Consider the following 97,729-nt stretch of genomic DNA (forward strand, 5'->3'; position numbering starts at 1 on the left):
CCAGCTATTTGTCAGCTTCGGCGGCGTCCCGCTCAAGAATACGCGGGTATCCTCCAGCGGCGCGGGGCGGCATCGCGCGCGCGCGGGCCTTCGACGGCTGCGGCAAGCGGGCGCGCGGATCGTCAATATCGGGCCGGTGGGCGACAATCTGGGCGATGGCGATGCCGACGAATGGATCGCGATCCGGCCCAATACCGACACGGCGATGATGCTGGCGCTGGCCTGGGTGGTGTTGCACGATCCCCTGTTCGACCGTCGCTTTCTCGACAGCCATACGGTCGGATTCGACCGTTTCCGCGGCTATCTGACCGGAGAGGCGGACGGCATCGCGAAAACGCCTGACTGGGCGCAGGCGATCACCGGCGTGCCCGCCGCGCGCATCGCGGCTCTCGGCCGCGACCTGCTGCGGCATCGCACGATGCTGAACTGCGCCTGGGCGCTACAGCGCGCCGCTCATGGCGAACAACCCTTCTGGGCATTGGTGACGCTCGCCGCCATGGTCGGGCAGATCGGCTTGCCCGGCGGCGGCTATGGCCTGGGCTATGGTGCGATGAATGTCATGGGCAGCGCCCATCCCCGCGTGCCCGGACCGGTCTTTCCGCAGGGGAACAACCGCGTCTCCGCCTTCATTCCCTGCGCCCGGATCGCCGACATGCTGCTGCATCCGGGCGAGCGCTTCACCTATAATGGCGGTGTCCATGCCTATCCCGACATTCGCCTGGTCCACTGGGCGGGTGGCAATCCCTTCCACCATCATCAGGATCTCAACCGCCTGCAACGGGGCTGGGCGCGACCGGATACGATCATCGTGCAGGAACCCTATTGGACGCCGGTTGCGCGACAGGCCGACATCGTCCTGCCCGCTACCATCGCGCTGGAGCGCGACGATATCGGCTTCGCCACGCGCGAGGGACTGTTCGTCGCCATGCGCCAGGCGGTTCCCCCCAGCGGCGAAGCCCGCGACGACCACGCCATTTTCGTGGCTTTGGGCCAGCGGCTGGGCATCGAACAGCACTTTACCGAAGGACTGGACACGGTCGACTGGCTGCGGCGCATCTATGCCGAAAGCGCGGAAAAGATCGCGGCGACCGGACTCAACCTACCCGATTTCGACCATTTCTGGGAAGAGGGGATCATCGACCTGTCGGCGCATGACCGGCCCCATGTCATGCACGCCGATTTCCGCCGCGATCCCGTGGCTCATCCGCTTCCCACACCGTCGGGTAAGATCGAGATCTTTTCCGAACGGATCGCCGGTTTCGATCTGGCCGACTGCCCCGGCCACCCTGTCTGGCTCGAACCCTATGAATGGCTCGGCCATGAAAAAGCGGCCCGCTATCCGCTCCATCTCCTTTCGGACCAGCCCGAGCGGCGGCTACACAGCCAGCTCGATGCGAGTCCCTATAGCCGGGCCGGCAAGGTCGCAGGACGCGAGCCGGTCTATCTCCATCCTGCCGACGCCGCCATCCGCGGCATCAGCGACGGCGATGTAGTCGAATTGTTCAACGATCGCGGCCGTTGCCTCGCCGGGGCGATCCTGAGCGATGCGATCATGCCCGGCGTGGCGCGACTGGCGACTGGCGCCTGGTTCGATCCCGGCCCGGAACTGGAACGGCACGGCAATCCCAATGTTCTGACCCTCGACCGCGGTGCGTCGGACCTGTCGCAGGGCTGCGTCGCCCAGACCTGCCTTGTGGACGCGCGGCGGTTCGAAGGCGAACCGCCGCGCGTCACCATCTTCGATCCGCCTCAGATTTTGCCGCGCAGCGTCACGCCATAGAGGCGGGGTTCCCCGATCGACGCCAGCGCCACGCCATAGGTCGAATTGACGCTGATCGTGTTGTAATAATCCTTGTCGAACAGATTGCGGACCCATAGCGACAGATCCCACCGGCCCTCGCTCTGGCGCAACCCGGCATGCGCGCCGAACAGGGCATAGCCCGGCACGCGCGAGAAGGGATCCAGATTGACCGTGGCGTAATAGCCCGAGCGGTAGCTGCCGTCCGCGCCGACATAAAAGTCCCGGTCATTACCGGCTGGATGGGCATATTCCACCGTTCCGCCCAGCGACCATTTGGGCGCGCCAGACGCCTGTCGCCCCGACAGATCGACCGAGCTGCGGTAGGATTCCAGATAGGAAGGCATTGCATTGGTATATTTGCGATATCTGGCGTCATTATAGGTTGCGGCAAAGGTTGCGCTCAGCCCCTCGACCGGCGCGATACGCGCGTCCAGTTCGACGCCACGCGACCGCAACGTGCCGACATTGGCGATATAATAGGCGGCCGGGCTGACCGACGTGTTGGCGTAATTGGCCTGATAATCCTTGTCCTCGGTCCAGAAGAGCGCGCCGTTCAATTCCACCGCGCCGCCTGCAAAACGGGTCTTTAGGCCGAGTTCGAAGGCATCGACCTTCTCCGGCCGCACGAAGATATCGACACTCAGAGTCTGGCGGACCAGATTGATCCCCGGTGACTTATAGCCCCGCGAATAGCTATAATAGGCATGGGCATTGTCCGCGATATCATAGGCCGCGATCAGCGTGCCCGACAGATTGTCGGTGTTACGCTTGGCATAATAGCTGCCGACCGGCGCATAGGCGGCGCGCAGCGCGATGGCCGTCGCCTGATATTCGGCCGGCAATGCGCTGATCGGCACCACGTCGCCCCGCGCGTCCGCATCATAAAGGCCCGTCTTGTGCTCATAGGTGTAGCGCAATCCTCCCGTCAGGCGGAAACGCGGCGAGATGTTCCAGGTCGCCTGGCCATAGGCGGCATAGCTGTGCGTCGCCGGCACGACATGCGCGTAGGATTCGAGGCCATCGAGAATCGCGGCGGGCAGCGGCGAAACCGTCGCGGTCGGCGTGTTTGCGGTGCGCAACCAGCCGACGGCATCCTTGCCGTAGACGGTACGCTGCTTGTCATCGGCTTCCTGCCAGAAGAAATAGAGGCCGGCGCTGAAATCGATCGTCCGCTCGCCGGTGGATGCGATGCGGAATTCCTGGCTGAATTGCTGCTGGTCGGTTTCGACCACGCCCAGCGTAGAGATTTCCGCGCCGATCTGGTCGCCGTCATAATTGGGCACCCATTTCCAGTTGCGATAGGCGGTGATGGAGGTGAGGGTCACGCCGGGCAGGTCGAGATCGGCCTGCGCCTGGAACCCATAGCTCGGCATTTCGTCATATTGGCTGTTGTTGAGGTCGACCTTGCGGTCGAAGGCATCGACCGTCCCCGGAACATAGCCGACATCCGCTGCACGGCGGTAGAATCCGCGCACCTGCGTTCCGTTATTGAGCGTGGTCGGCAACACCGCCGCGATGCTCTGGAATCCGACGTCGCCCTTCTGGATCGAATAGTCGGCGATGAAGCGGAGCCGGAAATTGTCGGTCGGCTTGTAGAGCAGGTCGAACCGCGCGCTGTGATTGTCGAGATTGTCCCAATCCTCGTCATAGACGCTGTTGTGGATCAGGCCGCCGCGCGACGTGCGGAGATAGGAGACGCGAAACGCCAGCTCGTCGTTCAGGGCCGCGTTCAGGCTCACATAGCCGCGGAAATAATCATGATTGCCATAGCTGGCTTCCGCCTTCGCCTCATTGGTGAAGCTGGGCGCGAGGGTCCTGATGTCGATCGCGCCCGCGACGGTATTCTTGCCGAACAGCGTTCCTTGCGGCCCGCGCAGCAACTGGATGCTTTCGACATCGATCAGGTCGGTGATGACCGATCCGGTGCGCGGTCGATAGACGCCGTCGACATAAAGGCCCACCCCCTGCTCCAACCCGTCATTGGTCCCGCCCGAATTGGTGCCGATACCGCGAATGGTGATGGTCTGGTTGCGTCCGCTGAACCCCTGGATATTGAGGCTCGGCAATTGCTGGATCGACTGTTTCAGGGTGAAGGCGCCCTGGCTCGTGATTGCATCGCCACTGATGGCGCTGATTGCGATCGGCACCTTTTGCGCGTCTTCCTTGCGGTAGCGCGCGGTGACGACGATGCTTTCGACACCGGCATCGCCACCGTCCGCCGCCGCCGCTTCCGGCGTCTGGGCGAAGGCCGCGCCCGGCAGGCCAAGCAACGTGCCCCCGCCCAGCAGACCAGTGACCAGAAGACGCTTGATCGCCCGCGCCCGATAATGATTCATCGCATGCCCCTTGATATTGTCGGGCATGCCATAGGGAGGGGATGGGCCCCGGTTCCAACGCGGATCACATGGCCGCTTATGCGTATTACCAAATGATTGAGCTTCGCTCACCGATCGGCGCGATCGGCTCAACCCTGGCCGGATCAAACAGAGCTTCGTGGCCGCTTCACATGGCCTCGTTCCGGCGGTTGCCTTTGCTGCCGACGGATGACGAGATTATGCGGCGATGCAGGCTTCTCAAACCCCGGTCAGGCAAGGCGTTGACGGTCGACGGTTAGGCGCGTTTGGGCTGCAAGTGAAAGCGCTCCGGGTCCGAGCACAAGGTGGCTCGCCCGTTGGAGAGCGCATCACCCGCCTATTGCCGCTTGAGCAGACGCTCCGCCATCAGGCCGAAGGCGATGCCGATCGTCGCCCAGAGCAGCAATTGCGTCGCGATGGATGCCACGCGGAAATCCCACAACAGGGTCGCTGGAAAATCCAGCGGCACTTCATTGACCCTCGGCAGCAAAAACTGGCCCAGCAGCACCAGCACGCCATAGGCGCCCACCGCCAGCAGCGTCGCGTCCAGTCCGCGCCAGCGCGGCAGCAAGGCCCCACGCAGCTTGCCGGCGATGACCGCCGCGCCGATCGACAGGGCGATCATCGCGAAATAGGCGGCGGTACGGACACCCACCGTTTCATGCTTGCCAACCGCCGGCGGCGTCTGCGGATATTTGATCCCCGGCACGATCACGATCAGGACGAAGGCCAGGCTGGCAAGCAGCAGGGCAAAGCTGCGCGGTCCCAATTGCCCGAAGCGGCCATAGCCATAGGCGAAGATCAGCGAAAAGACGCCGCCCACCGCCGCGCCGTAAAGCCCAAGCGCGGTCAGCAGCCCCGCGCCCTTCTGCGTGTCGCGGCTGACCAGTTCCACCTCTTCGCCACCACTCATGCCGCTCATGTCGTGGGCGGCGTGCGATTCCTCATAGGCGATCGCCAGATCGACCTGCGGTTCGGCGATCATGCGCGCGCACAGCGTGGAGAGCAGGGCCGCGAGGATGCCGGCCAGCATCCCGCGCCACAAAAGATCCTTCGTCATGTCCGGGCGACGTCAGTGGCAGGGAAAGCCGAGGAGATGGCGGCCATCATGCACATATTCATGCACATACATGCCGTCGAAGAAGGCGTAGGCGCCCTGTTCGGTGCTGACGAAATAGAGGAAGATCATGGCGATCAGCGCGCCGAACAAAGCCCAGGGAAGAATATCTTCGAGCGGGATAGTGGCGCTTCCACGAACGGGAATGAAACCATCGTCGAACAGGGCGGCAGCCGATGCCATAATCATACTCCTTTGCGGGATTGCGCGTCCCGAGAGATTCGCGATGTTCAGGGAGAAGGTCTGACTCTCGACGGGACATGTCCCGATCGATTACAGTGGCGCGACCGTGCCGGGATTACACCGGCTTCTTCTTCCTGGACGCGCGCGCCTTTTGGACCGATCGACAGGCAGCGTCAACTCGTCTGGAGGTCTTTCTGACTACGACCCTCGTATTTCTCTGCGTCGCCGCCACCGCCATGAGCCGGATCGGGGGATTTGCCGGCGATCAGGAACCGCTGGAGGAAAGCGGCTACAGGTCGGCCGGCCGCTGCAAGCCGGTCCCGTCCCGTTACCGGATTTTCCGCAGCCCCCATCGTGCCGCCGAGGAGACTGCGCGCGCAATGGGTCTGATCGCACAGCGCGCGGCAGAGCTTCGGGATGTGGGTTGCGGCCCCTGGGCGGGCAGCAGCTTCGCGGACATCCATGCCCGCGAGCCGGAAGCGCTGGCGCAATGGCTGCGCGATCCCGCCGCCGGCGTTCCGGACGGCGAAAGCCTGAGCGCCGCCGCATCGCGGATCGGCTCGTGGATCGACGAGACGATCGAAGGTGACGGCCCGGTCCTAGCCATCACCCACCCCATGATCATCCGCGCGGCGCTTATCCATATGTTGGGCCTGCCGGCACAGGCCGCCCTGGCGATCGACATCGCGCCCTTGTCCCGCACGGCCTTGTCCTTCAATCGCATCTGGCGGCTTCAGTCGCTGGTCCCCCTGGATTGAGGCGCGTGCCGCCTGCCCATCCTATTTGACCTGGAAACCCGACCAGAAGGCGTCTGCCTGGTCGATCCAGATGGTGTTGAAGCCGGTGGCGATCGCCGATCCTTCGATCGAAGGGATGATCGCCGCTTCCCCGCCCAGTTGCACCGCCTGCTCGACCCGCCCGATGAAGCGACTGCCAATATAGCTTTCATGAACGAAGCGGTCGCCGACGCGTAGCCGGCCGGCGGCAACGAGATGCGCCAGCCGGGCAGAGGTGCCGGTGCCGCAGGGGCTGCGATCAATCGCCTTGTCGCCGTAAAAGACCGCGTTGCGGCCATCGGCGCCATCGCCGCGCGGCTTGTCGGCCCACAGGATATGGCTGACGCCCCGGATCGTCGGATCGATCGGATGCACGGGTTCATATTTGTCGCTGATGGCAGCGCGGATCCGGCCACTCAGGTCGATCAGCCGCGCCGCCCCCATGTCGTCGAGGCCCGTATAGCCACCCTGCGGTTCGATGATCGCATAATAGTTGCCGCCATAGGAGACATCGACCGTCAGCGGCCCGATGCCGTCCACATCGACACTGATGCCGCGCGCCGCGACATAAGCAGGGACATTGGTGATGCGCACCGCCGTCACCTTCTGCCCCTCGACCTCATAGGCGATGTCGATCACCCCGGCCGGCACCTCGACCCGCAACGTGCCCGGCGTCGTCGGCTGGATCAGCCCATTTTCCAGCCCGAAGGTGATGATGCCGATCGTTCCATGGCCGCACATGGGCAGGCAGCCGCTGGTTTCGATGAACAATATGCCGATATCGCTGTCCGGCCGGGTCGGGGGATAGAGGAAACCACCCGACATCATGTCATGGCCGCGCGGCTCGAAGCAGAGGCCGGTGCGGATCCAGTCGAAGCGCGCCAGGAAATCCTGGCGCCGTTCCGACATCGACGCGCCCTTGAGCAGCGGCGCCCCGCCCGCGACGAGGCGGACGGGGTTTCCGGCCGTATGGCCATCGATGCAGAAGAAGGTGTGACGCATCGCCGCTTCTTATCAGGCCGCAGCGGCGGCGGACAGGTCCGGCCGCGTCGCGGCGGCCTTTTCGACCATGGCGATCACTTCGGCGCGGCGTTCGCCCTGCAACACATAGCGCGGCGGCAGTACGCGCTCCGACCCGCGGCCCATCACCTGCTCGGCCAGCTTGATCGACTGGACCAGGTCATGCTCGGCGTCGAGATGCAGCAGCGGCATGAACCAGCGATAGATTTCCATCGCCTTGGCATGGTCGCCTCGCTCGAAGGCGCGGACCAGTTCGACCGATTCCTTGGGAAAGGCGTTGGTCAGGCCCGACACCCAGCCCTGCGCCCCCAGATACAGGCCCTCCAGCGCGACGTCGTCCAGACCGGCAAACAGGACATAACGATCGCCGAACGCATTGCGGAAGTCGGTGAAGCGGCGGGTATCGGGCGCCGATTCCTTCACCGCAACGATATTCCTGACGTCGATCAGGGCGGTCAGCACCTGCTGGTCGATGACGGTGCGATAGGCCGGCGGGTTGTTGTAGAGCATGATCGGCAGGCCGGTCTGGTCGGCGACGCCCTTGAAATGGGCGACCAGTTCATGCGGCTTGGTCACATAGACCATCGGCGGCAGCAGCATCAGGCCGTCGGCCCCGGCCTTCTCGGCGGCCTGCGCATAGCGGACCGCACGGCGCGTGTCATATTCCGACACGCCGGTGATGACCGGCACGCGACCATCGACGACTTCGACGATGGCGGAAAGAACGCTGACCTTCTCTTCATATTCCAGCGAGTTGTTCTCGCCCACCGTCCCCAGCGCGATCACGCCCGTCACACCGTCGCGGACCAGGTCATCGACGACGCGCTGCGTATCGGCCAGGTCGATCGACAGGTCAGCGCGAAGCTGCGTCGTCACTGCCGGGAATACGCCCTTCCAACCAATTGCCATATTCATTCTTCCTGCCTTCTGCTAATAATATAGATATCGTATACTATATTACATCAGTGCTTGCAAAGGGTTTTTTGCAGTGCGGCAATCATTTATCTCGCCAGTTTTCGGGGATTGGATCGTCCACGTCACCCCCAAAAGGCGCCAGATGATCGATCACGCAGATCGGACCGGGAATCCGGCTGGGCAAGATCAGGAAACGCACCTGGTCGCCCTCGCAATAACCAGCGCCACTCGTCTCCACGACCGCGGTGGCGAAGGGGTTGAGCTTATGGCACGCCTCGCCCTTGAACAGCGCGATATAGGATTGCCGCCGGTCGGGCTGACCCCGGAAATAGAGCCGCCCATCGTCCCGCACGACCGGGGCGGCGACATGTTCGCGCAGAACACAACTCTTGCCAGCCGTTTCCGCCTGAGCCGGCCCGCAGGCCAGAAAGCCCCCTGTCACGATCCCAATCCATCGAGAAAATTTCATCATCTCTCTCCTTTCGCGAACATAAAACGCTCGCATTGCCTCATTTCCCCATGACGAAAAAGGCTGCGACATTGCTGCCGCAGCCCCTGCTTAATCGATCGGATTAAGCTGCATCCTGGTCAGAAGCGAAAGCGCACGCTGGCCTGTGCCGTCCGCGCCAGTGTGCGGACACCCAGCGGCAGCAGGTTCCCGCTGCCATGATAGCGGAACACATCGCTACCCAGCAGGTTGGTCGCCTCCAGCGACAAGGTCATGAACTTGACCGGCGTATAGTTGACGGCCGCGTCGAGCCGTTCCGTCGCGTCATTATAGGGCGAATAGGTGGCGTCATGCGCATCGGGGCTATTGGGGTCGAGCCAGACGCCGATACGATACCGGGAGCGGTAATTATAGGCGACGCGGGCGCTGAACTTGGGCGTATCGTAGAACAGTTCCATATTGGCGGTCCATTTCGACGTGTTCGGGGAATCGAACTCGCCGGGGAAGCTTTCCACATCGTCATATTCGATGCGCGCCTTGAACATGTGCGACCCGTTCACCTTCACGCCGAAATTGCGCAATGCGCCCGGCAGGAAGTCGAAGAAGGTCTGGAATGTGCCCTCGACACCGGTGAAGGTGCCGTCGCCCACATTGCGCAACTGTTCGACATAACCGAAGGTTGCGTTGGTGATGCCATAAAGCGCCAGTTCGTTCGCGTCGGCCACTTCGCGGCTGTAGAACAGCGAACCCGTCGTCTTCTTGTGATAACCGGCGAGCGAAATCTGTCCGCCACGGCCGAAATAATATTCGGCGCTGATGTCGAACGCCTGATCGCGTTGCGCCTTCAGGCCCGGATTGCCGGCAAAGACGATCGGAGGATTGGCGCGCGTTTCGGCAAAATAGAAAGGCCGCGAGTCATAGAAGCTGGGGCGCTGGACGTTGGTGCTATAGGCCAGGCGCAACTGCATCTTGGGCGTGAAGTGGATGATCGCCGTGGCGCTGGGCAACAGGTCGGAATAATTGCCTCTGCCCGGCGAAACCTGAACAATGTCCTGGAAGCCGTTGGTGACGTCGCCCGGACGGTAGTTGAAGCTGACCGAATTGCCCCACGTATTGGTATAGCGCACCCCGGCCACGCCATCGATCGGGATATTCCCCAGTTTGAAGCCCCAGTTGAGCTGGGCATAGGCCGCGAAATTCTTTTCATTGGATTCGAAAGTCTGGCCACGGTCGCTGTTGGGATAGACGGTCGAAAAGGTCGTGGCGTTGCCGGGGTCATATTGCTGGATGAAAGCGCGAATGTCGTCGATGTTCGCCAACAGAGTCGCGCCGGGAATACGATACCATTGCGTGGTCGCGCCGCCAATGTCGGGACCGATCAGCGATGCATCGCTGAAACCGGGGAACAGGCTGAGCGGCGCCCGTTGACCGTTCAGGCGAGGGAAGCCATCGCGATAGCCATAGTAGCGACTGGTCTTGCGCTGGTTATACCGGCCGCCGACCTGCAAGCTGCGCAGGAAGGACTCTTCGCTCAGCTTCAGGGTCAGGTCGCCCTGCGCGGCAAATTCTTTGTTCTTCGATCCGCCCTGATTATCCTGGAAACGATCGACGCCATAGCTGGACAGGTTGGACAGATCGACGCCGTTGAAGGTGATCGACGGCACGCCCTTGCTATACAGGTCGGACGCGAAATCGATCGTCGCGGAATTGAGGTTATTCGGGCGCAGGATCGTTTCGACGAAATAATTGCCTTCATTCGACCAGTTATATTGTGCGCTCAGGTTCAACTGCGCGCGGTCATTGTGCCAATGCGCCTCGATATTGCTGGTGTAGAGGTTCGAATGGAAGCTGTTATACTGGGTGTCGATGCCGGCGGGTATGCCGTTGGGGTTGGTGACCGTCAGCGACTTGACCGTCTTGCCGTCAGGCATCAGCACGACATCGCTATAATTGCCGATGAACGGCAAATCCTGCGCATAGAGACGCTCGACCGAGCGCTTCTCACGCGAACCCAGATAGCCGCCTTCCAGCACGAAATCGAGATTGTCGTTCGCCTTCCACTGCAACACGGCGTTGATCGAAGGACGCTTCACGCTGCCCTGCTCGATGCCATATTGGGCGCGATAGGGGATGACGATGCTGGAATTACCGACCTGCGTGGTGAACGGCGATTCACTGTCGATGGAATTTTCGCGATAGTTGGTCTTGGTCAGCGACGCATTCACCAGGAAACCGAGTTCACCAATGCCGGTATCGAACTGGTTTGCGATCAGCAGGCTGCCATAGGGGCTGACCTTCTCTGAAATATCGTCATAGGAACCACGGACGCTCCCCGCGATGGTCCAGCCTTTCTTCAGGTCGAACGGTCGCCGCAATTCGACATTGACGGTGCCCGCGATGCCGCCTTCGACTTGGTCGGCCGAACGGGTCTTGTAGACATCCACCGCCTTGAGCAATTCGGCCGGAATGTCGGCCAGATTGAGCGAACGGCCGTCGCCCAGATTGGTGTTGTTGCCGTTGACCGTCGTCTGCACTTCGGACAGGCCGCGAATGATGACGCTCTGCCCCTGACCGCGCGCACGGTCGATCTGCACGCCGGTTACGCGCGCCAGTGCTTCGGGGACGTTATTGTCGGGCAATTTGCCAGCGTCCTCGGCCACGACCGAATCCACGATCTGCTTGCTGTTCTTCTTTTTCGTGGATGCCGCCGCGACGCTGCCGCGCACGCCGGTGACGATGATGTCGGCCTTGGCGCCACCCTCCGATGCCGCGTTAATAGGCGCATCCTGCGCCATGGCAGCCATCGAAATGGACGCCACCGCCAGGGCGGGCAAAGCCGCCGATATCTTAAAAACCGTACGTGACTTCATCCGACTTCCCCTATTTTGCGGCCATTTGCCCCTACTTTATATCGTATACCAACTACATTATTTTGTCGGAGTCAAGCCGATTGCAATCTTTTGGCAATAAAGTTGCAAATTTGAGAGGGGAAACATCCCAATATATTGAAAATACGCAAAAAAAGGGAGCGCAAGTCCGGTTGCGCTCCCCATCGTGTCGAGATTGTCCATTTCGCTGTCTGGTCTAGCTGCAGGCTGCTCCCAACCGCCGGTTCGCATCGCGCGCGGACGGCCGCATGGCCTTGAGGGCAAGCACTTCCCATTCCTGCACCGCCAATGCGGCATGGCTCCTGTCGTCGCCCGATGCCATCATGACCGCTCGCAGGCAACGCACATGGATCGGCGGAAAGGATACCGTCTGAAAGCCGCCCGATTGCGTACCATAACCGCTCGCGCCCGGCACCGGCTTCCAGCCACCCTTTGCCCGGCTATCCCAATATTCCAGATGCCAGGCCGCCGGCGGCGCGACACCGACATTGGCCCCCGCCGGCTGGTCGTTCCAGAACCAGATGCGCGATCCGTCTATCGTCACCGCCTTGTCCCAGCGATATTCGATCCATTGGCTTGCCGGATTGCTGGGCGACCAGCTGCCCCACATGTCGGGCGGCAGCGGTGCGACCTTGGTGATCCCGTCGTTCAGCGATTTGATCCAATATTGCACCGGCACCGGTTCGTTGGACACTTTCACCGACGCTGCCGGAGCGATATTGCGGCTCGGCGGCAAGGACGGCTGCGGACGCAAGGTTGGCACCACGGTCCGGATACGCGCCGGCGTCACGCTGTCGTCCCAGTCTAGCCGATCAAGCGCCACGCTCCGCCGGAAATGCCCGCCGCCCTGCGCATCGGCCGTATGATAGGCCAGATACCATTGTCCCTTATATTCGACCGCGCCCGAATGGGACGTGGTCGAGGATACCGGCTTCAGCGCCACGCCGCGATAGGTCCACGGCCCCATTGGCGAGGGCGCGGTGCCATAGGCGATGCAGGCGTGATAGACGGCGGGCGTGCAGTCCGACGTCGACCCCGCCTTGTTCCCGGCATAGAGCATATAATAGACGCCCTTGCGCTTCATGATCCAGGGCGCCTCGAAGAAGCCGGTCAGCCCCTCGATCGCCTGCTCCGCGCCTTTGGGGCTAACCATGTCGCGCTCCAGCTCCATGCCGAGCAGCTTCCCGAACGTCCCCCAATAGAGATAGATCCGGCCGTCATTATCGATCAGCACGGTCGGGTCGATATTCTGGATGTCGTTGACGACCGGCACGCGCTGCGAAATGATCGGCCCCGACGGATGCGCGTCGCGCCACGGACCGGTCGGACTATCCGCCACCGCCACACCGATGGCGAAGCGATCCTTGGCGTCGCTATTCTTCTCGAGCACCGGCGCGTAGAAATAATATCGCTTGTCCGGTCCCTGGACGATCTGCCCGGCATAGGCCCGCGCCTCCTCCGCCCAAGCGAAGACATTCTCCGGCTTGGCGATGTCGGGATAATGGGTCCACTTGCCCGACTTGGGATCGTCGGTCCTGAGCAGTTGCCATTCGCCCATGATGAAATCATTGACGTCGGGCGGCGCTTGATCGCGCCCCGCCAATATCCACAGCGCCCCGTCCGCGACGAAAGGCGCCGGGTCGGTCGAATAATAGTCGCCATCGGCCAGGATCGGATTGCCCGGCACGCTGATCTGGCGCGTCTCCTCCGCCCAGGCGGGCGCGACCAGCGCGATCAAGGCGAGGCCCGCAAACAGTTTATTCCTCATCGGGATAAGGCCCTTTCCCGCCATCTATAATCAGCTGATCGACCCGCTGGTCGATCACAGGCAACGGCACCGCGCCCAGCGCCAGCACCGCGTCATGGAAGGCGCGAATGTTGAACTTCGACCCCAGCGCCTTCTCGGCTTTCTTGCGTGCATCCACAAAGGCCAGCTCGCCCATATAATAGGACAGCGCCTGCCCCGGCCAGGCGATATAGCGGTCCACCTCCGTCTCGATCTCATGATCGGACAAAGCGGTATTGTCGTGTAGATAATCCTGCGCCTGTTTGCGGGTCCAGCCCATCGCATGAATACCGGTATCGACCACCAGCCGCGACGCGCGCCATGCCTGATAACTCAGCATCCCGAAACGGTCATAGGGCGTTTCATACATGCCCATATCCTCGCCCAGCGCCTCGCAATAGAGCGCCCATCCCTCGCCATAGGCCGACAGATAGGTGTCGCGGCGGAAAGCGGGGAGATCCTTATTCTCGGCCGCCAGCGGCATCTGCATCGCATGGCCCGGCGCGCTTTCATGCAGTGTCAGTGCGACCTGCGAATAGAAGGGACGCGAGGGGAGATTGTAGGTGTTGACCAGATAGATGCCCGGCCCGCCGCGCCCGCCGGTATAGAAGGGCGCGATGTCATCGGGCACCGGCTTGATCGCAAAGCGCATCCGCGGCATCCGCCCGAAATATTGCGACGCCTTGCCGTCGAAACTCTTGGCGATCCAGGCGGCGCGGTTGAGCAGTTCCTGCGGGGTCTTCGCATAAAATTGCGGATCGGTGCGCAGGAAGGTGAGGAAGGCCGGCAGGTCGCCCTTGAAATCGACCTGGCGCATCACCTCGCCCATCTGCCCCCGGATGCGCGCCATTTCGTCGAGACCGATCCGGTGGATCTGCGCCGGGCTTTTGTCCAGCGTCACGAACTCGCGGATCTTGGACTGATAATAGGCCTTGCCGTCGGGCAGCTTGTAGGCCGCCAGTTCCTTGCGCGCGCCGGGAATATAATCCTGTCGCAGGAAGGTCAGCAGCGTCTGGTGCGCCGGGATCACCGCCTGCGTGATGGCCGCCTGCGCCTCACTCCGCAACTGCGCCTGCACATCGGCCGGGATGGTCGCGGGCAGCGCCTTGAACAGCGTGTAGAAGGGATTCTCCTCGACGCTCTTCGCCTTGACCACCTGCTCGACGCCAATGTCGCGGCCCTGAAGCGTGATCTGCGACGGGGTGAAGCCGCGCTTCAACCCGGCCCGCATATTGGCGATCTGCTGGTCGTAGAAACGCGGAACGTCGCGTAGCATCGCGATATAGCGCCGCGCCGCCGCCTCGTCGCGCAGCGGATCGCGCGCCCAGCCGGCTAGGTCGCCCCAGAAGCTGGTGTCGGCATTCAGCGGCTTCTCATAGTCGCGATAGCGTTGCTCGGCCAGCAGCGCGTCGATCTGCCCCTTGTAGACGGCGAAATTGACCTTCTGCGCCGGCGACAACTGGTCCACCCTGATCGCCGCCAGTTGCTTCTCGACTTCCTCCCAGCGCGCCAACCGTGCGGCCTGCGCCTTGGGGCCGACATCGGGCAGGGCCAGCGCCTGATCCTTGGGACCATCCTCGCTGGGGCCGAACTGCTTCTGCCGCCAGTCATATTCGGACGTAGAGATCGCCTCGAACGCCTGATCGGCCGATTGCGCCGCGGGCTGTGCGCCACCGGGGGCCGACGCCAGGCTGATGAAGGCCGCGCCTGCAAGCAGCCATTTGCGGCCGCCAAAGATCGTCACGCCATTTCCCCTTCCAGCAATGCCAAAATGTCCCGATGCAGTTGCGCCGGGATGCGGACGCCTTCCGCGTCCGATTGCGCTCGCGCGACATAGCGCCGCGATCCGGGCAGGCGTGCGCCTTGTCCCGTAATCGCGTCGAACATCGCTTCGGCGCGACGCAGATGATCCTCGACGCTGGCGCCCAGGAAACCGGCCGGATCGAGAGCGATCACCAGTTCGCCGCCGATCGGCGATCCCATGCGGCCCTGATCGGCCGCCATCGATTCTGCGCTGGTCATGTCGCCGATCAGCGGCCCGGCGATCAGTTCGACCATCGCCGCCAGCGCCGACCCCTTATGCCCGCCGAATGTGCGCATCGCGCCGTCCAGTACTGCCTTGGGATCGATCGAAGGATGGCCTTCGGCGTCATAGCCCCATTCGGGCGGGATGGTCTTGCCCGCGCGCCGATGCAGTTCGATCTCGCCCCGTGCCACCGCGCTGGTGGCGAAGTCGAACACGAAAGGATGCCCGCCTAGACGGGGCCAGCCAAAGGCGATCGGATTGGTCCCGAATACCGGCTTCGTCCCACCCTCCGGCGCGACCCAGGCATGGCTGGGCGTGAAGGCAAGACCCACCAGTCCCGCATCGGTCAATGCCTCGACCTCCGGCCAGAGCGCCGCAAAATGCACGACATTGTTCAGCGCCAGCGCCGCGATGCCGAAGTTGCGCGCCTTCTCGATCAACAGCGGCAGGCCGCGCTCGAACGGCAGCTGCGCGAAACCGCCCTTGCCATCGACGCGAACCAGCGCGGCGGCCGGTTCGCTCACTACCGGCACCGCATCGGGCACGACCACGCCGCGCTCGATCGAATTGGCGGCCACCAGCAGGCGATACAGACCATGCGACGCACAGCCGTCTCGCTCGCCCGCCACCATCGTTCGGGCGACGGCGGCGGCATGATCGGGCGCCAGGCCGCGCCCCTCCAGCACCTTCCGGGCCAGCGCATCGGCTTCCGCAAGGGTCATCGCGACCATGTCAGTCATGCGGCGGTCGCCGGCTTGGCCGTGAACAAGCGCACGCCGAACACCGGCCCGGCCGAGCTGCGATCATGCGGCACGAAGCGCACCTTGACGCTGTTTTTGCCCTTGATCAGCGCTTCCGGGATCGGATAGTCGACGTCCAGGAACTTGCCGGGCTTGTCATTATCCAGGCTCTGGGTGGCCAGCTTCACATTGTCGACCAATATGTCGAAGCTGCGCTTGCGCTCGCCGCCCCAATAGGTCGCCTGTAACAGCAGCGGCCCTGGCTTCACCTTCATATTGAACTCGAAATAGCCCCCTGACCGCGCATCGCGGCCATTACGTCCACGATAAGAGGCGGGATAGCTCAGTTCCGACGTCAGCGCATGGTCGCGCTCCGGCTGCATCTCACCCAGGTGCATGATGTCGATCGAGCGGGCGGCCAAATCCTTCTGCCGCGCCTGTTCGGCGAGGAAAGCGGCCTCTTCCGTCTTCCAGGCGCTTTCGGAGAAACGCTTGAAATAGACCGCGCTGCGCCGTTCATACTGGCTATAAAAGGGTACGAAGGCCAGGTTCGCCGGCCGGATGATATTCTGCGTGCGATAGCGCGGCCGGTCCGACACGATCGGCGCAAAAGCCGTCAGCGGGTCTTCGCCCACCATTGCCGGTTCCACGCCATTCCAGTCCATTTCCGCCGGACCAAGGTCAGCCGCCATCACCATCGGCCCGCGCACCACTGCCACCACATCGGGCGCACCCGGCGCGGCTTCGAGGCGCAGATCGAGCGGCAGGCTCAGCGCCACCACATCATCCTTCTTCCAGCGCCGCGTGACGACCGCATAGCCATTGGCGGGCTTCACCGACAACGGCGCGCCATTCACCGTCAGGCCAAATCGCCCATTCGCCCAGCCGGGAATGCGCAGCGCCAGCGAAAACGCCCCCTGCTTCACCGCGTCGATCGTCAGCTTGATGTCGGGCTTGAAGGGATATTCGGTGTCCAGCGTCAGGCCCACGCCCTTCGCCTTCCACTGCGCTTCGGATGGGATATAGAGATTGACGAACAAGGTGTCGTCGCCTTCCCAATAGATGGAATCACCATGCTTGGCGTGGCTTTCCATGCCCGAACCGACGCAGCACCAGAAAGCGTCCTCGTCCGGCTGTGAATAGCCGCGCGGCGCGCCGCTCATCATCGGCGTCATATAGGTGAAGCCGGCATTGGCCGGGTTCTGCGCGGACATGACATGGTTCAGATGCGCGCGTTCATAATAGTCGAACAGCGCACCGTCGGGTTGCCAACCGTAGAGATGTCGCGTCAGCTTCAGCATATTATAGCTGTTGCAATGTTCGCAGGTGGACTCGGTCAAGTGTAACGCGACCGTGTCCGGCTCGAAGAAATATTCGCGGTCGGCATTGCCGCCGATGACATAGCTGTGATGCTGCGTCACCCGGTCGAAGAAGAAACGGGCGGCACGGCCCGGCTCCTCCTTGCCCGTCAGTTCATGAATGCGGGCGAGGCCAATCAGCTTGGGCACCTGCGTATTCGCATGGAAATTGGCGAGCTTATCTTCCTGCGCGACCAGCGGATCCAGAACCTTTCGGTCATAGATGCGCTCCGCCACCGCTAGCCAGCGCGCGTCGCCGGTTCGCGCATAAAGTTCGGCATAGCTGTCATTCAGGCCACCATATTCGCAGTTCAGCAATTCCTGCATCTGCGCGTCATTGAGCGCCGCGAACACTCGTTCGAAATAGCCGCCAAGCCCGATCACCACGTCCAGCGCCTTGGCATTGCCCCAGGCGCCATGCACGTCGAGCAGACCGGCGAAATATTTGTGCACCGTGTATAGCGGCGACCAGCTACCATTGAGGTCGAAGCCGCCCGACTTGATCTGCCCCTTCATCACTTCAGGGAAAATCTGCTCGCCATCGACGATCTGGCCGTCCTTGGTCTTGCGGCCCAACGCGCCGATATAGCCGTCTTTGCGCTGCGCCTGACACAGCGCCAACTCGTCGACGATATAATCGGCGCGGCGGCGGCATTCCGCATTGCCGGTCTGCTGCCAGCCCAGCACCAGCGCGGTGATATAATGGCCCAGCGTATGGCCGGCGATCGTGTCGGATTCCCAGCCGCCATAGATCGGCGCCTTGGGTTCCAACCCTGCATATTTGCGGAAATTATGCAGGAAGCGATCCGGGCTGAGCGAAAGGAGATAGGCGATGTTGACTTCAACCGCCGTCGCATAATCCGATGGGTGCAGGCGCACGTCCGTCAGCGGTAGCGGCTTTGCCCGCAACGGAATCCGTGGCGCGATCGTCGCCATGCCCGAGAAGGGAACGGTGCACACAGCAAGGGCAGCCACCCCCGCCAGCCACTCGCGGCGATTGGCTTTCATCTTCAAAACACTCCTATTGAATATCGTATACTATACGATAAACGGCTTGACCTTCCTGTCAATCCTTTATTGTTGAGCGTTGTCCCGAGCCTCAGAACCTGTTAAATTGCTTATGAAGGCAAACGGTTGATACCATGGCGATGTAAGTCGCACAGTCGATGAGTATCCCATAGGCTCTGCCACCGAGAACTTGCTTTGCGAGTAGGCCATAGATCGAATTTCTGGAGCGCCAATCATTCCGCTGCCCCGGGCTGAGTGTGAAACGCACATTAACCCAAGTCCATCAACCCTTGTGGTAATCCAATTCGGTCCGACTGCTCTTGAAGACAAGCGACGCACATCCTGTGCAACAGTTGGTGAAAGCGCGCAGTCTGGCGATGGATCGAGATGTCCTATCCCGCGTGCAGGTTGAAGGCGGGCTCCAATGCTGGCGGAACCAAAGGAGCTGGCAGCCCTGCTCCAGAGCATCGACTTTTGACCTAAAGCTGGGCTAGCGTTGCGCGCTATTGCGTCGGTCACACATTGGAACGGCAGTGCATGAGCGGGCACCTTCGGCATATGGTGTCCTTCAGGGGGATATAAGTTGGACTATTATGACGCTCTCAATACCGGAATCATAGAGGTATTGAAGGAGGATCCGAGAGCCAGCACCAAGAGCATAGCCGAGGCGCTGCAAACGTCCGAAGCCAAGGTAGCAGCGAGGATCAAGGCGCTGACCGGGAACAAGATGATCCAGGTCGTTCTCAAGCAGAGCATCCATGCGAGCGATCCCACCAGCGTCACGACCATCATCGAACTCTATGTCGACGACCCCAAGGCGCTGCCCGAGGTGGAGGCGGCGGTCTGCAAGTTCGACGAAGTCTTCAGTGCCTATGGCACCACCCGGCGACCGGAGATCATCGTCAACTGCCGTGCGCGTTCCCCGCGCGAACTGAACGATATCGTCATGCGGATGGCGAGAGAAATTCCGCATCTCAGCCAAATGCGGACCTTGCCGATTCTCGACCTTGGTCGATACAGCACGACGCTCGGCGCCCTTGGCATGCGCGAGCGGAAGCCCCCGGTGGAAGGCGACGTCGGCGACCAGTTGATCCGGCTGTTGCAAGAGGATGGCCGGCAGTCCGTCAGCGCCCTGTCGCGCCAATTGGGCCTGTCCGTGACGGCAACGCGCTATCGGATGGAACAATTGCTGAAGCGGCCGGGCGTGAGCATCGGGCTGGTCTGCGAATCCCGGGCAGCAGGCTTCACCACATGGTTCGATGTCCGGATCAGCGTCGCGCCCGCGCATCTGGAGGCGGCGCTGGATCGTTTTTCCGAACATGATGGCGTGCGCGTAGTCGCGCATCTGGCGGGAGAAGAGAATCTCAACCTTTTCCTTGTCATGCAAACGCTTGAAGAAGTCGATGACTTCGTCCGCGACGAAATCCGCCCGCTGCCGGGATTGATCAACTTCTCGATGCTGCGTGTGCTGCGCGTCTTCAAATACGACTATAATTTCGATCTCTGACCCCGGTTGGCGAGGGTGCGCTTCCTCGGTCGTCGCATGCGGCCAGCGGCTCCACCCGGCGGCGCCTCCGGCCCAATTTTCCGTTGGACAACAAGATGGAAATTCGTTTTCGCCTATATATAAAAGTTTTTATAGTCATTTAAATTGACACCGATCCAATCCATCTCGTATTTGACTATTAGTGCAACGCACTTCCTCAAGGTGGCAATGATCACCGGTCAAGCCCGCGGCGCACTCAGATAGAATAGGGAGGGGATGGAATGATTCGGGATGGACGGTTCAGCCTTGCCGTTGCGCTGGCATGCGCCGGCCTTGCGGCCGGCACAGCGGAAACATGTGCGCAGACGCAGGCCTCCACAAGCGACCAGGACATTGTGGTCACGGCGCGCAAACGGACCGAAACCGACATGGCCGTGCCCGTGGCGATTGTCGCCGTGGGCGCAGCAGATATTGAAAAGCGCGCCATCATCAGCCTGGATTCGTTGACGCAGTCCGTGCCCGCCCTGCAGATCGGTTCTTCCGGTGGCAGTATTCAAGGTGGCACCATCACGCTTCGCGGCCTTGGCGCATCGGAAAATAATCCCTTTGCGGACCAGTCGGTATCCTTCAACATCGACGGCGCGCAGATTGCGCGCGCGACGGTGCAGCGCATGGCGCAGATGGATATCGGGCAGATCGAAATCCTCAAGGGTCCGCAGGCGCTATTCTTCGGCAAGAATAGTCCCGGCGGCGTCATTTCCATCCGCAGCGCAGACCCCACCGATCATTTCGAGGCGAAAATCAGCGGCGGTTATGAATTCAATGCCCATGAATGGCGCGGCGAAGGTTATATTTCCGGGCCTATCACCGACACTCTGGGCTTTCGCATTGCAGCCTTCGGCACGACGATGCGCGGCTGGGTCAGGAACGAAGCGCCTGCTTCCATCCCTGAACCGCGACGCTGGTTGCCGAACGACAAGGAATGGGCGGGTCGCGTCACGCTCAAGTTTGAACCTTCCGATCGGTTCAACGCCCGGTTGAAGGTCACGCACAATTATTTGAAGGGCGCGGGCCCTGCGTCCAATGACCAGTTCGTCAACTGCATCACGCCCGGCGTCACTCAATATGGCGAAGCCGACGACTGCCAGGCCAACAGCACCGTGACGAGACCGAATATCGGAACGGGTTATGCCGCGATCGATCCCTATTTCGGTGACGGACGTCCCAGATATAGCCAGAAACAGACGCTGGCCTCGCTGGAAATGAACTATGATCTGACCGACCAGATCAAAGCGACATCGATCACCAGTCATTATGATATGAAGTTCGATTCCTTCGATAATTTCTCGAAGTCGGCGATCGAAATGTTCATACTCACCGCCCGGAACGGATTGAAGGTCAAGGAAACCTCACAGGAACTGCGGATCGCGACCGATTTCGACCTGCCGGTAAATTTCCTAACGGGAGGTTTCTACCAGCATTCCAAGGTAGAGGTCTTGTCGAACACGGCGACTGGCATCGTGACCGGATCACCCTTGTCGATCATCAACACCGACATCACGCAAAAGGGCGAGGCCTATTCCTTCTTTGGGCAGGCGACGATCAAGCCGACGCCGGAGATCGAAATCGCAGGCGGCGGACGCTATTCGCATGAAATGAAAGAAATCGAAGTAATCTCCTTCGGTACGTTCACGCCTACCCCTACCCCGCGCAAGAGCTGGAACAACTTTTCGCCCGAAGTCTCGCTCTCTTATCGACCGTCGCAAAATCTGACGCTGTTCGGTACCTATAAGCGTGGCTTCCTGTCTGGCGGCTTCAATGGCGGCCCTGTGGGTCCAAACGACAACCGCGCCTATGACCAGCAATTATTGCGCGGGTTCGAAGGAGGTATCAAGGCACGCCTGTTTAACGAGACAGTGCGCGCAAACCTGACGCTCTACAATTATCAGGCGACCGGCCTGCAGGTGACGACCACCAACACCACCCCAACTGGCGGCGTCACGCAGACGACCAAGAATGCCGGCCGCGCCCGCCTGAAAGGCGTCGAATTCGACATGAACTGGCGCACACCGCTCACGGGGCTCAATATTCATGCGGGCGGCGCCTATAGTCACGCGCGCTACAATGTCTTCACGAACAACTGCTATGTGGGGCAGAGCCTCACCGAAGGATGCGCCCTGGGCTTCAACCCGGCCACCAACGCCTACACGCTTCAGGATTTCGCCGGAAAGCAGATCGTGCGCGCGCCCGACTGGACCGGCAGCGCGGGCTTTGACTATGAAGGCGCCCTGTCTGACAGCCTGAAGATCGGCCTTTCGAGCAATCTTGCGTATAGCGACGGCTATTATGCCGATCCAATCTCCTCGCCCGGCAGCCGCCAGCCTTCTTACTGGACGCTGGACGCCAATATCCGCCTGTCGGCGGCGGACGACAATTGGCAGGTGGCGCTGATCGGCCTCAACCTGACCGGCGACTATCATTTCACCCGGTCCTATGAGGCGCTGTTCGCGCCAGGGCCAACGGGTACGGCGGTATCGGGACGCTATGCCGACACGATAGGGTCGGTCAGCCGTGGACGCCAGATCATGCTGCGCCTGACCAAGAAGTTCAACTGAACCGCCTGACCTAGTCCGCACGGCGGTGCACCTTGCACACAGCCGTGCGGACCAGGAGAGCGGAAGCAACGGAGCCTTCCTAACATGCTGACCTTATTTCATGCCGCCACGACGCGGTCCTTCCGCATCCGCTGGCTGCTTGACGAACTGGGCATCGATTATGTGCTCAAGGACATGAATTTCTACAATGAGGAGCGGCATCAGCCGGAATTCCGCCAGATCAGCCCGATGGGCTCGCTGCCCGTGATCACCGACGGCGACTTCGCCCTCATCGAATCCGGTGCGATCATCAATTATGTCCTGCATCACTATGGCGATCGACGCTTCGCCTATCCGTCAGGATCGCACGAAGCGGCGCTGATCGACCAGTGGATGTGGTGGTCGGAGTCGCTGTTCGCGATCCACCAGCGCATTTACTGGGACCATTGCGCGCCCTTCCCCGCCGGCCTGGAATTTCCCGTTCCTCACATTGGGCATGAGGCCAAAGCGGCTGCGCTCAAATATCTCGACATGTTGGAAGACGTGCTGCGTGAAGACGGCTTCGTTGTCGGCAACGACCTGACGGGTGCGGATTTCATGCTATGCTTCCCGCTTTATCTGGCGTCGCTCGAAAACTGGCTTGATGGGCATCCGAAAACGGCCGCCTATGTGCAGCGCATCGTCGCACGTCCGAAATTCCAGGCCGCGATCGCCGATACAGATGAGATCGTGCGGCAGTTCGAGGCGATGAAGGCGACGCAGGCCGACGCCTGACCTGTTTTCAGCTCTACCTACAAACGGATTCATCATGGCAATTACAATCGACCTCGACGGCAAGGTCGCCCTGATCACCGGCGGCGCGACGGGTATCGGGCGCGCAACGGCGCTGGCGCTGGTGCAAGCGGGCGCGCAGGTGGTGATCGGCGACATCGACAGCGAAAATGGTGAACGCACCGCTGGGGACATCGCACATCAAGGCGGCATCGGGCATTTCATTCCGGCCGACGTCAGCAAAGCCGACGATGTGCGCACCCTTGTGTCCGGCGCCGTAGCCCGCTGCGGCCGGCTGGATTTTGCGATCAACAATGCGGCGGCGGACGTGGAGAATATCAAGCTGGCGGATTGCGAAGACGCCATGTTCGACCAAGTGCTCGGTCTCAATCTGCGGGGCGTATTCCTCTGCATGAAGTATGAAATCCGGCAAATGCTCTGGCAGGGGCATGGCGGGGTGATCGTCAATCTCAGTTCCGTCAACGCCCAGCGGGCCCAGCCTCTTGGCGCGGCCTATTCGGCGTCCAAGTTCGGCCTCACCGGACTGACCCTGTCGGCGGCGGCGGCCTATGCGGCTGATGGCATCCGCGTGAATGCGGTATCGCCGGGTTGCGTCGAGACATCGATGATGCAGGCCAAGCTCGACCTGCTCGGCGTGCCGCGGTCCGATTTCGAGCCGGTAGCGAGCCAGCTCGGGCGATATGCCCAGCCGGACGAAATCGCCTCAGCGATCGTGTGGATGTGTTCGGATCAGGCGAGCTTCGCCATCGGCAGCACATTGGCGGTCGACGGGGGCTTCCTGCTGTAACGCAGGGACGTGTGAAGATGTGGCAACAGGAGTTGGAAGCGTGAAGAGACTGGAAGGCAAGACGGCGATCATCACCGGCGCGGCAGGTGGCATTGGCGGCGCATCGGCAGTACTGTTCGCGCGGCACGGCGCGACGGTCTATGCGTGCGATGTGCTCGACAAACCCAAATATGAGCTGCCCGAAGGGTGTCACTATCGCCACCTCGACATTTCCGATGAACAGGGCTGGCGCGCCGTGGTCGATGAAATCCTGCGCGATCATGGCAGCATCGATATTCTGCTCAACAATGCCGCCATCGCGATCCTGAAGCCCGTGGTCGAACTGACGAAGACGGAATTTGAACGGGTCATGGCCGTTAACCTCACCGGCACCTTCCTGGGCATGAAATATGTCGGCGATGAAATGATGCGCGCGGGCAAGGGTTCGATCATCAACATCTGCTCCTCGGCCGGGCTTCAGGGCAATAATGCCATGGGCGCCTATACCGCCAGCAAGTTCGGCATCCGTGGCCTGTCGAAGGTCGCGGCGCTGGAAATGGGCCTGTCGGGCGTGCGCGTGAACAGCGTCTATCCCGGCCCGATCAACACCGACTTGACCAATCCGGACAGACTGTCGCCCGACGCGCTGAAGGATCATGAGCTTTCCCGTCGCCAGCCGATCCAGCGTTTCGCCGAGCCGGAGGAAATCGCCAATGTCTGCCTGTTCCTAGCCAGCGATGAGGCATCCTATGTGACCGGCGCGGAAATCAGCGCCGACGGCGGAATGACCATCGGTTTCTACATGTCCGTCCTGCCCGGCGGGCCGCAGTCGGCATAAGCGGCAGGCCGCACACTCAAGGATCAGGACGAAGCCATGCGCGCCGCCATATTCCATGAAATCGGCAAGCCCCTGTCGATAGAAACGGTTGCCGATCCCGCTCCCGCCAGCGGGCAAGCCGTCATCAAGCTGGCCCGCTGCGGCATTTGCGGCAGCGACCTGCACATGACGTCGGACCCCAACCATGTCTTCCCCTGCAATTCCATTCCCGGTCATGAACTGTCGGGGGAAGTGGTGGCGCTCGGACCCGATATCCGCCATCTTCGCGTCGGGGACGCCGTGACAGCGATGGCGATCGCCGGCTGTGGGCAATGCGTGCCCTGCCTTACCGGCAGGATGATGCTGTGCGCGCAGCGACGGATGCCGATGGGCGGATTCGGCGAATATGCGGCAGTTCAGGAGGATTGCTCGATCCGGCTGCCTGAAGGCCTTGCGCTCGATGATGGCGCATTGATCGAACCGCTTGCCTGCGGTCTGCGCAATGTGGTGGCGTGCGATGTGCAGCCCGGAGAGCGCGTCGTCGTACTCGGCGCGGGTGCGATGGGGCTGGCAGCGGCCTTCTGGGCGCGGCGGCGCGGCGCTGGCCCAATTGCCATGGTGGCCCGATCGACCTGGCGCGCGCCCATTGCGGAGCAGATGGGTGTCACGCATTTCATCCGCTCGTCCGATCGGTTGTCAGAGGAAGTGAACGACGCGCTTGGCGGTCCGCCAGACATCGTCTTTGAATGCATCGGACTGGAAGGGATGCTTGACCTCGCCGTGCAACTCGTTCGGTCGCGTGGCACTGTCGGTGGCCTCGGCGGTCATTTCGCCCCCGACGTCTTCGTGCCCGGCAAGGCGATGCTGAAGGAAGTGCGGATCATCTTCACCGCCGCCTATGACCTGCATGAATTTCGCCACACCGCCGACGTTCTTGCGCGCGGAGCCGACGAAGCCCGTGCCATGGTGACAGATACCATCCCGCTTTCCGCGCTGCCCAACACATTGGAAATGCTCCGCGGCAAGCATCAGCATTGCAAGATATTGGTCAAACCCGGCCTGCCTTGACACCACCCACCCCGGACCCCCGCCACCAGCGGCAGGCCGGGGCCTCAAGCGCGCTGCACGAACCGCGCCTTGATCTTATCCATAAGCGCTGCAATCATATGCATAATGTCGACAATATGCACCGTTAGTCCCAAACGGCGATGGATGCTGAACAAAAGGCTGACGATGGGGTTGCTTGACGAGCTTCGGGAGATTGTGGGGCCACGCCATATATTGACGGATGCGGAAAAGACCCGCGCTTTCGCCACCGGCTATCGGTTCGGCGGGGGGCCAGTGGTCGCGGTGGTGCGTCCCGGTTCGCTGATCGAGCAGTGGCGCATCCTCCAGGCCTGCGTCAGGGCCGACGTCGTGATCATCCTTCAGGCGGCCAACACCGGCCTGACTGGCGGCTCGACTCCGAATGGCGAATATGACCGGGACGTGGTGATCGTCAGCACGACACGGATCACCGGCTGCCATCTGCTTGACGAAGGGCGACAGGTGCTGTGCCTGCCCGGCACAACCCTTTTCGAGCTGGAGCGACGGTTGGCTCCGCTGAGCCGCGAACCCCATTCGGTGATCGGATCGTCGTGCATAGGCGCTTCGGTGATAGGCGGCGTGTGCAACAATTCTGGCGGGTCACTGGTCCGCCGTGGGCCGGTTTATACCGAATATGCCCTCTACGCGCGCGTTGAGGCCGATGGCACGGTCCGGCTGTGCAATCGGCTTGGCATCGATCTGGGGGATGATCCCGAAACCATCCTGAGGACCGTGGAGCACGGCACGTTCCGGCCGGAGCAGGTCCGTCATGACGGCCTTGCCGCATCCGACACCCGCTACGCCCGCCATGTGCGGGATGTAGATGCGGACACCCCAGCTCGTTTCAACGCCGATCCGTCGCGCCTTTTTGAAGCGTCGGGCAGTGCGGGCCGGATCATGCTCTTTGCAGTGCGGTTGGACAGTTTCGCCAAGGATGAGCGCACCGCCACTTTCTATGCCGGGACGGGCGACACGGCGGACCTGACACTCTTGCGGCGCCGTTTACTCACCGAGCTTCGTTCGCTCCCCATATCGGGTGAATATATGCACCGCGATGCATTCGACATCGCCGAACGCTATGGCAAGGACGTGTTTCTCGCGATCCGCTATCTCGGTACGGATCGCCTTCCCAAGCTGTTCGCGGCGAAGGCCTGGCTCGATCGGCTGGCGCGCCGGACCCCATTGCTGCCCAACGCGCTGTCGGATCACGTCATGCAGATGGCGAGCCGTTTGTTTCCACGCCATCTTCCACGGCGCATGATCGATTTCCGCAACGCTTACGAACATCACCTCATCCTCAAGGTGGGGGGAGAGGAAATCGAGCAAACGCGCGCCATGCTGACGGCGCTATTCCGTGACGGCCAAGGCGGTTGGTTCCAGTGCACGGAAAAGGAGGCCGAGGCTGCGTTCCTGCATCGGTTTGCGGTTGCCGGCGCGGCGGTGCGTTACCGTGCTGTCCATCCCGAAACGGTCGAAGACATTGTCGCGCTCGATATCGCGATCCGGCGCAACGACAGCGACTGGTGCGAACGCCTGCCGGGATCTGTCGCTGCCCCGGTCATAAAGGCGCTCTATTATGGGCATTTTCTCTGCCATGTCTTCCACCAGGACTATATTGTAAAGAAAGGCTGCGACCCCGAAGCGTTCGAGCACCAAATGTGGAAGATTCTGGATGAGCGCGGCGCCGAATATCCCGCCGAGCATAATGTAGGGCATCTATATCCCGCCAAGGATGCGCTGACCGCCCATTATCGCGACCTGGATCCAGGCAACCGGCTCAATCCCGGTATCGGGCATACCAGCAGGGCGAAAGATTGGCGTTAATGCAGTCGCGCACCAAAGGCCGGGACCGGCTGGCGCGGCCATTCATTCAGACCGAAGCAGGCTAACGGCCAGATTGCCCGACTCGCGTAGCTTTTCCAGAGCCATATGGTCGATCACCCACCCCTGTTCCTGCCGGTGGAACCCATAGCTTATGCGGCCCCATAATTCGTAAAGCGGGGGATCGAAATCGGCGCAATGGTTCCAGCCATAACGATTGGCCTTGAACTCCGCGCGATCGCCCCGGATCGACGCAAGCGGATTGGTGAAATTATGGCAGGCGCGTTTCGCCGGCAGATTGAACGCCGCGACCTCCGCAACGAAGGCCGCCACGTCCATCTCGACGACCTCGCTCCCTGTAACCGAACCGATATCCACCCCGACTGTTTCGGCAAAAAATCGCCGGAACCGGACCCAGTCCTTGCGATCAACCGCATCATCCAGCTCGGTGGCCAGCCGAATGATCAGCGCTTCCTCCGCCGCGTTCATGACGCCCGCGCTGCTTCGGTTGCCGGGGCCTGCCAGCCATAGTGCATCGCCATCCTCCTGTAACATCCAATGGCCGCCGGCTATCGTCCGCGATCTTTCAATCTCAGATGGCCGATCCGTAAATCTGCGCGAAGGTCGCATCGAGTTCCGCATCGCTCAGGCTGCGCGTAAGGCCGATCAGCTGGACCGCATCTTCGCCCGCGATGTAGCGGGCGTCCGGATCGGGCGCGTCGAGCGCGCTGGCGATAATGGCAGCCACGTCGTCCGCAGTCGAGGCGGTGTTGCTGTGGCTTGCCTGAGCCAGCGCCTGGAACTGCCGGTAATTATTGCCGTACAACGCCTCTTCATCGGGACTCAGCGTCTCGATTTTTTCGGCAATGGTGCGCAACTGATCGTCCACCATCCCGGTGCGGATGCCGCCGGGTTCGACCAGCACGACCTTCACCCCCTGCACCGCCGCTTCGCGGCGCATAACATCAGCCACGCCTTCCAGCGCGAATTTGGACGCGACATAGGCCCCGATGAACGGCATGGCCGCACGGCCCGCCATGGAGCTAACGAAGACCAGCCGGCCGCCGGTGCGGCGAAGGATGGGAAGCGCAGCCTGATAGATCGCAATGCCGGAAATGGTGTTGATCTCCAGCGTACGGCGGAACAGGTCGAGCGTAGTGGTCTCCACCGGCCCATAAGGAGAAATGGCGGCGCACACGATCACGGCATCGATATCGCCCATCTCGGATAGGTGCGCGGCCAGCTTTTCACGCAGATCATCGGCCTCGCTCAGGTCCAGGCGCAAGATGGGCACTGCGACCCCATGCGCAGCGGCGACAGCGGCGGCTTCGGCATCATTGAGCACGGTGGCGAAGACCGTGTCGCCCTTTTCGATCCGTTGTCTTACCAATGCAGACCCGACCCCACCGGCGCCACCGACGACCAATAACCTTGCCATGTCCAGTCCTTCCCCACCTTATCACACATGCCCCTGAACCGAGACCAAAGCCGGGGATTCAATCTTATTGAAGCGTGTCCTTCGGCATTGCAATCCGCCTTTGACAAAAAGATGCACATGCGTATCACTCCCGCCCAAACGCGACGGGCGAAGCAAAGCGGGAGAGGGCCGGATGCAATATTCAACCTTGGGCAATTCGGGGCTTCTAGTGTCTCGCCTCGCTTTCGGCGCAATGACTTTCACCAGAGGCAACGATGATTTGGCGCAGGTCTACAAGGTCGGGGCAGAACTGGCCGACCAGCTAGTCGGACGGTCGCTTGATGCCGGTGTCAATTTCTTCGATACGGCCGATGTCTATGCGGGCGGTGAATCGGAAAGCTTGTTGGGACAGGCGTTGCGGTCGCGACGTCAGGACGTGGTCATCGCCACCAAGGTCGGTGGCCGGACCGGCGATCCGCTCACGCAATCCGGCCTGTCGCGTCGGCACATATTGGCGTCGGTGGAGGACAGCCTGCGACGGCTCGGCACGGACTGGATCGACGTCTATATCGTGCATCGCGAAGATCCTCTGACCCCGCTGGAAGAGACACTGGAGGCGCTGGACAGCATCGTGCGCGCGGGGAAGGTGCGTTATCTCGGCTTTTCCAACTGGTCTGCATGGCGCGTGGCGGCAGCCATGGAAATTCAGCGGGCCAACGGTCTGGCGCGCTTCTGTCATGGGCAGGTCTATTATTCGCTGCTCGGCCGCGATGTGGAACGCGACATGGTGCCGATGGCGCAGCGCTATGGCCTCGGCCTTACCTTGTGGAGCCCTCTCGCCTTCGGCTTCCTAAGCGGCAAATATACGCCGGAGATGCTGACCGATCCACAGACCCGCGTCGGCAGCTTCAACCTGTTGCCATTCGACCGGGAGCGAGGCTTTACGGTGCTGGAACGCCTGCGCGACATCGCCTCCACCCACAGCGCCAGCGTGGCGCAGGTGGCGCTTGCGTGGCTGCTCGCCCGTCCGGCGGTGACGAGCTTGCTGATAGGGGCGACAAAGGTCGAGCAGCTCGACGACAATCTGGGCGCGGCATCGCTGTCCCTGTCGGAAGAGGAGATTGCCGTGCTCGACGCCGCGACGCCGCTCCCGCCAGTCTATCCCCATTGGTATATCGAACGATTCGTCGACGAGCCGGCGCTGACGGCGCTCGGTCGGCTGTAGGCCGCGCATGGGGGATGCGCAACGCGCCCCTCCCCGCTGATGCGACTTGCGCTATGCCGGATCGGCCAGCAAGGCCGGATCGCGTACCGCTTCGACCACGACCGGAACACCATTAAGGACGGTCGTCGCGGAAGGCACGTCCAGGTCGCTCTCATCGATGATTGCGTTGGCGTTGACGCCGATCGTGCGGTTGGCGACACGCTGGCGGGTGTCCCGCATGCTGTGGCCCCAGCCATGCGGCAGGCTGACGACACCCGGCATGATCTCGTCGCTCACTCCCGCGCCAGAACATCGACCATGGCGAAAAGCAGATAGGCATCGGTACCGGGCCGCACCGCGATATATTCGTCGGCGATCTGAGCGGTTTCGGTTCGGCGCGGGTCGATGACCACAACCCGCCCCCCGCGCTTTCGGATATCCTCCAGCCGCCGCTTCATGCCGGGCGCGACCATCATGCTGCCCTGGCTGACGACGGGATTGTTGCCGATGACGATCAGATAGCTAGTGCGGTCAAGATCGGCGAGCGGCTGGATGGTGGGCCCGCCGAACATGTAGGAGGCGCTGACATATTTGGGAATCTGGTCGAGCGTGCCAGGGGTATAGAATTGGTTGGTCTGCAACGCACGGATCAGCAACGGGCCATAGAGCAGGAAGGGCGCCTTGTGACCCGACGGGTTTCCCAGATAATAGGCGATGCTGTTTGGCCCATGCGTTTTGAGGAGTGTGCCGAGCCGATCGGCTGCCTCATCCATCGCCTCGTCCCAGCCCATCTCCTCCCAATCCTTGCCCCGGCGACGGACGGGACGGCGCAGCCTGTCGGGATCGGAATGGAGCTGGGTAAGGCCATAGGATTTAGGGCAGATAAAGCTCCTGCTGAACGGATCCTCCGGATCGCCCCTGACGCCGAGGATCGTGCGGCTGCCATGGTCGGCCTGTACGCGGATTCCGCACGCTGCCTCGCAAAAGGGGCATGAACGATGATGCAGGCGGACGTCTTCAGTCATCCTCATCCTCTTGGCATGGCGCGGTTTCGCGTCTCGTCAGCTCTTTATGCCTCATGGCATGTCAGCACACCACCTGTTCCGGGATGAATATTTGCGCACGGCGACGTCTATATCAAATGCCAAAGCTGACGGAGAGACCGGCCGAGCCGGCCGGCCTCTGGCGTCATGCCTTCAAAAGCGGATAAACGCCTACCGATCGCCCAACGCCTTGCCCGACCCATAGGATGAAGCACCCTTGGCCAGTTCATCGAGGCGCGGCATGCGCGTAAGCTGGTTTCCGCCGTTCACCTGAAGGTTGAGGCCGGTCACATAGGAGGGGCCGGCAAGCCACAGGACCGCATTGGCGAAATCTTCCGGCAGGCCGACCCGCCCCAAAGGAACCTCGCGGGCATATGTGCGCTCGAATTCGGGGTCGGCAAACGCCTCCTTGGCCATGTCAGAATTGATGGGGCCGGGCAGAATGGAATTCACCCGGATATTGCGCGGCCCATATTCAATGGCGGCATAGCGCACGATGCAATCCGTCGCGGCCTTCGCCGCCGCATAGGCGATGTGGGGAAAGACCGGGTGCGTAGTGGACATGGATGAGATGAAGACGATGGACCCATTCTCGCCGATCGCTTCCGCCATATATTTGATGAAGAAGGTGGGGCCATGGAAGTTCACTCGGGTCGCATCGTCCAACAGGGCCTGCGTCATCTCGGAGATCGTGCCCATGACGGGTAGACCCGCGCTGTTGACGGCGATGTCGACGCGGCCGTATTTTTCCTTTGCGAACGCCGCCAGCGCCCGGATATCTTCCTCCACACCCGCATCGCAGCGGAACGCTGCACCATCAATCCGCTCGGCGAGACGCTCCAATGGCGGCAGGCTTCGCGCCGCGACGACCACTTTGGCGCCATTGCGCGCTAGGGATTCGGCAATCGCCCATCCCGTTCCGCCTTCGGCCGACGCGCCGAGAACCACGGCAACCCTGCCGTTCAGATTGACGCCAAAAGCCATTTCTTCCGTCTGCACTTTCTGCTCCTCTGACAAGTCCCTCAAAAGGACCAAATTCATCCTTGCCTATCCCCCGGATGGCATGGCGCACCGCAATGGCTGGACAGTCTTCGCGTCCCATCGTTCAGGCCTTCGCGTTCTACCCGCGCGTCGGTAGCGCCTCCAGCATGTAGATTTGCGTTTTCGCGCCGGTGCGACGTGCCTCGGCAAAAGGTTGATATTCCGGGCAGGCCAGGAAGGTGCGAACCGCATCCGCGGACGGGAAGTCGAACACAGCCAATGTGTCGGGCGCTGCCCTCTCCCCCTCCATCAGTTCCGGCGGTGAGGCAAGGGCAAGGTAACGGCCGCCATAGGCAGCCACCAGCGGTGGAACCCCACGGCCATATTCCTCACGCCAGGACTGGTCGCTATAGACAAGCTCGACCACCAGATAGACCGACATGCATCCTCTCCCTAGCACCCCAGCAATCCTTGCTTTCAAAGCACGGCTATTGGCCGTGCTTCACCCTTTCTTCTTCACCCCGCATGATCCATTGTTGCGGCAAGAGACAGGGCGACAGGTCATTCCTTGATCGCCTCCAGACGCACGACAGGAATCTGGCGATCGGCACGCGCCTGATATTTGGCATAGACATGATGCCGCTCGGTGATCCTCTTCCAGGCACGGTCCCTTTCACCGCCTTCCACAACCCGCGCCCGTGCTTTGACCGGGGGTGCGCCCACCCGTATTTCACATTCGGGATTCGCCAGCAGGTTGAGGAACCAGACCGGATGATCAACATTGCCGCCCTTCGACCCGATGATGAGATAGCCGTCGCCATCATCGACATACAGCAAGGGCACATGGCGCGGTTCACCGCTCTTGCGCCCGATGGTCGTCAATAGCAGCGTCGTCACCTCGCCCGGCAATCCGACCGGGCGTGCGTCCCACATATGAGCCGCTTCCGGATCGTTCAGATATTGCTGGATATGGGCCGCGATCAGCGCGTTGATATCCTTGGGAATGTCATTGAATTTCGGCGTGGACATGACTTCCTCCTGAAACAGGGATGCCGCGCGCAGGGAATGCGACGAGCGCAAAGGACAGGATGATCGGCAGGAAACCCAGCACATAACCAAAGGTCGGGATCGCCGCGAAGCCCACGGCCCGGACGCTCCATATCAGCCAGACCGAGACGAGAAACGCCGCCAGCCCGCAAAACGCCCGCCCCGCCGCCGGGACTGAAGACGCGCCAACCAGTCCTGCCCGGCGACCGAGGAAAAAGCGCTGCCAATCCCCGTCCGACTGACCCGCTGCCCGCAATATATAGACAGCGACGACGACATTGCCCCACCACATCACCATCCAGATCCAGGCGATGATATCCAGCAGACGCCCGCCCTTTTCCCGAAGGGCGATCCAGCAGACCATGAACAACAGGCCCGTAACAAGATCGTTGTTGATGAACAGTTGCCATGGATCCCCCGACCCGGCAAGGAACGTGTCGAAGCCGACGCCATGATGAAGGCCGCTGTTCAGCAACACATTCGCCATATTGGCGCCCATGATCACGATCACGATCCAGGCAATCACTCTCACACCAGTCATGGCGATCCCCTCCCTCCATTATCCTGCTTTATTTTTGTTGGGACATTTTCCAGACATAATCATTCCACTGGACCTCCTGGCTTTCGCCATAGCCCTTCCTGCCGTCCCAGTCCCATTCGACAAGGCCCAGATGACAGGTCGTATTGGACCAGCCGCCCCAGACCGTCTGCGCGATCAGCTTGCCCTTGATATGATAGATATCGCCCTTCTCATCCTCGAAGCTGTAGTCGTGGGTGATCGGGCTGTGGCGGTCGAGGGTGCGGACGGTGATTTTCGACGAATTGCGCACGCGGCGCTGCTCTCCGTTCACGACCACCCAACCATCGTTGAAGATGCGCGCGGGCACCGGCATTACGCCCTTCCAGTCAGGATCGCGGTCGGGATCGTCATGCGAACCGACATTGAAGGCAAAATCCTCGCCGAAAGTGCCCGTGACCCAGGTATAAGGCGGCGCGGGGTTGTGGTTTTCCGGGCGCGGCTCTCCCCAACTGCGGTCGCGCACGGCCAGGCAATCGACCTTATGCGCCTTGCCGCGCAGGACCAGATCGCCCGTCACATGCATTACCTGCTCAAAATGCTTATTGTTCGCGCGCATGATCGGCACACCCACGGCCCGCATGTCGACGTTAATGCTGGTTTCCCGCTGCGGATCGTCAAAGGTCATTCGCACATGCTCCAGCGGCACGATCGTCTGCATACGCATGCTGTTGGGCAACTGGATATCGCTGCCGTCACCGACGACATCCATCGACATATAGTCACGAATCTCGAACAGTTCGGATTCGAGATGGCTCGCCTTCAGCCCCTGATAGACCATCAGACCGGACGTCACGACTTTCAGGGTCGGATGCACCCAGCAATAGGCGAAGCAGTTGATGCCGGCTTCCGGCACATGGAAATTCCAGAACCAGGTTTCCGTCAGCGAGTCGACCGGCTCACCAACGCCATGGTAAAATTCATCTTCGGCGACATGCTTACCGAAGCCCTGGCCCAGATTGCTGTTCCAATCCGTGTCCGACATATACTCTCCATCTGATTTCGTCAGCCCGTTGCGGCGGACAATAGGACGCTGACACATGATAAGCTAGCATCATTTTATTCTTCGCGTGTAAGGAGGAGCTATGACCGACCGGAACGCATATGAAGCAGCCTGAAGGGTCGCGTCGCTCTGGTTACGGGGGCAGCGAGCGGTATCGGGCGGGCTACCGTCGATTTGCTTGCCGCAGCCGGGGCTTCGGTAGCAGTCACGGACATCGATGGCGATCGCGCAATATCGGTTGCGCGGGCGATCCAGGACAGAGGACTCAATGCCGCGGGCTGGGCGCTGGACGTCAGCGATAATGTATCCATCCCCCTGTCGTCGGCGATATCGCTGCGCATTTCGGGGGCATCGACCTGCTGGTCAACAATGCGGGGGCCGCTACCACCACACCTGACGCTCTTGATAGCACTCGGTGTTGCGGGGACAAGAAGAGAATGTTAGTGGTATTCCAGCATACCATTAAGTGACCCGGGTCGGCAGGCGCCCGCGCACCGCAGAAAGAGGAATGATATTGTGGCAACCACGCTGAACAAGGACCGTATCCGCGGTTATGGGAGCAAGGAGCGGCCGCTGCTGAGCGAATTGTGGGACAAGGATTCCGCTGGCCCCAACGACGCCATGCGCGCGCGCGGCGATTATGAGCCGGACAATCGGCAGATCGATTACCGCCGTTATCATGATCCCGAATTCTTCAAGCTGGAGTTGGAGAAGATCTGGTCCAGGCAGTGGCTCTTCGCGTGCCGGGAAGAGGATATTCCCGATGTCGGTGATCGCTTGCCGCTGCAAGTCGGAACGCATTCCTATTTCATCGTCCGTTCCGCTCCGGAGGAATTCCGCGCATTCTACAATAGCTGCCTGCACCGCGGGACGATGCTGTGCGCGAAGAAGGAAACGGCCGAAACGATCCGTTGCCCCTACCATGCCTGGGAATGGAATGTGGACGGGCGGCTGAAGCGTATTCCCAGTCATTGGGACTTTCCGGACATCACCCGGCTGAACGGCTCTCTGCCGGAAATCAGGCTGGAGCGCTGGGGCGGCTTCATCTTCGTCAACGCCGACAAGGATGCGCGACCGCTGCTGGAAGCGCTCGGCCCGATGCCCGAGCATTTCAAGGACTTCGCACCCGAAAAGCGTTATACTAAGGCGCGGTTCCGCAAGCTGGTCCATGCCAACTGGAAGATCACGCAAGAAGCTTTCCAAGAATCCTACCACCTCTATGCGACGCATCCGGAGGGGGTTCCCTTCACCGGCGACAGCCAGTCGCAATATGACATTTTCACCACCGCCATGGGCGCCGTCGGGCGCGAAGCGGTGCCGTCGGCGGTGCCCAGCATGCATGCGGATGCTTCGGCGACCAGCCTGATGGCGGGAATGGTCTTCGCCCAGGTGCAGCAGACATGGCATTATCCCGACGCCGCCATGCCGGAGTTGGACCCTGAGGGAGACATTCGCGCTCAGGTTGGGCAATGGTGCCGCGACGAGTATGAGCGGGCCTATGGTCGGCCCAATGCCCAGCCCGACGCCGTGATGATCGACAGCGCACTCTATTTCCTCTACCCGCATTTCACGCTGTGGCTTTCGGAAGCGGTGCCGTTCGTCTACCAGTTCCTGCCGCACGAGAGCGATCCGAACTATTGCTATTTCGACGTTCGCCTGCTGATGCCCTATGCAGAAGGACAGCCGCGTCCGCCGGCGGCCGAACCGATCGAGATCGGCGAGCATGAAAGCATCGCCGAAAAGGCTCCGGCCTACAGCTTCCTGGGCATGATCTTCGATCAGGACATGGGCAATCTGCCGCTGATCCAGAAGGGCCTGAAGGCAGCCGATCCGACCGCGCCCCATTCGCGACTGGGCGCTTATCAGGAGGGGATGATCCAGGCATGGCACGAACTGATCGATCGCGATCTCAACCGCTGATCTGATTAAAATCCAGCCAAAGGGCGCGCCGAGACCATCTGTCTGCGCGCCCTTTTGCCGTTAACGGATATTGCGTTGGGCGAACTCCTCGACGAACCGCTTCTTGTCCTCGAAGCTCGACCGGAGAACGCCCAGGGCATGGTCGATCGGCCCGACATGGTGCTGGGTCACACCCAGTTCTACCGCGCGTTTATAGTCGTCGGGTGAAGGCAGGGACCCGTCATCATGGCGGGCCAGACCAACCATATATTCAAAGGGAAGCTTCTCCCTTCCAGAGTCGCGCCGACCTTCCTCTATCAACGTGATCTGACCGGCGATGTCGGACAGTCTCGACGTCATCCCCATCCATCCATCAGCCACCTTCCCGGTGCGGCGCAATGCCACCGGCGCGACCGATCCCATATAGATGGGGATGGGCCGCGCCGGACGCGGCTCCGCGAAGGTTGGTGGGAAGTCGAAAAAGGTGCCGTGATGTTCTGCCGGCTTTTCGTTCCATAGCTTACGAAGAATTTCCATCATCTCAACCGTACGGGGAACACGGCTACTCCAGTCCACGCCAGCCATGTCATATTCATTGCGCATCCAACCTGTGCCGACACCCATGACGAACCGGTCATCGCTGAGGCGCGCAAGTGTCGCTGCCGCCTTGGCAACCAGAAAAGGATTGGTTCGATTGGCCAGAACCATGATGCAGGAACCGAATTTCAAACGCCTCGTGCGGGCAAGCACTGCGCCGCCAAAGGCGAATATGTCAGGGAAGATGTAATCCATGGGCAAGGGCGCACGTTCATTGGGATCCTGCACGCCCGTTCCGGCCGGCATGAACCAGTGATCGTCCCCGACCACACCCTCAAACCCGAGCTGTTCCGCCATGACGGCCAGTTCAAGCCCCTGCTCAGGGGGCGTATTGTGGATATGCAGCCAGAAACGCATGGCCAGTTCGTCCCTTCTCGATCATTCCAAGACAAAGGGGCGGCCGACATTGTCGACCGCCCCCCCAATGCAGTTTCATGTGTTTAGAACTTGAACACCAGCTCACCACCATAGGTCCGCGGTGCACCCGGAGCGCTGGAAAAAGCGGATCCGGACGCCTGAGCGTAATAGTTGATGTTAAATTTCTCGCCCGTGATGTTCTTCATCCAGAAGCGGATGGTCAGATGTTCAGCCGCTGCTGGTGTAAAGGAAACGGAGCCGTCCAGCAGGAGGTGGGACGGTTCCTTGATGACGTTGTCGGCATCCCAATTGAACTTACTGGCCCAGTTGGCGTTCACGTCGAACGAAATATTGCTGTCATCCGCGAGAGTATAGTCATAGCTCAAGCCACCACTGAATTTCCATTTCGAGGCATAGGGCATGTAATTGCCAGTAGCATCAACCTGAATAGTATTCAGATTGCCGGCAGCAATCGGCAGCCCGGGAGAAAGGGCCTGGCAGGTTGCCGCATCGACCTGGGGATTGGGACAGTAGGAAGGCGCATCCGCGAAATCACGGAATTTCGCGATCAGATATGTCCCGGCCATTCGAAGCGTCAAACCTGGAGCGGCGGCAACCGTCAAGTCAAACTCGGCGCCCTTGGTTCGCGCCGAACCGGCATTCTTCAGGAACACCAGGCCGTTGCGCTGCGCCTGCACCTGCGGATTGCTGAGGTCGTTCCAGAACAGTGCGCCGTTCAGGCGGATACGACGATCAGCCAGCTCCGTCTTGAAGCCAATTTCATAGGCATCGACCACTTCAGGCGATAGCGGCTCAGACTGGTCAAGCGGCAGCGTGTTGAACGTACCTGCCTTGTAGCCGCGACTGTAGTTGGCGTAGACCATCACGTCCTCGGTGAACTTGTGGTCGATCGAAGCTTTCCACGTCAACTTCTTGAACGTTTTGCGGGCGACACCGCCGCCAGGCACATTGTCCACCGGCATCTGGGCGCCAGCCACAATGGCATTAGCTGTCGCTGAGTCGAAGACAGTTCCGTTCGGCGCACCAAATGCAGCCGCGACCGCTGGGACATTCTGAAGTAGGAACGGTAGCTCCGGAACGAACAACGTCGTTGTGGAGCCGCGGCCTGCCACCTTATCAATCGTGTAGCGTAGGCCGCCCGTCACGTTGGTGTTGTCAGTGATCGGGTAGGTCAGCTGGCCGAAGGCAGCATAGGATTTGACGTTCTGCTCACCACGAATGCTGATCGAGTCCACCAGTAGAGCCTGCGTACCCGGACCGTAGATCGTGGTCGGGTCGAAGCCACCATCAGCGTTCAGATAATAGAGGCCGGCGATCCAGTTGACAGGCGAACCCGCCTTCGACTTTAGCTGGAACTCCTGGGAAAACTGGTTATCGACAATGTTCAGATCGTAACGCACCCAGTTATAGGGCGAGTTATTGCCTGCTGAGGCATAAAGCTCGTCATTGTTACGATAGGCCGTGATGCTGACGACATCGGCGAAACCCATTTCATAGTCAACGCGACCGGAGAAGCCATAGCCTTCCGAATCGTCATACATCTTCTGCGTGGCGCCCAGAGCGACGTCATAGAAACCGAGCGGCGGAAGTTCCTGCGCTGGGACAGGGAAATTACCCGAATTACCAAAGCCATTATGCGCCGGATCAGGCGACCCGCCCGGCGTGCCCGGGAAAGGACGCGAGTAGATGCCAATCTGGCTCCAGCTCTTCTGATAATAGCCGATCAGCTTGACCGAGAGACCATCGGCAGGCTCCCAAAGAATCTTGCCGCGTGCGCTGAAGCTATGGCTCTTCCAATAATCGTCATTGCTGGGAAGATAGCCGAGGGACGTATTGAAAGGATCGACCAAAGTGCGATTCTTGCCCCACCCCTTATCCTGATTATGATAGCTGGCGGAGACATTGGCCGCCAGAGTATCCGTGATTGGCATGTTCAGGTAGAATTTGGCGTCCATCGTCTGGTAATTGGCATAACCGAGACGCGCTTCGAGCTCGGCGTGCTGGCTCGGATCCTTGGTATAGATCGAGATCACGCCGCCTGACGCGTTCCGGCCAAACAACGTACCTTGGGGACCCTTGAGGACCTCGACACGCTCCACGCTGGCAAGATCGAAGAAAGGCACCGACGCACGGACGAAATATACATCGTCGATATAAACCGGCACGCTAGCTTCGTTGCCCGCCGTAGTGACGGGGTTGCCGATACCACGAATGAAGGTGGTCACGGTACCCGTCGCTTGACCGATTTGCAGCGCGGGATCGACGCGGTTCAGTTCCTGGACGGTAGCAATACCGACCGAGGCTAACTGTTCACCCGAAACCGCCGTCACTGAAAGCGGCGTATCCTGGACATTTTGAGAACGCTTCTGTGCGGTAACAACGATGTCCTGAAGCTGGTTTTCCTGTGCGTTGGCCATCGTGCCGAACAAAGTCGATCCACCAATAGCAGCACAAGACGCCAGCAGAGCCAGACGGGACCTACGCATTGGACGTGTCGAAAAAACGGATGTCTGAAACATTCGCACCCTCCCCATTTCTGTTGTTGATTCCTAATTCAACACAGCCCCGGATTTTTCCTTCGGGCTTATTCTTATTTTTATGAAATCTACGATTTACAAATAGGATTGTTCAAACCCCAATTCGGAAGCGACGACAGGCCTTTCCATCCAACACTATCGTATGCTTGCTAACCTATACCGGCTCCGTCGCCAGTCCGCAAGGCGCAATACCGCGTGACCGATCAGCTTTGCAGAAGACACGCGGCACTAATGTCACACCTCAGTAATCCTTATGCTCCCACCATGGAAAAAATGAAGGCATGTCCGTCGAAACCTGATCCGGGAAATCGGGCGACCGTTTTTCAAGAAAGCTTTGTACGCCTTCGCGAACGTCGAACGCACGCGAACGCATATAAATACCCTGACTCTCTATCCGATGTGCCTCCATCGGATGGGGCATACTAAAGGAACGCCACAGCATCTGTCGTGTCATTGCAACGGATACAGGAGCCGTGTTCGTTGCAATATCCTTCGCCAAATCTGTCGCAGCCGCCAGCAAATCCTGAGGCTCATGCAGCGATCGGACCAGTCCTGCGGCTTTCGCTTCCTCGGCGGAGAAGGTCGCACCTATCAATGTCCACTCGAGCGCTTGCGCAATGCCAACGATTCGAGGCAAAAACCAGCTGGATGCCGATTCCGGCACTATCCCCCGGCGCGTAAAGGGTAGAGAGAATTTCGCACCAGTCGAAGCAAGACGGAAATCCGCTGCCAACGCCATCGTCACACCCATGCCGGCGGCCGGACCATTGAAGGCGACGATCACGGGCTTCACACATTCATATAGCCGCAATGTGATCAGCCCGCCGTAATCACGCGTAGCCGGATCTTTCCAGTCGACTTCCGTCGACTCATCTTCATCCCTTCGTTCCAGCGACAGGGAGGACTGGCCGGGCGAAAGGTCAGCGCCCGCGCAAAAAGCCCGGCCGGCCCCAGTCAAAATCAAGGCACGAATGCCATCATCCGAGTCGACCCGATCGAACAACGTCACGAGATCCATAGCCATGACCCGCGTGAAGGCATTGAGCCTGTCGGCACGATCGAATGTAATCGTGGCAACATGATGCTGCACGTCAAACCGGAAATGCTGGGGAACATTCATGCTTCACCTCCCCGGTCATGGCCATTTTCCAGCGGCCAACTTATTATAATATGCAAACCATTATGATACGTATCATATCTATACTCGCGTCGGTGAGACGACGTTGGTGTTTAGATTATCGCCACGGCAGCGATATGTGCGCCCGCCATCGCGGGCCGGCGCACACATCGCTCAGGCGTCGACCAGCGCACCAATTTCCACATTGGCGAGGCCTTCCTCGCCGGTTTCCTCACATCTCACCCGACACATATTCTCGACATTGAGATAGACTTTGGAGCCTGGCTTCTGCGAATGTAGCGGCAGGCGGGCAAAGGCATTGCCCACATCGGCGACAAGCGTGAATTTCTCACCGCTAAGCGTTGTCGCGCGATAGATCACCTTGTCGGGCATCCCGTCAGGGCCTTCACCGACATGCTCAACGTCCAAGGCCTTCATCACTTCATTGCCTTCCGGCCGCGCGATATAGCCTTCGGACGTTTGGCTTTCAGGGCGAATAACGTTGCGCACGCGGAACAGGTGGAAGCCCATCTCCTTGAAATTGAAAAAGGTCCAGTTATGACTGAGCGTCATCTGGTCGTTGCGCATGCCCCAGCTGTGGTCGCGGTAGCCCGAACCATCGACATCGATGGAGGTACCGGCCCACTCACCCGATTTGAAGGTGACGTTGCCCGTGGCATTCATGCACTGGCCCTGGTGACGGAAGGAGTTGCGCTCGAACGCGGTATTTTCCGACACCGAAAACCAATCCGGATTGACGTCGGCACAAGCCTGGAAGTCAAACAGATGCATGCGCCGCGTGAAGTTGAGCACCGCAGAAACATTCTCATCCTCATATTCGACGCGGAATTCCGCTTGCGGCTTCAGGAAGTGCAGCGCGAGATTGCCGTAATGCAGTTCCTTCTGATGCTCGAAAGGCGACGGCATCGGCACTTCCTTGCCACTGATCAGCTTCTTGCCCTTATGCAGAACGGTGAAGGACGCAAAAGCGCGCTCATGTGTAGGTTCTGCCGTGCAATGCGCCAGGCAGCAAATATCCCGTTCGGGATCCATGAAAACCCAAAAATAATTTTCCTTCCAGCGCAGCCAGGCACGCGTTGGAACGGTATGAGGATAATCTTCGTGTAGCAGCATCTGCGCACTCCTGCAGGCAGCTAATCATACTTTGCTATAAGGTATGATAGCATATCATTTACTGGCAACTGATTTTTTGCAAACCATGGAATTTTGCTTGTTTTTGTTTTACGGCAAGCATCTGCAAAACGCCATGGAGTGCCAAAGGGTGACTAAATCGACAAAGAAAACGGGAGTTAGCACGACCAGCGGGACGCCGCAGCGGCCCGTTGTCAAACCGTTTCGTTTCGGATTTCTTGTACATGACGTTTCGCGCATGCGGAACACTTTGTTCGACGAGGCCATGCGTCCCCATGGCGTGACCCGTTCGCAATGGTCGGTACTGGCGAATTTGTCGCGCGCGGGGCGCGATGGGATGATGCAGGTCGATATTTCGCGGCTCATGGACGTCGGGAAGGTCACGATAGGCGGATTGATCGACAGGCTGGAGTCCGCGGGTTATGTCGAACGCCGAATGGACACGGAAGATCGTCGAGCGCGGCGCGTCTTCATCACGGACAAAGGATTTGAGGTCATCACGCAGATGCAAAAGGCAGGCGCCAAGCTGAACCGATCCATTCTGGCAGGTGTTTCTCCAGAGCATCAACGGATCACGGAAGACGCACTCGCACAGGTGAAAGCGAATATCCGCAATCTTTTGAATGATGAAGATTAAGAGGACTGTCATCTCCCGCTCAGCCTTCCGCCGATAGCCCCTCCGCACTTTCAAGATATCGTGCCAAGCGGGTGAGAAAGTCACCCGCGGGACCGCCGTCGATCACACGATGGTCCACGGTCAGCGACAGCCCCATTACCGGTCGGACGACCAGCGTCTCCCCGTCCTCGGCAACCCAAGGCTTTGGCGCGATCCGGCCAAGGCCGATGATCGTTTGCTGGGGATAGGTTAAAATCGGCGTAAAATGCTCGACGCGCGTTAGGCCAAGATTGGTCAGCGTCACGGTCGCGCCGGTCAGCTCCGCTATGGTCAGTTTGTTGATCTTTGCCCGAGCCAGCAGCTCCGCCCGGCGTTCGGCGATGTCGGGTACGGAAAGCCGTTCCACATTGAACACAGCAGGCGCCACTAGGGCGCCCGGCAAGGCAATGGCGCAGCCGATATGATATTCGTCATGCAACTCGATGCCGGCCGGGGTCTCAACCCCGTTGAACACCGGAAAATGGGGAAGAACCCTGGAGACCGCCTTGGCAATCAGATCCTCATAGCCGACCTTGGCGCCAGCCGATTTCCAGGAACCGCGGGCGGCAACCAATGCGCTAACGTCGACATCGCAGAAGAAGCTGAGCTGCGCCGTCTTCTCCAGGCTTTCCATCATTTTCTGAGCGATGATGCCGCGGATGCCTGTGAGTTTAAGGATGTCGGTAACCGCCACGAATCGCTCCCAAAGCCGTAATTTTAATTTGCATATATATAATATAGTAGCGTATCAATCCTTTGCTTGATCGAAGACATGGTGAACTTCGCGCAATTTGGGAATCAGCAGGTCAGTCATGATAGAACAGGGCCACTTTTACGCGCTTGCCGTTGAAGACGGCATCGCAACCGTCACCATTGATCGCACCAACCGAATGAATTCGCTGCATCCTGCGTCCCATCATGAGTTGAATAGCCTGTTCGACCGGTTGCCCACGATGACCGGAGTTCGGGTCGTGATCATAACGGGGGCCGGCGATCGCGCTTTCTGTTCCGGCTATGACCTGAAGGACAATCTGGAAACCGGCATCATGGAAGTCGGGCAGGCGGGCTTTGCCGGTTTCAACGGCCGCGCGACCTACCCGCTGCCAGTCATTGCCGCCGTCAACGGCATGGCGTTGGGCGGAGGCTTTGAACTCGCGCTGGCCTGCGATTTCATCATCGCCTCCACCAAAGCAACCTTTGGCCTGCCCGAACCCAAGGTCGGCTGGGCCGCAGCTGGTGGTGGCCTTCAGCGCCTGCCCCGCGCCGTGGGCATGAAACGAGCGATGGATATCATCCTCACCGCGCGGACCGTGAGCGCGCTGGAAGCCCTGAGCATCGGCCTGGCGAGCGAAGTCGTGCCGCCAGAGGAACTGATGCCGGCGGCGCGGCGCTGGGCGGAACAGATCGTCTCCTGCGCGCCGATCGCCATTCGCTGTTCAAAGGACATCGCCTATGGCTCGTTCGATCTGCCGGATCTCGCTTCCGCGCTCGACATTCGCCATTTCCCGACACTGCAAGAGGTGATGGACAGCAAGGACGCAGCGGAAGGCAAACGAGCCTTTGTCGAAAGGCGGCCGCCGCAATGGGCAGGGAAATAGGACGACAAAAGAAACGGGAGAAATCCAATGATGACGAATCGCGATCGGGTTCTGGCCTTCATCGAGCTTTGGAGTCGCCGCGATCTGGACGCCATCGTGGCGGCGATGACGGACGATTGCTTCTACCATAATATCCCCTGGCCACCGCTGGTCGGACACGATGCGATCCGCGAGGGACTGGCGATGTTCGTTGGCGATGCCGAAGCGATCGACTGGCGCGTCCTGCATGTCGCCGAAACATCCGATGGCGCCGTGCTGACGGAGCGGCTGGATCGCTTTCTCATCGGGGGCCAATGGATCGAAATGCCGGTCATGGGCACATTTGAACTGCGCGACGGCCTGATCGCCCGCTGGCGCGACTATTTCGATTCAGTCCAGTTCCAGCAAGCAATGGCCACGCTGGGATAAGCAAGGCATTGCAGTCTTCGGACAAAGCATATAGTACGCTTACGGACCAACCGGTAGCGGACTAAGTGAGGGACCATATGACGATCGGCGTCGGTATCATCGGCGTAGCACCGGGGCGTAGTTGGGCGGCTTTGTCCCATATCCCCGCGCTCAGGGTACTACCTGATTACGAGATTCGCGCGCTCAGCACGACTCGACAGGAAAGTGCATCGGCCGCAGCCGCCGAATTCGGCGTGGCGAAGGCCTATGACAATCATCAAGCGCTGGTGAACGACCCGGACGTAGATCTGGTCGTCGTGACGGTCAAGGTTCCCCATCATCTGGAACTCGTCACCGCCGCGATCGAGGCGGGGAAGCATGTCTATTGCGAATGGCCGTTGGGCAATGGCCTGGCCGAGGCCGAGCGCATGGCTGCGATCGCCCGCGAAAAGGGCGTGATCGGCGCCGTCGGCCTGCAGGCCTGCGCCGCCCCCAGCTTCAACTATGTGCGCGACCTGATCGCCGACGGCTATGTCGGTACGGTCCTGTCGACCACGCTGGTCGGATCGGGCATGAACTGGGGCGCGTTCATCGACCAGCCCAACGCCTATACGGCGGACAAGGCCAACGGCGCGACCCTGCTGACGATCCCCTTTGGTCACACCATCGATGCGGTGGCGATGTGCCTGGGCGAATTCACATCGCTGACGGCCACGCTCGCCAACCGGCGCGACAGCTTCACCCTGGTTCCGGAGGGCAAGCAGATGCCAATGACGGCCGAGGATCAGATCATGGTGACGGGCACGCTGGAAGGCGGCGCTGTCGCCACCGTCCATTATCGCGGGGGTGCTTCGCGGGGGACCAATTTCCGTTGGGAAATCAACGGAACGCAAGGCGATATCGTCGCTACCGCCGATGCAGGCCATGCACAGATGTTCCCGCTGACCCTGTTCGGCGGTCGCGACGGCGATCAAGCCGTGGCCCCGCTGACGGTGCCCACTCAATATAAATGGACGCCGGACGTATCGCCCTTCGCGGAGAATGTAGCGCAGGCTTATGCTCGCCTGGCCAATGATCTGCGCGACGGCACATCGACATGCCCCACTTTCGAGCATGCGGTGAAGCGGCATCGCCTGATCGACGCCATTGAAAAGTCCGCAGCCAGCGGCACCCGCGTCACGGTCTAGTTGACCGGTAGCGCCTTATTATCCAAGTCAAACATCAAGAGCGAGGAATGAAAAATGAGTTTTCTTGAAGGGAGGGTGGCCATCGTCACCGGCGGTGGTCGCGGCGTCGGCCGCACCTATGCGCTCAAGCTGGCCGAACATGGCGCCAAGGTCGTCGTCAACGACCTTGGCGGCGATGCATCCGGCGGCGGCGCCGATCTGACGCCCGCACAGGAAGTCGTCGAGGAAATCAAGTCGCGCGGCGGTGAGGCCATCGTGAATGGCGGCGACGTTTCAAACTGGGAAAACGCCAAGGCCATGGTGGAGCAGGCCGTCGACACGTTCGGCCGCCTGGACATCCTCGTCAACAACGCCGGCATCCTGCGCGACCGCATGCTGGTCAACATGACCGAGGAAGAATGGGACATCGTCGTCAAGGTGCATCTGAAGGGCACGTTCGCGCCGACCCATCATGCCGCCAACTACTGGCGCATGGAAAGCAAGGCCGGTCGCCAGCCTGACGCACGCGTCATCAACACGACGTCGCACTCGGCGCTCTATGCCAATATCGGCCAGGCCAATTATGCTGCGGCCAAGGGCGGCATCGCCAGCTTCAGTCAGGTCGCCGCACGCGAATTGCAGCGCATCGGCGTCACCGTGAACGCCATCGCGCCCCGCGCCGAGACCCGCATGACCGCTGGTCTGCGGGAATGGACCCCTGAGCAGCTGGAACGCCGCGATCCGGAATGGATCGCCGGTTTCGTCGCCTGGCTGGCCAGCGCGGAAGCCAGCAATGTCAGCGGCCGCGTATTCGAAGTGTGGGGCTACGGCATCACTGTCGCGGAAAGCTGGCAGCATGGCCCGAGCTGCGAAGCGTCGAAGGATCCCTCGGTTCTGGGTGAGCGCGTTGCCAAGATCCTGAAGTTCGCCCGCTCCAACGCCGGCATCAATCCGGGTGAATGGCTCGATCCCTGATCGAAGGCATCTGATCGGATCAGGGGGCAGCGCTCAAGCGCTCCTCCCTTGATCCTCATCCACAGCGCGATGGCACTCTGACCCGTGCTGCCGCCTTGTTTGTAGAAAGCCTCCTGTCATGTCCGTTGATGCCCTGTTCGAGCCCCTGACCATCGGTACGCTCGAAGTTCCGAACCGGATCGTCATGGCGCCGTTGACGCGTGCGCGTGCCGATGAAAATCATGTCCCCACCAGCCTGCAGGCGGAATATTACGCTCAGCGCGCCGACGCGGGACTGATTATTTCGGAAGCGACTGCCGTCGATCCGCTCGGCATGGGCTGGTATCGCGCTCCTGGCATCTGGTCGGATGCGATGGTGCGCGGCTGGAAGGGCGTGAGCGACGCCGTCCATGATAAGGGCGGCCGTATCTATGCCCAGCTCTGGCACATGGGCCGCCTGGTCCTGCCCGATTATATCGGTGGCAAGCTTCCGATCGGCCCCTCCCCCATCGCCGGTGAAGGCGAAACCTTCGCCCCGCGCCCGGTGGACGACACCAGCCATTTCCTGCCGATGAAGCCATATGTCGTGCCGCGTGAAATGACGCAGGCCGACATCGATCAGGTGATTGAGGCTTATCGCACTGGCGCACGCAATGCGAAGGCGGCCGGGTTCGACGGCGCGGAAATCCACGGTGCCAACGGCTATATCATCGACCAGTTCCTGCAATCCAAGACCAATCAGCGCACCGATGGCTATGGCGGCAGCGTCGAAAATCGCGTCCGCTTCCTGAAGGAAATCATTGAGGTGGTGGTCGCCGAGATCGATCCCAGCCGCGTCGGATTGCGCGTCAGCCCCACCAGCGAACGCAAGGGCATGGGCGATGACAATCCGGCGGCGCTGACCGAAGCCATCGGCAAGCTGGCCCATCAATATGGCCTGGCCTATATCCATCTGATCGAGCCGATCGCCTCGGGCTTCATGGAAAAGCCCGACTATCCGGTCATGGACCATCTGCGCGCCGTGTTCAAAGGCACGATCATCCAGAATGGCAGCTTCGATGCTAAAACGGCGGCCGACTATATCGCCAGCGGCAAGGCCGAGGCCATCTCCTTCGGCCGTCCCTACATCGCCAATCCCGACCTCGTCACCCGCTTCCGGGACGGCAAGCCGCTCGCCCAGGCGAATTTCGACTATGCCTATGTGGGCGAGGCTACGGGCTATACCGATTATCCCACCTACAAGGATGACCGGGGCTAAGCTTTCCCATCAGCCGAATGAAGAAGAGGCAGGCTTTTCAGCCTGCCTCTTTTTTGCCCTGCGAAAACGGATTGGGACGCGTCAGACCCCGAGCAGGGCGAACGCGTCATGATCCAGCGCAGCGGTTGCCGCGCGGACAGCATTGGCCGTGTTGATCGCCTCAGGCTGCCAGATCCCGCTGTTGTTGAGCCAGGTCACGACCGGATAGAAAGTCGCGCACCGATAGATGAACCAGGCTTCCTCGAAGGAGGGCACGTCCTGCGCGCCATGAGCCGCCAGCCGCGTCAGATAATGCGACAGCAGCGCGCGCTCCCATTTCCGCCGGTCCGCCACATCGATGGTGCACAACATGAAATAGGAAATGCCGATCGGCCAATGCTCCGGCCTGGCAACCCAGTCGATCAGGCCGGGCTTGCCCGACGCGGTGACATAGAGATTGCCAAGATGTTCATCGCCATGGACCACGACCATGGCCGTCTGCGGCAGCAACGCCCACAGGTTCGTCCAGGCCTGCCGCGCCTTGTCGAGGTCCTGGAAAGCATTGGGCAGCGCCCTGCCCCGCGGCAGGTCGACATAGGACTGCCAGTTTTCCTGCTGGAAGAAGGTCGGGAAATAGACGTCGTTGACCAGTCGCCGGTTTTCCCACGCCAGCGTGCCGGGCCCCATCACCCCGCCTTCCGCAAACATCGGGCTGTTCCAGCTGCTGGCGTGCATCTTCGCAAAGGCGTCCATGAACGCCATGGCCTGACCCAGGTCTAGCGTGTGGAAAGCGTGGAAGAATGTCGCGCCGCTGGGCGCCAGATCCTCCATTACTATGGCCGAGGCCTCCTCCTCCACCGAGATATGGTGCCAGTGAGGCCCCTCCGGCGCGGCGACCAGCGGGGCTATGTCGCGGATCGAGCGCAGCTCGTTCGCCATCGCCCATGCAGAACCCGTGGAGGGGTCATTTTCGCCGGGAAAGTTGCCCTTGACGATAAAGGTACGGGGGCGATCGTTCCCACCAGCCGCATAGTCGACCTCGATCCGGAACTTGTTGCGCTTGTAGCCGAAGATAGGCCCATGGCGGACCTGCGTCACCTCGACATCAGGCCAGGTTCCACGCAACGCCTCCGTCATCCAGCGGGCGTTCACATCCTGATAACGCAGCGGTACGTTCATCCCTTCCGACATGCGTCTCTCCCTTTTTTGGCCATTGTCGAATCGTTCGCATACCGTATGCTAGCATCCTAGAAAATCGCAAGGGATCGGAGCGGATGAAATCGGCAATCTTCGTTGGCGCAGGCAAGCCTTTGGTGATCGAGGACCGCGCCATACCGCATCCTGGCCCCCATCAGGCGCTGATCCGGGTGGAACGCTGCGGCATTTGCGGGTCGGACCTGCACATGACCAGCGGCAGTCCCTTTGACGTGCCGTGCGGAACCGCGCTGGGGCATGAATATGCCGGCGAAGTTGTCGAACTGGGCTGCGATGTCCTCAACATCAAGGTCGGGGATCGGGTTACGGCCCTGCCCATCGCCGGATGCGGCCAATGCCCCGCCTGCCTTGCAGACATGCCGCTGCATTGCACATCGATGGAATCGATGGCCGGTGGCTATAGCGAATATACATTGATCGACGCCCGCAAGGCGGTCCGCCTACCCGACCAGTTGACATTCGAGGACGGGGCCCTGGTCGAACCGCTCGCTTCCGGGCTTCGTGGGGTGAGACGATTGCCGGAGCTTGGACAGGCACGCGTGGCGATCATCGGCGCGGGCGCCATCGGCGGCGCGGCTGCTTTCTGGGCGCGGCAACTAGGCGCCGGGCCGATCACCATGATCGCGCGCAGCAGGCGCAACGAAGCGCTGGCCGCCGCGATGGGCGCGGACGCCTTCCTGACCGTGGGCGAAAATCTATCCGAAAATCTCGTCCGCGAGCTAGGCGGAATGCCCGATATCGTGATCGAGGCGGCGGGCGCGGCGGGCACCATCCAGCAGGCGATCGAGCTGGTTCGCCTTGGCGGCACCGTGTTGTCGCTGGGCGGCTGCATCCATGCGGACCCGATCCTGCCCGCAGTCGCGATGTACAAGGATATCGTACTGCGTTTCAGCGTCGCTTATGGCTCGGCCGAGTTCCGCCAGAGCGTCGAGACCATGGCAAGCGGCGCGGTGCAGCCGCGCGCCCTGATCGGTGGAACGCTCAGCCTCGACGCGCTGCCCGATCAGTTCGAAGCGATGCGAGCGGGCTCCCATGCGGCAAAGCTGATGGTGAGCCCGCACGGAACGTGACGCCGGTCACGTTCCGCCCGTTTATGCGGATTGCGGCTCCATGAGGGCGATGATCGGCGCGAGGAAACCCGCCATCATCGAATGCCCGACATGGCCCAGTTTCAACTCGCTGAGCTTGCCCGTTTCAAAGCAGTTCGTTGTCAACTGGCTGGCCGTCAGGTTGCGCAGATGCCCCCAAATCTGGAAGAAGCGGATGCGCTCCTCGCTGAGTTCCGGTCCGCCCGCAGCCCGATAGATGCTCATGAACTCGTTCCAGTCAAGTGAGCGGCCCACCGTGTTGCGCACATAGCCGACATCATCCGCCGGATCGCCGATATGCGCGAACTCCCAATCGACCACCGCGCTCAGCTTGCCGTCATCGACGATAAAATTGTGGAAGCCGATGTCCCCGTGCAGCAGGACCGGCCTACCCGGCGCATCGGGAATATTGTCGAGAACCCAGCCGTAAAGCGCCAGGACGGCCGGTGAAGGCACCACCATCTCACGCAGGTAGAGATCGCGGATCGACTGGATGTAACGCCGCGTGACTTCCTTGAGCGGTAGGTCCCAAAGTTCCGGCGAAATCGCTTCGGTCAGTGCACCAAGCTCGTGCAGCGGCGGCAGAGAGTGGAGTTCGGCCACGCTGTTCGCCAGCAGTTCGACCAGCGACCGGTCGACCTTGCCCGAAGCGCCATGCACATCGCCGCCGGTCGTGCCTGGCGCGCGTGTCATGATGATGAAATCGCCGCCGGGCAGCAGTTCGTGGCTCGTATCCACCCACAGCGCTTCGGGCGCCGGGAAGCCCTGCTCGAAGGCGGCCCGTATAACCGGGAACTCGCGTGAGACGCGGTGGCAGTCATTATCCACGGTCGGCTCGTCCCGGTCGCGGCGCATAACGAATTCACCGTGGAAGCTGTCGCCTTCGACCGCGAACATGGTGGTTTCCTTGCCATATCCACCCGGCAGGATACGACAGGATGTGACCTTGATCGTCTCGTCGGAAAAGCGATCGACCAGATAGCGCTGAAGCCGTTCAGGGGTCACTTCGGTATCGTCCACTACGTCCGGCGGCAACAGATCGCCGCACAATTCGTTCACGCGCTTGAGTTCAGCCTGCCCTGTTTCAAACACGATTTTCAATCGCGCATCCGCCGGCAACCGAGGATCGCCTGCGATACGCTCGACCAGCGCCGACCAGCGTCGCATCACGTCCTGATACGCGGCCTGTCGTTCGACGGCCGTCGGAACCGGCTGCGCCAACTGATCCTTGAGCGCCTCCGCATCCTCACCTAGATCAGGCGCCAGCTGAGAAAGCGAGAAGCCCCTCGTCATATCCGCCAGCTGCGCCGAAAGGCGCGCCTGCCAGTTCGCGAATAGGTCGGCCTCCAGCGTTTCGCGGGATTCAAGAATGTTGAGCGATGCAAGGATCGCCTCCTGATCGGATGCATAAACCACGTTCGGGCCGAACAAACGTCGTGCTGTCTGATTGATGGAACGCAAAAGACGTGCGGACGTAGACAAGAAACCTCTCCTATTCAGCTATCGGCGTGTTCAGCGCACGTCGCCGATGTCGGGCGGATCGGCGCTGCCAGCGCCGATACTGAATGCCAGATACATTATTCTCGACGATTACCCTGCCACAACCTCGCAAATTGGCAAGATCGGGACAGGAGGCCGAAACAACCTGCGGCAGCCATGCTTCATCCGGCCTTGCAATCGATCTCCAGTTCGTCCCCTACAATCCGCGTGGGAAAGAGCGTTAGGCTGTTGGGCGTGAGCGGCGACAGCGATTTACCGTCCTCCAGACTGAAGCGAGCGCCGTGATGCGGGCACATGATGAAATTGCCGCGCACGCGCCCGCCATCGAGCGAAAGCTTCTGATGCGGGCATGTCTCATCCATGGCATGCAGCCCGGACGCGCTGCGGCACAACAGAATGTTGCGCCCCTCTACGGTCACGACTCGGGTGCCGCTCTCGGGAGCCTCTGACAAGGGAATGCGTGCCAAGAATGCCAACCTTTCAAAAAACAGCCACCCCTCTGATGCAAGGCTTTGGCGGCCGTGACAATAAGTATCTTGCATAATGTACGATAGCGCACTAAATCTCAAGCAAGGGGTACGGCACAGCCAGTTTCCATCTGGAAGGGATGTTCCCGGCGCGAAAACCGATACTCTTGGCCGCCGATGTCAGACACATCAGCGGCTTCGTTTTGGCAGGCCGCCAGGCTGTATGTTGCAACCATGTGAGGCTGATGTCTCGAACGGGTAGGGTGCATGACTGAATTCGGTATCTCGCGCTTTGGCGCCTATATTCCTCGCCTTCGGCTGGATCGTTCGATCATCGCCGCCGCGCACGCCTGGATGGCGCCGGGCCTGAAAGGTCAGGCCAAGGGCAGCCGCGCCTTCACCAACTGGGACGAAGATACGATCACAATGGGCGTCGAGGCCGCACGCGATGCGGTCGGGCCGGGCGATCTTCAGGGGGTCGGCGCGGTGCGTCTCGCATCGACCAACCTTCCTTATGCTGACCTTCAGAATGCCGCCATCGTCGCCCGCGCACTTGGCGCGGCCGATGGCGTGGCCACTTCTGACGCGGCGGGTTCGCAGCGGGCCGGTACATCGGCGCTGCTTCAGGCGCTCAAGGGCACCGAGCCGTCGCTGGTGATCGCCGCCGACAATCCGTTCGCCAAGCCCGCCAGCGCGCAGGAGCTGAGCTTCGGCGCGGGCGCTGCCGCCTTCATGGTGTCGGACCAGAATATCGCCGCGCGCCTTGTCGGCTCCGCTACGGTTGCCAATGTCTTTGTCGACCATTTCCGCTCGGCCGATGCCGACAGCGACTATAACTGGGAAGAACGCTGGGTCCGTGACGAGGGCTATGCAAAGATCGTTCCCAACGCGGTCAAGGCGGCCCTGGCCGACGCGCAGCTCACCATGGGCGACATCCAGCATTTCGTCATGCCCTCCTATCTGAAGGGCGCGGCTGATGCGGTCGCCAAGAAGCTAAAGTTCGCGGGCACTGTTGCTGGTGGCCTCGAAGATGGCGTCGGCTACGCTGGCGCGGCGCATGCGCTGCTGATGCTGGCCGCGACGCTCGAAAAGGCCGGGCCGGGTGAGCGAATCCTGCTGGTGGGGTTTGGTCAGGGCGCTGATGCGCTGATCTTCCAGACGACCGACGCGATTGCATCGGTCCGTCCGGCGCGCGGCGTTGCCGGCTCCATTGCCGATGGCCTGCCGACGGACAGCTATCTGCGTATGCTGTCCTTTTATAACGGCATCGAGGCGGAATGGGGCATGCGTTCAGAAAAGAGCGGCAAGACCGCGCTGACCGAGCAGTATCGCTCCGCCGACCAGCTGGAAGGCTTCAATGCGGGCAAGTGCGGCAGTTGCGGCACCGTGCAGTTCCCGCAGCTGCAATATTGCGTCAACTGCCACACCTCGAACGACCAGTTCGCCGACGTGCCGCTGCGCGACGAGGTCGCCGAAGTGCTCACATCCACTGCCGACTGGCTGTCCTATCACCCTGCGCCGCCTCTTTGGGTGGGCTTTGTGCGCTTCCATAGCGGTGCGCGTCTGCTGATGGAAATGGTGGACATCGGCAAGGACGGGATCGATACCGGAGCCAAATTGCGCATGGTGTATCGGATCAAGGAAAAGGATCGGCAGCGCGGTTATAACCGCTATTTCTGGAAAGCAACGCCGCTCGGCGCGGCTTGAGGAGTTTCTGCGATGGCAACGGGTATCAAGGATAAGGTCGCCATTCTTGGCATGGGCTGTTCCAAGTTCGGGGAGCGTTGGGACGCGGGTTCGCCCGACCTGATGAAGGAAGCCTTTGAAGAGGCGTTGGCCGACGCGGGCATCGAACGCAACCAGATCGAAGCCGCATGGTTCGGCTGCTGGGGTGACAGCATCAACGTCGGTAACTCGTCGATCCCGGCAGCGATGGCGCTGCGGCTCGAAGGGATCCCGGTCAGCCGCGTCGAAAATATGTGCGCGACTGGAACCGAGGCGCTGCGCGGCGCGGTTTATGCCGTCGCGTCGGGTGCGGTCGACATCGCGCTGGCGATCGGCGCAGAGAAGCTGAAGGATACCGGCTTCGGCGGTCTACCGCCGCCATTCAAGGGCACGTTCAACGACATGTGGATGCCGATGGGCTCCGCACCCGCCGGTTTTGCCCAACTCGCCCCCTATTATCGTGCAAAATATGGCACGTCGAAGGAGGATCTGAAGCGCGCCATCAGCCATGTGTCGTGGAAAAGCCACCAGAATGGTGTTCACAGCCCCAAGGCGCACTTCCAGAAGGCTGTGCCAATGGAAACAATCATGAATGCGCCGATGATCTCCGATCCTCTGGGCCTGTTCGACTGTTCGGGCGTATCCGACGGATCGGCCTGCGCAATCGTCACCACCCCTGAGATCGCCAAAGCGCTGGGCAAGAAGGACCTCGTCACAATCAAGGCGTTGCAGCTTTCGACCAGTTCGGGCCGTGAGACGCAAATGAACGACTGGGACGGCAGCTATGTTGCGACCACCCGCAATGCCGCGGCGCGCGCGTACAAGGAAGCGGGGATCACCGATCCCAAGACCCAGGTGCACCTGTCCGAAGTGCACGACTGCTTCTCCATCACCGAACTAGTGACGATGGAGGATCTCGGCTTTTCCGACGATGGCCGGGCGGTGTTCGACATTCTCGATGGCCGCTATGACCGCGACGGCGCCATGCCATGCCAGATCGACGGTGGCCTGAAATGCTTCGGCCATCCCATCGGTGCGTCCGGGCTGCGCATGGCCTATGAACTCTACAACCAGCTGCTGGGCCGCGCCGGGGAGCGTCAGCTTTCCAGCCCGTCCATCGGTTTGACTCACAATCTCGGCGGCGTTCCCTATCAAGGCATCGCGGCCATCTCTGTCCTGGGACTTGCATAATGGCTGGCGTATGGTTTGACGAACTGGAGGTCGGGCAGGTTTTCAATCACCCGATCCGCCGCACCCTCACCGAAACCGACAATCTGCTGATGTCGACGCTGACGCACAATCCTGCGCAGCTTCACATCGACGCCGAATATATGAAAAGCACGCCGTTCGGCCGCCCGCTCATGAATTCGGCATTCACCCTTGGGCTGATGGTGGGCATCTCGGTCGGCGACACGACGCTGGGTACGGCGGTCGCCAATCTCGGCTGGGATGAAGTGCGCTTTCCCAATCCGCTGTTCGCCGGCGACACGATCCATGTCGTGACCGAAGTCATCGAACTGCGCGAATCAAAGTCGCGCCCGGAATCGGGCATCGTCACCTTCCTGCACAAGGCCTATAACCAGAAGGACGAGCTGGTCGCGTCCTGCAAGCGGTCCGGCCTTCAGCTGAAGAAGCCGAAAGAATGACCCTTCCGATCCGCTCTTTCCTGTTCATCCCCGGCGATAGTGAAAAGAAGCTGGGCAAGGTGGATAGCGTCGCCGCAGACGCCTTCATCTTCGACCTGGAAGACGCCGTCGCCACCGCGCGCAAGGCCGTCGCGCGGCAAATGTTGCCAGCCTTTATCAAGGAACGGCCGCGCGGCCAGCGCAAGTCGCAGCTGTGGGTGCGGGTCAACCCGCTTGATACGCCCTGGACGCTGGAAGACCTTGCCGCCATCGTGCCCGCCGCGCCCGACGGCATCATGCTGCCCAAGGTGAACGGCCCGCAGGACGTGGCGCAAGTCAGCCATTATCTCGACGCGCTGGAAGTCGCCCATGGCATCGAACCGGGTTCGATCAAGATTCTGCCCGTAGCGACCGAAACGGCGGTCTCTCCTTTTCGTCTGGGCGATTATGCCGACGCCGGTCTGGACCGCCTCTATGGCCTCACCTGGGGGGCGGAAGATCTGAGCTCCGCCATCGGGGCCAGCGGCAATACCGATGCGACCGGCGAGTGGACGCATACCTACAAGATGGTACGCTCGCTCTGCCTGCTCGGCGCGCATGCGGCCGGCGGCGAAGCGGTGGACACGCTCTATGTTGACTTCCGCGATCCCGAAGGGTTGCGCGCATCCTGCAAGGCCGCGCGTGCCGAGGGCTTTTCGGGCCGCGTCGCGATCCACCCGGCACAGGTCGACGTCATCAACGAAAGCTTCTCTCCCTCGCCAGAGGAAGTGGATTTCGCCCGCCGGGTGGTCGAGCTGTTCGCCGCCAACCCGGATTCCGGGACGCTGGGTCTGGACGGCAAGATGCTGGACATTCCCCATCTGAAACAGGCGCAAAAGACGCTGGCAATGCACGAGGCGCGCAATGGTTGATCTGCGGAACGAAGGTGGACGGGGCATTTTCTCCGCCGAACATGAACAGTTTCGCGAAACCGTCGCCCGTTTCGTGGACGAGGAACTGGTCTCGCAGCATCACCAGTGGGAAAAGGATGAGTGCGTCCCCCGCGAAATCTGGAAGCGGGCGGGTGAGGTGGGCATATTGTGCCCTAATGTCCCTGAAGCCTATGGCGGCTTCGGCGCCGACTGGCTCTACAATGTCGTCGTCATCGAGGAACTGGCGAAGAAGGGCATCACCGGTCCCGGCTTCATGGTCCATTCCGAAATGGTCGCGCCCTATATCCTGCAGGCCGGCACGGAAGAGCTGAAGCAGGAAGTCCTGCCCAAGATGGTGGCGGGCGAATATATCGGCGCATTGGGCCTGACCGAGCCGGGCGCAGGCTCCGACGTCAAGGAAATCCGCACTCGTGCCGTCAAGGATGACGACGGCTATGTACTGAACGGGCAGAAGGTCTATATTTCCAACGGCCAGCTAGCCGACGTCATGGTCTGCGCCTGCAAGACCGATCCCACGGCTGGCGCAAAGGGCGTCAGCCTGATTGCGGTCGACACGCATCAGGAAGGCTTCAAGCGCGGCCGCAATCTCGAAAAGATCGGCCTTAAGGCTCAGGATACGTCCGAAATCTTCCTGGAGGATGTGCGCGCGCCCGCCCATCGCCTGCTCGGCAAGGAAGGCGGCGGCTTCGGCATCATGATGGGCAAGCTCGCGCAGGAGCGGCTGACCCAGGCGGTGCGCAGCATCTGCGTCGCGGAAGCGGCGATCCAGTGGACCGTCGATTACACCGCCGAACGCAAGATGTTCGGCCAGACGCTGGCCGACTTCCAGAACACCCAGTTCGTCTTGGCGGACCTGTCCGCCGAAGTCCTGTCTGCGCGCGTGTTCACCGACTGGTGCATCAAGCGCTTCATGGCGGGCGAACTGACCGGCGTGGAAGCGGCCAAGGTCAAGCTGGTCGTCACCAACCTGCATGTGAAGGTTGTCGACCAATGCCTCCAGTTCTTCGGCGGCTATGGCTATATGACCGAGTATCCGATCGCGCGGGCCTATATCGATGCGCGCATCGTACGCATCGCGGGCGGAGCAGCGGAGGTGATGAAACAGATCATCGGGCGCGACCTGTTCAAGAAGTAAGCACCTCTACCCTTTCGCGCAAAGGGGAATGGCTGGAAAACACCCGATGGCGGCCCCGCCTGGCCGGCATCGGGTCGGCTTATATCACCATATTGTAATTGGCCTTGATGACGCGCGGGATGCGCATGATGGCGAAATCGATCATCCCCGGCATCGCCCGGATATGCTTGCGCACGAAGGCATCCAGATCCTCCATTGTCCTAGCAGAAAAGAAGATTATCAGGTTCGCCGTGCCGGTGATGTGCGCCGTGACCGTAATGTCGGGCATATGGGCCAGCCTCGCCAGCGCGCCACGCAGATGTTGCGCAGCAACAGTAACGCGAAGCTCTGTCCATACCGCATAGCCCATGGCGCGTACGTCACAGACCAGAGCGGCCTCAAATCCTTCCTTGTGCAGCATCTTCATATGATGCCGAACGGAGGTTTCCAACAGGCCGAGCGCGCGCGAACGATTTGGTCGTCTGCCGCGCATCATGGCTGAGCAGCGCCAGCAGTTTTTCGCGCGGTGTGGAGCCCTCCTCCACCGGCGCCGGAGCGAGGGAGAGCAGCCACCGATGCTCCGCTATGTCCTTGAGACGCACATCCAGATCGGGCGTCATAATGTCGCGCGCGTCCTGAAAATGAGGAATGTCGGTCTCCAGCCATTCGGGCATATGATCGCCGACAAAGGCATCGGCCAGCCCCAGCACCACTGCGAGCTTGGTTTCGACATAGTTGAACAGCGTCTTGCGTGAGATATTGGCGGCCTGGGCGATATCGCTCATGGAGGTTTTGTCGTAGCCATTTTCGCGGAACAGCCGTTCCGCCGCTTCCAGAATTGCCTGGCGAACCGCCCGCTTCTTAAGCTCGCGAAGGCCGAGCGCACCGTCAGCGTCTACCCCTTGCTTGGAAACCGTCACCCTCTCTCTTTACCGGCTCATCGAGAAATTATTGTACTTGGTGCAATATCCCTCCAATTTCGTACCAAATTATACAAATTCGTGAGCTTGTGCCGGAAAAAAAGAAATCCGGCTGCCACATCATGACAGCCGGATTTCCGAAAAAACCGCTTAACTTTGGACGAGCCGCTCAACGAAGCGCACGGACTTCCTTGCGGGACAGGCTGGTCTTCACCACCGCGCCATCGACCGACAGCGTGTCACCGGGGATGACCACCATCTTGTCACCGACGATCAACTGGATGCCGGTCACGGTATCGTTCGACGTCAATATACGATCCACACGGCCCAAGGTCGTACCATCACCCGAAACAATTCGGGCATTGCGCGGGATATCGAGGCTCGCGGCTAAGGCCGAAGTCGAAAGCAGCAGCATTGCGCTCACCATCGTCCGATACATTATTTTCATATACTTACTCCTTAAAATTCAATGACATCATCTTAATTTTTCGACTCAAAACCTTATGGCAGATCTTCATTCATTGAGAAGGTGGGACACTTCATTGAAGCTCCGCAGCTTCCATTGCCCGTCACGTCCTACGATGAGGCGGGATACGGACGTATTTTCCGGCGCAGTGAAGGCAAAAGGCCTGCTTCCCGTCGCCTGACGGCAGATTTCCGCTATGGTCCCCGCGTGGCTGAAGATAACCGCCGTCTCACCTTCGCAGATATGGGACACCGCTTCGGCAACGCCGCTCCGCACACGATCGGCGAAATGTGCGTTGCTCTCCGCATTGGGAATAACCTCCCAGCTTTCCTCGATATACATGCGCGCTAGGAGAGGATGGCCGGCAGAGGCATGCTCGTAAAAACTATGTTCCCAATCGCCAAGATGGACTTCCCGCAGGTCATTAATCACGCGCGGCTGAATTTCCGCCACTGTCGCCAGCGGCGCGGCGGTCTGTTGCGTCCGCTGCAGCGGCGTCACGAAGATCGCGTTGATCGGCTCCCGCACAAGCGCGCGCGCCAGCAGTTCCGCCTGGACATGACCATCTTCCGAAAGAGGGGGATCACTGATGGCCAGTTCGCCCAACTGCACCGTCTCGACCGTGGCGCCGACGCTGGAGCCGTGCCGGATCAGGATGATCTGACGCGCCCCGCCGCCAAGCTTGAACCTCTGCTGCGATCCCCGTGCCCGTTCGTTGAATTCCTCAAGATTGCTCATGAACCCTCATTGTCGGTGTCCAAGCACAGCGACACCCATCAACATGCTGCGAGTCGCGCCGCGTCGAAAAGCATAATTCCCAATATATTGTCGAGAAAATATGCCGGATCTTGCCGCTTATCATTGCTGTTCCCTGCAGCTTGATAATAGACAGTCAACATATGGTATTGCAGCAAACCATGGTCAAGACTAAGCTGCCTTCGGTAGGAACGACCGCGAAGAAGTAGCGGTATCATAATCACCGGTGCCCCGGCTTTCGCCCGGTGCGATAAGGGACAGGAGAGGCTTATGAGTGCGAATCATGCCGCCGGCCAGGGGTGCATAGCCACCTTCAATCCCTTTGATCCCGACCATCTTTCCGAACCTGCGGCGGGATGGGCGTTGATGCGCCGTGAAGCGCCGATCATGCGGCTGGGCTTGCCAGGGTCCGTGCCGGTGTTTGTCGTGTCGCGCCGGAAGGAGATAGAGGCAATCGCGCGCGACCCCGCGCTATTTTCAAGCAAGCCGGTGCCGTCCGTCTGGCGTTGGGGCGACTTCGAACCGGCCATCGCCGACATTTTCGCGACCAGTGACTATAAGATCGTCTACACGCTACAGACCACTGATCCGCCAACCTCCGTGCAATATCGTCGCATTGCCGAAGCGGCGCTGACCCGCAAGCGTGTGGTCGATCTGGAACCGGAGATCAACAGCATCATCGGCAAGCTGATGGATGCCATCCCTTCAGCTGAGCGGATCAATTTCGTCGACGCCTTTTCGGTGCCGCTGACGCTTGAACTCATCTGCATGATCCTTGGCCTGCCCTATTCGGACGCCGACTTCATCAAGCATTTCTCCGACGAGTTCACCTTTCTGGTCGACCCCACTCACTCGACGGAACGCGCGATGGAAGCGACCCGGACAGTGGTTGAAGGCTATCGCTACCTGGCGGACTATATGCGCCGGTTCGAGGATGCGCCGGACGAAAATCTGCTGAGCGCCATTGCCCATGCCGATATCGACGGCCGCCCGCTGACCATCGAGGAAAAGCTGTCGATGGCCCACGTGCTGACCATCGCTGGCAACGAAACGACGCGCAATGCCCTGTCATCGGCCATGTACATGCTGGCGACCCGGCCCGATCTGTGGGCGGCGCTGAAGGCCGCGCCCGAACGGGTGCCCGATTATGTCGAGGAGGTGCTGCGCGTCCACGCCCCGGCCGTCACCACCCCGCGTACCGCCACGGCGGACACAGAGATTGACGGGGTCGCCATTCCCAAGGGGTCGGCCGTCTTCCTTCTCTGGGCATCGGCCGGGCATGACGAGGATCTGTTCGACAACCCCTATGAGATCGACCTGGATCGCAAGAACAAGCGGTCGCACGTCACTTTCGGCATGGGCATCCATCATTGCGTGGGCAGTTTCCTTGCCAGAGCCGAACTGAACGCCGCCGTCCTGCGCTGGATCACCGATTTCGACACGGTGGAGCTGGCCGTGCCCCAATCCGAGATCCGATATGATCCGGTGTTCGCCTTCCATGCGCTGAGCGACCTGCCGATCAGGGTAACTAGGGTGAAGGGCAAGCAGGCGATGAGGAGCGAGGGATGACAGCGAGCTACGACTATATCATTGTCGGCGCGGGTTCGGCCGGCTGCGTGCTTGCCAACCGGCTGTCGCAGAACCCCCAGCACAAGGTGCTGCTACTGGAGGCCGGAGGAGAGAATAAGGCCTTTTTGGTCAACATGCCCAAGGGCATTGGCAAGCTCGTCACTGATCCCACCTATGCCTGGACCTATCCCGTCGGTCCGGCGGATTCCCCGACCGAAGTCTGGCAGCGCGGACGGGGCCTGGGCGGCTCGTCGGCCATCAACGGCATGATCTATGTGCGGGGACAGCCGCAGGATTTCGACATCTGGGAACGGGAAGCCGGACCGGAATGGTCCTGGGCGCAGATGAAGCAGGCCTATCGTTCGATCGAGGATCATGAACTGGGCGACGATGGCGTACGCGGCGTCGGTGGCCCGGTGCATATCTGCACCAACAAGGTCCGCTATCCGCTGGCCGAAAAGGCGATCGAAGCCGGGGTCCAGATGGGACTGCCCCGCCATTATGAAGACCTGAACCGTGAGGATCAGGAAGGCGTCGGCTATTATTGCTATAATATCAAGGATGGCCGCCGCCAGAGTTCGGCCATCGCCTTCCTGGACCCGGTGCGCAATCGCCCGAACCTGCATGTAGTGACCAACGTCTATGCCGACCGCATCCGCTTCGACGGCAAGCGCGCGACCGGCGTGGAATGCCGGGTGGACGGCAAGCCCGTCACGTATAGCTGCCATGGCGAGATCATCGTCAGCGCCGGTACCATCGGATCACCCAAGCTGCTGCAGCTATCAGGCATCGGCCCGGCCGGGCTGTTGCAGCAGCACGGCATCGAGGTCGTGCATGACAGCCCGGATGTAGGCCGGCGTGTGCTCGAACATCTGGGCATGATCGTCAGTTACCGGCTGAAAGGCGGGGAAAAGGGCATCAACCACCGGCTGCGCGGGCTGGGGCTGGCAACCAGCGTGGCGCAATATCTGATGTTCAAAACCGGGCCGCTGTCCAACGGCGCAATGGAGGTCGGCGCTTTCGTCAAGACCAACCCTAATGAGCCGCGCCCCAATGCGCAGCTTTACGTCAGTGGCTGGACACTCGACATCCCGGAGGAGAAGGAAAAGGACACGATCGCGCCGATGCAATCTGTCCAGAAGGAACCGGGCATGAGCTTCACGGCCCAGCTCATCGGCCTCGACAGTGAAGGCACGCTGGAAATCAGCTCGGCCGACCCCGATGCGCCGCTCACCATTACGCCCAACTGGCTTTCGAGCGAACATGACCGGCACGCCGCTATCGAGGTCGTCCGCTATATCCGCGACTATGTGAAGCAGCCCGCGCTTGCGCCCTATGTCGCAGACGAAATCGCGCCCGGCGCGGAATATGTAACGGATGACGAGATTCTGGCGGTCATCCGCGAGATCGCGCTGTGCGGCACCCATGGCGTGCGGAGTTGCCGCATGGGCCGTGACGAGGATTCCGTGGTGGATGAACGGACCCGCGTCCGCGGCGTGCACGGCCTCCGCATCGTCGACTGCTCGATCATGCCAGGCCTGATTTCCGGCAACACTAACGGCCCCGCCATGGCAGCCGGCTGGCGGGCAGCGGATCTGATTCTGGAGGATGCAGCGCTGCGCAACGCAGCCTGAATTAGGCATATTATTGCTACGGGAAGCCTCGGCACCATCACGGCCGGGACCTCCCGACTGGTGCATGATCGGCCGGCCTCGACCACGCAGCGCACGGCTACCGAGGCAGCAAAACATTGCCCCTCTGCAACCGCCCTATCAGATGGCGAAGCATGCGTACTATAAGTGCCGCAAGCTAACGAACGCTTTCCTGAAAATGAGCGTTCAGGCCAGCATGGAAGATGCTCCGAGATAATGAACATCTTCATCGAACGACAATGAGGTGACGACTGGCTGTCCAAGGCAGCCGTCGAGACAGTGCCGCGCTCTCAACACCCCCTATTTTCGAAAATTCCAGATCGAACAGGCCAAGATCGGATTCACCTGGGAGCAATCCCAATAGGGAGCTCGACGGACTTTTGCCGCTCTGCCAAACAGTCAAAATTGCGTGATGGATTGACATGCAAATTCGATCGCGATAATGCCATACGTATACGAACTATTCATTACGTATACGATGCAAGTCAGGCCGTCCCTCACCGGCAAATCACTTGCCATCGATGAACATGTCTATCGATGTATAGATATGAGAAATTATAATTCAAAATTACTTGAGATATAGAATTATTATTTCATTTATAAAATAATAATATGGAGAGGAGGCAATCATGAGAAAGTTCCGCCCAAGGTCAACAACGGCACTTCTTGGTGCAGCGAGTTATTATATTCTCCTGAATCCAGTCATGGCGCAGACAGAAGCTTCTGCCCCCGCCTCACAACAGGCGGATCCTGCCTATGACAGCGACATCATTGTGACAGCGCAGAAGCGCGAACAACGACTGTCCGATGTTCCCGTGACCGTTTCAGCCTCGACAGGTGAGCAATTGCAATCCGCCGGCGTGGCCGACGTGGCCCAGATCGGTCGCGTCGCGCCAAGCTTCACGGTCGCCGCCTCGGTCTACGGCTATCAGGTTTTTTCGATCCGTGGCGTCAACTTCAACACGCAGCAGGCCTCTGCGCCCCCAGCAGTCAGCGTCTATGTGGACGAAGCCCCCCTTCCCTATTCGGTCATGACCGGCGGCCTGCTACTCGACGTCGAGCGCCTGGAAGTGCTGAAAGGCCCGCAGGGCACGCTGTTCGGCCAGAATGCGACGGCAGGCTCCATCAATGTGATCGCCGCCAAGCCGACCAGCACGCCACGCGCCGGCTTCCGCGCCGACGTGAACCATTTCGGCGAAGTGACAACCGAAGGCTATGTGAGCGGGCCGCTCAGCGATACGCTGCGCGCGCGCTTCGCCGTGTCGACGACGCAGTTCGGCGCATGGCAGAAGGGCTATTATCTCACCGACAACAAGAATGGCGACCAGAACAAGGCGGCGGCGCGTCTCATCCTGGACTGGACACCCACCGAACGCCTGAAGTTCGTGGCCAATCTCAACGGCAATTATGATAAGGGCGAGGTGATACAGCCGCAACTTGGCGAAATCAGCCCGGTAGTCCCATCGGCCGCGCCACCTCTGCTACTTAGCTATCCGGTGGCGACGAAGAACCGGCAGGTTGAAATCGATCCCGGTTTCAACACCCGCGCCGACAAATATATGCTGCAGGGGACGCTTCGAAGTGAATATGAGCTGACCGACAATGCGACTTTGACGTCGCTGACCAGCTACGCGCATTTTGACCAGAAAAAATCGCCCATCAATTATGACGCGGTCGCGCTGGCCAACTCCACAGCCAATGTGACGGCCAAGATCAAGAGCTTCAATCAGGAAATCCGCCTGTCGGGTTCCTTTGCCGATGATGCCCTGAACTATGTCATCGGCGCCAATTACAGCCACGATAAAATTCGTGAAGGACAGATCACGGAGTTTCCGGGATACACCGCCCTGCCATCGGGCACGCAATACGGCATCGACTATAAGCTCTCGGCGGAAGCCAAAGCTGTGTTCGGCAATGTCGATTTCAAGATCACGCCTGAACTGACGCTCAGCGCCGGAGCGCGCTATACGTCGACCAAGCAGACGATTGATGGCTGCGTGTTCGGCAATGCCATCTGGAACGGCATTTTCGCTGGTGCAGCGCAATTCCTGCGCGATGGCGCGGGGCTTGGCCCCCTCCCCACCGGTGCCTTTGCGCCGGGAACGTGCAGCACGATCAACGACAATGTGCCTAACGTCGCCAACCCCAATCCCGGCGGTCCCGCGCTGATCCCCGACTTCAGTGCAATCAACACCGTCGACAGCCAGAAGCAGGACAATTTCTCCTGGCGCGGCAGCCTCAGCTACAAGGTAACGCCGGACAATATGCTGTATGTCACGGTCAGCCGCGGCTTCAAGGCTGGCGTCTTCCCGGCCACGCCCAACATCCTGAATTCACAGGCGGCAGCCGTCGGCCAGGAGAAGCTGACATCCTATGAGGGGGGGGCCAAGCTGGCCTTCTTCGATCGCAGCCTGCGCCTGAACGCAGCCGCCTTCCATTATGATTACAGGGACAAGCAATTCTACACCTATTTCCCCAACTTCCAGATAGGCGGCGTGTCGAACTTCATCATCAACATTCCCAAGTCCACGGTGAACGGATTCGACGCCGACCTCCAATTTACGCCATCGCAATATCTGAGCGTCCGAGCAGCCGTCACCTACATCGACACGAAGATCAAGAGGCTCGACCGGCAGGTCTATACGGGTCAAGGCGTGCCCTATGATCCAGTGGGCAAGAACTTCAACTATGCGCCGCCCTGGTCGGCAACCTTCGATGCCGAATATCGGATGCCGGTTGGTGCAGAGACGGAAGCACTAGTGGGCGCTGGCGGTCAATGGTATGCGAAGAGCTATTCAGATCTGGGCGAAGTCGAAGCGCTGTCCAACCCCGATTATTATACGGTCGATCTGCGTGCAGGTTTGCAGGTGCCTGGCAAATGGCGGGCGACCGTCTGGGTCCGCAATGTCACGGACCAGAACTGGTGGTCCAGCATTTATCGCGCGGGCGACATGCTCTCCAAATATGCCGGACAGCCCCGTACATTCGGCGTGAGCGCGAGCTTCACCTTCTAGCGGGCGGCCGGAAAAGGTGGCGCTTCCCGATAAGATGGCTTCGGGAAGCGCCACCTTTTTCCTGCATATGTTGGCTATCGGGAAGGACAAGGATGGCTGGTCTCAGCAACGATGAGATGCGGATGAAAGTCGAGCAGTTCTTCAAGGCCTGCGAAGCCGGTACTGCCGGGGAACTGGTCGATGCCTTCGATCACGCATTGGCGGACAATTGTCGGTACGAAAATAGCGGCATCGCACCTGTCGTCGGGAAACAGGCGATCCTGCGTTTCGTGGAGGAAAGCGCCGCGCAGATCGATGTGGCGGCGATGCATGTGACGGTGCGGCAATGGGGCTTCGGAACGGCCAGCGTCTTTACCGAGCGTATCGACGACAACAGGAATACGCGCGGTAAGAGCACGCATGTCGTGTCGATCTGCGGCATCATGATTTTCGACGACGAAGGGAAGATTGCCGAGTGGCGCGACTATTATGATCCGGGCGGGATGCTCGATCATTTCGCCGGAACCTCGCTGGGCGAGCAAACCAACCAGGGACCGCATGGTTGAAGCGGCAATCGCGCGCCATTTGTCGCGCTATAATTTCGTGCAGAGCGCAGGCGGCGCGTACCCTCATGATCGGCGGACGCATTCGGGCGAATTTCCGACAAAAGCAGGACCGGACCGTGGCAACGGCTCGCCTCGCCGCGACATTCCCTCCAACGCCGACTTAATTCTCGCCAATCGCCCCGCCTGACTATATCCAGGCACGACAAATCATCGAGGTGCCACCTTGGTGTCCACTGCGCACAAGGAAATACAAAGGATGGCGAAAGAGGAATTGTGGACCGGCGATCGCGGCACGGAACAGGCCGCGCAGTTTGGCCGATGGAGCGACAAGGACGAGCTGTTCCATCCAGAATCCAATATTCCTGGCGACACGCTCACCGAAACCTGGGCCTATCTCTGGTATATACCGGAAGAACGAATATATTCGCAGATCCACATCTGGGTGCATCCCAATCTGAACGTCGTCACTGCCGGCATCGGCGTCGCGCGCGGGCACAAGAATTCGATGCTGTCGGCCGAGTTGCTCGATGTCCCCGCCTATGCCTCGGCCGCCAATCTGGGCAATGGCAGCGACATGACCTTCGCCAACGGCATGCGCGTCCACATCATCGAGCCGTTCAAGAAGATGCGGATCACCTATAATGATCCCATACGCGGCAACGCGCTGGACCTCACCATTACCGATTTCTCTCCGCCGGTCATGCGCGGCAGCGAAAATCATTTCGACCAGGCGATCTATAATGAAGGGCAGGTTACGCTGCGCGGCAAGACCTACAAGATCGCCAGCCACGGCATGCGTGACCGGTCCTGGGGCCAGTTGCGCACCGAAGCGATGGTCGCCGGGCCCCCCTTCACATGGATGACCGGCATTTTCGCCGATCAGAAGCTGTCCTGGAACCTCGCCGCCTTCGACGATCCGGATCGCGATCCCGACTGGAAGGGGCTGTTCGAGGTCGATCGCAACGAAACCGTCCATGATGGCTGGCTGTGCATCGGCGAGGATATGTCACGGCTGACCAATGCGTCGAAGATCACGCGGCGCGACCCAGTCACGTTGCGGCCGCTGTCGCACGAGATCAGCTTCACCGATAGATGGGGCCGGGATTACAATATCACCGGCAAGATCACCGCGACCCTGCCATGGACCAGTTGGCCCAACATGTTCGCCTGGCTGTGCCTGACCGAATGGTCGATGGACGGCAAGGTCGTCGGCTGGGGCGATACGCAGGAGGTGCAATGGGGCGATTATACCCACGCCCTTCGCGGCGATCAGGAAGGGGGCCGGCCCGGCAACTGGCGCTGAGACAGGCACTTGGTCAGCCCGCCGGTGACGGCGGGCTGACCAGCCTATCTTATTTGGGTTTGAACGGCGTCAAGTCGCAATAATCGGAATAACGGGTGATCAGATCGCCTTCGACCTCGAATATTCCCATGATCGGCAGAGCATGGGTTTTCCGGTCCATCGCCGTACAGATTGTCAATGCGCTCGGTGAGAACCGAGCTGTCGACGGTCGCGACGGTCAACAGGTCCACTTGACCGTAAGGCATGTTGGAAACCCGCAGATATTCATCCAGCAGCGCCGATATTTCCGCCTTGCCGCGACAGTCCGGCTGCCCCGCATTGGTCCACAGGCAGTCCCGGTACAACCAACGGTCAAAGGTAGGCACGAAGCCGATTTCCCAATCCTTCAGAAACGCCTTCACAACGTCGACCGGCGCAGGGTTCGGCGGAAGTTCGGTGAATGTAATGTCCGTCATGAACGGTTCTCCTCGAGCCTGGATGGCTGGACGAAGCTCACTCGGTCAGAGCGCTTCCACGATCGTCAGATTGGCCTGCCCCCCGCCCTCGCACATGGTTTGCAGACCATAGCGCTTGCCCCGCTTCCTGAGCGCATGGACCAGCGTGGTCATGAGCTTGGTGCCTGACGCGCCCAGCGGATGACCCAAAGCGATCGCGCCGCCATGGACATTGAGCCGCTCATGGTCCGCGCCGATCGCCTTGGCCCAAGCGAGCGGGATCGAGGCGAAGGCTTCGTTGACCTCGTAAAGGTCGATGTCGCCGATGGTCATGCCCGTCTTCGCGAAGGCCCTGCGCGTCGCGCTGATCGGTTCTTCCAGGATTAACACGGGATCGCCCGCCGTCACCGTCATATGATGGACCCGCGCCAATGGAATCAGTCCATGCTCGGCTACCGCCTTGGCGGACGCCAGCATCACGCCCGAAGCGCCGTCGCAAATCTGGCTGGAGGTTCCAGCGGTCAGCAATGCTCGCTCGGTCAGCGGCTTGATCGCCGCCAGCGCTTCCAGACTGGCATTATAGCGAATACCCTCATCATGAACATGGCGCGTCGGGTTGCCCTCCGCATCCAGCCCCTGCAGCGGAAGAATCTCGTCATCGAACAGCCCCGCCTGCGTCGCGGCCACCGCCCGCTGGTGCGAAAGCAGCGCGAACCGATCCAATTCCTCCCGTGACAGGCCATGCTTGTCGGCAATCATTTCGGCGCCGTCGAACTGGCTGAATACCGACACCCCATATTTTTCATAGACCGCCGGGAGCACGGCGGACGTGCCCACGCCCGCGTCCAGCGCCAGCTTTTCGGGCGAGCCCATGGGCACACGGGTCATGCTTTCCACGCCGGCGGCGATCACCACATCCTGCACACCCGACATGATCGCCTGCGCGGCGAAATGTATGGCCTGCTGCGACGAACCGCACTGGCGATCGATCGTGGCCGCAGGAACAGACTCCGGAAGGCTGGAGGCTAGCAGCGAATAGCGCGCGATGTTGCGGCTCTGCTCCCCCACCTGCGAAACGCAGCCTAGGATCAGGTCGTCGATCGCAGCCGGATCGATCGCCGCCCGTGCGACCAGCGCATCCAGCACCGCAGCGGTCATCTGCCCCGGATGAACATCCCGCAGCGCACCATTGCGACGCCCGCCAGCCGTACGCACGGCGGCAACGATATAGGCTTCGGTCATCCTTGCTTCTCCGTCGATGAAACTTCACCCGCAGTGCGTGCGGGCCGATATTTGTCGAGTTCCATGCGGGCAATCGTGCGGTTATGCACTTCGTCGGGACCATCGCCGATACGGATCATACGCATCCGCGCAAAGGAAAAGCCCAGCCCGTCATCGTCGGTGAGTCCGGCGGCGCCATGCGCCTGAATCGCCATGTCGGCGATCGCCTGGCCAATCCGCGTCGCAGCGACCTTGATCTGGGAGATTTCGCTGCGCGCTTCCTTGTTGCCGACCGTGTCCATCAGATGCGCGGCATGCTGGGTCAGCAGCCGGCACATGTTGATCTGGGTGCGCGCTTCGGCGATCCGTTCCTGCCAAACCGACTGGCTGGCGAGCGGCTTGCCGAAGGTCACGCGCGACAGCAGCCGCTTGCACGTCTGCTCCAGCAGTCTTTCGCACTGACCGATGATGCGCATGCAGTGATGGATGCGCCCCGGTCCAAGCCGCCCCTGCGAAATCTCGAAACCCCGTCCTTCGCCCAGCACCAGATTGGTGGCGGGCACGCGGACATTATCGAACAGGATTTCGGCATGGCCCTTGGGCTCTTCATGATAGCCGAAGATGGTGAGCGGGCGGACCAGCGTGATGCCGGGCGTCTTGGGATCGACCAAAATCTGCGACTGTTGCAGGTGGCGCGGCGCGTTGGGATCGGTCTTACCCATCACGATATAAAGACCATTATTGGGGTGATAGGCGTTGGTGATCCACCATTTGCGCCCGTTGATGACATAATCGTCACCATCCCGTTCGATCCGCGTCTCGATATTGGTGGCGTCGGAAGAGGCGACCGCTGGCTCGGTCATGCAGTAGGAGGAGCGGATCTTGCCCTCCAGCAGCGGCGTGAGCCACCTGGCCTTCTGCTCGGGCGTACCGTAGCGATCGAGCACTTCCATATTGCCCGAATCCGGCGCCGAGCAGTTGAACACTTCGGACGCGAAATGCACGCGGCCCATGATCTCCGCCAAGGGCGCATAATCGAGATTGCTCAGCCCCGCGCCATTTTCCGAATGCGGCAGGAAAAGGTTCCACAATCCTTCCGCCCGCGCCCGTTCCTTCAACGTTTCCAGGATCGGAGGCACGCGGAACTGGACGGCAGGATCCTCATGAAGCTGGCGATAATAGAGCGGTTCGTTCGGATAGACATGATCGTCCATGAACGTCTGCAGCCTGCGGGCAAGCTCCTTTGACTGGGGCGATATCATCATGGGCGTCGTCCAAATCGATGAGGGAAGTGCATAAAAATATCCGTTTTCGTGCGGGTCCAGGCATGAGCCGGATTGTTCCATGTCGCACAGCGTCTGTCGCACCGGCGCAGGGCAACGTCAATATACTACGGAACCATATTATTATCAAAAGACGCTGCCTCTGTTGCCATTCCGAAGCGAAAGAACGTAATCAAACGCAATGAAAAACAAGCAGAGCACGGCATCGGAGGCAGGCGCCTCAAACGAGGAAGGAACCGAATTCCGGACTCATATCGGGTTCCTGATCCACGACGTCAGTCGAAAACGCCGCAACTATTTCGATCGGACATTGCGCCCGCTGGGGCTGACGCGCTCGCAACTGGTGCTGTTGCTGCATCTCCAGAATCTGCCGCAGGACGAAGGCATCAGCCAGCGCAGGCTGGCCGAGGAAATGCATATCGGCCAGGTGTCCCTGGGCGAACTGGTGTCGCTGCTGGAAAGCCAGGACGCGATCGAGCGCAAGGTTGCCGCCCATGATCGGCGCCAGCGCAATCTGTTCCTAACCGATCGGGGCCGCGAGTTGATTACCCGATCGCGCGAGTTGATCGACGCCATGAATGCCGAACTGCTGGCCGGCATCCCGCAGGACCGTATCGAGAGCGCGGAAGAAACGCTGGCGCTGATGCAAGGGAATCTAGCGCGGCTGGGCTGCTGACGTCCCGAGAGCGCCGTTGCTCCTCAGGACAGGCTGGCAAGCGAGGCGGGACTGTAAGGTTGCAGTTCATAATGCGCCATGCGGCGGACCTTGTCGACCCATAGCGGATCTACCAGCAATGACCGGCCGATCCCCACCAGGTCGAAGTCGCCCCGCTCCAGCATTTCATTGAGGATACCGAGCCGCCCCAGGGTGGACGGCTCCACCGCGCCGGAAAACATGGTGTCCAGCATTTCCCGCTCGATGCCCAGCGACCCGACCGTGATCGCCGCCCGCCCGGTCAGCTTGCGCGCCCAGCCGGCAAGGTTGAGCGGGCTGCCTGCAAATGCCGTCTCCCAGAAACGGCGCTGCGAGGCGTGGAAAATGTCGACGCCCGCATCGGCCAGCGGCTCCAGCAGGGTCGCGAGTTCGTCCGGCGTGGTCGCCCGCTTCGCGTTATAGTCCTGCTGCTTCCACTGCGAAAAACGGAAGATGATCGGGAAATCCGGCCCCACTTCCCGGCGGCAGGCGCGCACCACTTCCACCGCGAAGCGCGCGCGGTCGGCCAGCGCCGGCCCGCCCCAACCGTCCGTCCGGCGATTGGTCCCGTGCCAGAGAAACTGGTCGATCAGATAGCCATGCGTACCATGCAGCTCCACCCCGTCAAAGCCCAGCGCCCTGGCCGTCTTCGCACCCTTGGCATAGGCTTCGATGAGGGCGATGATATCCGCCTCGCTGCTGCCCTCCGCGACCTTCTCATCCGCGTTGAGATAGCCTGACGGGCTGGATTTTAGGCTCAAATCCTCCTCGATCGCGTCGTAGAGATTTTCGATCTGTGACCGGCGGGTCATGCCGACATGCCACAGCTGGGGAACGATTCGCCCGCCCGCGCCGTGCACTTCCTCCACCACATGCCGCCAGCCCTGCAACGCGTCGTCGCCATGGAAGCGCGGCGCGCGATCCTCATTCGAGGCGCTGGGATGGTCGATCCACGTGCCCTCCGTCACGATCAACCCCACGCCGCCTTCGGCCCGGCGGCGGTAATAGCCGGCGACATCCAGGCCGACCACGCCGTCGGGCGCAAAACAGCGGGTCATAGGCGCCATCACCGTGCGGTTGGCCAAAGTGAGGGACCCCACCTGAAAAGGCTCGAACAGCTTCGCGCTAGGGGCAATGGTCATGGCGGGGATTTCCTCTTCCTGTCCTCACGGCCCGCCATTTTGCAATGGTAATGGACATTACGATATGTAAGCTGCTTATATCGAGCCATTCACAAGAGCAAGGAACAGGAGTCGGACGATGAGCCTGAAGGACAAGGTTGCCGTGGTGCTGGGTGCATCCGCGGAAGGTGGAACGGGATGGGCCATCGCCGAAGCGCTGGCGGAAGCGGGCGCCAAGGTGGTCGTCGCCGCGCGTTCCATGGGTGATCTTCAACGGCTGGCGGACAAGATCGGCGGTCTGGCCGTACAATGCGACGCCGGTAGCGAAGCGGATATCGCCGCGCTCGCCCGCGCCGCCGCCGACGCCCATGGCGCGATCGACATCGCGGTCAATTCCGCCGCCCTGCCCGTTATCTCCCTGATCAAGGATGTGACGATGGAACAGTTGCAGCAAGGTGTTGAGGTCAATTATTTCGCCCACGTCCACTTCATCCGCCACATGACGGACGTGATGAACGATGGCGGTTCGATCACCCTGATTTCATCTAACAGTACCGTACAGCCGCAGCCGCCACATTTTGCCTACGCCTGCGCGAAGGCCGCAACCGATTGTCTGGTCGGCTATGCCGCGCTGGAATATGGCAATCGCGGCATTCGCGTGAATTCGCTGCTGCCAGGGCCCATCAAGTCGGCGCTCGCGTCCGGCCTGTTCTCCATTCCGGGGGTCGAGGAAATCTATGCCAGGCATGTGCCACTGGGCCGCATCGGCCTACCGCGCGACTATGCCGACACGGTCGTCTTCCTGTCAGGCCCGACCTATATAACCGGGGTCAACCTGCCCGTGAGCGGTGGCAACCATCTGACGGGAATGCCGCGGCTGGAGGAGATTGAAAGCGGAGCCGATGCCTATCGATCCGCGAAGACCGCATAAGAAGTTTGCCTGGGCGAGCGCGGGCATCGGCACGCGCTCGCCGACCGACTGAAGGCTTATTTCTGTAACATGAGAGGCGCGAACGCCTCCTCCACCAGCTTGGTGCAGAAATATTCCGATATCTTCACGATCCGGTCGCCACGTATCGTGAACAGGAAATGATATTCATTATTGTAGGGCGTGCCGTTGGTCAGCGTCGATTCGCCCCGCACCTCAGCGGACACGCGATCTTCTTCGGCGGTCAGGCTGACGATCTGGAAATCGATCCCGTTCTGGGTGATCGCGCCGAGCGTGCCTGCGGTAGAGAGGATTTCGTCATAGCCTCGTGTCCCTGACATGAAACTGGTGCCGGTCGCGGTCGCCTGCACGTCAGGCGAGAGAATTTGCGCCAGTCCATCGACATCGCCGTGGCCTAAAAACCGAAGGAAATCCCGAACACGTTGTTTGTGCCCTTCCACGTCTGCAGACATCACAATCTCCCATTCTCTTGTGTTTGATTAGGCCAGCACCCGGTGCAGGGGCTTGATGATTCCGCGGAGAATAGACCGGTTCACCCACCATAGGTCAACATGCTTGGACGATGCTGACACGAGTAGCTGTGTCCCACCGATCACACAGGTCGACCCGTGCCTGACAGCCGACTGAAAGTCGTTGACTTATGATACGCGAATATACCATATGCATCCAGCCGACTATTCGGCCAAGAATAACTGGCGAATCTTGGGGAGAATTTTTTTGAAAATCAGCACCATCACCCGCGGATCCCTGATCGTTGCCGGGCTTTTTGCGTCGTCATCCACCATCGCCATGGCCCAGAATGCTGGCACCACCGCAGCGCAGCCACAGAGCGGTCTGGAAGACATTGTCGTCACCGCGCGCAAGCGCGACGAGTCTTCGATCGCCGTGCCCGTCGTCATGACCGCCGTCGGCGCCAGCGAACTTTCTCGCCGTTCCGTCACCAATCTGGACGGCATCGCCCGCATCGTGCCACAGTTGATCATCGCACCGCAGAACGGGTCGGTTCAGGGCGGCAACATCGCGCTGCGCGGCATCAGCGGCCCGGACAGCAACCCTTTCGGCGACCAGGCCGTTTCCTTCAATATCGACGGGGTTCAGATCGCGAAGGCTTCGGTCCGTCGCATGAGCGATACCGACATCGCCCAGGTCGAAGTGCTGAAGGGTCCGCAAGCACTCTTCTATGGCAAGAACAGCCCCGGCGGCGTCGTGTCGCTGCGCACGGCTGATCCGACGAACACTTTCGAAGCGAAAGTCACCGGCGGCTATGAATTCAACGCCGACGAACTGCGCCTTGAAGGCTATGTCTCGGGTCCGCTCACGGACACGTTGGGCGTGCGCGTTGCAGGCTATTATTCGCGCATGCAGGGCGACCTGCACAATGAAGTGCCGAACGGCGCCTATCTCTATCCAGAAGAACAGCGCCTGCCGCACAATCGTGACTATGCTGTCCGCGGCACCCTAAAGTGGGAACCGACCGACAATTTCGACGCCCGGCTGAAGGTCAACCTCGCCCGCACCAAATATGCCGGCCCTGCCCAGGCAGGGGAATTCATCAGCTGCCCATTCGGCGGCCCGCAGTCCGGTTCGGTCGACAATTGCAAGGCGGACGACAAGCTGATCCGTGGCTCCATGGGCCCTGTCGTCGGCACGCTTGACCCGACCTTCAGGGATGGCGAGCCCTATGGCCACCAGCGCCAGATCCTTACCGGCCTGGAACTGAACTACAGCCCGTCGGATGAGGTCAAGCTGACATCCATCACCGGCTATTATGACGTCGACCTGATGCAGGCGGAAAATTACGAGAATGATTATTCGATCGCTCTGCCCAGCCGCAACATCTACAAGGACAAGGAGTTCAGCCAGGAACTGCGCGTCCAGACCGATTATGACGGTCCGCTGAACTTCACTGCAGGCACCTATCTGGGCATCACCAAGGCAGAAACCGGATCGAAGACCTTCGTGTTCGCGGGCGAGGCGAGCGGCCTTGCTTCACTTGCGGCCAACGGCTTGGGCTTCATTCCGCTGCGCACGCCCTTCCAGATCAACAATTATTATTTCGTGCAGAAGGGCACGGCCTATTCGGCGTTCCTGCAGATGAGCTACAAACCGATCGAAAAGATCGAAATCACCGCAGGCGGCCGTTATTCCTATGAAAAGAAACACCTGTCGAAGGTTCTGAACGGCGTCAATGGTGGCGTAGGCTTCGTCACGCCGGTTCAGAACACCTTCGACAATATGGAAGACGTCACCAGCCAGCTGGTCGTCCGCAAGGGGGACTGGAAGGATTTCTCCCCGGAAATCAGCGTCTCCTACCGTCCGAGCCAGGACCTGACGATCTTCGGCAACTACAAGCATGGCTTCCTGTCTGGCGGTTTCAACTCCAGCTCGGTCGACAATATCGCAACGACCAACCTGTCCTACGATCCGCAGACGATCAAGGGCTTCGAAGCGGGCCTGAAAGCTGCGCTGTTTGACCGCACGTTACGCATCAACATGGCGGCCTATACCTACAAGGTCAGCGACCTGCAGGTGGTGAACTTCACCAACGCCAGCTCGACCATCCGCAACGCCGCCTCGACCAAGATCAAGGGCGTCGAAATGGACTTCAATTATCGCACCCCGCTCGATGGTCTGACGGTCCATGGCGCGGCGGCGTACAACAAGGCGAACTATTCCGCCTTCGCGAACGCACCCTGCTATAACGGCCAAACGCCGGCGGAAGGCTGCGTCCTCAACGCCAGCAACGTGCCGGTTCAGGATCTGTCGGGTGCGGAAATTCCGCGTGCGCCAAAGTGGAACCTGTCGGGTGGCTTCGGCTATGAAACGCCGCTGACCGAAGCAATGAAGCTCGGCCTGTCGGTCGATGCGAATTATTCGAGCAGCTTCCTGACCGACTCCACCTCGGCGCCCGATGGCCGTATGCCGAAATATGCGCTGCTCGACGCCTCGCTGCGTGTCAGCGAAGCGGATGACCGTTGGGAAGTCGCGCTGGTCGGCCGTAACCTCACCAACAAATATTATTATGTCGCTTCCACCGACGTGCCCTTCACCGGCAGCGGCACTGGCACCGTCGGCGGCGTGCGCGGCGACCGCTTCGCAGCAGTCAGCCGTGGCCGTGAAGTCATGGTTCGTCTGAGCTACAAGTTCGGCCAGTAAGTCGGACTGACAGTCTGAAATGAAGCGGGCCCGGAGCAAAACTCCGGGCCCGCTTCATTTCAGCCATGACCACAACGCGTCGGCAAAAATGGAGAGCGATCAAAGCCGCGCGCCAATGGACTCCAGCAACATGACCCGAAATTCTGCCATGGTGCGGTCGATCACCGCCGGGGGTTGCGTCAACAACTGGGCCATCGCCACGCCCTGGCTCATCAACAGCGCGATATCGAGGCTGACTTCGACAACCTCGCGGGGAATGTGCCCGTCCAGATTGCGGCGCCAGAACTGCCGGAACTTTTCGGTCAAAGGTCGCTGCAATTCGACCGTTTTGTGCTTCAACACCGGATCGCCGCGGCTGGCGCCCAGCAGGTCATAGACCGCAACAGCGTCGGCGGATGCCGTCAGGGCGACGACATGGTCGTACACGGCCGCCACCCGATCGAGTCCATACACACCGACAGGCACCGAATAGCCGTCGAACGCCTGCGACAGCCGATCGTCCAGTTCTCGGACAGCCGCCAATATCAGTTCCGTCCGGCTGCTGAAATGATGCTGGATCGCACCTCGGGTCAGATTGGCGTCCGCCGCGATCTCGGTCATGCTGGTTGCGGCAATCCCCCGTTCCCGCATGTGGCGGATCGCACTGTCAATCAGGCTCGCGCGCGAATTGGAACTGCGCTCTTCCTGCGATCGACGTGCCACGCCACTCTTTCTGCTGCTTGTGCGTATGTCCATGAACCCCGACTGCCTTGTTCGTTCCCCCTTTACAAGGGCAGGGATAACATACATACATTCACGATAGAATGTAAGTTGCTTGTTCAGGTCCGGCTTCACGGGCAGCGGCAACTAACCTATCCCGGAGAGACGCTCTGATGACCACCGGCACCCTCGAGCCTGATACGTCGTTCGATTTCACCGTACCCACCCTGCTCGCAAATCCCCATGCCGCCCTCGCTGAACTGCGCCAAAGTGGACCGGTGGTGAAAGCCAAGGTGCCCGGCGGCATGGATGCTTATCTCGTCACCAGCTATGCGGCGGTTGCCGAAGCGACCAAACGAACGGAGGATTTCTCCTCCCAGATGGGGCATCTCACAAACCGTCCCAACATGGACAATCAGGAAGCGCTCGCGATCCTGGCGGAGGTGGGCCAGTCCGGATCGGGGCTGCTGCTCGTCTCCGACGATCCAGACCACAAACGTTATCGCGCGCTGGTAAACGCCGTGTTCGCGCAGGGACGGATCGCCAATCTTCAGCCGCTGATCGAACGGATCGTGACGCAGCTGCTGGACGACATGGCACAGAATAGCGAGGCGGACTTCGTCAACGAATTTGCCGTGCTGCTGCCTACCTACGTGATCGCGGACATATTGGGGCTCGACCGCGACCATTGGCATCTGGTGCGCAAATGGTCGGACGCCGCCATCCTGCTTGTCAGCCGCATGGGAACTGCGGAGCAAGAAGTCGAAGCAGCGAAGAATGTCGTCGATTTCATGCGCTTCATCCGGGAGCGGCTGGCGGCACGGCGCCAGCAGCCTGCGGACGACCTGATCTCCAACCTCGTGAATATCGGCATGGACGGCGTCGCACCACTGACCGACGATGAAGCGGCGGCGCTGACGCTGGAGATTGCAGTTGCGGGCAACGAAACCACCCGCAACACGCTAATGAGCGGCCTGATGCAGTTGCTTCGCCATCCCGACCAGATCGAGATACTGCGCAACGACCCATCGCTGGTGGCGAACGCCGTGGAGGAACTGCTGCGCTATGAAACCCCGGCCACCTCCATGTGGCGAATCGCCACGCGTGACACCGAACTGGCGGGCACGGCAATTCCGCAAGGGGCCGCCGTCCTGCTCCGCTTCGATGCGGCCAATCGCGATCCGGCGCGCTTCTACAAGCCCGACCGCTTCGACATCACGCGCAAGGACGCCCGTAACCATGTCGCCTTCGGCGCGCCGGGCATCCACCGCTGCCTTGGCCAGATGCTCGCCCGCAAGGAGCTGGCGATCGCCCTCCCTGCACTATTCGCACGGCTGAAGGACATTCACATCCTGGACAGCAGCGATACGGATTATTGGCCGGGCCTCCTGCATCGCGGTATCACGAGTCTGCGTATCGGTTACAAGGTGAACAGCGAGGCTTGATATTCAGCACTGCGGTTCCGAGACAAATCAGTGTAATTTCGTTTTCAGTCGTAAAGGCTTCGATCATGTCAAATGCTGCGCGCAAATTGGAAATAACAAAGGGTTATGGCACGAAGGACAGGCCCGTCACCCAGGAAGTGTGGAACAAGGAAGCCTTTTTTCCAGACCATATCTCCCTTCGCGTTAACGGCGATATAGAGCCTGACCATCGCCATTTCGATCATAGCATTTATTTTGATCCAAAAATTGCTGCCGCCGAATTTGAGTTCGTGTGGGAAAAGGGTTGGCTGTATATCGGGCGTGACGAAGACCTGCCCGAAGTCGGCGACCGAATGCCGGTCAATGTCGGCCGCCGCTCTTATATGATCGTCCATTCCGCCGAGGACGAGTTCAAGGCCTATTATAACAGCTGCCCACACCGGGGCACCGAACTGTGCGCCACCAAGGAAAATGCCCAGTCGATCCGCTGCCCCTATCACGGATGGGAATGGCAGAATGGCGGCAAACTGAAACGGATTCCCAGCCACTGGGATTTTAAGGAGATCACACCGAATAACGGCAGCCTGCCCGAAGTCCGGCTGGAACGGTGGGGCGGCTTCCTGTTCATCAACGCGGATAAGAATGCGCCGTCGCTGATGGACGCGCTCGGCATGCTCCCTGAACATTTCAAGGAATTTGACTACGCCAACCGCTATACTTACGGCCACTTCCGCCGCGAAATGGACTGTAACTGGAAGGTGGCGCAGGAGGCGTTCCAGGAAGCCTATCATCTTTACGCCACCCATCCCGAAGCCGTCCCCTTCGCCGGCGACGCGCAGGGCAAATATGATGTCTGGGCGACCAAGGGCAGCTATGTCGGTCGGAATTCCACCTATTCCGCCATTCCTTCGGCCCATGCCCCGCTGGATACGGACCCGGTCGCGTCAGCGCAGATGTTCTTGCAGTCCACAGGCGACTGGCACTATCCGGGCCATCCCGTCACTCAGCTCGACCCTGACAAGGATCTGCGCGTGCAGGTCGCCGACTGGATTCGCGGAGCCTACAAAGCGAAGCACGGCATCGACAGCACCGTTCCCGACGCGATCCTGCTCGATTCCCTGCTCTATTTCTTCTACCCTAACAGCTGCTTCTGGCTGTCCGAAGCGGTGCCCTTCACTTACCAGTTCTGGCCGCACGCGACTGATCCGAACAAAAGTTATTTTGAAGTGCGCATGCTCTATCCGGTGAAGGCAGGCGAAAAGCGACCCCCAGCTACGCCGCGCGTCGACATCGGTCCAAATGAGTCTATCTTCGCCGCGATGCAGGACAGGTTTGGCTTCCTCGCTTATATTTTCGATCAGGATTGCGGCAATCTGCCCCGCGTCCAGCGCGGCGCGCATTCGGCCAATATCGAAAATCCGACGACCCATCTTGGCGCCTATCAGGAATCGATCATCCAGCAGTGGAACCTGATCATGCTTGATTCCATCGAGAAGGGCATTGCGGCCAAAGCGGCGGCGGCAGCCTGACAGGCAGGCGCAAGACGTCGGCAAGGATAGGCCGGCGTCGCTTCTCATGGCGTTGGCATGAGCCGCCGAGCCGAAGCCAGAAGCTGAACAACGAAAAGGAGAGGATAGCTGATGCTGACGCCCTATGATGAGTTTCCCGTCCACCAGGCATCCCGCCCGTTCAGTTTCATTCCGTCGACCGACTATAGCTGGGACGACGGCTATTATTTCGGCGTGTTCAACCCAGACGAAGGCATTTTCATCGCGACCGGCGCGCGGGTGAACCCAAACACCGACATGTTCGGCGGCTATGCCTTTCTGAACGACAATGGCATCCATTCGACCACCCGTTTCAATCGCGCATGGCGCCCCAATTTCGACATCGCGATCGGGCCGTGGCGCGTAGCATTCGTGGAACCGCTCAAGAAAATCCGTCTTGTGCTGGAGGATAATGGCAGCGGTCTGTCGTTTGACATTCTCTGGGAAGGGGTTTCGCCTGCTTTCCTAGAGGACCATCATTCGGCGGAAAATCGCGGCCGGCTGACGACGGATCAGACCCGCTATTCGCAGCCGGGCGTGGCCAGCGGCTGGGCCGAATATCAGGGCAAGCGGTATGAGATCACCCCCGACAAATGGTTCGCCGCCCGCGACCATAGCTGGGGACTGTATGCCGAGCGCCCGCCGCTCGCGCCCGTTGCATCCCTGCTGCCGCCACGACAGAAGTCGGGACCGCAGCGCGCGTTGCGCTGGTGGAACTGCTTCGTGGCGGGCGATTATAGCGGCTTCTACCACTTGCACGAAACGCCTGAGGGCGTGCAGGCGAAGATGAACGATGTCTTCGGGACGCCGCTGGGCGGCCATGTGTTCAAGGGCTGGGGCAGCGAGGCGCTGCATTTCACCTCCGCCCGGCACGAGATGCGCTTTGTCGACGGCACCCGGATGCTGACCGGCACGACCATGCATCTGGAGGATGACCAGGGCGGTACATGGCGGATCGACTATGACGTCGCCGCGCCGCCATGGATGGGCCAGACCATGGGCTATCATCCTGGCAGTTGGAAGGATGGGGGCACCTTCCACACCTATCATGGGTCGGAGGAACTGGCGATCGAATGGGACCGGTTCGACTGGTCGCAGCAGCCCTTCACCTACACGCCCTACAGGGTCACGGGAGAACAGGTGGCCACCAATTTCGGCGAGGGCACCGGCATCGAGGACAAGGGCAATGACGGCAAGAAAACCCATGGCGTCGAATATCTGATGCGCGTGACCCTGCACGCGCCCGACGGTTCGGTCCATCGCGGCGCCGCGCAGGTCGAGATGTTCATCAACGGCCGTTACGATCCCTATGGTTTCGAATGAGGCTGGGGCTGGATGACAAGGTTGCGCTCGTATCCGGCGGCAGCGCCGGCATGGGGCGCGCCATCGCGCTGGAACTGGCGGAGGAAGGCGCGGCCGTCATGGTCGTCGCGCGGCGGGAGGAACCGCTGCGCGACACCGTCTCCGAAATAGAGAAATGGGGTGGACGTGCCGCCTGGATCAGCGCGGACATGGCGGTGGAAGCCGACATCCGCCGCGCCGTGGAGCAGACCCGCAGCCTATTCGGCGATCCCGACATCGTCATCGGCAATGTGCGATCGACCCTGCGCTACAGTTTCGACGACGCATCCTATGATGATTTCCGGCAGAGCAATGAACAGGTCGTCCTGTCGCTGGCCATGCTGGCGCGGGAAACCTATCCGGCAATGAAACGGAAAGGCTTTGGCCGCTTCGTCAATCTGGGGTCGGTCTGCGCCAAGGAACCACATCGCTTCTTCGACATCGTCCTGTCCAACACCTATCGCGTCGCGGCGGTGGGGTTGGCGCGCAGCCTGTCAAACGAACTGGCGCCGCATGGCATCACCGTCAACACCATCGCGCCCGGCAGCATCGCCACCGGCCTTAATGAGGAAACCCAGGCCGGCGGCGACCAGGCGCTTCCCCGGCGAGAGGATCCTCCGGTAATCCAGATGGGCCGACACGGACGCCCGGACGAGATTTCGGGGCTTGTCGCGTTCCTCTGTTCGGAACGGGCCAGCTACATCACCGGGCAGACGATCGCCGTCGACGGCGGCTGGACGCGCGGCCTGTTATGAGAAGGAAGGAACAGCATGACCCCACAGGAAATGCTGGCACGCGAAGCGATCCGCTACACGCTCGAACTCTACAACCGGGCGGCCGACACCGCGCACTATGCGCTTCACCATCAGGTCTTCCACCCCGACGCCCTGTTTGAAGTGCAGGGCAAGGGCGAACTGAAGGGGCCGGACACCATCATCGCAATGCTCCATCCGGCGGCCGAACAGCGTGGGGCGTTCGAGAAGGGGAATTTCCAGCGTCACAACCTGACCACGACGATGATCGAGTTCGCCGGGCCGGACAGTGCGCAGGTCGTCACTTATATCATCGTCGTGACGGAACTCGGCATCGATCATAGCGGCCGTTATGATGACGAATTCGTGCGCAGCGGGGACCGCTGGCTGATCATGCGGCGGCACGCGACGATGGAATGGGCGAGGCCGGATTCGCGCTTCACCCGATGGCTGGGGCAGGCAACGCCGGTGGAGAGCAGCGGCGAATAACAAAATGTTCGCCTTGGGCGAGCATCGGGAGAGGTCGAAATGGAAATCACACGCTTTCCGGAATTTGGTTGCTATGCCCTGCCCGGCCATATTTCCGACCCCACTGCCGCGATTGGAGAGATCAGGGACGCCGAACGGCTGGGCTTCGGCTCGGTCTGGATTTCGGAGCGTTTCGCGGCGAAGAATGCCGATGTCCTTTCGGGCGCTGCGGCGATGCTCTCGCCCTCCATGGGGATCGCGTCCGGCCTGATCCAGAATCTGCCGCTGCGTCACCCGATCGTGACCGCAGGCTATGCCGCAACTATGGCGAAGCTGACCGGCGACCGTTTCGCGCTGGGTATCGGGCGTGGAACGGACAGTTTCGCGGACGCCAGCGGAACGCCCCGACTGAATTTCCGCATCATGGAGGATTATATCACGATCCTGCGCCAGCTTTGGCGCGGGGAGACGGTGAATTATGAGGGGCCACTGGGCACCATCGGGGGTCTCCGCCTGGGCGTCGACCTGCCGACGATCCCGCCGATCATCTGCGCGGGCATGGGCGAAAAGACGCTGAAATGGGCCGGTCGCCATGCCGACGGGGTCGTCTTCAATTCGCTCTGGACGCCGCAGGCCGTCGAAAGATCGGCGAAGCTGGTCCGTCAGGGCGCGGAGGAGGCCGGGCGCGATCCCGCCGCGGTGCGCATCTGGACGATATTGGTCACTGCCTGCGACGTGCCGGAAGAGGCTATGCTGAACTATGTCGTGCGCCGCATGAACAGCTATATTCTCTTCCCCGGCATGTTCGACGCTATCTGCGACGCCAATGGCTGGGACAAGGCGGAGGCGGTGCGGCTGCGCGAGACGCTTGACCGGTTCGACAGCCAGCGTCCCGCCGGCACGATGGGCGACGAGAGCACGACCCGCGACCTCGACCAATTGCGCGCGATGGCCGACCTCTATCCCCGAAGCTGGATCGAGGACGGCAATGCCATCGGCACGGGCCGGGACGGCGCAAACGCCGCGCTCGCCCGGCTGAATGCAGGCGCCGACAGCATCCTCTTCCACGGCAGCGCCCCCGCCGAAATGGCCGGCGTGCTTCGGGCCTGGCAGGACATCCGCCCCGGCGGCCTTTCGCCGCGTTCCGTCAATCCAGGCCTCTGATCAGACCATCAGGCCGGGACGCCGATCGTCAGCATCGCCGCCAGCATGGCGGCAACCTCCTTCATCTGCTGAGGCGGCGGCGGATCGCCCCAGGGCAGCAGCAATTGGCGATTGGCGATGAAGTCGATGCAGCAACGGCCGAAGACGCGTTGCCGCATTTTCCAGCTCTCGTCGGAAAGCCCGGCGGCATGGTGCCGCAGGGCGCCGTAAATCCTATGGGTAACGGGCGCGGTCGACGCCGACTCCTGCCACAAAGCGCCCTCGACATCATAATGGAGCAGCGCATAGAGAAAGCGCCCATAGGCCGCCAGTTCATGGCGATCCACGCTCAGCAACAGCGGCTCCAGAATGGTGAGCACCAGCAGAGGCGTGGACGCTGTTTCCGGCGTCGCTCCGCGCTCGTCCAGAAAGGCCTGCCGCAACCCGTCGACATGGGGTCGACGATATTCGAGGACGGCGCGGATCAGGCCATCCCGGTCGCCGAAATGATATTGGGCGGCGAATTTGTTGCGATGCCCTGCCGCCTCCGAAATGTCGCGCAGGGAGGCGGCGGCTATCCCCTGCTCGCCAAACACCCGCTCGGCTTCGAGGATGAGCCGCCTCTTCGCGTCGGGCAGATCGGGTGCGGCGGCAGGGGTTGCATTCATGCGGGCATCTTCAGCTTTCCGGCTCGATATGGCCGTTAATGGTCCGTTCGAAACATCCGTAGCCGCGCACCGAACCATTAAGCAACAGCCCCACCGACTGTTCGGCAAGGACGAGCGTGGGTTTGCCCTCCGTCGAATAGACGCCGACATATTGGTCATTGGGCGACGTCAGCGAGAGATAGGAATCGGTTTGATATTCCGTCGTCTGGATGTCCAGCGCGCCATTTTCATAATGGAGCCGGAAGCTGACCGGATCATGGTCCTTCGCGGCATCGTCGCACCGCCAGGGCAGTTCCAGCCGCGCGGGGAACAGCTTATCGCCTTCATAGACCGCGGCTTCGGAAAACGCGACCTTGCCGTCGCCGCGGGTCATCGCGTCGAACAGCAGGAAGCTGATGCCGTTTTCGAAATAGCCCTGATGCCACTGGTGATTAAGCAGATCCTTATTGTCGCGCGGCCCCAGCGAATGGTCGCGATTGGCGATCGTGTCGATCTCGTAGACCTCGTCGCCCACCTGGATCGTCCCGGTGACGCGGCCGATCTGCTCAATATGGCCGGCTGGCAAAAAGTCCTGCGTGCCGCCGACCTTGTGCAAATCCCAAACATCGGCGTTGGACTCGAAGGTCAGCGCGATCTTCATCGGCGTGCGCGGGCCTTCGGCCACCAGCGCGTCCTTCATGCCCAGCGAGGGCACGCGCCGGATGCCGCCATTATAGCGATAGGTCAGCTTGGCGCCCGGCTCGACGATGCGGATGGCGTAATGCGGGCCGCCCGGCCCATCCTTGGCGGAATTGGCGTTGCCGATTGCGCGCGACGACGCCACCGTGCCGTCGGGCAGGCGCACCACCACCGTTTCGCGGAACATCTCCAGATCCTTGCGCCAGCGGCCGCAGTGCATCCAGAAACCAACCCCGGACTTGGGGTCCTGCCCGGCGAGCAGGAAATTCTCACTCCAGTTCGGCGTGTCGGGAAAGTCGCCTTGCCAGGGATAGTCGTTGACGGGAACGTGGGGCATGCTCTTGCCTTTCTGTCTCTTGATGATCAGCTGATGTCGACCGCCAGTCGGGTCAGGCGCAGCGTGGCTATGCGCCATTCCCCGCCAATGCGGCGATAGGTTTCGTGATAATGGCCATGGCCGCGCATCTCGCGGTAGGGCGCTCCTTCCGGCGCGCGGATGATGTCCGCCATCGCCCAGATGCCGGTGGCATTATCCGCATTTATGACGGTGATCTCGGGCATATAGCCCTGATGGATCGACACCGCCGCATCCAGCGCGCTCCGCAGGAAAGCGACCGCCGCATCGGCTCCACGCACCGGCGGCTCGGCATAGCTGTCGTCGATCTTGCTGGGCGCCAGACCGCCACGCACATCGAAGACAACATCATCGGTGAACAGGGTGCGCAGCCCCGCCCAATCCTTCCCGTCCATGAAGCGGAAATAGCGCGCCTTGAGCAGGCGGATCTGTTCGATCGCGTCGGACATGGCCTTCACCCTCCCCTTTTTCAGAAAGAATCGAGCACGTCGTAATCGTCGATCGCGGTGCCCATGCGCTTGAGGAATTCCACCGTCGTCCGCACCGGCTGCATGTCGGGCATGTCGCCGGTCGGGCACATGGTGATCGTCCAGAAGGCAAAGGCTGTCATCAGCTGCTGACGGACATTGAGGAAAGCCTCGTCGAAATCGATCTTCGGCACACCGTGCCGTTCCATCTCGCTGATATAGAGGCGCAGCAGGTCGGGATGCCATTCCCGGCGCTGCTCGATCGTCAGCGCGGTGGTGGTCGAAAAGGCGAAATCGCGCGACCAGTGGCCGATGGTGGTGAGCTGCCAGTCGTGCAGGCCCATACGGTCGTCCGGCAGGATGAACCAGTTCTTCAGATGCACGTCGCTATGGATCAGCGTGTGGGGCAATTTATTATGGCGCGCTACCGACTTTTCGGTGGCCGGCCACACATCGGCCCGCCGCGCGACGAGCCGCGCGGGCAGGTGCGCCTCGACAGCCTCGAACCCCTTGTCGCAGAAAGCCGGAAAGTCCGGCGCGCCCTGCATCTGGTTCGCCCACCAGACCGGCCAGCTTTTAAACGGCAGCTTTGCCGTACCCAGCGCGTCGCTCTGGTAGAAGCGGCTGTGCAATCCAGCGAGCGTGATCGCCATCTGCTCAGCCTGCTGCCGGGTCAGCGTGGTACGCTCGTCGGGAAAGCGCACGCCCTGCGCCATGTCGTCCATCATGATGAGATAGGCGAAGCTTTCCGGGTCGAAACGGGCGTATCGCGCCTTGGGAGTGGGAATGCCGAGCTCGGGCTGGACCAGTTTATAGAAGTCCGCTTCGGCGCGAGCCGTATCGGATACGCCCAGCACGATCCGGTTTTCCAGCGTCTCGGCTGCTTTGCAGAAGACGGTCGCGGGCAGGCCGGCCGCCTCCCCCGCCGCATTGTAGGACAGAAAGATTCGCCGCCGGTTCGAAGACCCGTCATCTCGCTCGTCGAAGGAAAAGGCGGCCACATGCGCGCCGGGCACATCGGCGCACAGTACATCGTCAAGCCATTCGCGAGTGATGGACACATAGGAAGGCGGCACTTCGTCCGCCCGCGTCACCGGACGGTCGTGCACCTCCGCTTCATACACCTGCCGTACCCGCTCCGCACTGATCTGCATCTTATCTCTCCTGCGACGCTGACTTTGTTCGCGCGGAGATTAAGGCCATTGCCTTAAATCTGTCAAGACGGCGATCCGTTCCGGCCGAAACGCTGGAAGCTGACGCGCGCCTGATCGCTGTCACAGGCCGCGATGAACAGCCGGTTCGCATGCCGGTCGGCCTCCTCGCCCTGCCGTTCGACGGCGAAATAATTCTTGACCGCCGCTACCTGTCCAAGGGGCAGGGCCGCAAACCGCCCGGCGATCGCCATGGCTTCGCCCAACGGATCGTCGGCGACCAGATCGACCAGCCCCGCCTCCGCAGCCTCCGCACCGGAAAGCGTGTCGATGCCGAAAGACAGCCGCCGCGCCCGCGTCCGCCCGGCCCGCATGGTCACGGCTTCCAGACCCCAGGCGGGAAAGAGTCCGATCTGCACCTCCGGCAGGCTCCATTTCGCGTCGGCGGTGCTGACTACAATGTCGCAGGCCGCAGCGAGGGTCAGGCCGCCGCCGATGGCGAAGCCATGGACCGCCGCGATCACCGGGCACGGATGCGCGGTCAGGGCGCGTGCAAGCCGACCGCAATCGGCCTCGAACACGGACCGTTCCGGCATGTCCATCCCAGCCAGCGCAGTGAGGTCGCTGCCTGCGCAGAACCCCCGCCCTTCCCCCACGATGACGATCGCGCCGGCCGCCTGCCCCGCAGTAGACCCGAGCAGATTGAGCACGTCGGCGACAATCGCAACCGACATGGCGTTCCGCTGCTGCGGCCGTGATAGGCGCAACAGGATGACGTCCCCCGGCCCGGGATGCACTTCGACCCTTATGTCCTGGCTATTCATCATCTCTCCTCATGCGACCGGGCAGTTTGATGTCGGCGGCTTCTGCTGACGAGACTCAATCTAGGGGAGAAATATGTGGCGCGAAATCTTATGCACAAACGAACAGGAGCAAGACACGCCGTGCACCGACTCTCATGTGGTCATCATTGAAATCGATGCCCGGCGGGGCGGATCAATCTTCCGGCGCGATCGTGACGCGCAGGCCGTCCAGCGACTCGCTGAAGGTCAGCTGACAGGACAGGCGGCTGGCTTGATTCCGATGATCGGAGCTGTCGAGCAGGTCATTCTCATCGTCGCTGACCGCAGGCAGGCTGTCCGCAAAAGCCGGATCGACGTAGACATGGCAGGTGGCGCAGGAGCAGCAGCCACCGCACAGAGCCAGAAGTTCGTCAAATCCGTTGTCGCGCAGCAGTTCCATCACGGACAGGCCATCCTGTGCCTCGATCGTCTGCTCTTCACCTGAACGATTGACTACGGTCAACTTCGCCATTTGCCCAATCCTTCCTATTTCTCCACCCCCTAAAGAGGGACCAGGCCAAAATCAACTCAGATCGTAAGCTTATGAACTATTTTCCCGTTGCGGCACATCATGATGCCGCATGTGCGACTTGATGATGCCGCATGTGCGACTTGATCACAGCAGCATGTCCTGCAATGGTAAGTCTACGAACAATAATTTTGCTATGCGCCATCGCGCCGAGGAGAGACGACGGGTGAACAATCCAACGCATGTGGCCGGGGATCATACCGGGATCGCGTTCCCGGTCAGCTATGCGGTGCTGGAGGAAGGCGGCGTGTCAGCTTTGACTACGCTTTTCCAACAGACGGAGGCGATCAGCGTCGACAATGCGGTCACGGCCATCATCCATTGGAAGGAATTTTTCGGCGGCGGCATGGGGCGCAAGATCGCGATCGACGTGACCTATGCACGGGAGGAAGGCGCGCCGACCCGCCTGTTCGCCAAGTTCACGCGCGAATTTGGCGATCCGCTGAGGGACCTGTTTTCGCCGGTGATGGATCCCGAGGTCCGCTTTGCCCTGCTGTCGCGCCGTTCCGGCTTTCCGCTGCGGGTGCCGCGCTGCATGTTCGGCGACTATAATGCTGAGTTCAAGACTGGCCTCCTGATCACCGAGCGCATTCCCTATGGATCGGAAGGGATCGAGCCCGCGCTGGAAAAATGTGTCGATTATGAGCTTGCCGACCCGCTCCCCTATTACGAGGCGCAGACGCGCGCGATCGCGGCACTGGCCGCCTATCACCGCGCTGGGCATTTCGGCGACGAGATCGATCAGGAATTTCCGTTCACCCCTACCGACGAAGCGCTGTTGAAGGTCATTCCCTACGATCAGGCACAATTGCAGGCTAAGCTCGCCAAGTTGAAGGATTTTGCTGCGCGCGCGCCGCAACTGCTGCCGGATGGCCTTGCCGATCCCGCTTTTCTGGACGAGTTCGCGGCGGGCGCTGTGCAGGTTCTGGCGAAGGAGGAGACAATCTGGCGGCACCTCTATGCCCGCCGGGAGGCCATTGCGCTGGTCCACTGGAACATGAACCCGGACAATGCCTGGTTCTGGCGCGATGAAGAAGGTATGATGCAATCAGGCCAGCTCGACTGGGGCGGCGTGGCGCAAGCCAATATAGCCCAATCCTATTATGGCATGCTCTGCGCTGGCGAAGCGGACTTCCTGGCACGGCATGACGCGAATCTTCAGGCGCTACTGCTGTCCGAATATACGCGGCTGGGCGGGCCGACGCTGGATGCCGCCGCGTTCTACCAGGACGTGAATCTCGCCATCGCGGTGCTGGGCACCGCCTGGATGCTGGACGCACCGTCGCTGCTGGAAGCGGAGCTGCCGGACTATGCGGACCTCACCGACCGCAGCGACCCGCGCCTCCGCGCGCTTTTCCTCCCGCGCGCCCAGTTGCAACTGCTCACCGTCTTCCTGTCGGAATGGCGACGCAAGGATATTGGCGAGACGGTCGGTCGACTTCCCGGTTGACCAACCTCCCCGCTTACTTGCGACCGCGCCGGAACAGGATGATCAGCAAGAACAGGACGGTCTTGACATTGAGTAGCTTGAACGCGGCACGCGCCTGATCCGGCGTCAGTATCGCGCGCACCGGCAAGGTGCTCATGATCTGGCCTTCGATTAGCAGGTTTCCACCGTCCGGAGACAATTTTTCTACCGTCTTCAGGCTGTCATTATGCTTGATAAACAGTTCCATGAGCAATCCTCTCAATAGTTGGTGAATCCAGTCTTCAGGTTGATCCCAAGCTTCTGATAGATTTTCATCGCCGACGCATGGCCACCCAATGTCGCAAGGCCGCCGGGATAGGTCGTGCAACCGGTCAGGAACAGGCCGTCAATGCCCGGTATCTGATATTGCGACAGTTCCGGCGTGGGGCGGGCGCCCATCAACTGGTCGGCAGTCATGGAAATACCCATGATGTCGCCGCGCCGCATGATGCGGCTGTGCCGGTTATGATCCTCCGGACATTCGATCAGACGTTTCAGTGTCTTCAATCGGTCGATATTCTTCGTGAACTTGCAGAACCAATCGAACAGCGCGTCCCCCGCCCGCTGCTTGTCGACCGCCCATCCGTCCTCCGTCTGATAGGGCGCAAAGCAATAGAGATAGAGGGCGGCCATGCCATCGGGTGCGCGGCTGGGGTCGAAATTGCTCTGCGGCCCACCCAGCGGTTGCAGCACGTCATAGGGAAATTCGTTGCGCCGATAGGCTTCGAATGGCCGCATAAAATTTTCCCAGTCAGGTTCCATGCATTCAACCAGAATCGCCTCATCATAGGCTTCGCCGCCGATCCACTGAATACGCTCCGACAGGGCGATCTGCTGGTTGATCGCGCCATATTCCGACAGCTTGACCGCTGCCGCGCGCGCGGCGATCCCCTTGACGATGCCCGGCACCATCCGGCCCATGTCCCAGGGATGGAGATTGGCGACCATCGCCTTGCGGACGCGGATTTCCTCGCCGCCGTCCGTGATCACGCCGTCGATCCGGCCGCCGCCGCCGAAGAACTGTTCGACCGTGACGCCAGTGCGCAGTTCCCCGCCATGATGTTTCAGGCAGGCGATCATTGCATTGGTCACGCTCTTGGCGCCGCCCACAACCGTCGCCATACAATATTTGTGGACCAGCCCCAGGATCAGATACATGGTCAGGCCCGTGCCCGGATAATCCGGCGCGCTCATCACCTCCTACGCCCATTTCGCCATATGGACCTTCACATGGGGGGATTCGAACCGGGCGTTCAGGAAGTCGATGACATTGCCTTCCAACTCGACGCGGATCTTGCGGCCCTTGGCGCTGTCGTTGAGCAGGCGCATGAAACCCTCATGCGGCATGGGTGGCATGAAGAAGCCGCGCGACAGCAGCGGCAGCAGCTCGTTCGCTTCCTCGACCAGTTGGGTATAAGCGCGCGCATCCCGTTCCGAAATGCGTGCGATCTCCTTCACCGCCCGGTCGAAATCGGTATAGCTGATCAGGCCCGCGCCATTGGGATGAGGCGACGCGAAAGGCGCGGGCGTATAGGCGAATTCCAGGCCGAAGCGCGTCTCCAGCTCCAGCTCATTATCCTTGAGCGCCGGGTTGGCGAGCAGCATGAGATAACCCATGGCATGGCCGTCATGGATGAAGCGCGGATCGGGTTGAACCGACACCACGCCGCCACCACATTGTTCCTCCCGCTCCAGCTCCAGCACCAGCACCGACAGGCCAGCCTTGGCAAGATAGCAGGCGGTGGTCAGCGAATTGCTGCCCGCACCGACGACGACGAAATCATAGGCCATTCATTGTCCTCTCGATGCAGTGGGCAGCAACTGCTCGCGGAAATAGACGTTCGAGCGGGTCGGATCCGACATGCGCTCGATAAAGGGACGGCCCGCAATGGCCGTGACGATCGCCCCTTGAAAGCGAAGAAGAACAGGTCCGGATCGGGCGCGTCCTCACTCGTGCAGCAGACGGACACGATCAGGGGCGCCAGCAGATTGTGGATCGGCTTGACCAGCTTCTGGAAGATATAATCGCTCTGTTCATTCTGCCGTACCAGTTCGCTGAGTACGAATTTGGCGATCAGGGGATTGTCGCAGGTGGCGTCGACCAGCGCTTGATCCGCCTTATCCGCGCCGCCGCTCACGATCCTCCTCACAGGCCCGAGGGCAGACAGAAGATGATCGCGAGGGTGTCGACCGCCGCGTGCCACAGATCGGCCTTCGACCCGAACTGATGCTTGATCAGCGCCGGGTCGACGCCCGCCTGGGCAGCGATGTGCCGTACGCTGGCGCCATCGAAACCCTGGGCCGCAAAAGCCTCCAGCGCGACTGCCAGCAACCGCTCGGCGCCCGTGCCCCCCCCCCGCCCCCACGCCTGTCAGCGCCGGAGATCGCCGCCATCTACCGCGACAATGCGATGCTCATTCGCCTAGGCATGATCCTGGGTCTGGCGGGCATTGCCGGCTTCATCGCGCTGGTCTGCGTCATCACGACGCAGATGCGGCACATGCACACCTCCAGCCGATTGCCGGCTGACCTGCAACTGGGCGCGGGCGCCATCGGCGTGCTGACGTTGATGTTCCCGAACATGGTGCTGGCGATCGCCGCCTTCCGTCCGGAGCGCGACCCCGCCCTGACCCAGATGCTCAACGACATCGCCTGGTTGTTTTTCATCCCCGCCTTCCCGACTTTCCTGGCGCAGTTCGGCGCGATCGCCATCGGCGCGCTGACCGACAAGCGTCCCAACCCCGTCTTTCCGCGCTGGGCCGGTTATCTGAACATCTGGCTCGCGCTGCTGCTGGTGCGAGGCGCCTTCGCCTATATCTTCCGCACCGGCCCGTTTGCATGGAACGGCCTTCTGTCCTTCTGGATCACGGCCTCGGCTTTCTTTGTCTGGCTCATCATCATGACGCCGCTGACGCTCAGCGCGATCAATCGCACCTCTCAAGGCGATACCCATCATGCATGACATAAGATCAGTCCAGCACGCCCACACCAAACGCATCCGCAGCGAGCCCAGCCGCTGGGCGATCCTGTTCGGTCTGGGCTTCATCGGCGTCAAGATCATCGAATATGGCGAGAAGATCGCGGCCGGGATCAATCCGACCACCAACAATTTCTTCATGTTCTACTTCAGCTTCACGGGCATCCATCTGTCGCATGTGACCGCAGGGTTGGGGACTCTGGCCTTCATCCGCACCCGCTGTAACGCGCCCCTCGCTCCCAACGGCATCAAGGCAATCGAGGGATGCGTCCTGTTCTGGCATCTGGTGGATATATTGTGGGTGATCCTGTTCGCCATCCTCTATCTGCATCAGTGAGCGCGTCATGAAGCATGCCATCCAGTCCCCGGTCATGACCTGGGCCATATTCGTCGCGGCTACGCTCGCCTCCTATCTGTGCCAGTTGGAGGCAATGCCGTTCGACCCGCGCATCATAGGGTCGGCGATCCTGGTGATCGCCTTTTCAAGGTGCGGCTGATCGGCCTGTGCTATATGGAGATCGACGAAGCGATCCTGCCGTTGCGCCTCGCCTTCGAGGCGTGGGTCATCGTCGTCGCTGTCGTACTGCTCGTGCTCTTCTGGATCGCGAGATGAAGAAATAGCGCGATCGGGAAATGGCCCGACCGCGCTAGGTGGAGAGAAGGGTCAGGCCGCTTGCGGGATTGTGTCCGGCACGTCCGCAAAGCTCACCCGGATCGGATCCCGCCGCTTGTAGAATTCCAGCGCCTTGGTGATGCGCGCGGGCACCTTCAGCTTCGCCGGGTCATATTAGGGCATCACAAGCCGCAGCATTCGGGCAGCATATACCCAGTTGGCGGCGCGCGAGCCGCTTTTCCCGCTTGATCGAGGCGCGACGCTCCGCCGGCGCCATGTCGGCGCGATAAACCTCCAGCACGATCCGCGTCGCAAGGTCGAACAGCATATGGATGTGCCAGAAGGAATAAGCGAGTCCGGCGAGCCGCACGAAATAATTGCCTGACACGGCCTTGAACGCCTTATGGCAGGTAGCGCAATGCTCGAACTCCTCCGCCACATGCCATTGACGCGACCATGCGTTGATATTGGCGCGGGAAGGGCGGCTGGGTGCCAAGGATATCGCCCGTGCTCTGGGCTTCCGGAACCATGAGAGCTTGCGCCGCGCCTTTCTGAAATGGACGGGCGAGCCATTGGGCCGCTGGCGTGCCGGTCAGCCGGTCAGCCGCCGCAGCGTTAGGGCGAATCCGATGCCTGATCAATGCAACGCGGCGAAGGCGATCTCGATCCATTCACGCAGGCTGTGGCTGTCGTCCACCAGCCAGTGCCGAAAGGCGGTGGTGTAGAGCATCGACACGGCAACGACCTGCGCATGAATTTGAAAGGCCGCGTCCCCTTCCGCGCCGACCCGATCAATGATGAGTTCCGCAAATTCGCGCTGCCAGTCATTGAGTCCCTGATGCATGCGGCGCGCGAGGGCGGGCGTGTCGAAGATCAGCCGGGTCTTTATCCGCGCCGCGTCGCTATGCAGGGACTCCTCCATGGCGAGCGCCTGGTAAGCCCATTTGATCCGCTCCACCGACTCTTTCGGCCCGTCCGCCGAGCGCAGCCGGTTGCGCATAAAGTCCCCCTCCCACCGGTCGACGGAAAGAAATACGATGTCGTCCTTCTTCGCGAAATAACGGAACAGCGTTCGACGGGAGATGCCCGCCTCCTGGGCAAGCTCCGTCATGCTCACAGCATCGAAACCGCGTTCAAGGAACAGCCGGAGCGCAAGTTCTACGATATGCTGGCGCTGAAGGGCGATGCGGCCTTCCGCCCGTTCCGGCCTGTCATCGCGTCGCGCCAAAATGTACGCCTTTCTGCCTTGCAAGACCGCTGTTCGATAGACCAAATCTCGACTTCCACAAGACCCGCATGGAGCTGCAACTGGGGGCGCAGCGGCAAAGAGCATTGCCGCTTCGAAAACGGCCCCACCTGCGGCCGGCGCGATGACTCATAGGCCCCAAGCGGTAAAGATGCCGCATTGTTCAACGTGCGTTGCGGCAGCAAACAGCGCGTCAAAGTTTTTGAAAGCTACGAATTTCCCAATTGTACGATCTGGAGCATTTCCCGCTTTTGATGCGCCGAGACAACCCATTCACATATTGGGATAATTTGGTCCTCCGCCGCCTTCGGGAACGACCCAGTTGATATTCTGGGTGGGATCCTTGATGTCGCACGTCTTGCAATGGACGCAATTCTGCGCGTTGATCTGGAACTTGGGATCGCCCTCTTCCTGACCGACCACTTCATAGACGCCCGCTGGACAGTAGCGCTGCGCCGGCTCGTCATAAAGGGGCAGATTGTAGCTGATCGGAACCGATGGGTCTTTCAGCTGGAGATGGACCGGCTGGTCCTCCTCATGATTGGTGTTGGAGAGGAACACCGACGACAGCCGATCGAAGCTGATCACATTGTCCGGCTTGGGATAGGCGATCTTGCTGGCGTGGTCCTTGGTCCACAGCTTCTCGCAATCGGGCTTGTGCTTCATCGTGAAGGGCAGGCCGATTTTCAGCGTGCGCATCCACATGTCGATGCCCGCCAGCAGCGTGCCGATCGTGTTGCCGAACTTGGCCAGCAGCGGCTCGGCATTCTTCACCAGTTGCAGCTCGTCAGCGATCCAGCTGGAGCGCAGGGTCGCGTCATAGTCGTCGAGCGCATCGCCAGAGCGGTCGGCCTGCACTGCGGCGAACGCTGCCTCGGCCGCCAGCATGCCCGACTTCATCGCGGTATGCGTGCCCTTGATCCGGGGCACGTTCACGAAGCCCGCCGAACAGCCGATCAGCGCGCCGCCGGGGAAGGCCAGTTTCGGGATCGACTGCCAGCCGCCCTCGTTGATCGCGCGTGCGCCATAGGAAACGCGGCGCCCGCCCTCGAGGAATTTGCGGATTTCCGGATGCTGCTTCCATCGCTGGAACTCCTCGAACGGATAGAGATGCGGATTGCGATAGCCCAGCCCCACGACGAAGCCCAGCGCCACCTGGCCATTGGCCTGGTGATAGAGGAAGCCCCCCCCGTAAGCATCGGTCAGCGGCCAGCCCTGCGAGTGAATGACCAGGCCCGGCTTGTGCTTGGCCGGATCGATGTCCCACAATTCCTTCATGCCCAGGCCATAAACCTGCGGCTCGCTGTCCGCGTCGAGCGCGAACTGGCGTTTCAATATCTTGGTCAGGTGGCCGCGCGCCCCTTCGGCGAAGAAGGTGTATTTGGCGTGCAGTTCGAGGCCCGGCTGATAGTCGGGCTTGCGATTGCCCTCGCGGTCGATGCCCATGTCGCCGGTGGCCACGCCCTTCACGCTGCCATCCTCATGGTAGAGGATCTCCGCCGCGGCAAAGCCGGGGAAGATCTCCACGCCCAGCCCCTCGGCCTGCTCGGCCAGCCAGCGGCAGAGGTTACCCAGCGATCCGGTATAGGCGCCCTTGTTGTGCATCCAGCCCGGCGTCAGGAGATGCGGCATCGCGATCTTGCCGGTCTTGGTCAGCATCCAGTGCTGATTGTCGGTGACGGGGGTTTCGGCCAGCGAACAGCCCATGTCGCGCCACTGCGGGATCAGCTCATCCAGCGCCTTGGGATCGATCACTGCGCCCGACAGGATATGGGCGCCGATCTCCGACCCCTTTTCCAGCACGCACACCGCCAGTTCCTGACCCGCATCATTGGCCAACTGCTTGCACCGGATCGCCGCCGACAGTCCCGCAGGCCCACC

Annotated in this window: 94 protein-coding genes (1 of these 94 running past the window's edge); 42 read left to right on the top strand and 52 right to left on the bottom strand. The window is 60.8% G+C overall.

Annotated features, from left to right (window positions below; all coding sequences use genetic code 11):
* Positions 1-1,780, top strand: partial view of a molybdopterin-dependent oxidoreductase gene (locus tag DM806_RS19790; protein WP_179044874.1) — the 3' portion only. It extends 515 nt beyond the left edge of the window; only the last 1,780 of its 2,295 coding nucleotides appear in the window; its start codon lies beyond the left edge, outside the window; the stop codon is at positions 1,778-1,780.
* Here the strand turns inward: DM806_RS19790 and DM806_RS19795 are convergent.
* From DM806_RS19795 to DM806_RS19805, 3 genes are all read right to left on the bottom strand, one after another.
* Positions 1,750-4,137, bottom strand: a complete 2,388-nt coding sequence (locus DM806_RS19795; protein ID WP_179044875.1) for a TonB-dependent receptor — start codon at positions 4,135-4,137, stop codon at positions 1,750-1,752. The genes DM806_RS19790 and DM806_RS19795 overlap by 31 nt on opposite strands.
* A 355-nt stretch (positions 4,138-4,492) precedes the next feature.
* Positions 4,493-5,215, bottom strand: a complete 723-nt coding sequence (locus DM806_RS19800) for a CbtA family protein (RefSeq protein ID WP_179044876.1) — start codon at positions 5,213-5,215, stop codon at positions 4,493-4,495.
* 12 nt (positions 5,216-5,227) lie between these two features.
* Positions 5,228-5,455: a CbtB domain-containing protein gene (locus DM806_RS19805; RefSeq protein ID WP_179044877.1), complete on the bottom strand. Its 228-nt coding sequence runs from the start codon at positions 5,453-5,455 to the stop codon at positions 5,228-5,230.
* Positions 5,456-5,532: 77 nt separating this feature from the next.
* Here DM806_RS19805 and DM806_RS19810 point away from each other — a divergent pair, with 77 nt between their 5' ends.
* A complete protein-coding gene (locus tag DM806_RS19810; RefSeq protein WP_444860958.1) occupies positions 5,533-6,213 on the top strand; it encodes a histidine phosphatase family protein in 681 nt (226 codons plus the stop codon).
* A gap of 21 nt (positions 6,214-6,234) precedes the next feature.
* On the opposite strand, the gene DM806_RS19815 is transcribed toward DM806_RS19810, so the two are convergent.
* The 8 genes from DM806_RS19815 to DM806_RS19850 all read right to left on the bottom strand — a co-directional run bounded on the left by DM806_RS19815 (position 6,235) and on the right by DM806_RS19850 (position 18,420).
* On the bottom strand, positions 6,235-7,233 hold the full coding sequence (locus tag DM806_RS19815) for a 4-hydroxyproline epimerase (RefSeq protein ID WP_179044879.1): 999 nt from the start codon (positions 7,231-7,233) through the stop codon (positions 6,235-6,237).
* A 12-nt stretch (positions 7,234-7,245) separates the two neighbouring features.
* Positions 7,246-8,160: a dihydrodipicolinate synthase family protein gene (locus DM806_RS19820; RefSeq protein WP_179044880.1), complete on the bottom strand. Its 915-nt coding sequence runs from the start codon at positions 8,158-8,160 to the stop codon at positions 7,246-7,248.
* An 88-nt stretch (positions 8,161-8,248) separates the two neighbouring features.
* On the bottom strand, positions 8,249-8,635 hold the full coding sequence (locus DM806_RS19825) for a hypothetical protein (protein ID WP_179044881.1): 387 nt from the start codon (positions 8,633-8,635) through the stop codon (positions 8,249-8,251).
* 119 nt (positions 8,636-8,754) lie between these two features.
* A complete protein-coding gene (locus DM806_RS19830; protein ID WP_179044882.1) occupies positions 8,755-11,484 on the bottom strand; it encodes a TonB-dependent receptor in 2,730 nt (909 codons plus the stop codon).
* Between the two features lie 214 nt (positions 11,485-11,698).
* Complete coding sequence (locus DM806_RS19835) at positions 11,699-13,270, bottom strand: family 43 glycosylhydrolase (RefSeq protein WP_179044883.1); 1,572 nt, start codon at positions 13,268-13,270, stop codon at positions 11,699-11,701.
* Complete coding sequence (locus tag DM806_RS19840; protein ID WP_372859650.1) at positions 13,260-15,032, bottom strand: DUF885 domain-containing protein; 1,773 nt, start codon at positions 15,030-15,032, stop codon at positions 13,260-13,262. Before DM806_RS19840 ends, DM806_RS19835 begins: the two co-directional genes overlap by 11 nt.
* Positions 15,029-16,054 (bottom strand): Ldh family oxidoreductase, encoded by a 1,026-nt coding sequence (locus DM806_RS19845; RefSeq protein WP_218647586.1) that lies wholly within the window; start codon positions 16,052-16,054, stop codon positions 15,029-15,031. The genes DM806_RS19840 and DM806_RS19845 overlap by 4 nt, the downstream gene beginning before the upstream one ends.
* Positions 16,051-18,420, bottom strand: coding sequence for a glycoside hydrolase family 127 protein (locus tag DM806_RS19850; protein WP_179044884.1), 2,370 nt, complete (start codon positions 18,418-18,420; stop codon positions 16,051-16,053). The genes DM806_RS19845 and DM806_RS19850 overlap by 4 nt, the downstream gene beginning before the upstream one ends.
* 583 nt (positions 18,421-19,003) lie before the next feature.
* Here DM806_RS19850 and DM806_RS19855 point away from each other — a divergent pair.
* The 7 genes from DM806_RS19855 (at position 19,004) to dld (ending at position 27,785) form a co-directional block, all read left to right on the top strand.
* Positions 19,004-19,927 carry an Lrp/AsnC family transcriptional regulator gene (locus tag DM806_RS19855; protein ID WP_179044885.1) on the top strand — a complete coding sequence of 308 codons (924 nt, stop codon included), beginning with the start codon at positions 19,004-19,006 and terminating at the stop codon, positions 19,925-19,927.
* A 260-nt stretch (positions 19,928-20,187) separates the two neighbouring features.
* Positions 20,188-22,521, top strand: a complete 2,334-nt coding sequence (locus DM806_RS19860; RefSeq protein WP_179044886.1) for a TonB-dependent receptor — start codon at positions 20,188-20,190, stop codon at positions 22,519-22,521.
* A gap of 84 nt (positions 22,522-22,605) precedes the next feature.
* Positions 22,606-23,274: a glutathione S-transferase family protein gene (locus tag DM806_RS19865; protein ID WP_179044887.1), complete on the top strand. Its 669-nt coding sequence runs from the start codon at positions 22,606-22,608 to the stop codon at positions 23,272-23,274.
* Between the two features lie 34 nt (positions 23,275-23,308).
* Complete coding sequence (locus DM806_RS19870) at positions 23,309-24,079, top strand: SDR family NAD(P)-dependent oxidoreductase (RefSeq protein WP_179044888.1); 771 nt, start codon at positions 23,309-23,311, stop codon at positions 24,077-24,079.
* Positions 24,080-24,119: 40 nt separating this feature from the next.
* Positions 24,120-24,896, top strand: coding sequence for an SDR family NAD(P)-dependent oxidoreductase (locus DM806_RS19875; protein WP_179044889.1), 777 nt, complete (start codon positions 24,120-24,122; stop codon positions 24,894-24,896).
* Between the two features lie 36 nt (positions 24,897-24,932).
* A complete protein-coding gene (locus DM806_RS19880) occupies positions 24,933-25,943 on the top strand; it encodes an alcohol dehydrogenase catalytic domain-containing protein (RefSeq protein ID WP_179044890.1) in 1,011 nt (336 codons plus the stop codon).
* Between the two features lie 144 nt (positions 25,944-26,087).
* Positions 26,088-27,785 carry a D-lactate dehydrogenase gene (dld, locus tag DM806_RS19885; RefSeq protein ID WP_179044891.1) on the top strand — a complete coding sequence of 566 codons (1,698 nt, stop codon included), beginning with the start codon at positions 26,088-26,090 and terminating at the stop codon, positions 27,783-27,785.
* Between the two features lie 42 nt (positions 27,786-27,827).
* Here dld and DM806_RS19890 read toward each other — a convergent pair whose 3' ends face one another.
* Both DM806_RS19890 and DM806_RS19895 read right to left on the bottom strand, forming a co-directional pair.
* Positions 27,828-28,337, bottom strand: coding sequence for a nuclear transport factor 2 family protein (locus DM806_RS19890; RefSeq protein WP_179044892.1), 510 nt, complete (start codon positions 28,335-28,337; stop codon positions 27,828-27,830).
* Between the two features lie 37 nt (positions 28,338-28,374).
* A complete protein-coding gene (locus DM806_RS19895; RefSeq protein ID WP_179044893.1) occupies positions 28,375-29,220 on the bottom strand; it encodes an SDR family NAD(P)-dependent oxidoreductase in 846 nt (281 codons plus the stop codon).
* Between the two features lie 172 nt (positions 29,221-29,392).
* On the opposite strand from DM806_RS19895, the gene DM806_RS19900 reads away from it, so the two are divergent.
* A complete protein-coding gene (locus DM806_RS19900) occupies positions 29,393-30,424 on the top strand; it encodes an aldo/keto reductase (protein WP_179044894.1) in 1,032 nt (343 codons plus the stop codon).
* 51 nt (positions 30,425-30,475) lie between these two features.
* On the opposite strand, the gene DM806_RS19905 is transcribed toward DM806_RS19900, so the two are convergent.
* The 7 genes from DM806_RS19905 to DM806_RS19935 form a co-directional block, all read right to left on the bottom strand.
* Positions 30,476-30,700: a hypothetical protein gene (locus DM806_RS19905; RefSeq protein ID WP_179044895.1), complete on the bottom strand. Its 225-nt coding sequence runs from the start codon at positions 30,698-30,700 to the stop codon at positions 30,476-30,478.
* Positions 30,697-31,428: a molybdopterin-dependent oxidoreductase gene (locus DM806_RS19910; protein WP_179044896.1), complete on the bottom strand. Its 732-nt coding sequence runs from the start codon at positions 31,426-31,428 to the stop codon at positions 30,697-30,699. The genes DM806_RS19905 and DM806_RS19910 overlap by 4 nt, the downstream gene beginning before the upstream one ends.
* 189 nt (positions 31,429-31,617) lie before the next feature.
* On the bottom strand, positions 31,618-32,445 hold the full coding sequence (locus DM806_RS19915) for an SDR family NAD(P)-dependent oxidoreductase (RefSeq protein ID WP_372859652.1): 828 nt from the start codon (positions 32,443-32,445) through the stop codon (positions 31,618-31,620).
* A gap of 121 nt (positions 32,446-32,566) precedes the next feature.
* Positions 32,567-32,869 carry a DUF1330 domain-containing protein gene (locus DM806_RS19920; RefSeq protein WP_179044897.1) on the bottom strand — a complete coding sequence of 101 codons (303 nt, stop codon included), beginning with the start codon at positions 32,867-32,869 and terminating at the stop codon, positions 32,567-32,569.
* Between the two features lie 119 nt (positions 32,870-32,988).
* The gene (locus DM806_RS19925) at positions 32,989-33,456 is read right to left on the bottom strand and encodes a nitroreductase family deazaflavin-dependent oxidoreductase (protein WP_179044898.1); all 468 of its coding nucleotides are present in this window, start codon (positions 33,454-33,456) and stop codon (positions 32,989-32,991) included.
* On the bottom strand, positions 33,434-34,015 hold the full coding sequence (locus DM806_RS19930) for a hypothetical protein (protein WP_179044899.1): 582 nt from the start codon (positions 34,013-34,015) through the stop codon (positions 33,434-33,436). The genes DM806_RS19925 and DM806_RS19930 overlap by 23 nt, the downstream gene beginning before the upstream one ends.
* A gap of 28 nt (positions 34,016-34,043) precedes the next feature.
* A complete protein-coding gene (locus DM806_RS19935) occupies positions 34,044-35,036 on the bottom strand; it encodes a DUF7064 domain-containing protein (RefSeq protein ID WP_179044900.1) in 993 nt (330 codons plus the stop codon).
* 147 nt (positions 35,037-35,183) lie between these two features.
* On the opposite strand from DM806_RS19935, the gene DM806_RS19940 reads away from it, so the two are divergent.
* On the top strand, positions 35,184-35,498 hold the full coding sequence (locus DM806_RS19940) for an SDR family NAD(P)-dependent oxidoreductase (protein WP_306294787.1): 315 nt from the start codon (positions 35,184-35,186) through the stop codon (positions 35,496-35,498).
* 72 nt (positions 35,499-35,570) lie between these two features.
* Positions 35,571-36,974 carry an aromatic ring-hydroxylating oxygenase subunit alpha gene (locus tag DM806_RS19945; protein ID WP_179044901.1) on the top strand — a complete coding sequence of 468 codons (1,404 nt, stop codon included), beginning with the start codon at positions 35,571-35,573 and terminating at the stop codon, positions 36,972-36,974.
* 60 nt (positions 36,975-37,034) lie between these two features.
* Here the strand turns inward: DM806_RS19945 and DM806_RS19950 are convergent, their stop codons facing one another.
* From DM806_RS19950 to DM806_RS19965, 4 genes are all read right to left on the bottom strand, one after another.
* Positions 37,035-37,907: an LLM class flavin-dependent oxidoreductase gene (locus DM806_RS19950; protein WP_179044902.1), complete on the bottom strand. Its 873-nt coding sequence runs from the start codon at positions 37,905-37,907 to the stop codon at positions 37,035-37,037.
* Positions 37,908-37,990: 83 nt separating this feature from the next.
* On the bottom strand, positions 37,991-40,357 hold the full coding sequence (locus DM806_RS19955; RefSeq protein WP_179044903.1) for a TonB-dependent receptor: 2,367 nt from the start codon (positions 40,355-40,357) through the stop codon (positions 37,991-37,993).
* Between the two features lie 349 nt (positions 40,358-40,706).
* Positions 40,707-41,585, bottom strand: a complete 879-nt coding sequence (locus DM806_RS19960; RefSeq protein ID WP_179044904.1) for a crotonase/enoyl-CoA hydratase family protein — start codon at positions 41,583-41,585, stop codon at positions 40,707-40,709.
* A 171-nt stretch (positions 41,586-41,756) separates the two neighbouring features.
* Positions 41,757-42,716 (bottom strand): hypothetical protein, encoded by a 960-nt coding sequence (locus DM806_RS19965; protein ID WP_179044905.1) that lies wholly within the window; start codon positions 42,714-42,716, stop codon positions 41,757-41,759.
* A gap of 97 nt (positions 42,717-42,813) precedes the next feature.
* Here DM806_RS19965 and DM806_RS19970 point away from each other — a divergent pair, with 97 nt between their 5' ends.
* Positions 42,814-43,371 (top strand): MarR family winged helix-turn-helix transcriptional regulator, encoded by a 558-nt coding sequence (locus DM806_RS19970; protein WP_218647587.1) that lies wholly within the window; start codon positions 42,814-42,816, stop codon positions 43,369-43,371.
* 19 nt (positions 43,372-43,390) lie between these two features.
* Here the strand turns inward: DM806_RS19970 and DM806_RS19975 are convergent, their stop codons facing one another.
* Positions 43,391-44,083 (bottom strand): 2-oxo acid dehydrogenase subunit E2, encoded by a 693-nt coding sequence (locus tag DM806_RS19975; protein ID WP_179044906.1) that lies wholly within the window; start codon positions 44,081-44,083, stop codon positions 43,391-43,393.
* Between the two features lie 118 nt (positions 44,084-44,201).
* Here DM806_RS19975 and DM806_RS19980 point away from each other — a divergent pair, with 118 nt between their 5' ends.
* The 5 genes from DM806_RS19980 (at position 44,202) to DM806_RS20000 (ending at position 48,752) form a co-directional block, all read left to right on the top strand.
* Positions 44,202-44,987 (top strand): enoyl-CoA hydratase-related protein, encoded by a 786-nt coding sequence (locus tag DM806_RS19980; protein ID WP_179044907.1) that lies wholly within the window; start codon positions 44,202-44,204, stop codon positions 44,985-44,987.
* Positions 44,988-45,014: 27 nt separating this feature from the next.
* Positions 45,015-45,395, top strand: a complete 381-nt coding sequence (locus DM806_RS19985) for a limonene-1,2-epoxide hydrolase family protein (protein WP_179044908.1) — start codon at positions 45,015-45,017, stop codon at positions 45,393-45,395.
* 77 nt (positions 45,396-45,472) lie between these two features.
* Positions 45,473-46,561, top strand: a complete 1,089-nt coding sequence (locus DM806_RS19990; RefSeq protein ID WP_179044909.1) for a Gfo/Idh/MocA family protein — start codon at positions 45,473-45,475, stop codon at positions 46,559-46,561.
* 54 nt (positions 46,562-46,615) lie between these two features.
* Positions 46,616-47,515 carry an SDR family NAD(P)-dependent oxidoreductase gene (locus DM806_RS19995; RefSeq protein ID WP_179044910.1) on the top strand — a complete coding sequence of 300 codons (900 nt, stop codon included), beginning with the start codon at positions 46,616-46,618 and terminating at the stop codon, positions 47,513-47,515.
* A 118-nt stretch (positions 47,516-47,633) separates the two neighbouring features.
* On the top strand, positions 47,634-48,752 hold the full coding sequence (locus tag DM806_RS20000) for an alkene reductase (RefSeq protein WP_179044911.1): 1,119 nt from the start codon (positions 47,634-47,636) through the stop codon (positions 48,750-48,752).
* Positions 48,753-48,833: 81 nt separating this feature from the next.
* On the opposite strand, the gene DM806_RS20005 is transcribed toward DM806_RS20000, so the two are convergent.
* Positions 48,834-49,922, bottom strand: a complete 1,089-nt coding sequence (locus DM806_RS20005) for a phosphotransferase (protein WP_179044912.1) — start codon at positions 49,920-49,922, stop codon at positions 48,834-48,836.
* A gap of 83 nt (positions 49,923-50,005) precedes the next feature.
* Between DM806_RS20005 and DM806_RS20010 the strand changes: the two genes are divergently transcribed.
* Positions 50,006-51,016: a zinc-dependent alcohol dehydrogenase gene (locus DM806_RS20010; protein WP_179044913.1), complete on the top strand. Its 1,011-nt coding sequence runs from the start codon at positions 50,006-50,008 to the stop codon at positions 51,014-51,016.
* Positions 51,017-51,037: 21 nt separating this feature from the next.
* Here DM806_RS20010 and DM806_RS20015 read toward each other — a convergent pair whose 3' ends face one another.
* Together DM806_RS20015 and DM806_RS20020 are read right to left on the bottom strand one after the other, a co-directional pair.
* The gene (locus tag DM806_RS20015; protein ID WP_179044914.1) at positions 51,038-52,450 is read right to left on the bottom strand and encodes a phosphotransferase family protein; all 1,413 of its coding nucleotides are present in this window, start codon (positions 52,448-52,450) and stop codon (positions 51,038-51,040) included.
* Positions 52,451-52,695: 245 nt separating this feature from the next.
* Positions 52,696-53,001 carry a Rieske (2Fe-2S) protein gene (locus DM806_RS20020; RefSeq protein WP_179044915.1) on the bottom strand — a complete coding sequence of 102 codons (306 nt, stop codon included), beginning with the start codon at positions 52,999-53,001 and terminating at the stop codon, positions 52,696-52,698.
* A 267-nt stretch (positions 53,002-53,268) separates the two neighbouring features.
* Here DM806_RS20020 and DM806_RS20025 point away from each other — a divergent pair, with 267 nt between their 5' ends.
* From DM806_RS20025 to DM806_RS20045, 5 genes are read left to right on the top strand one after another with little or no spacing between them, the layout of a single operon-like run.
* Entirely contained in the window at positions 53,269-54,708 is a 1,440-nt protein-coding gene (locus DM806_RS20025; RefSeq protein WP_179044916.1) for a 3-oxoacyl-[acyl-carrier-protein] synthase III C-terminal domain-containing protein, read from the top strand.
* Positions 54,709-54,720: 12 nt separating this feature from the next.
* Positions 54,721-55,917 carry an acetyl-CoA acetyltransferase gene (locus DM806_RS20030; protein WP_179044917.1) on the top strand — a complete coding sequence of 399 codons (1,197 nt, stop codon included), beginning with the start codon at positions 54,721-54,723 and terminating at the stop codon, positions 55,915-55,917.
* Complete coding sequence (locus tag DM806_RS20035) at positions 55,917-56,372, top strand: MaoC family dehydratase (protein ID WP_087573252.1); 456 nt, start codon at positions 55,917-55,919, stop codon at positions 56,370-56,372. The genes DM806_RS20030 and DM806_RS20035 overlap by 1 nt, the downstream gene beginning before the upstream one ends.
* Positions 56,369-57,262 (top strand): HpcH/HpaI aldolase/citrate lyase family protein, encoded by an 894-nt coding sequence (locus DM806_RS20040; protein ID WP_179044918.1) that lies wholly within the window; start codon positions 56,369-56,371, stop codon positions 57,260-57,262. Before DM806_RS20035 ends, DM806_RS20040 begins: the two co-directional genes overlap by 4 nt.
* Complete coding sequence (locus tag DM806_RS20045) at positions 57,255-58,418, top strand: acyl-CoA dehydrogenase family protein (protein ID WP_179044919.1); 1,164 nt, start codon at positions 57,255-57,257, stop codon at positions 58,416-58,418. The genes DM806_RS20040 and DM806_RS20045 overlap by 8 nt, the downstream gene beginning before the upstream one ends.
* Positions 58,419-58,497: 79 nt before the next feature.
* Here the strand turns inward: DM806_RS20045 and DM806_RS20050 are convergent, their stop codons facing one another.
* From DM806_RS20050 to DM806_RS20065, 4 genes are all read right to left on the bottom strand, one after another.
* The gene (locus DM806_RS20050; RefSeq protein ID WP_179044920.1) at positions 58,498-58,824 is read right to left on the bottom strand and encodes an Lrp/AsnC ligand binding domain-containing protein; all 327 of its coding nucleotides are present in this window, start codon (positions 58,822-58,824) and stop codon (positions 58,498-58,500) included.
* A complete protein-coding gene (locus tag DM806_RS20055) occupies positions 58,796-59,317 on the bottom strand; it encodes a TetR/AcrR family transcriptional regulator (RefSeq protein ID WP_179044921.1) in 522 nt (173 codons plus the stop codon). Before DM806_RS20055 ends, DM806_RS20050 begins: the two co-directional genes overlap by 29 nt.
* Positions 59,318-59,486: 169 nt before the next feature.
* The gene (locus tag DM806_RS20060) at positions 59,487-59,765 is read right to left on the bottom strand and encodes a hypothetical protein (protein ID WP_179044922.1); all 279 of its coding nucleotides are present in this window, start codon (positions 59,763-59,765) and stop codon (positions 59,487-59,489) included.
* A gap of 66 nt (positions 59,766-59,831) precedes the next feature.
* Entirely contained in the window at positions 59,832-60,521 is a 690-nt protein-coding gene (locus DM806_RS20065) for a histidine phosphatase family protein (protein WP_179044923.1), read from the bottom strand.
* Between the two features lie 288 nt (positions 60,522-60,809).
* Between DM806_RS20065 and DM806_RS20070 the strand changes: the two genes are divergently transcribed.
* The 5 genes from DM806_RS20070 (at position 60,810) to DM806_RS20090 (ending at position 68,622) form a co-directional block, all read left to right on the top strand.
* Positions 60,810-62,108, top strand: coding sequence for a cytochrome P450 (locus DM806_RS20070; protein ID WP_179044924.1), 1,299 nt, complete (start codon positions 60,810-60,812; stop codon positions 62,106-62,108).
* The gene (locus DM806_RS20075; RefSeq protein ID WP_179044925.1) at positions 62,105-63,742 is read left to right on the top strand and encodes a GMC family oxidoreductase; all 1,638 of its coding nucleotides are present in this window, start codon (positions 62,105-62,107) and stop codon (positions 63,740-63,742) included. The genes DM806_RS20070 and DM806_RS20075 overlap by 4 nt, the downstream gene beginning before the upstream one ends.
* A gap of 722 nt (positions 63,743-64,464) precedes the next feature.
* Positions 64,465-66,774, top strand: coding sequence for a TonB-dependent receptor (locus DM806_RS20080; protein WP_179044926.1), 2,310 nt, complete (start codon positions 64,465-64,467; stop codon positions 66,772-66,774).
* 92 nt (positions 66,775-66,866) lie between these two features.
* Positions 66,867-67,319 (top strand): limonene-1,2-epoxide hydrolase family protein, encoded by a 453-nt coding sequence (locus DM806_RS20085; RefSeq protein WP_179044927.1) that lies wholly within the window; start codon positions 66,867-66,869, stop codon positions 67,317-67,319.
* 256 nt (positions 67,320-67,575) lie between these two features.
* Positions 67,576-68,622 (top strand): hypothetical protein, encoded by a 1,047-nt coding sequence (locus DM806_RS20090; RefSeq protein ID WP_179044928.1) that lies wholly within the window; start codon positions 67,576-67,578, stop codon positions 68,620-68,622.
* 44 nt (positions 68,623-68,666) lie between these two features.
* On the opposite strand, the gene DM806_RS20095 is transcribed toward DM806_RS20090, so the two are convergent.
* The 3 genes from DM806_RS20095 to DM806_RS20105 are packed head-to-tail and all read right to left on the bottom strand — an operon-like array spanning position 68,667 to position 71,542.
* The gene (locus DM806_RS20095) at positions 68,667-69,077 is read right to left on the bottom strand and encodes a limonene-1,2-epoxide hydrolase family protein (RefSeq protein WP_179044929.1); all 411 of its coding nucleotides are present in this window, start codon (positions 69,075-69,077) and stop codon (positions 68,667-68,669) included.
* A 45-nt stretch (positions 69,078-69,122) separates the two neighbouring features.
* On the bottom strand, positions 69,123-70,298 hold the full coding sequence (locus DM806_RS20100) for an acetyl-CoA C-acetyltransferase (RefSeq protein ID WP_179044930.1): 1,176 nt from the start codon (positions 70,296-70,298) through the stop codon (positions 69,123-69,125).
* Positions 70,295-71,542, bottom strand: a complete 1,248-nt coding sequence (locus DM806_RS20105) for an acyl-CoA dehydrogenase family protein (RefSeq protein WP_179044931.1) — start codon at positions 71,540-71,542, stop codon at positions 70,295-70,297. Before DM806_RS20105 ends, DM806_RS20100 begins: the two co-directional genes overlap by 4 nt.
* A gap of 199 nt (positions 71,543-71,741) precedes the next feature.
* On the opposite strand from DM806_RS20105, the gene DM806_RS20110 reads away from it, so the two are divergent.
* Positions 71,742-72,236 (top strand): MarR family winged helix-turn-helix transcriptional regulator, encoded by a 495-nt coding sequence (locus DM806_RS20110; RefSeq protein WP_179044932.1) that lies wholly within the window; start codon positions 71,742-71,744, stop codon positions 72,234-72,236.
* A gap of 23 nt (positions 72,237-72,259) precedes the next feature.
* Here DM806_RS20110 and DM806_RS20115 read toward each other — a convergent pair whose 3' ends face one another.
* A complete protein-coding gene (locus DM806_RS20115; protein WP_179044933.1) occupies positions 72,260-73,396 on the bottom strand; it encodes an NADH:flavin oxidoreductase in 1,137 nt (378 codons plus the stop codon).
* 118 nt (positions 73,397-73,514) lie between these two features.
* Between DM806_RS20115 and DM806_RS20120 the strand changes: the two genes are divergently transcribed.
* Positions 73,515-74,306: an SDR family NAD(P)-dependent oxidoreductase gene (locus DM806_RS20120; protein WP_179044934.1), complete on the top strand. Its 792-nt coding sequence runs from the start codon at positions 73,515-73,517 to the stop codon at positions 74,304-74,306.
* Positions 74,307-74,362: 56 nt separating this feature from the next.
* Here DM806_RS20120 and DM806_RS20125 read toward each other — a convergent pair whose 3' ends face one another.
* Positions 74,363-74,776 (bottom strand): nuclear transport factor 2 family protein, encoded by a 414-nt coding sequence (locus DM806_RS20125; protein ID WP_179044935.1) that lies wholly within the window; start codon positions 74,774-74,776, stop codon positions 74,363-74,365.
* Positions 74,777-75,041: 265 nt separating this feature from the next.
* Between DM806_RS20125 and DM806_RS20130 the strand changes: the two genes are divergently transcribed.
* Entirely contained in the window at positions 75,042-77,480 is a 2,439-nt protein-coding gene (locus tag DM806_RS20130; protein WP_179044936.1) for a TonB-dependent receptor, read from the top strand.
* A 99-nt stretch (positions 77,481-77,579) separates the two neighbouring features.
* Here DM806_RS20130 and DM806_RS20135 read toward each other — a convergent pair whose 3' ends face one another.
* The gene (locus DM806_RS20135) at positions 77,580-78,182 is read right to left on the bottom strand and encodes a TetR/AcrR family transcriptional regulator (protein ID WP_179044937.1); all 603 of its coding nucleotides are present in this window, start codon (positions 78,180-78,182) and stop codon (positions 77,580-77,582) included.
* 170 nt (positions 78,183-78,352) lie between these two features.
* Between DM806_RS20135 and DM806_RS20140 the strand changes: the two genes are divergently transcribed.
* From DM806_RS20140 to DM806_RS20165, 6 genes are all read left to right on the top strand, one after another.
* The gene (locus DM806_RS20140) at positions 78,353-79,624 is read left to right on the top strand and encodes a cytochrome P450 (RefSeq protein ID WP_179044938.1); all 1,272 of its coding nucleotides are present in this window, start codon (positions 78,353-78,355) and stop codon (positions 79,622-79,624) included.
* Between the two features lie 65 nt (positions 79,625-79,689).
* Entirely contained in the window at positions 79,690-81,132 is a 1,443-nt protein-coding gene (locus DM806_RS20145; RefSeq protein WP_179044939.1) for an aromatic ring-hydroxylating oxygenase subunit alpha, read from the top strand.
* Between the two features lie 111 nt (positions 81,133-81,243).
* The gene (locus DM806_RS20150) at positions 81,244-82,473 is read left to right on the top strand and encodes a hypothetical protein (protein ID WP_179044940.1); all 1,230 of its coding nucleotides are present in this window, start codon (positions 81,244-81,246) and stop codon (positions 82,471-82,473) included.
* The gene (locus DM806_RS20155) at positions 82,470-83,246 is read left to right on the top strand and encodes an SDR family NAD(P)-dependent oxidoreductase (protein ID WP_179044941.1); all 777 of its coding nucleotides are present in this window, start codon (positions 82,470-82,472) and stop codon (positions 83,244-83,246) included. Before DM806_RS20150 ends, DM806_RS20155 begins: the two co-directional genes overlap by 4 nt.
* 15 nt (positions 83,247-83,261) lie before the next feature.
* Positions 83,262-83,732 (top strand): nuclear transport factor 2 family protein, encoded by a 471-nt coding sequence (locus DM806_RS20160; protein ID WP_179044942.1) that lies wholly within the window; start codon positions 83,262-83,264, stop codon positions 83,730-83,732.
* Between the two features lie 39 nt (positions 83,733-83,771).
* Positions 83,772-84,875 (top strand): TIGR03857 family LLM class F420-dependent oxidoreductase, encoded by a 1,104-nt coding sequence (locus tag DM806_RS20165; RefSeq protein ID WP_179044943.1) that lies wholly within the window; start codon positions 83,772-83,774, stop codon positions 84,873-84,875.
* A gap of 8 nt (positions 84,876-84,883) precedes the next feature.
* Here the strand turns inward: DM806_RS20165 and DM806_RS20170 are convergent, their stop codons facing one another.
* The 6 genes from DM806_RS20170 to DM806_RS20195 form a co-directional block, all read right to left on the bottom strand.
* Complete coding sequence (locus DM806_RS20170; RefSeq protein WP_179044944.1) at positions 84,884-85,522, bottom strand: TetR/AcrR family transcriptional regulator; 639 nt, start codon at positions 85,520-85,522, stop codon at positions 84,884-84,886.
* A gap of 10 nt (positions 85,523-85,532) precedes the next feature.
* Positions 85,533-86,537, bottom strand: a complete 1,005-nt coding sequence (locus DM806_RS20175; RefSeq protein WP_179044945.1) for a hypothetical protein — start codon at positions 86,535-86,537, stop codon at positions 85,533-85,535.
* A 26-nt stretch (positions 86,538-86,563) separates the two neighbouring features.
* Positions 86,564-87,004, bottom strand: a complete 441-nt coding sequence (locus DM806_RS20180) for a nuclear transport factor 2 family protein (protein WP_179044946.1) — start codon at positions 87,002-87,004, stop codon at positions 86,564-86,566.
* A gap of 20 nt (positions 87,005-87,024) precedes the next feature.
* Positions 87,025-88,176, bottom strand: coding sequence for a phosphotransferase family protein (locus tag DM806_RS20185; protein ID WP_179044947.1), 1,152 nt, complete (start codon positions 88,174-88,176; stop codon positions 87,025-87,027).
* 62 nt (positions 88,177-88,238) lie between these two features.
* On the bottom strand, positions 88,239-88,997 hold the full coding sequence (locus DM806_RS20190; protein ID WP_179044948.1) for an enoyl-CoA hydratase/isomerase family protein: 759 nt from the start codon (positions 88,995-88,997) through the stop codon (positions 88,239-88,241).
* Between the two features lie 172 nt (positions 88,998-89,169).
* Positions 89,170-89,487: a 2Fe-2S iron-sulfur cluster-binding protein gene (locus DM806_RS20195; protein ID WP_179044949.1), complete on the bottom strand. Its 318-nt coding sequence runs from the start codon at positions 89,485-89,487 to the stop codon at positions 89,170-89,172.
* A gap of 223 nt (positions 89,488-89,710) precedes the next feature.
* Between DM806_RS20195 and DM806_RS20200 the strand changes: the two genes are divergently transcribed.
* A complete protein-coding gene (locus DM806_RS20200) occupies positions 89,711-90,994 on the top strand; it encodes a hypothetical protein (protein ID WP_179044950.1) in 1,284 nt (427 codons plus the stop codon).
* 13 nt (positions 90,995-91,007) lie between these two features.
* Here the strand turns inward: DM806_RS20200 and DM806_RS20205 are convergent, their stop codons facing one another.
* The 5 genes from DM806_RS20205 to DM806_RS20225 are packed head-to-tail and all read right to left on the bottom strand — an operon-like array spanning position 91,008 to position 93,344.
* Entirely contained in the window at positions 91,008-91,220 is a 213-nt protein-coding gene (locus DM806_RS20205; RefSeq protein ID WP_179044951.1) for a hypothetical protein, read from the bottom strand.
* An 11-nt stretch (positions 91,221-91,231) separates the two neighbouring features.
* The gene (locus tag DM806_RS20210) at positions 91,232-92,206 is read right to left on the bottom strand and encodes a phytoene desaturase family protein (protein ID WP_179044952.1); all 975 of its coding nucleotides are present in this window, start codon (positions 92,204-92,206) and stop codon (positions 91,232-91,234) included.
* 6 nt (positions 92,207-92,212) lie between these two features.
* Positions 92,213-92,803 (bottom strand): phytoene desaturase family protein, encoded by a 591-nt coding sequence (locus tag DM806_RS20215; protein WP_179044953.1) that lies wholly within the window; start codon positions 92,801-92,803, stop codon positions 92,213-92,215.
* Positions 92,758-93,150 carry a hypothetical protein gene (locus tag DM806_RS20220; RefSeq protein ID WP_179044954.1) on the bottom strand — a complete coding sequence of 131 codons (393 nt, stop codon included), beginning with the start codon at positions 93,148-93,150 and terminating at the stop codon, positions 92,758-92,760. Before DM806_RS20220 ends, DM806_RS20215 begins: the two co-directional genes overlap by 46 nt.
* Before the next feature lie 8 nt (positions 93,151-93,158).
* Positions 93,159-93,344 carry a helix-turn-helix domain-containing protein gene (locus tag DM806_RS20225; protein WP_179044955.1) on the bottom strand — a complete coding sequence of 62 codons (186 nt, stop codon included), beginning with the start codon at positions 93,342-93,344 and terminating at the stop codon, positions 93,159-93,161.
* A 78-nt stretch (positions 93,345-93,422) separates the two neighbouring features.
* Between DM806_RS20225 and DM806_RS20230 the strand changes: the two genes are divergently transcribed.
* Genes DM806_RS20230 through DM806_RS20240 form a run of 3 tightly spaced genes read left to right on the top strand, consistent with a single transcriptional unit; the run spans position 93,423 to position 94,486 of the window.
* Positions 93,423-93,974 carry a hypothetical protein gene (locus DM806_RS20230; RefSeq protein ID WP_179044956.1) on the top strand — a complete coding sequence of 184 codons (552 nt, stop codon included), beginning with the start codon at positions 93,423-93,425 and terminating at the stop codon, positions 93,972-93,974.
* Entirely contained in the window at positions 93,967-94,326 is a 360-nt protein-coding gene (locus tag DM806_RS20235) for a cytochrome c oxidase subunit 3 (RefSeq protein WP_179044957.1), read from the top strand. Before DM806_RS20230 ends, DM806_RS20235 begins: the two co-directional genes overlap by 8 nt.
* A 7-nt stretch (positions 94,327-94,333) precedes the next feature.
* Positions 94,334-94,486, top strand: coding sequence for a hypothetical protein (locus DM806_RS20240; protein WP_179044958.1), 153 nt, complete (start codon positions 94,334-94,336; stop codon positions 94,484-94,486).
* A gap of 285 nt (positions 94,487-94,771) precedes the next feature.
* On the opposite strand, the gene DM806_RS20245 is transcribed toward DM806_RS20240, so the two are convergent.
* The 3 genes from DM806_RS20245 to DM806_RS20255 form a co-directional block, all read right to left on the bottom strand.
* The gene (locus DM806_RS20245) at positions 94,772-95,098 is read right to left on the bottom strand and encodes a metal-dependent hydrolase (protein ID WP_179044959.1); all 327 of its coding nucleotides are present in this window, start codon (positions 95,096-95,098) and stop codon (positions 94,772-94,774) included.
* A 141-nt stretch (positions 95,099-95,239) separates the two neighbouring features.
* Positions 95,240-95,875, bottom strand: a complete 636-nt coding sequence (locus tag DM806_RS20250; protein ID WP_179044960.1) for a TetR family transcriptional regulator — start codon at positions 95,873-95,875, stop codon at positions 95,240-95,242.
* Between the two features lie 246 nt (positions 95,876-96,121).
* The coding region (locus tag DM806_RS20255; protein WP_179044961.1) for an electron transfer flavoprotein-ubiquinone oxidoreductase at positions 96,122-97,729 on the bottom strand (1,608 nt) is incomplete at its 5' end.

Origin of the sequence: Sphingobium lactosutens (assembly GCF_013393185.1) — a bacterium.
Taxonomy (GTDB): Bacteria; Pseudomonadota; Alphaproteobacteria; order Sphingomonadales; family Sphingomonadaceae; genus Sphingobium; species Sphingobium lactosutens_A.

Excerpts from the sequence above, each read along its gene's own strand:
- DM806_RS19795 (WP_179044875.1), bottom strand. The coding sequence starts at position 4,137 with ATGAATCATTATCGGGCGCGGGCGATCAAGCGTCTTCTGGTCACTGGT.
- DM806_RS19800 (WP_179044876.1), bottom strand. The coding sequence starts at position 5,215 with ATGACGAAGGATCTTTTGTGGCGCGGGATGCTGGCCGGCATCCTCGCG.
- DM806_RS19805 (WP_179044877.1), bottom strand. The coding sequence starts at position 5,455 with ATGGCATCGGCTGCCGCCCTGTTCGACGATGGTTTCATTCCCGTTCGT.
- DM806_RS19810 (WP_444860958.1), top strand. The coding sequence starts at position 5,533 with ATGTCCCGATCGATTACAGTGGCGCGACCGTGCCGGGATTACACCGGC.
- DM806_RS19815 (WP_179044879.1), bottom strand. The coding sequence starts at position 7,233 with ATGCGTCACACCTTCTTCTGCATCGATGGCCATACGGCCGGAAACCCC.
- DM806_RS19820 (WP_179044880.1), bottom strand. The coding sequence starts at position 8,160 with ATGGCAATTGGTTGGAAGGGCGTATTCCCGGCAGTGACGACGCAGCTT.
- DM806_RS19825 (WP_179044881.1), bottom strand. The coding sequence starts at position 8,635 with ATGAAATTTTCTCGATGGATTGGGATCGTGACAGGGGGCTTTCTGGCC.
- DM806_RS19830 (WP_179044882.1), bottom strand. The coding sequence starts at position 11,484 with ATGAAGTCACGTACGGTTTTTAAGATATCGGCGGCTTTGCCCGCCCTG.
- DM806_RS19835 (WP_179044883.1), bottom strand. The coding sequence starts at position 13,270 with ATGAGGAATAAACTGTTTGCGGGCCTCGCCTTGATCGCGCTGGTCGCG.
- DM806_RS19845 (WP_218647586.1), bottom strand. The coding sequence starts at position 16,054 with ATGACTGACATGGTCGCGATGACCCTTGCGGAAGCCGATGCGCTGGCC.
- DM806_RS19850 (WP_179044884.1), bottom strand. The coding sequence starts at position 18,420 with ATGAAAGCCAATCGCCGCGAGTGGCTGGCGGGGGTGGCTGCCCTTGCT.
- DM806_RS19860 (WP_179044886.1), top strand. The coding sequence starts at position 20,188 with ATGATTCGGGATGGACGGTTCAGCCTTGCCGTTGCGCTGGCATGCGCC.
- DM806_RS19865 (WP_179044887.1), top strand. The coding sequence starts at position 22,606 with ATGCTGACCTTATTTCATGCCGCCACGACGCGGTCCTTCCGCATCCGC.
- DM806_RS19870 (WP_179044888.1), top strand. The coding sequence starts at position 23,309 with ATGGCAATTACAATCGACCTCGACGGCAAGGTCGCCCTGATCACCGGC.
- DM806_RS19880 (WP_179044890.1), top strand. The coding sequence starts at position 24,933 with ATGCGCGCCGCCATATTCCATGAAATCGGCAAGCCCCTGTCGATAGAA.
- dld (WP_179044891.1), top strand. The coding sequence starts at position 26,088 with ATGCTGAACAAAAGGCTGACGATGGGGTTGCTTGACGAGCTTCGGGAG.
- DM806_RS19890 (WP_179044892.1), bottom strand. The coding sequence starts at position 28,337 with ATGTTACAGGAGGATGGCGATGCACTATGGCTGGCAGGCCCCGGCAAC.
- DM806_RS19895 (WP_179044893.1), bottom strand. The coding sequence starts at position 29,220 with ATGGCAAGGTTATTGGTCGTCGGTGGCGCCGGTGGGGTCGGGTCTGCA.
- DM806_RS19900 (WP_179044894.1), top strand. The coding sequence starts at position 29,393 with ATGCAATATTCAACCTTGGGCAATTCGGGGCTTCTAGTGTCTCGCCTC.
- DM806_RS19910 (WP_179044896.1), bottom strand. The coding sequence starts at position 31,428 with ATGACTGAAGACGTCCGCCTGCATCATCGTTCATGCCCCTTTTGCGAG.
- DM806_RS19920 (WP_179044897.1), bottom strand. The coding sequence starts at position 32,869 with ATGTCGGTCTATCTGGTGGTCGAGCTTGTCTATAGCGACCAGTCCTGG.
- DM806_RS19925 (WP_179044898.1), bottom strand. The coding sequence starts at position 33,456 with ATGTCCACGCCGAAATTCAATGACATTCCCAAGGATATCAACGCGCTG.
- DM806_RS19930 (WP_179044899.1), bottom strand. The coding sequence starts at position 34,015 with ATGACTGGTGTGAGAGTGATTGCCTGGATCGTGATCGTGATCATGGGC.
- DM806_RS19935 (WP_179044900.1), bottom strand. The coding sequence starts at position 35,036 with ATGTCGGACACGGATTGGAACAGCAATCTGGGCCAGGGCTTCGGTAAG.
- DM806_RS19950 (WP_179044902.1), bottom strand. The coding sequence starts at position 37,907 with ATGCGTTTCTGGCTGCATATCCACAATACGCCCCCTGAGCAGGGGCTT.
- DM806_RS19960 (WP_179044904.1), bottom strand. The coding sequence starts at position 41,585 with ATGAATGTTCCCCAGCATTTCCGGTTTGACGTGCAGCATCATGTTGCC.
- DM806_RS19965 (WP_179044905.1), bottom strand. The coding sequence starts at position 42,716 with ATGCTGCTACACGAAGATTATCCTCATACCGTTCCAACGCGTGCCTGG.
- DM806_RS19980 (WP_179044907.1), top strand. The coding sequence starts at position 44,202 with ATGATAGAACAGGGCCACTTTTACGCGCTTGCCGTTGAAGACGGCATC.
- DM806_RS19985 (WP_179044908.1), top strand. The coding sequence starts at position 45,015 with ATGATGACGAATCGCGATCGGGTTCTGGCCTTCATCGAGCTTTGGAGT.
- DM806_RS19990 (WP_179044909.1), top strand. The coding sequence starts at position 45,473 with ATGACGATCGGCGTCGGTATCATCGGCGTAGCACCGGGGCGTAGTTGG.
- DM806_RS19995 (WP_179044910.1), top strand. The coding sequence starts at position 46,616 with ATGAGTTTTCTTGAAGGGAGGGTGGCCATCGTCACCGGCGGTGGTCGC.
- DM806_RS20000 (WP_179044911.1), top strand. The coding sequence starts at position 47,634 with ATGTCCGTTGATGCCCTGTTCGAGCCCCTGACCATCGGTACGCTCGAA.
- DM806_RS20005 (WP_179044912.1), bottom strand. The coding sequence starts at position 49,922 with ATGTCGGAAGGGATGAACGTACCGCTGCGTTATCAGGATGTGAACGCC.
- DM806_RS20010 (WP_179044913.1), top strand. The coding sequence starts at position 50,006 with ATGAAATCGGCAATCTTCGTTGGCGCAGGCAAGCCTTTGGTGATCGAG.
- DM806_RS20025 (WP_179044916.1), top strand. The coding sequence starts at position 53,269 with ATGACTGAATTCGGTATCTCGCGCTTTGGCGCCTATATTCCTCGCCTT.
- DM806_RS20030 (WP_179044917.1), top strand. The coding sequence starts at position 54,721 with ATGGCAACGGGTATCAAGGATAAGGTCGCCATTCTTGGCATGGGCTGT.
- DM806_RS20035 (WP_087573252.1), top strand. The coding sequence starts at position 55,917 with ATGGCTGGCGTATGGTTTGACGAACTGGAGGTCGGGCAGGTTTTCAAT.
- DM806_RS20040 (WP_179044918.1), top strand. The coding sequence starts at position 56,369 with ATGACCCTTCCGATCCGCTCTTTCCTGTTCATCCCCGGCGATAGTGAA.
- DM806_RS20045 (WP_179044919.1), top strand. The coding sequence starts at position 57,255 with ATGGTTGATCTGCGGAACGAAGGTGGACGGGGCATTTTCTCCGCCGAA.
- DM806_RS20050 (WP_179044920.1), bottom strand. The coding sequence starts at position 58,824 with ATGAAGATGCTGCACAAGGAAGGATTTGAGGCCGCTCTGGTCTGTGAC.
- DM806_RS20060 (WP_179044922.1), bottom strand. The coding sequence starts at position 59,765 with ATGAAAATAATGTATCGGACGATGGTGAGCGCAATGCTGCTGCTTTCG.
- DM806_RS20065 (WP_179044923.1), bottom strand. The coding sequence starts at position 60,521 with ATGAGCAATCTTGAGGAATTCAACGAACGGGCACGGGGATCGCAGCAG.
- DM806_RS20070 (WP_179044924.1), top strand. The coding sequence starts at position 60,810 with ATGAGTGCGAATCATGCCGCCGGCCAGGGGTGCATAGCCACCTTCAAT.
- DM806_RS20075 (WP_179044925.1), top strand. The coding sequence starts at position 62,105 with ATGACAGCGAGCTACGACTATATCATTGTCGGCGCGGGTTCGGCCGGC.
- DM806_RS20080 (WP_179044926.1), top strand. The coding sequence starts at position 64,465 with ATGGCGCAGACAGAAGCTTCTGCCCCCGCCTCACAACAGGCGGATCCT.
- DM806_RS20085 (WP_179044927.1), top strand. The coding sequence starts at position 66,867 with ATGGCTGGTCTCAGCAACGATGAGATGCGGATGAAAGTCGAGCAGTTC.
- DM806_RS20090 (WP_179044928.1), top strand. The coding sequence starts at position 67,576 with ATGGCGAAAGAGGAATTGTGGACCGGCGATCGCGGCACGGAACAGGCC.
- DM806_RS20095 (WP_179044929.1), bottom strand. The coding sequence starts at position 69,077 with ATGACGGACATTACATTCACCGAACTTCCGCCGAACCCTGCGCCGGTC.
- DM806_RS20100 (WP_179044930.1), bottom strand. The coding sequence starts at position 70,298 with ATGACCGAAGCCTATATCGTTGCCGCCGTGCGTACGGCTGGCGGGCGT.
- DM806_RS20105 (WP_179044931.1), bottom strand. The coding sequence starts at position 71,542 with ATGATGATATCGCCCCAGTCAAAGGAGCTTGCCCGCAGGCTGCAGACG.
- DM806_RS20110 (WP_179044932.1), top strand. The coding sequence starts at position 71,742 with ATGAAAAACAAGCAGAGCACGGCATCGGAGGCAGGCGCCTCAAACGAG.
- DM806_RS20115 (WP_179044933.1), bottom strand. The coding sequence starts at position 73,396 with ATGACCATTGCCCCTAGCGCGAAGCTGTTCGAGCCTTTTCAGGTGGGG.
- DM806_RS20120 (WP_179044934.1), top strand. The coding sequence starts at position 73,515 with ATGAGCCTGAAGGACAAGGTTGCCGTGGTGCTGGGTGCATCCGCGGAA.
- DM806_RS20125 (WP_179044935.1), bottom strand. The coding sequence starts at position 74,776 with ATGTCTGCAGACGTGGAAGGGCACAAACAACGTGTTCGGGATTTCCTT.
- DM806_RS20140 (WP_179044938.1), top strand. The coding sequence starts at position 78,353 with ATGACCACCGGCACCCTCGAGCCTGATACGTCGTTCGATTTCACCGTA.
- DM806_RS20145 (WP_179044939.1), top strand. The coding sequence starts at position 79,690 with ATGTCAAATGCTGCGCGCAAATTGGAAATAACAAAGGGTTATGGCACG.
- DM806_RS20150 (WP_179044940.1), top strand. The coding sequence starts at position 81,244 with ATGCTGACGCCCTATGATGAGTTTCCCGTCCACCAGGCATCCCGCCCG.
- DM806_RS20155 (WP_179044941.1), top strand. The coding sequence starts at position 82,470 with ATGAGGCTGGGGCTGGATGACAAGGTTGCGCTCGTATCCGGCGGCAGC.
- DM806_RS20160 (WP_179044942.1), top strand. The coding sequence starts at position 83,262 with ATGACCCCACAGGAAATGCTGGCACGCGAAGCGATCCGCTACACGCTC.
- DM806_RS20165 (WP_179044943.1), top strand. The coding sequence starts at position 83,772 with ATGGAAATCACACGCTTTCCGGAATTTGGTTGCTATGCCCTGCCCGGC.
- DM806_RS20170 (WP_179044944.1), bottom strand. The coding sequence starts at position 85,522 with ATGAATGCAACCCCTGCCGCCGCACCCGATCTGCCCGACGCGAAGAGG.
- DM806_RS20175 (WP_179044945.1), bottom strand. The coding sequence starts at position 86,537 with ATGCCCCACGTTCCCGTCAACGACTATCCCTGGCAAGGCGACTTTCCC.
- DM806_RS20180 (WP_179044946.1), bottom strand. The coding sequence starts at position 87,004 with ATGTCCGACGCGATCGAACAGATCCGCCTGCTCAAGGCGCGCTATTTC.
- DM806_RS20185 (WP_179044947.1), bottom strand. The coding sequence starts at position 88,176 with ATGCAGATCAGTGCGGAGCGGGTACGGCAGGTGTATGAAGCGGAGGTG.
- DM806_RS20190 (WP_179044948.1), bottom strand. The coding sequence starts at position 88,997 with ATGAATAGCCAGGACATAAGGGTCGAAGTGCATCCCGGGCCGGGGGAC.
- DM806_RS20195 (WP_179044949.1), bottom strand. The coding sequence starts at position 89,487 with ATGGCGAAGTTGACCGTAGTCAATCGTTCAGGTGAAGAGCAGACGATC.
- DM806_RS20205 (WP_179044951.1), bottom strand. The coding sequence starts at position 91,220 with ATGGAACTGTTTATCAAGCATAATGACAGCCTGAAGACGGTAGAAAAA.
- DM806_RS20210 (WP_179044952.1), bottom strand. The coding sequence starts at position 92,206 with ATGAGCGCGCCGGATTATCCGGGCACGGGCCTGACCATGTATCTGATC.
- DM806_RS20215 (WP_179044953.1), bottom strand. The coding sequence starts at position 92,803 with ATGGCCTATGATTTCGTCGTCGTCGGTGCGGGCAGCAATTCGCTGACC.
- DM806_RS20230 (WP_179044956.1), top strand. The coding sequence starts at position 93,423 with ATGCTCATTCGCCTAGGCATGATCCTGGGTCTGGCGGGCATTGCCGGC.
- DM806_RS20235 (WP_179044957.1), top strand. The coding sequence starts at position 93,967 with ATGCATGACATAAGATCAGTCCAGCACGCCCACACCAAACGCATCCGC.
- DM806_RS20240 (WP_179044958.1), top strand. The coding sequence starts at position 94,334 with ATGAAGCATGCCATCCAGTCCCCGGTCATGACCTGGGCCATATTCGTC.